Here is a 93390-nt window from a genome sequence, read left to right as displayed (position 1 = left end):
TCACAGGCGCTAAATAAACCGCGCCAGCCACTTCAAAGCAAAAACCGCAGTCAAGCCTGTACAGGCTCTGCCAGCAGTTGCCCCATGCGCACTGCAGAACCAGCACCCAGGCTTTCAGCCCACTTCACCTGCTCCGGCCCGAACAGCACGATGGCGGTCGAGCCCAGCTTGAAGCGGCCCAGCTCGGCGCCCTTTTCCAGATGGATCGGCGCGCGGCTGGCTTCGTCGTAACGGAAGGTTTTCAGCTCACGCTTTGGCGGCGTGACCAGCCCGGCCCATACGGTTTCGATCGAGGCAACGATCATCGCGCCAACCAGCACCACAGCCATTGGCCCACGTTCGGTATCGAACAGGCAGACCACACGCTCGTTGCGAGCGAACAGCTCGGGAACGTTCTCTGCGGTGGTCTGGTTGACCGAGAACAGGCGGCCCGGCACATAGACCATTTCACGCAGGGTGCCGGCCAGCGGCATGTGCACGCGGTGGTAGTCCTTGGGCGACAGGTAAATGGTGGCGAACTCGCCGCCCATGAACGGCGCGGCCATGGCCGGGTCACCGCCCAGCAGCTCTTGCGCGCTGAAACCGTGGCCTTTGGCCTGGAAGATGCGGCCGTGCTCGATCGGGCCGAGCTGGCTGACAGCACCGTCGGCCGGGCACAGGATGGCGCCCGGGGTTTCGTCCAGCGGGCGGGCGCCTGGCTTCAGGGCGCGGGTGAAGAACGCGTTGAAATGCTCGTACGCGCTCAGGTCTTCGACCAGCGCTTCGCTCATGTTGACCTGATAGCGCTTGGCGAACCAGGCAGTGAAGGCATTTTTGAACCAGCGTGCGCGGCACTCGGCGACGCAGCCGGCCAGTCGCGACAGCAGGTGGTGCGGCAGCAGGTACTGGCTGATGATGAACAAACGGGATTTCATGCAGGTTCCTTAAACTTCTACAGGCGTGTCCGGGTGGTTGCCCCATTCGCTCCACGAGCCGGCGTAAGCCTTGACGCGTGGGTAGCCGAGGGCCTTGGCCACCAGATAAGTGAAGCCGGAGCGGCGGTGGGTCTGGCAATGGGTGATCACTTCCTTGTCCGGTGTGATGCCCAGCTCCAGCAGGACGTCGGCGATGTCCTGGCGAATGCGCAGGTGGTCGTTGAGGTCCATGCCGGCGGTCCACTCGAAGTTGATCGCACCGGGGATGTGGCCGCCCTTGGCTGCCAGCACTTTCTCGCCACTGAATTCCTGCGGGCCGCGCGCGTCCCAGATGACCAGGTCATCGGCGCCCAGGCGGCTTTGCAGGTACTCGCGCGTGGCCGTGGGGGCGCTGTCGATACGCAGGCGTACCGGGGCGTTGCCGCTGGCGGGCACTTCAGTGGACAGCGTATCTGCCGGCCAGGCCTGGATACCGCCATTGAGGTAGTGGTAGCCCTTGTGCCCGATCACATCGAGCAGCCAGATGAAACGCCCCGCCCAGCCGCCGCCTTCATCGTCGTACACCACATACACGGCGTCGTCGCGATGGCCGAGTTCGCTGAACAGTTTTTCCAGTTCGCCCAGGGCCGGCAGCAGGCCGGGCGCGGGCGGCTGGCCAAGCTGGGTGCGCTTGCCTTCGACAAAGCGTGCGCCGGGGATATGCCCGCTGACATAGCGGTTGGCGCTGCTCAGGTCGACCAGGATCAGCTGCGGCGAATCCAGGCGTGGCAGCAGGTCTGCAGCTTCGATCACCAGGGGCAGGCCGGAAAAGTCAGTCATCCACGGTCTCCAGTGTGGAAAGAGGGGCGATTGTAGCGCAAGGCTCAGCCCTTGCGGTTGGCAAACACCGACAGGGCGCGCTCGATGCATTGCGCGGTCTTGCCGACAGCTTGCACGCTGATATCGGCCAAGGGCCGACAGCCCTGGTCGGCCACCAGCAGCATCAGCACCTGGTCGTTCACCGCCAATGAACGCAGCAGTACATGCTCGCTGCGGAACAAGGCACGCAGCGGGGCGGGCAGCAGGGCCGAAAACTGGCTGTGGTTTTCCGGGGTTATGCGCAGTTGCCCAGCCTGGCTCATCAGCTTTTGCAGCAGCTTGTTCTGCGACACCTGCAGGGCCAAAGCCCCGGCTTCCTTGGGCAGGCCGGCAATCTGCTGTACGCGCAGGTAGTCACTGGCCTTGTCCAGGCTCAACAGCATGATGCGTTGCATGCCGCAGGCCAGCAGGGCCTCGCGGGCCTGGGTGGCCAGGTGCACGGTGTTGGTGAACGGGCTGGGTTGGGCCAGCAGGTCCTGGCACAGTGTGCGCCAGCGTGCCAGGTCGTCGCTGCTGGGCGGTGGCGGGGCCAGCATGTCCGGGTGCGGGCGGCGTTGGTGCCACGGCCAGATCAACGCTTCTGCCGGATGGAACAAGGCATGTCGGGCGTGGCGGCGGGCGCTGGCAGCGGCCTGCTGGTGCACCTGCTGCTGCACGTCTTCCAGCGAGGTCTGCAGGTACAACGCAGTCAGCAGTTGCCAGCGCAGCAAGTGTGGGTTGTCCCAGCCGACCTGTGCTGCCAGGGCAAGGTTGTTGGCCAGCAACACGGTATTGGCCGGCTGGTTGAACCAGCGCCGCAGGCCGGGCTCGGCGTCCAGGCGGTGCTGCTGGCTGAGCAGGTCTTCGTCGCGGGCGATGTTCAGCACCTGGGCCAGTTGATCGCGTTCTTCCAGCAGCAGGCGGTAACCCTGGGTGACCCATTGTGGCAGGCGCCAGTACTCGGCCATGGTCTGGCACAGCGCCATGATGCGCACGCCAAACAGTTCTTCCTCCACCCCTGCTGCGTCCTCCCCCTTGTGGATTACCCGCAACTCCCAGGTATCGAGCAACTTGGGGTAGGCCAGCGCCAGCGGCCACAGTGGCGAAAGGAACAGCAGGCTGCCCCAGTGAATTTCTTGCCAGAGCCGTGCCAGGCGGCTGGCGAACAGACCGCTGGCCTGCTGTGCGGCGTGCTGGCTGATCATCTGGAACTGGCACAGTACCGGCGGGATTTCTTCCACAGGCAACGCTGGCAGGCGTCTGAGCAGCTGTTCGCTGCGCTCCAGGCCCAGGCGGTTGAGTGCGACTTCCAGGCTTTCGGCGGGCTCGGCCAGGCTGGCATTGGTGGGGTGATTGGCTTCGCGCATCACCGACAGCACCAGTGCCGGGCTGTCCTGCATCAGTTCGGCGATATCGCGCAGCGAGCGGCGGCTATCGTTTATGGCGGCCATGACCCGGTCGTAGCTGTGCTTCGGCACGGGGATGCGAACACTCTCGAGCAGCTTTACCCAGGCCTCTAACGTACGCGGGGCCTGAGCGGGCACCTTGGTTTCAATTGGCATTTTGACATCAGTCCGAACTGGCTTTTCGCATTGAGTGGCTATAGTCTGGCGCAGTTCTGCCGATAAGTAGAAGAAGAGTTTTAAAGCTCCCGTCTCTTCCCCTGACCACGACAGCAAGTGCTTTGAACCTATGGCTAAAATTATCGGCATCATCGTCGTATTCGCGAGCGTGCTCGGCGGCTACGTGCTCTCCCACGGCAAAATCGCAGCGCTGATCCAGCCGTTCGAAGTACTGATCATTGGCGGTGCGGCCTTTGGTGCGTTCCTGCAGGCCAACCCTGGCCACATGACCATGCACGTCATCAAGAAGTCGATGAAAATGTTCGGCTCGCGCTTCAGCCATGCCTTCTATCTGGAGGTGTTGGGCCTGGTGTACGAGATCCTCAACAAGAGCCGTCGCGAAGGCATGATGGCCATCGAGGCCGACATCGAGGACGCCGCCGCCAGCCCGATTTTCGCCAAGTACCCGACGGTACTGGCCGATGAACGCATGACTGCGTTCGTCTGCGACTACCTGCGCATCATGTCTACCGGCAACATGGCCCCGCACGAGCTCGAGGGCCTGTTCGACATGGAACTGCTGAGCATGAAAGAAGAGCTGGAGCACCCGTCGCACGCGGTGACCGGCATCGCCGACGGCATGCCGGGCTTCGGCATCGTCGCGGCGGTACTGGGTATCGTGGTGACCATGGCCTCGCTGGGCGAAGGTGACCAGGCGGCCATCGGCATGCACGTGGGTGCGGCGCTGGTCGGTACCTTCTTCGGTATTCTGGCGGCCTACGGCTTCTTCGGCCCGTTGGCCAAGTGCCTGGAGCACGACGCCAAGGAAGAGCTGAACTTGTACGAATCGATCAAGGCTTCGCTGGTGGCCTCTGCCTCGGGCATGCCGCCTTCGTTGGCGGTCGAGTTCGGGCGCAAGGTGCTGTACCCCAAGCACCGCCCAAGCTTCGCCGAACTGGAACAAGCGGTTCGCGGTCGCTGAGTCATGGAAAACAACCAGCCCATTATCGTCAAGCGCGTCAAGCGCTTTGGCGGCGGCCACCACGGCGGCGCCTGGAAAATCGCCTTCGCCGACTTCGCCACGGCGATGATGGCGTTCTTCCTGGTGCTGTGGCTGATGTCCACGGCCACGCCAGAACAGAAGATCGCTATTGCCGGCTACTTCAAAGACCCGATTGGCTTTTCGGAAAGCGGCACGCCCTACGTCATCGACCTGGGCGGCTCGCCTGAGCTGGCACCGGAAAAGACCATCAACCCGGAAGTGAAGGCCGAACCGACGCAGGAGTCCACCACCCAACTGAGCAAGGACCAGGTCGAGACCATGGCCGAGCAGGTGGAGCGTGAGCGCCTGGAACTGCTGCTGCAAGAACTGCAGAACAAGGTGGAAGAGAACCCGCAGTTGCAGAAGTTCAAGGACCAGATTCTGTTCGAGATCACCCAGGACGGCCTGCGTATCCAGATCATGGACGCCGAGAACCGGCCGATGTTCGACATTGGCAGTGCGCGCCTGCAGCCGTACTTCGAAGACATCCTGCTGGCCATGGCCGACACCATCAAGGCGGTGCCGAACAAGATCAGCATCAGCGGCCACACCGATGCCAAGCCGTATGCCGGCACTGGCGAGTTCGGTAACTGGGAGCTGTCGGCCAACCGCGCCAACGCCGCACGTCGTGCGCTGGTGGCCGGTGGTTACCCGGACGGCCAGGTGGCGCGGGTGGTGGGCTACGCCTCGTCGTCGCTGTTTGACCGCAAGGACCCGTTCAACCCGGTCAACCGCCGCATCGACATCATCGTGCTGACCAAGAAGGCCCAGCGCAACATCGAGGGTGAGCAGGGAGCGCCGGAGGCACCGGCCGCCCCGCCTGCCGCACCGCCAGCCAATGACGCTGCGCCAGGGGCTTCGGCACCGGCCGCGCCAGCTGCATCGGGGACGGGGGGCGAGGCCGAACAGGCACCGATGCAGCCGCGCGAACTGCGCCAGAAACTGAACATCTTCGAGGATGGTACGTTGAAGATGGATGAGGCCAAGGACCAGTAAGCGCGGCATTTCGCGGGCACAACTGTCTTGCTCAACATCCAGGGGTTTCGCGATCACCGGCGTAGCCGGTGTTTGCGGCTGCATCTCCGTCAGAACCCCCGCCTGATCTTGGCCTTGAGATCAGCATGAAAGAAGGCTGCATTATCCCTGTCAGTGCAAGAGCCGCGCCCCGGCGGCAGTGTCATGGCTCGCTCGAACATGCGTTCGTCATGATAAGCCCGCACGAACAGGTCGATATGCGTACGTTCGCGCATGGCCGGCCATTTGCTCAGGCAAACCGGCAGTGCGCCTGAACCTTTGCGAAAGAAACTCACTCGCCGGCAGGTAATCGCTGCCGCCCCCAGCAGCCAGGCGGTCCACCAGGCGTCGTTGGTATCGGTCGGCAATACTCCGATCCAGTGGGTGGCATCGTTCATCTGCTGGCAGAAACTGCCATACAGGTCGTCATGGGTTTGCCCGTCGCAGTCCAACTGCACCACTTGGGTGGGGATGCCTTCGAGCAGCAGGCGCTCGTTGAGAATAAAGGCGTCGAGCCGCACTTCGTGGCGGTAGCTGATAAGAACCGGCATGGCGGTTACCCTCCCTGATAGAAGCCATGACCATCAGGGAAAGCGGACGTGTGGGCAATAGATGACGGCGAAACCAGAGCCGTCCTACACGGCTCGGTAATAAATCCTACAGATTGCTCTGGCCCGCCGCCCAGTCAGTAGCTGTCTTCTGTGAGGCTGGCGATGATCGAGCGGTAGCTGTTCATGCGCTGCGGCTTGATACGCCCCTCGTCCAGGGCCTTGAGCAACGCACAGCCCGGTTCTCGGTCATGCTTGCAGTCGCGGAAACGGCATGTACCGAACAGGTCACGGAACTCGATGAAGCCATCTTCCACGTCGTCGCGGCTGACGTGGCCAAGGCCGAACTCACGAATACCCGGCGAGTCGATCAGGTCGCCGCCGTTCGGGAAGTGGTACAGCCGCGCCGTGGTGGTGGTGTGAGTGCCTTGGCCCGACCATTCCGACAGGTCGCCGACGCGAGTGCCAGCGTCTGGCAGCAGGCTGTTGACCAGTGATGACTTGCCCACCCCCGACTGGCCGACGAACACGCTGATGTGACCGTCGAGTTGCTGTTGCAGGCGCTGCATGCCGTCACCCTGGTGTGCCGATACTTCCAGCAGCGGGTAGCCCAGTTCGCGGTAGACCTCCAGCAGTGCATGCAGGCCGGGGCCGTTCTCGTCGTTGATCAGGTCGGCTTTGTTCAGCAGCAGCAGCGGGCGCAGGCCGGCGTGCTCGGCAGCTACCAGGTAGCGGTCGATCAGGTTCGGGTGTGGCTCCGGGGCCGGGGCAAAGACAATCACGATCAGGTCGACGTTGGCCGCCACCGGTTTCAGCTGGCCGTGGTTGTTCGGCCGGCAAAGCTCGGTGCTGCGAGGCATCTGCGCCACGATCACGCCAATGCCCTGGTTGCCCGCCCGCCACACGACGCGGTCGCCGGTAACCAGCGCCGGCAGGTTGGCGCGCAGGTGGCAGCGGAATACCTGGCCTGCGCCTTCGCCATCCTGGGCTTCTACTTCTACCTGCACGCCGAAGTGCGCGATCACCAGGCCCAGTTGCTCCGGCCCCAGGTCGCCTCCCTCCAGTTCCTGCAGCGCATGCTGCTCGCGTTTGGCTGCACGAGCGGCGCGCTCGCCCTGGATTTTTTCGATCCGCCAGTTCTGGCGGCGATTGAGCTGGCGTTTGGCCATGAAGGTACCGTGAGAAAGGCCCGGGGTGGGGCATTGAAAACGGCAGGCAGTTTAGCACGCCAGGCGCTGGACTATTCCGCTAACCTTTGAGCGGTGAATGGGCGTGCCTGGGCCACTAGGCTACTATGACGGGCTATACGAGGAGCCCCTGCATGCAAAACCCACAGAACCTGATCTGGATCGACCTGGAAATGACCGGCCTGGATCCAGACAGCGACGTCATCATCGAAATGGCAACCATCGTCACCGACAGCGAGCTGAACACCCTGGCCGAAGGGCCGGTGATCGCCATCCACCACAGTGACGACGTGCTGGCGCGTATGGATGAGTGGAACACCCGCACCCATGGCGCTTCGGGCCTGACCCAGCGCGTGCGCGAGAGCAAGGTCAGCATGGCTGAAGCCGAGGCGCAGACCATCGCCTTCCTTGAGCAGTGGGTACCCAAAGGCAAGTCGCCGATCTGCGGCAACAGCATCTGCCAGGACCGCCGTTTCCTTTACCGTCACATGCGCAACCTGGAAAACTACTTCCACTATCGCAACCTGGATGTTTCCACTCTGAAGGAGCTGGCCGCGCGCTGGGCGCCGAATGTGCGTGACAGCTTCAAGAAGGGCAATACCCACCTGGCGCTGGACGATATTCGCGAGTCGATCGCCGAACTGCGTCACTACCGCGAGCACTTCATCAAGCTGTGATCCGAAACGGCGCAGATATTGTGTCTGCGCCCCCTTTTGGTGCCTTGGGCAACTGGTTAGACTGCGCGCCTTTCCTGCACGGACCCGCACCATGTTGTTGATGCTCTATCTCGTTGCCATCACCGCCGAAGCCATGACTGGCGCGCTGTCTGCCGGGCGTCGCGGCATGGACTGGTTCGGCGTGGTGCTGATTGCCTGCGTCACCGCCCTGGGGGGCGGCTCGGTGCGTGATGTGCTGCTCGGGCACTACCCGCTGACCTGGGTGAAGCACCCCGAGTACCTGGTGTTGACCAGCTTTGCGGCGCTGCTGACTATTTTCATTGCGCCGATGATGCGCCGCCTGCGCTCGCTGTTTCTGGTGCTCGATGCCCTGGGGCTGGTGGCGTTTACCCTGATTGGCTGCATGACGGCGCTGGAAATGGGGCAGGGCATGCTGGTGGCGTCCATCAGCGGGGTGATCACCGGGGTGTTTGGCGGCATCCTGCGGGATATCTTCTGCAACGACATCCCGCTGGTGTTCCGTCGCGAACTGTATGCCAGCGTGTCGTTCGCGGCGGCGTGGTTCTATCTGGGCTGCGTGTATTTCAAGGTGCCGGCGGAGCAGGCGATGCTGCTGACCTTGTTTGGCGGTTTCCTGCTGCGCCTGTTGGCGATTCGCTTCCACTGGGAAATGCCCAAGTTCCACTACAACGACCAGCAGTGAATTCTGGGCCGCGCCGCGGCCCCAGCTATTGAATGTCGTGTCGGGCCAGCGCCCATTCAACGTGCTCGCGCACCAGCTCAGATGCATCCTCGCGCCGCGCCTTCAGTGCCTCGATCACTGGAATCGTGGACGGCGCATTGCCCAACCCCACCGCCAGGTTGCGCAAGAACCGCTCATACCCCGCCCGTCGCAACGGCCCGCCTTCGGTCTTGCGCAGGAAGGTGCGTTCATCCCACAGGAACATTTCCGCCAACTCGGCATTCTCCAGCCCGTGCCGTGGCTGGAAGTCCTGCTCCTGGCTGTGCTTGGCGAAGCGGTTCCAGGGGCAGACGATCTGGCAGTCGTCGCAACCGAACACCCGGTTGCCCATCTTCGCGCGCAGCTCGACAGGGATCGCGCCCCTCAGCTCGATGGTCAGGTACGAGATGCAGCGCCGTGCATCCAGCACATAGGGCCCGACAAACGCCTGGGTCGGGCAGATGTCCAGGCAGGCCTGGCACCGCCCGCAGTGCTCGCTGGTGGTGGCTTCGTCCACCGGCAACGGCAGGTCGACAAACAGTTCGGCAAGGAAGAAATAGCTACCCGCCTTGCGGTTGAGCAACAGCGTGTTCTTGCCGATCCAGCCCAGCCCGGCCTGTTCGGCCAAGGCCTTTTCCAGCACCGGGGCGCTGTCGACGAAGGCGCGGTACCCGAACGGGCCGATGGCTTCCTGAATACGATCGGCAAGGAACTGCACGCGCTTGCGCACCAGTTTGTGGTAGTCCCGGCCCAGCGCATAGCGCGAAATGTAGGCCTTTTCCGGTTGTGCCAGGCGCTGCGCCATTTGTGTGTCGCCAGGCAGGTAGTCCATGCGCAGCGAGACCACGCGTACCGTGCCGGGGATCAGCTGGTCGGGGTGTGACCTTTTGCTGCCGTGGACGCCCAGGTATTCCATTTCGCCCTGGTAGCCGGCGTCGAGCCAGCGCTGCAGGTGATGTTCGTGTTCGCCAAGGTCAACCCCGGCGATGCCAACATGGGCAAAACCGAGTTCCTGGCCCCAAATCTTGATCGATTGGGCCAGTTGGGCGAGGTCAGGTGTAGAGGCGGACATGGATGGGCAAGGCAATACGGGCTCAGGTGCGTATAATTCTGCCAGACATTGGAGCCTTTGACCCCATGCCGCAGACCAAACACCCCAGCAATGCCCCTCAATTGCTCAGCAGCGTGACCGTCGCGCACCTGCCGGCACGCCACGCGCTTGCCCATAAAGGTGACTTTGGCCATGTGCTGGTGGTCGGTGGCGACCTCGGCACGGGTGGCGCCGTATTGCTCAGTGCCGAAGCCGCCCTGCGTTGCGGGGCCGGGCTGGTCAGCGTGGCAACCCGGCCGGAGCATGTAACGGCCAGCCTGGCGCGCCTGCCCGAAGTCATGTGCCTTGGCGCCAGTTCGGCCAACCAGCTGATGGGCGTGCTGGAGCGCGCCTCGGTGCTGGTGGTCGGTCCGGGCCTCGGGCAGGCGGCGTGGGGCCGCAGCCTGTTGTCGGCGGTGGCCAACGCCGAGCGGCCGCAGGTGTGGGATGCCGATGCCCTGAATTTGCTGGCGCGCACCCCGCTGGCCTTGCCCAGTGGCAGTATCCTCACCCCTCACCCGGGGGAGGCGGCGCGGCTGCTGGGCATTTCCACCGAGGCCGTGCAGGCCGACCGCCCAGGGGCTGCGCGCAAGTTGGCGCGCCGTTACAACAGCGTCTGCGTACTCAAAGGTGCCGGCACCCTGGTGGCGGCACCGGCCGGGCAACTGGCGCTATGCGAGCGCGGCCACCCGGCGATGGCTGGCGCCGGGCTGGGCGACGTGCTGACCGGCGTGCTGGCGGCACTGTTGGCCCAAGGCCTGGACGCCTGGAGCGCGGGTTGCTTGGGAACATGGCTGCACGCCTGTGCGGGCGAGCGTCTGGGGGTAAAAGGTAGAGGCCTGGCGGCCAGTGATCTGGCGCCGGTCATTCGTGAGTTGTTGGAGGAGCATTCTGCGTGTCTGGCTTAAATCTGTTTCTGGCCGATGAAGCGGCCACGGTCGACTTTGGTGCAAAAATGGCCGATGTGACCGGTGGTCGCGGCGTGATCTTTCTTGAAGGCGACTTGGGGGCGGGCAAGACTACGCTTTCCCGGGGGCTGATCCGTGGCCTGGGCCATACTGGTGCAGTGAAAAGCCCGACCTTTACCGTGGTCGAACCCTACGAAATCGGCGAGGTCCGAGCCTTTCACTTCGACCTGTATCGCCTGGTCGACCCGGAGGAGCTTGAGTTCATGGGTATTCGTGATTATTTCGAGGGCGACCCGCTGTGCCTGTTCGAGTGGCCACAAAAGGGTGCGGGCGTTTTGCCAAAGCCTGACCTGACCATTACCATAAGCCCCCAAGCGGGCGGACGCTCGCTGATCCTTTCGCCGCAGGGGGCTCGCGGCGAGGCCTGGTGCGTGGCACTGGCCGAACACTATAAACAGTAAGTGGGGTAGGTATGCGCATACGCGCACTGGTCGCCATCGTTGGGCTGCTGCTGACAACGGTGACCGTTGACGCTCTGGCCGTCACACAAGTCAAGAGCATGCGCCTGTGGCGCGCGCCAGACAACACGCGGCTGGTCTTCGACCTGTCTGGCCCCGTGCAGCACAGCGTCTTCACCTTGAGCGCACCGGATCGTCTGGTTATCGACATCAATGGTGCGACCCTGGCCGCGCCATTGAACGTGGCCACCTCCAATACGCCGATCAGCAGCGTGCGTTCGGCACAACGTACCCCGACCGACCTGCGCGTGGTGGTCGACCTGAAAAAGTCGGTTACCCCAAAAAGCTTCACCTTGGCGCCCAATGCCCAGTACGGCAATCGCCTGGTGGTCGACCTGTACGACCAGGAAGCCGACGCCATTGCAGCCAGCGCGCCACCTCCTGCCCCGACCCCGGTACAAACACCTGCGACCACGCCTGCGGTGCCGGTAAGCCCGGCCCAGCCTGCCATCAAGCTGCCACCGGTGCCGAGCGGCAAGCGTGAAATCGTTGTGGCCATCGATGCCGGTCACGGTGGCGAAGACCCCGGTGCATCCGGTTCGCGTGGCCAGCATGAAAAAGACATCGTGCTGCAGATCGCCAAGGAACTGCAGCGCCAGATCAACAGCGAACGCGGCTTCCGGGCGGAGCTGACCCGCACTGGCGACTACTTCATTCCACTGCGTAAACGCACGGAAATCGCCCGCAAGAAGGGCGCCGACCTGTTCATTTCGATCCACGCCGACGCCGCGCCGTCGCGTGCGGCCTTTGGCGCCTCGGTATTTGCCCTGTCCGACCGCGGCGCCACTTCCGAGACTGCGCGCTGGCTGGCCGACACGGAAAACCGCTCCGACCTGATCGGTGGTGCGGGTAACGTCAGCCTCGACGACAAGGACCGTATGCTCGCGGGGGTGCTGCTCGACCTCTCCATGACCGCCACGCTCAGCTCCAGCCTCAATGTGGGGCAGAAAGTGCTGGGCAACATGGGGCGTGTCACCTCGCTGCACAAACAGCGCGTGGAACAGGCCGGCTTCATGGTGCTGAAGTCGCCGGATATTCCGTCGATCCTGGTTGAAACCGGGTTCATTTCGAACAACAACGAAGCCGCCAAGCTGGCCACTGCGAGCCACCAGCAAGCCCTGGCCCGCTCGATCCACACCGGTGTACGCCAGTACTTCCAGCAGAACCCGCCGCCAGGCACTTATATCGCCTGGCTGCGCGACACCGGCAAGATTGCGGCTGGGCCGCGTGAGCACACCGTCCGGCCTGGCGAAACCCTGGCGATGCTGGCTGTGCGCTACCAGGTCAGCGTGGCCAGCCTGCGCAGCACCAACAGCCTCAAGACCGATGAGCTGAAGGTCGGCCAACGCCTTGATGTACCCGCCACGACCCTGGCGGCGCAATAATGAGCGGCGGTTCGCGCATTCAGCTGCTTAGCCCGCGGCTGGCCAACCAGATTGCCGCCGGCGAGGTTGTCGAGCGGCCGGCTTCTGTCGCCAAGGAATTGCTGGAAAACAGCCTGGACTCCGGTGCCCGGCGCATCGATGTGGAAGTGGAGCAGGGCGGCGTCAAGCTGCTGAAGGTACGGGACGATGGCAGCGGTATTTCTGCCGATGACCTGCCGCTGGCCCTGGCGCGTCACGCCACCAGCAAGATTCGTGAGCTGGAGGACCTGGAAGGCGTCATGAGCCTGGGCTTCCGTGGCGAGGCGCTGGCCTCGATCAGCTCGGTGGCGCGTTTGACCATGACCTCCCGTACTGCCAGTGCCAGCGAGGCCTGGCAGGTGGAAACCGAAGGCCGCGACATGACCCCACGGGTGCAGCCAGCGGCGCACCCGGTCGGGACCTCGGTGGAAGTGCGCGACCTGTTCTTCAATACCCCGGCCCGGCGCAAGTTCCTCAAGGCCGAAAAAACCGAATTCGACCACCTGCAGGAAGTGATCCGCCGGCTGGCGCTGGCGCGTTTCGATGTCGGCTTCCACCTGCGCCACAACGGCAAGAGCATCCTCAGCCTGCACGAGGCTCACGACGAAACCGCCCGTGCACGGCGGGTGGGTGCCATCTGCGGCCCTGGCTTCATGGAGCAGGCGCTGCCGATCGACGTCGAGCGCAACGGCCTGCGCCTGTGGGGCTGGGTTGGCCTGCCGACGTTCTCGCGCAGCCAGGCCGACTTGCAGTACTTCTTCGTCAATGGCCGTGCGGTGCGCGACAAGCTGGTCGCCCACGCCGTGCGCCAGGCCTACCGCGATGTGTTGTTCAATGGTCGTCACCCCACGTTCGTGCTGTTCCTGGAGCTGGAGCCCAACGGCGTCGATGTGAACGTGCACCCGACCAAGCATGAAGTGCGCTTCCGCGAAGGGCGCTCGGTGCACGATTTCCTGTATGGCACTTTGCACCGAGCCCTGGCTGATGTTCGCCCGGAAGACCAACTGGCCGCGCCTGCCGCCGTGCCCGAGCTGGCTCGCCCCACTGGCCAGCAGGCTGGTGAGTTCGGCCCCCAGGGTGAAATGCGCCTGGCCTCGCCGGTGCTCGAACAGCCGCGAGCCCCGCAACAGTCATTTTCCAATGGCGGCAGTGGCGCCGGTTACCAGTACCAGTACACCCCGCGTCCTTCGCAGCCGCTGCCGGCCGCTGAGGCGCAGGCGGTGTATCGCGAGTTCTACAAGCCGTTGGACAACGGTGCCGCAGCTGCGACGGCCTTGCCCGAAAGCCAAGGTGACATTCCCCCGCTTGGCTACGCGCTGGCGCAGCTCAAGGGTATCTACATTTTGGCCGAGAATGCCGTCGGCCTGGTGCTGGTGGACATGCACGCCGCCCATGAGCGGATCATGTACGAGCGGCTCAAGGTGGCCATGGCCAGCGAGGGCCTCAGTGGCCAGCCGCTGCTGGTGCCGGAAACCCTGGCCCTGAGCCAGCGTGAGGCCGACTGTGCCGAAGAGCATGCTCAGTGGTTCCAGCGCCTGGGCTTCGAATTGCAACGCCTGGGCCCCGAGACCTTGGCGGTTCGCCAGATCCCGGCCTTGCTCAAGCAGGCCGAGGCCAACCGCCTGGTGCAGGACGTGCTGGCCGACTTGATGGAATACGGCACCAGCGACCGTATTCAGGCGCACCTCAACGAACTGCTCGGTACCATGGCCTGCCATGGCGCCGTGCGCGCCAACCGGCGCCTGGCAATTCCCGAGATGAACGCCCTGCTGCGCGACATGGAAAACACCGAGCGCAGCGGCCAGTGCAACCATGGCCGTCCCACCTGGACCCAGATGGGCCTGGACGACCTGGACAAACTCTTCCTGCGCGGTCGATGAAATGAGCAGCAAGCCCCCTGCAATATTCCTGATGGGCCCGACGGCGGCCGGCAAGACCGACCTGGCCATCGAGCTGACCAAAGTGCTGCCCTGTGAACTGATCAGCGTCGATTCGGCACTGGTCTACCGGGGCATGGACATCGGCTCGGCCAAACCTTCGAAAGAAATCCTCGCCGCCCACCCGCACCGGCTGATCGACATTCGTGACCCGGCCGAGAGCTATTCGGCCGCACAGTTCCGTGCCGATGCCTTGGAGGCCATGGCCGAGATCACTGCGCGCGGCAAGATCCCGTTGCTGGTCGGCGGCACCATGCTCTATTACAAGGCGTTGATCGATGGCCTGGCCGACATGCCGGCGGCCGATGCCGCAGTGCGCGCCGAGCTGGAAGCCCAGGCCGAAGCCTTGGGGCTGGCCGAGTTGCACCGTCAACTGGCCGAGGTCGACCCGGTGTCGGCGGCGCGCATCCACCCCAACGACCCGCAGCGGCTGATCCGGGCGCTGGAGGTATACCGGGTGAGCGGCGAGAGCATGACGGCCCATCGTCAACGTCAATTCGCGGAAAGTCGCGGCGCAGACGCAGGCGCTGGCGGACATTTGCCCTATACTGTCGCCAGTTTGGCGATTGCTCCTACAGATCGTCACATTTTGCATCAGCGAATTGCGTTACGATTTTCGCAGATGCTGGAACAGGGCTTCGTTGAGGAGGTCCGATCGCTGCGAGCCAGAAGTGACTTGCACGCCGGGCTGCCGTCTATACGGGCAGTGGGTTATCGGCAAGTCTGGGATTACCTGGACGGCAAGCTGACTGAGAATGAGATGCGTGAACGCGGTATCATTGCTACTCGGCAGCTGGCCAAACGGCAGTTCACCTGGTTGCGTGGCTGGCCTGAAGTGCACTGGCTTGACAGCCTGGCCTGCGACAATCTGTCCCGCACCTTGAAATACCTTGGGGCCATCTCCATATTGAGCTGAGTCCCTGCTGATTGCCGTCTATTCTTGCGAAGGGGCGGCCTAATTTATCGATTTTATTGATTTTCTATTATTTATCCTTACAGGAGTGCGGCATATGTCAAAAGGGCATTCGCTACAAGACCCTTACTTGAACACCTTGAGAAAAGAAAAGGTCCCGGTATCCATCTACCTGGTCAACGGTATCAAGCTGCAGGGTTCGATCGAATCGTTCGACCAGTTCGTGGTTCTGCTGAAGAACACCGTCAGCCAGATGGTCTACAAGCACGCCATTTCGACCGTGGTTCCGGCCCGTCCGGTCCGCCTGCCAAGCCCGACCGATGGCGAGCACGGCGACAGCGAGCCAGGCAACGCCTGATAGGAGCCTGCATTGTTCTTTGAGCGCCACGGTGGTGGTGAGCGAGCGCTGCTCGTTCACTTGGAAGGTCAGAACCCTGAGGCGCGCGAAGACCCGCAGGAGTTTCAGGAGTTGGCATTGTCGGCCGGTGCCGACATCGTCTCGCTGGTCACGGTGACAAGGCATCAGCCTTCCGCCAAATACCTGATTGGCAGTGGCAAGGTCGAGGAATTGCACGACCTGGTCCATGCCGAGCAGGTAGACCTGGTGATTTTCAATCACACCCTCACGCCCAGTCAGGAGCGCAACCTTGAACGTGTGTTCGAGTGTCGTGTGCTCGACCGTACCGGGCTGATCCTCGATATCTTCGCCCAACGGGCGCGTACCCATGAAGGCAAGCTGCAGGTCGAACTGGCCCAGCTGGAGCACATGAGCACGCGGCTGGTGCGCGGCTGGACTCACCTTGAGCGACAGAAAGGTGGTATCGGCCTGCGCGGCCCGGGTGAAACGCAGCTCGAAACCGACCGCCGACTGTTGCGGGTGCGCATACGCCAGATCAAGTCACGCCTGGAGAAAGTGCGCAGCCAGCGCGAGCAGGCGCGGCGTGGGCGCAAGCGTGCGGATATTCCGTCCGTGTCGCTGGTGGGTTACACCAACGCCGGCAAGTCCACACTGTTCAACGCCCTGACCGAGTCCGAGGTGTACGCTGCGGACCAGCTGTTCGCCACCCTCGACCCGACCCTGCGCCGGCTCGAGCTCAATGACCTGGGGCCAATCGTGCTGGCCGACACCGTGGGCTTCATTCGCCACCTGCCGCACAAGCTGGTCGAGGCATTTCGGGCTACGCTCGAAGAGTCGAGCAACTCCGACCTGTTGCTGCATGTGATCGACGCCCATGAGCCAGAGCGCATGGAGCAGATCGAGCAGGTGCTGGCCGTGTTGGGCGAGATTGGCGCTGAAGGCTTGCCGATCCTCGAGGTGTATAACAAACTCGACCTGCTCGAAGATGTCGAGCCACAGATCCAGCGCAACGCCGATGGCAAGCCGGAACGGGTCTGGGTATCGGCACGCGATGGGCGTGGCCTGGAGCTGGTTGGCCAGGCGGTTGCCGAGTTGCTGGGGGATGATCTGTTTGTCGGTACCCTGTGCCTGGAGCAGCGTTTTGCCCGCTTGCGCGCGCAATTCTTTGCCCTGGGTGCCGTGCAGAGTGAAGAGCATGATGAAGAAGGGCGCAGCCTGCTGAGCGTGCGACTGCCCATGGTCGAACTGAATCGCCTGGTCAGCCGCGAAGGCATGGAGCCGCAAGTGTTTGTCGAGCAACACACTTTGCAATAAATGCTCGTCGAGGTCGCCGGGCAGCAGTGACAGGCATTCTGTAGCATTGGACGGCGCGCCGTGGGCGCGTCTTTGCTTTATCAGATGGAGAGCGCTATGGCTTGGAACGAGCCGGGTGGCAACTCGAACAATCAGGATCCCTGGGGCGGCCGCCGTGGTGGCGGTGGCGGTGGTGGTGACAAAAAAGGTCCGCCGGATCTGGACGAGGCCTTCCGCAAACTGCAGGACAGCCTCAACGGCATGTTCGGCGGTAGCAAAAAACGTGGCGGCGGTGACCGCAATGTCGGCAAGGGCGGTGGCCTGGGCCTGCTGGGCATTGGCCTGGCGGTACTGGCGGCCATCTGGCTGTACAGCGCCGTGTACGTGGTCGACGAGCAGGAGCAGGCCGTGGTGCTGCGCTTCGGCAAGTACTACGAGACGGTCGGTCCCGGCCTGAACATCTACTTCCCGCCGATCGATCGCAAGTACATGGAAAACGTCACGCGCGAGCGTGCCTACACCAAGCAGGGCCAGATGCTGACCGAAGACGAGAACATCGTCGAGGTGCCGCTGACCGTCCAGTACAAGATCAGCAACCTTCAGGACTTCGTGCTCAACGTCGACCAGCCTGAGGTGAGCCTGCAGCACGCGACCGACAGTGCCTTGCGCCACGTGGTGGGTTCCACCTCGATGGACCAGGTGCTGACCGAAGGCCGTGAACAGATGGCCGTGGATATCCGCGAACGTCTGCAGCGCTTCCTCGACAACTACCGTACCGGTATCACCGTTACCCAGGTCAACGTACAGAGCGCGGCAGCCCCGCGTGAAGTGCAGGAAGCCTTCGATGACGTGATCCGTGCCCGCGAAGACGAGCAGCGTGCCCGCAACCAGGCCGAATCCTACGCCAATGGCGTGGTGCCGGAAGCCCGTGGTCAGGCCCAGCGCATCATCGAGGACGCCAACGGTTACCGCGACGAAGTCATCGCCCGCGCCAAGGGTGAGGCCGACCGTTTCACCAAGCTGGTTGCCGAGTACCACAAGGCACCTGACGTGACCCGTCAGCGTCTGTACCTGGAGACCATGCAAGAGGTCTACAGCAATTCGAGCAAGGTCATGGTGGCGACCAAGGACGGGCAGAACAACCTGCTCTACCTGCCACTGGACAAGATGGTCGAAGGCAGCCGCAACCCGTCCACGCCAAGCAGCACTGTGTCGCCATCGGTCAACGATGCGGCCGCCCGTGCGGCGCAGGACATGCAACAGCAACAGCAGCCGCTGCGTACTAGGGAGAGCCGCTGATGAGCAATAGATCGCTGATCGCCCTGATCGCCGCCGTGGTCCTGGCCATCGTGGCCTGGAACAGCTTCTACATCGTGTCCCAGACCGAACGTGCGGTACTGCTGCGCTTTGGTAAGGTGGTCCAGGCGGACGTTCAGCCTGGCCTGCACGTGAAGATTCCGTACGTGAACCAGGTGCGCAAGTTCGACGCCCGTCTCATGACCCTCGACGCCCCGACCCAGCGGTTCCTGACCCTGGAGAAGAAAGCCGTGATGGTCGACGCCTACGCCAAGTGGCGCGTCAAGGATGCCGAGCGCTTCTACACTGCCACGTCCGGTATGAAGCAGATCGCCGACGAGCGTCTGTCGCGTCGTCTGGAAAGCGGCCTGCGTGACCAGTTCGGTAAACGTACCTTGCACGAGGTGGTTTCCGGTGAACGTGACGCACTGATGGCTGACATCACTGCATCGCTGAACCGCATGGCCAACAAGGAGCTGGGTATCGAGGTGGTCGACGTGCGCGTCAAGGCCATCGACCTGCCGAAGGAAGTCAACCGCAGCGTGTTCGATCGCATGAGCACCGAGCGTGAGCGTGAAGCCCGCGAGCACCGTGCCAAAGGTAACGAGCTGGCTGAAGGTATCCGTGCCGATGCCGACCGTCAGCGCCGTGTGCTGCTGGCCGAGGCCTATCGCGAAGCAGAAGAAACCCGCGGTGATGGTGACGCCCAGGCGGCCGCCATCTATGCCAAGGCCTACAGCCAGGACGCTGATTTCTATGCGTTCCACCGTAGCCTGCAGGCATACCGCGAAAGCTTCTCGAGCAAGAGCGACGTGCTGGTCCTGGACCCGAAGAACGAGTTCTTCCGTTACCTGGACAAGAGCAAGCCGTGATGCTCAGGCCCTGATTTTCATGCAGCGGCGCCCCGCCTGGCAGCTAAAACACCAGGCGGGGTGCATCCTGAATGAAAAGGGGTGTATGATGAGGCAGCCGGGAAATTTCCCGGCTTTTTTGCGTCTGCAAGGTTGATTGGCACCGCGCCAGTTGACGGTTTGGTCAGGTCGCAAGGCAATTCGAGGGTGTCGGGTACGGTGGCTGCGCTGGGATCAGTGCTGCCCGCTGCTGTGCGCGATACCGGCTTTACTGACGGCTCGCCTGCTGGCAAGCCGCCCGGACCAGAGGGGAAATGGCGTAATGGCAACGGTAGACCGCTGGCTGCTGCCAGATGGCATCGAGGAAGTACTGCCACCTGAGGCTGCGCGCATCGAGATCGCGCGTCGCCAGGTGTTGGACCTGTTCCAGAGTTGGGGCTACGAACTGGTCGTCACCCCGCATATCGAGTACCTGGAGTCGCTGCTCACCGGCGCCGGCCAGGACCTGGATCAGCGCACCTTCAAGGTAGTGGACCCGCAGTCCGGCCGCCTGATGGGCTTCCGCGCCGACTTCACTCCGCAGGTGGCGCGTATCGACGCCCATACCCTGCGCCGTGAAGGCCCGAGCCGCCTGTGCTATGCCGGCAGCGTGCTGCACGCTCAGCCGCGTGCACTGTCCACCTCGCGCAGCCCGATCCAGTTGGGCGCTGAACTGTATGGCGATGCCAGCCCGACCAGCGACGTCGAAGTCATCAGCCTGATGCTTGCCACGCTGCAACTGACCGATGTGCCGGACGTGCACATGGACCTGGGCCACGTCGGTATCTACCGCGGCCTGGCCCGTGCTGCCGGCCTGTCCGGCGCGGTCGAGCAGCAGCTGTTCGACGCCCTGCAGCGCAAGGCCGTCGATGAAGTGCAGGCGCTGACCGCTGACCTGCCGAAGGATCTGGGCAACATGCTGCGCGCACTGGTCGAGCTGTGCGGTGGCCGTGAAGTGCTGGCCGACGCCCGCGTGCGCCTGGGCCGTGCCCCGGCCAGCGTGCTGGCGGCGCTGGACGACCTGCTGGCGATCGCTGATCGCCTGGCGTCGCGCTACCCCGACCTGCCGCTGTACTTCGACCTCGGCGAACTGCGCGGTTACAACTATCACACTGGCGTGGTGTTCGCCGTGTTCGTGCCGGGCGAGGGTCAATCGATCGCCCAGGGCGGGCGCTACGACGACATCGGCGCCGACTTTGGCCGGGCACGCCCGGCCACCGGTTTCTCCACGGATTTGAAGACCCTGGTCACACTGGGGCGAGCGGAGGTCGTATTGCCTACGGGCGGCATCTGGATGCCGGACAGTGGCGACGCGGCCCTCTGGCAGCAAGTCTGCCAGTTGCGCAACGAGGGCCAGCGTGTGGTCCAGGCTTTGCCTGGCCAGCCGTTGAGTGCTGCTCTCGAGGCGGATTGTGATCGGCAATTGATTCAGCAAGACGGGCGCTGGCAGGTTCTGCCGCTGGCCCAGTGAGTTTCTGCGTCGGCAACAGGCCGGCAACCAAGTTTGCGTGAATGAGGACCAATGTAATGGGTAAGAATGTCGTCGTCCTGGGCACCCAGTGGGGTGATGAGGGCAAAGGCAAGATCGTCGATCTGCTGACCGAACATGCTGCCGCCGTAGTGCGCTACCAAGGTGGCCACAACGCGGGCCACACCCTGGTGATCAACGGTGAGAAGACCGTTCTGCACCTGATTCCGTCCGGCATCCTGCGTGAAGGCGTACAGTGCCTGATCGGCAACGGCGTGGTCGTTGCCCCGGACGCACTGATGCGTGAAATCACCAAGCTGGAAGAGAAGGGCGTACCGGTGCGCGAGCGCCTGCGCATCTCCCCGGCTGCGCCGCTGATCCTGTCGTACCACGTGGCCCTGGACCAGGCCCGTGAAAAAGCCCGTGGCGAAGCCAAGATCGGCACCACCGGCCGTGGCATCGGCCCAGCCTACGAAGACAAGGTCGCGCGCCGCGGCCTGCGCGTGGGTGACCTGTTCCACCGCGAGCGTTTCGCTGCCAAGCTGGGTGAACTGCTGGACTACCACAACTTCCAGCTGGTGAACTACTACAAAGAGCCGGCCATCGACTTCCAGCAAACCCTGGATGAGTGCATGGCCTACGCCGAACAGCTCAAGCCGATGATGCTCGATGTCACCGCCGAGCTGCACAACCTGCGTCGCGCCGGCAAGGACATCATGTTCGAAGGCGCCCAGGGCTCGCTGCTGGACATCGACCACGGTACCTACCCGTACGTCACCAGCTCCAACACCACTGCTGGCGGTATCTCCACCGGTTCCGGCGTTGGTCCTATGTACCTGGACTACATCCTGGGTATCACCAAGGCCTACACCACTCGCGTAGGTTCCGGTCCGTTCCCGACCGAGCTGTTCGACGAGACCGGCGCTACCCTGGCCAAGCGTGGCCACGAGTTCGGTTCCACCACTGGCCGTGCCCGTCGTTGCGGCTGGTTCGATGCCGTGATCCTGCGTCGCGCCATCGACGTCAACAGCATCTCGGGCATCTGCCTGACCAAGCTGGACGTACTGGACGGCCTGGAAACCATCAACATCTGCGTGGGCTACAAGAACGAGAACGGTGCTGTCATCGACGCGCCTTCCGACGCCGACAGCTACATTGGCCTGGAGCCGGTGTACGAAGAGATGCCAGGCTGGAGCGAGTCGACCCTGGGCGTGAAAACCCTGGAAGAGCTGCCGCAAGCTGCGCGTGACTACATCAAGCGCATTGAAGAGCTGGTCGGCGCACCGATCGACATCATTTCGACCGGCCCGGACCGCAACGAGACCATCGTGCTGCGTCACCCGTTCGCCTGATCTGCCCTCCAGGCTGATCTGACGCCGTGGCCCTGAAAGGGGCTGCGGCGTTTTCATTTGTGGGGCAGGTAACCGCCTTGCTGAACCTTGGCGTTTATCCCTGCTGCCTCCGGCACAACCCTTGCTGTAAGAAGTTTCTGTAGATGCCATCAAAATAGTGGCGCCAGAAAACACGAGGGTTACACCGTGTCTGCCATCCTCTCACTGTTACGAAGCCGCCTCTTGCGGCCTGTGTTTGTTGCCCTTGGTATCGCTCTTTTGGTGCAGGTGCTGGTGGCCGTTGCGCTTACCCGAAGCACAGTCACTGCTCTGGAGGCCGACCTTGGCGAGCGCCTGGGCAATGACAGCCGCCAGCTCGCCAGCGACCTGGAGCAAGCTGGGCAAGATGTGCGCACGGGGCTCGACGGCCTGTCCAGCAGCACCCGTCAGCGCCTGAGTGCAGGGTTGTCGGAACGCCTGCAAAGCGAACAGCAGCAACTGCGCAACACCCTGGAAAAGAACCTCAAGGACTCCGCCAACGACATGGCCGAGCTACTGGCTTCGGTTGCGCCTAGGGCGATCTGGGACAACGATGTGCCGGTACTCTCCGACTTCGCCCGGCGCGCCCAGCGCAACCCTAACGTGCTGTTCGTGGTGTACGACGACGCCCAGGGCCAGCACCTGACCCGCTACCTCAACCGGCAAAACCCGATCAATCAGGCGCTGATGGAAAAGGGCCAGGGCGAGCGTGCGCTGGACAAGGTGATCGATGCCGCCCGGCGCGACCCGGCGGTGTACTTTGTCGAAGCCTCGATCAACCCCAATGGCGCAGAAATCGGCAAGGTGGTGATGGGGGTTTCCACGGCCGGTATCGATCAGGAGCTCAAGGCCCTGGACCAGCGCTTCGCGGCGCTGATCGCCAGCGGTGAGCAACTGGTTGGCGACAGCCTGGTGGGTGCCGCCGCCGACAGCGGCAAAACCCTGCGTGAGCGCCTGGAGAAGGCGCAAGGCAGTGCTGCAGCGATGCAGGCCAATACCGCACAGACCGTGCGCGATGCCGCTGCCGAACTGCGCTGGCGCATTGGCCTGGGCCTGGTGCTGGTCGGCCTGGGTGTGCTGCTGGTGGTTGCCGTGGTGCTTGGCCGCCGCGTGCTGAGCAAGCTGCGCCTGTTGATTGCTGCCCTCGACGACCTGGCGGCGGGCGAAGGCGACCTGACCAAGCGCGTGCCGCTCGACAGCCGCGACGAAATTGGCGACATGGCTTCGGCGGTGAACCGCTTTGTCGACAAGCTGCAACCGATCGTGCGCGAGGCGGGTGAAGTGGCGCAGCGCACCGGCGTGGAAATTGGTGCAATGGCCCAGCGCAATGCGGGTGCCGATGCCGCTGCTGCGCTGCAGCGCGATGAAGTGGCGGCTAGCCTGCGTGACCTGTCGAGCATGGCCGATGAGGCTCAGGCCGAAAGCCATGCGATGCAGGCGGCCTTGCAGCAGGTGGTGGATATCCGCCAGGCCACTGACGAGAACAGTCGCACCTCGACCCAGCTCGCCGGCTTGATCGAGAACCTGGCCGGGCAAGTGAATACCGGCTCCCAGGTGATCGAGCGGCTGGCCAAGCAGAGTGAGCAGATCGAAGTGGTGCTGACAGTGATCCATGGCATCGCCGAGCAGACCAATCTGTTGGCCTTGAATGCTGCCATCGAGGCGGCCCGAGCTGGTGAAACCGGGCGCGGTTTTGCCGTGGTAGCCGACGAAGTGCGGGCGCTGGCGAGCAAGACGCAAAGCTCCACCGGGGATATCCAGGCGCATATTGCCGCGTTGCAGAAGGGCGCCAAGGAAGCAGTGGCGACTATCAGCCAGGCCGGGCTCAAGGCCAGCGAAGGGTTGCTGGTGCTGCGTGACAACGAACGCCGGCAACAGTCGGTGCAGGCGGCGGTCGAGCAGGTGCATGCGGCCATTGGCCTTGCTACCCGCGCTGCTGAGCAGCAGGCGAATGGCGCGCAGGCGGTGCGTGGCCGGGTGGAAACCATCCATGCCCAGGCTGAGCGCTCGGCTGAGGTGGTGATGCAGACCACGGCCAGCAGCAAGGTGCTGGATGACTTGGCGGCGCAATTGCGGGCAAGCTTGGGACAATTCAGGGCATAAGGTGAGCGTTGTGGGAGCGGCACACAGGGCCGTTACTCCGTGGGCGGCATTGCTATGATGGCGGCGACACGTGACAAAAGGAGTTCTTCATGTCCGCCCAACTGGTCGCCGCTCCGGCGGAGCTGGATTTTCTTCATAGCGATGGCATAAACGTCACTGCGCCAATGACTGCCATCAAGGCCTATTACGCCATGACCTCGGACGTGCCGGGCTGGTTGGCTGCAGCCTTCCGCCTGCGCGACTTCATCTCGCGCCGGTTCAACGTCGCTGCTATCCACGGCTTCTCGTCACTTAACCCCGAGCGGGCTCCGGTAGTGGGTGGGCTTCTGGATTTCTTCACCGTTGAGGCGATCAGCGACCAGCAACTGGTCCTGACTTCACGTGACACGCACTTGGCGGTCATGGTGAGCATGGACCTGGATGAAGCAGAGCAAGGCCGGCAGCGCCTTAGCGTCGCCACCTCGGTGCAGTGCTTCAATCGTTTCGGTCGCTACTACATGCTGCCTGTCGGCATGGCTCACGGGCCAATCGTGCGGCGCATGCTGCGCAATATCGCGTGATGGCTGGGGTGCCCTCATCGCTGCCTTGCAGGTGATGAGGGCTACACGACTCATGCCTTGTTCAGGTACATCCGCGTGGTCAGCAGATAAACCGGCAGCCCCGACACCACAATCAGCAATGCCGCATAAGGCGCCGCTGCGGCGAATTCGACGTTGGCGGTGTGTGCCCATACCTCGGTCGCCAGGGTGGTCATCCCGGTCGGGCTCAGTAGCAGGGTAGCGGTCAGCTCTTTCATGGCATCCAGGAACACCAGCGCAAACGCTGCCGCCATGGCTGGGAAGATGATTGGCAAGGTCACCCGGCAGAACGCCGCGAAGCTGTTGGCACCCAGCGTGCGCGCGGCTTCCTCCAGCGTCGGCGAGGCCTTGTTCAGCGCGGTGCGTACTGGCGACTGGGCCAATGGCAAGAAGAGCAGCGCATAAGCCAGCAGCAGCAATGCCGTGGTCTGGTACAGCGCCGGCACGTAGTGCAGGGCGAAGAACACCAAGGTCAGGGCAATCACTAGGCCGGGGAGGGCGTGCAACAGGTACGGCAGGCGCTCGGCCCAGATCGCCAGGCGACCTTTGTAACGTACCACCAGGAAGCTGATCGGCAGGGCCAGCAACACACAGAAACCTGCACCGCCAAGTGACACCGACAGCGAAGTGAACAGCGCCTTGGAAATGGCTGCCACCGGGAACGCTGCCGATGAACCGACGCTAAGCCAGTAGCCGAGCATGGCCAGCGGAATACCGCTGCCCAGCACTGCCAAGCCAATGCAGAACAGCTGCGCCAGCACCGCCCAACCCCGCAGCCGCAAGGGTTGCGCGCGCCGCGCTACGCCTTGGCCGATGCGCACATGGCGGGCTTTGCCGCGTACGCGCAGTTCCAACCACAGCATCACCAGGCACATCGCCAGCAGCACAGCAGACAGCATGGCCGCGTTGGCATTGCTGAACTCCAGTTCGAACTGCTGGTAGATGGCCGTGGTGAACGTCTGCAGGCCTAGGATCGACAGCGCGCCAAACTCCACCAGCATATGCAGGGCAATCAGTAGCGCACCGCCGAGCATCGACGGCCAAAGCAGTGGCAGGGTGACCTTGCTGAACACGCCCCAGCGGCTGCAGCCCAGGGTGCGCGCCGATTCCTCAAGCGAGGTGTCGAGGTTGCGCAGGGTCGCGGCAACGGGCAGGAACACCAGCGGATACTTGGACAGGGCCATGACCATGATCGCCCCACCAAGGCCTTCGAAGTCCGAGCTCAGCGACACCCAAGTGAAGCTGCTGACGAACGATGGCACGGCGAACGGCAGGCACAACACCACGCCCCACAGCCGACGGCCGGCCAGGTTGCTGCGCTCCAGCAACCAGGCCAGCGCCAGGCCGACCACCATGCAGGTCAGTGTCACCCCGACCATCAGCATCAGGGTGTTGCGCATCAGCCCCCAGACAAAGGGCCGCCACAGCAGGTGCAAGGCTTCGCGCCAGCCTGCTTCCCAGGCTTTGATGGCGACGTAAGCCAGTGGCAGCAAGCTCATCGCCACCAGGAACAGCACAGGCAGCACCACCCAGATGGACGGGCGCTTGCGGCGCGGAACGAAGCGTACCGGCGCCGGTTCGGACAGAGCGGCAGTCATCAGAGCAGACCGACCTCGCGCTCGAGCTCGATGGCTTCTTCGGCATTACCCAGGTCGGCTGGCGAGATGTTCGGCGGGCGCAGCTCGTTGAACGGCTTCAGGCCACGGTCCGAAACCATGCCCTTGTGCAGCGGGTACTCGGCGGTAGTCTGGGTAATCACGCGTTGGCCCTCTTCGCTGGCCATCCAGTTGAGCAGAGCCTGGGCTTCTTTCGGGTGCTTGCTGGCCTTGACCACGGCCGCGCCAGAGATGGTGACCAGGTTGCCGGCATCGCCGTCGGCCAGGTAGTAGAGCTTGGTGTCCAGCTTGCCGCGCTCGCGTTCAAGCGCGTACCAGTAGTAATTGTTCACCAGGACCGCCGCCACTTCGCCTTTTTCCACGGCTTTGAGGGCGACCATGTTGTTGGTGTAGGTCTTGCCGAAAGCTTTCAGGCCGGTCAGCCATTCTTCGGTGGCTTCGCGGCCATGCATCTTCAGAATGGCCACGGCCTGCTCCTGGAACGCACCACTGGTGGGCACGTAGCCGACGCGGCCTTCCCACTCAGGGTTGGCGAAGTCCATCACCGTGGTTGGCAGGTCTTTTTCGTCGACCTTCTTCGGGTTGTACACCACGATGCGCGTACGGGCCGTGATACCCATCCAGGTGCCGTTGGCGCCAACGTACTCCTTGGGCATCATGTTCGCGGTGGCGTCGTCGATCTTGGCCAGCAGGCCCAGTTCGCCCAGGTTGTTCAGGGGTGGGGACTCTTCGGTGTAGATGATGTCGGCCGGCGAACGGTCGCCTTCCTCGATGATCTGGCTGGCCAGCTGGTTGCTGCTGCCCTTGCGGATGTCGATATGAATACCGGTCTTGGCCTCGTAGGCCTTGGCGATGGCTTCGCCGATTTCCTTGTGCTGACCGTTGTACATGGTCAGGCTGACCGGTGCGTCTGCCATGGCGGCCGGAGCGCCGATGACCAGGCTCAGCACGGCGGCGGCCAAGGTGCGCATCAGCGGTTGCGGGCGGATCGTCATGCGGGTACTTCCTCGCTTACGGCTACATATTTGGAAACAATGGTAAACGAAATCGTTTCTCAAGTGGCCGGGTGACGAGAAATTCATGGTCAGACGATGGTGTAACCGTCGAAATGGGTTTGCACCAATGGCCGAAAGGGGAGGGATGCACAAAACGCAGGCAAGAAAAAACCCACTAGCAAGCTAGTGGGTTTTTGTATGGTGCCCAGGAGAAGACTCGAACTTCCACGACCTTGCGGTCACTGATACCTGAAACCAGCGCGTCTACCAATTCCGCCACCTGGGCAAAGCTTTACATCATCTGCAGAAGGCGACTATCGTTCGCTTTCACACAGTAGTAACAGATCCTTGGTCATCTGTTACTTGAAAATATTTGGTGCCCAGGAGAAGACTCGAACTTCCACGACCTTGCGGTCACTGATACCTGAAACCAGCGCGTCTACCAATTCCGCCACCTGGGCACACATTCGAGATTACAAGATGCTTTACAGCGCCGTTCATCTCTACTACAACTTCGGGGTTGTCCGTCGTTGTGGTGCGCACTATACGGACGCTCCCCAAGGCTGTAAAGCCCCCAATCAAAAAAAAATTCAAAAAATTCAACTTGTTGATTCCACAGGCCTATTACGGCTGTCTATGCACTGCAGCGGGGGCTGTCCAAGGCAGACATTTCCGGTTTCAATACGCCTATGCCAGAATTCCTATCTATATACCCCAAGGTGAACCCCTTCTGATGGCCGATTGGCAATCCCTCGATCCCGAGGCCGCTCGCGAAGCGGAAAAATACGACAACCCCATTCCCAGCCGTGAGCTGATCCTGCAGCGCCTCGCCGACCGTGGCGAACCCGCTGCCCGCGAGGAGCTGGCGAAAGAGTTTGGTCTGTATGAGGAAGACCAGATCGAAGCCCTGCGCCGCCGCCTGCGTGCCATGGAGCGCGATGGCCAGCTTATCTATACCCGGCGCGGCACTTATGCCCCGGTGGACAAGCTGGACCTGATCTGCGGCCGTATCTCCGGCCACCGCGACGGTTTTGGTTTCCTCATCCCCGATGATGGCAGTGATGACCTGTTCCTTGGCCCGTCGCAGATGCGTCTGGCCTTCGATGGCGACCGCGCGTTGGCGCGGGTTTCCGGCACAGACCGCCGTGGGCGCCGTGAAGGGGTGATCGTCGAGGTCATTTCCCGCGCCCATGAGAGCGTGGTCGGTCGCTATTTCGAAGAAGGCGGCATTGGCTACGTGACGCCGGACAACCCGAAGATCCAGCAGGAAGTGCTGGTGACCGCCGGGCGTAACGGCGGTGCCAAGATCGGTCAGTTCGTCGAAATCAAGATCACCCACTGGCCAACCCCGCGCTTCCAGCCGCAAGGCGATGTGGTCGAGGTCATCGGCAACTACATGGCCCCGGGCATGGAAATCGACGTAGCCCTGCGCAGCTACGACATCCCGCACGTCTGGCCTGCTGATGTGGTCAAGGAAGCACGCAAGTTCCGCTCCGAAGTCGAGGAGAAGGATAAAGAGAAGCGCGTCGACCTGCGCCATCTGCCGTTCGTCACCATTGATGGTGAAGACGCCCGCGACTTCGACGATGCCGTTTATTGCGAGCCCCTGGGCAAGCTGCGCCTGTTCTCCGGTGGCTGGCGTCTGTACGTGGCCATTGCCGACGTTTCCAGCTACGTGCGCCTGGGCTCGGCCCTGGATGTCGAAGCCCAGCAGCGCGGCAACTCGGTGTACTTCCCCGAGCGTGTGGTGCCGATGCTCCCCGAAGAGCTGTCCAACGGCCTGTGCTCGCTGAACCCGCATGTCGACCGGTTGGCCATGGTTTGTGAAATGACCATGAACAAAGCCGGCCAGATGGTCGACTATCAGTTCTACGAAGGCGTGATCCACTCTCACGCCCGCCTGACCTACAACAAGGTCAGCAGCATGCTCGAGCACGCCCGTACCCGTGAGGGCAAAGCGCTGCGCGAAGAGTACAAGGAAGTCGTGCCGGACCTGAAGAACCTGTACAACCTGTACAAGGTGCTGGTGGATGCGCGTCACACGCGTGGTGCCATCGACTTCGAAACCCAGGAAACCCGCATCATCTTCGGTGACCAGCGCAAGATCGCGGAAATTCGCCCGACCGTACGCAATGATGCCCACAAGCTGATCGAGGAATGCATGCTGGCGGCCAACGTGGCCACCGCCGAGTTCCTGCAGAAGCATGGCGTGCCAGCCCTGTACCGCGTGCACGACGGCCCGCCGCCGGAGCGCCTGGAAAAGCTGCGCGCCTTCCTGGGTGAGCTGGGCCTGAGCCTGCACAAGGGCAAGGACCCGTCGCCGAAGGACTACCAGGCTCTGCTGGCGAGCATCGCCGGGCGCCCGGACTTCCACCTGATTCAGACCGTCATGCTGCGCTCGCTGAGCCAGGCGGTGTACAGCACCGAGAACAACGGCCACTTTGGCTTGAACTACGAGGCGTACACCCACTTTACCTCGCCGATCCGCCGTTACCCGGACCTGCTGGTGCACCGCGCCATCCGCAGCATCATCCGTTCCAAGGTAGATACCCCGCACGTCAAGCGTGCCGGTGCCATGAGCATCCCCAAGGCGCGTATCTACCCGTACGACGAAAACACCCTGGAGCAACTCGGCGAACAGTGCTCGATGACCGAGCGCCGGGCCGACGAGGCCACCCGTGACGTGGTCAACTGGCTCAAGTGCGAGTTCATGAAGGACCGTGTGGGCGAGACGTTCCCGGGTGTGATCACTGCGGTGACCGGTTTTGGCCTGTTCGTCGAGCTGACCGATATCTATGTGGAAGGCCTGGTGCACGTCAGTGCGCTGCCGGGCGACTATTACCACTTCGACCCGGTGCATCACCGCCTGTCCGGCGAGCGCACAGGGCGCAGCTTCCGCCTGGGCGACACCATCGAAGTCAAGGTCATGCGCGTCGATCTGGACGAGCGCAAGATCGACTTCGAAGTGTCGGACAAGACCCTCGCCGCACCGATCGGCCGCAAGCAGCGCGGCGCCGCACAGGCTACCGAAAAGGCCGAGCAGCCGCCGGTTGCCGAAGCGAAAGCCACGCCCAAGCCGCGCAGCCGCAAAAGCGAAGCGTCCGAAGCGTATTTCCCCAAGGATGCCGTGCAGCGCAATGCTGAAGTGCGTAAAAGCCGCGAGATGAAAAAAGCCCTGATGACCGACGCGCGCAGCAGTGCTGGCAGCAAGTCGGAAAAAGGTGGCAAACCGTCCGGCAAATCGACCAAGCACCGTAAAGGCCCGCCGAAGTCCGGCGCGCCACGCAAGAGCAAGAGCAAGTCATGAGTCAGCTGGAAAAGATCTACGGCGTGCACGCCGTGCAGGCATTGCTGCAGCACCATCCAAAGCGGGTCAAGCAGATCTGGCTGTCGGAAGGGCGCAGCGAGCCACGCCTCGAAACCTTGCTGGCGCTGGCCGCGGAGAACCGCGTGCCGGTCGGCCAGGCCGAGCGCCGTGAGTTGGATGCCTGGGTAGAGGGCGTGCATCAGGGCGTGGTCGCCGAGGTGAGCCCGAGCCAGGTATGGGGCGAGTTGATGCTCGAGGAGTTGCTCGAGCGCACTGAAACGCCGCCGCTGATCCTGGTGCTGGACGGTGTCACCGATCCGCACAACCTTGGCGCTTGCCTGCGCACGGCCGATGCGGCGGGTGCCACGGCAGTGATCGTGCCCAAGGACAAGTCTGCAACGCTGACGCCGGTTGTGCGCAAGGTGGCATGCGGTGCGGCGGAAGTGATCCCGCTGGTGGCCGTGACCAACCTGGCGCGTACCCTGGAAAAGCTGCAGCAGCGTGGCTTGTGGGTAGTGGGTACCGCTGGCGAGGCCGAGCAGGAGATCTACCAGCAGGACCTGACCGGCCCCCTGGTGATGATCATGGGCGCAGAAGGCAAGGGCATGCGCCGTCTCACCCGCGAGCATTGCGATTTTCTGGTGAAATTGCCGATGGCTGGCAGCGTCAGCAGCCTGAACGTGTCGGTTGCGACCGGGGTTTGCCTGTTCGAAGCGGTGCGTCAGCGTCAAGCCAAGCGCTGATCTTCAGCCAGTTCCACCGTCTTCGCGAGCGCGCCCGCTCCCACAGGTTCACTGTTGCCTTTGGCAATGCGGATTGCTTGTGGGGGCGGGCACATTCTGAATATGTTTCAGGCTGTTCAAATATTCACCAATTGCCTTGCTTGTGCGCCCCGCCTTCTCTACAATTGCGCCCCTTGCCGAGCTGGCAGGCGCTTATGTGCCTCCCCTCCGTGCAAGACATACAGTGTCATTCACTCCTTGTCTGACCAGATTCGCTGGCAGACTACTAACCCGTAAGGAGCATTCATGCGTCATTACGAAATCATCTTCCTGGTTCACCCGGACCAGAGCGAGCAAGTCGGCGGCATGGTTGAGCGTTACACCAAGCTGATCGAAGAAGACGGTGGCAAGATCCACCGCCTGGAAGACTGGGGCCGTCGTCAACTGGCCTACGCAATCAACAATGTTCACAAGGCTCACTACGTGATGCTGAACGTTGAGTGCACCGGCAAGGCCCTGGCCGAGCTGGAAGACAACTTCCGCTACAACGATGCCGTTATCCGTAACCTGGTCATCCGTCGCGACGAAGCCGTTACCGGCCAGTCCGAGATGCTGAAGGCTGAAGAAAACCGCAGCGAGCGCCGTGAGCGTCGTGAGCGTCCTGAGCATGCTGACTCCGCCGAAGGCGACGACAGCAATGACAGCGACTCCAGCGATAACGCTGACGAGTAATCCACGGACCTTTAGAGGAGCCTATTAAATGGCACGTTTCTTCCGTCGTCGTAAATTCTGCCGCTTCACTGCTGAAGACGTGAAAGAGATCGACTTCAAAGATCTCAACACCCTGAAAGCTTACGTATCCGAAACCGGCAAGATCGTTCCAAGCCGTATCACCGGTACCAAAGCTCGTTATCAGCGTCAGCTGGCTACCGCTATCAAGCGCGCCCGCTTCCTGGCCCTGCTGCCCTACACCGACAGCCACGGCCGCTGAGACCGGGTCGTCGACAAGCAGTAAGGGATTAGCATGCGAGCGTTAGCAAGTTTCATCATGCGCGGTCGTGTGCAGGCCACCCTGGTGGTGGTCATCAGCGCGGTACTGCCGCTGCTGTTCTGGTTGAGTGCCGCTGCCTGCAGCCTTGTGCTGCTGCGGCGTGGGTTCAAGGATGCTACAACGGTCATCGCCGGCGGCCTGCTGGCCGGGCTGGCCGTATGGGTCATGGGCGATCCCATCACCTTTTTGGTGATTGCGGGTGCTGTGGCCTTGGCCGCCCTGTTGCGTGCCGAGCATCCCTGGAGCCGTGTGTTGCTGGTCAGTGCCGTGTTCGCCGTGGCTTTCAGCCTCGTGCTCGATCTGGCGCTGGCGCAAACCTTCGATGTGCTGGCCAAGGCGTTTGCCGAAGCCATGCCGAAAATCGAGGGGCAGCCGGTGCTCTCCGGTGAGCTGATCCGCCCTGTGCTGGTCGCTTCCACAGCAGTGACGGTGCAGTTGTTCAGTGTGCTGGCCTTGGTGCTGGCGCGCTACTGGCAGGCAGCGTTGTACAACCCTGGAGGCTTCGGTCGCGAGTTTCGCGCGCTGAAGTTGCCGAAACAGACCATGGCGGTCTTGGTGGCAGTGATGGTGGTGGCCCCGTTCATCGGGCCGCAGTTCATCATCCTGGCATCGGCCTCAAGCCTGGTTCTGGTGCTGGCCGGCATCGCTTTGATGCATGGGCTGGTGGCACAGGGCCGACTGGCTGGTTTCTGGCTGGTGGGCATGTACGTGACGCTGCCGCTGATCATGCAGCTGATTTACCCCTTGCTGATGGTTTTGGCCATTGTCGACAGCCTGATTGATTTTCGCGGTCGCAAGTCCCCCAAGGGGAATGACTCCGCGAACGGTGAAGGTTAAAAGTTAAGAGGTTTTACCAAATGGAACTGATCCTGCTGGAAAAAGTCGCTAACCTGGGCAACCTGGGCGACAAAGTAAAAGTTAAGGCTGGTTACGGCCGTAACTTCCTGCTGCCATTCGGCAAGGCCACCGTTGCCAACGCCGCCAACCTGGCTGCGTTCGAAGAACGTCGCGCCGAGCTGGAAAAAGCAGCTGCTGACAAGAAATCGTCGGCTGAAAGCCGTGCTGCCCAACTGGCCGAGCTGGAAGTGACCATCACTGCCACCGCTGGCGACGAAGGCAAGCTGTTCGGTTCGATCGGCACCCACGACATCGCTGACGCCCTGACCGCCTCCGGCGTAGAAGTGGCCAAAGCTGAAGTTCGTCTGCCGAACGGCACCATCCGTCAGGTTGGCGAATACGACGTAGCCGTGCACCTGCACAGCGACGTTGAAGCCACCGTACGTGTGGTCGTCGTAGCTGCCTAAGCTGCGCTAACTGGCTGGCTCCTTGCGAGTCAGGCGGTTAACATCGGGCACGGTCCTGTTTTTTACAGGCCGTGCCCTTTGTCTTTTTCATCCTCCAGAATTCTTTCGTGGCCATGAACGAGATCACCACCTCCGAACAGCTAGACCTGCAAACCGCAGCCCTGAAGGTACCGCCGCATTCCATCGAGGCCGAACAGGCCGTGCTCGGTGGCCTGATGCTGGACAACGATGCCTGGGAGCGGGTGCTGGACCAGGTGTCGGATGGTGACTTCTACCGGCATGACCACCGGCTGATCTTCCGCGCCGTGCACAAGTTGGTCGATGCCAACCAGCCATTCGACGTGGTGACCCTGCACGAGCAGTTGGACAAGGAAGGCCTGTCCTCGCAGGTAGGCGGCCTGGCGTACCTGGCCGAGCTGGCCAAGAACACCCCGTCGGTGGCCAACATCAAGGCCTACGCCGCGATCATTCGCGAACGGGCTACGCTGCGCCAGTTGATCAGTATCAGTACCGACATCGCCGACAACGCGTTCAACCCCCAGGGGCGCAACGCTGCAGAGATTCTCGACGATGCCGAGCGGCAAATCTTCCAGATCGCCGAGGCTCGGCCAAAAACCGGTGGCCCGGTAGGCGTCAACGAGCTGTTGACCATGGCCATCGACCGTATCGATACGCTATTCAATTCCGACAGTGATATCACCGGTATCTCTACCGGGTACACCGACCTGGACGAAAAAACCAGCGGCCTGCAGGCTGCCGACTTGATCATCGTCGCCGGCCGTCCGTCGATGGGTAAAACCACCTTTGCCATGAACCTGGTTGAGAACGCCGTGCTACGCAGCGAAAAGGCGGTGCTGGTGTTCTCCCTCGAAATGCCAGGTGAATCGCTGATCATGCGTATGCTTTCCTCCCTTGGCCGTATCGATCAGACCAAGGTTCGTTCCGGCCAGCTGGACGACGACGACTGGCCACGCCTGACCTCGGCAGTCAACCTGCTTAACGACCGCAAGCTGTTCATCGACGATACCGCCGGCATCAGCCCGTCTGAAATGCGTGCGCGTACGCGGCGCTTGGCGCGTGAGCACGGTGAAATCGGCATGATCATGGTCGACTACCTGCAGCTGATGCAGATCCCGGGCTCTTCCGGTGATAACCGCACCAACGAGATTTCCGAAATTTCCCGCTCGCTCAAGGCCCTGGCCAAGGAATTCAACTGCCCGGTCATCGCCCTGTCGCAGCTGAACCGCTCCCTGGAACAGCGCCCGAACAAACGCCCGGTGAACTCCGACTTGCGTGAATCCGGTGCAATCGAGCAGGACGCCGACGTGATCATGTTCGTGTACCGCGACGAGGTGTACCACCCCGAGACCGAGCACAAGGGTGTGGCGGAAATCATCATCGGTAAACAGCGTAACGGCCCTATTGGCTTTGTGCGCCTGGCGTTTATCGGCAAGTACACCCGCTTCGAGAACCTCGCACCGGGCATGTACAACTTCGACGACGACGAATGAGAAGAGTCGGTAGAGGCTCGCCTCGTTAGAGCGACTCAATGTTCAGGCAGTCCTGATCCGCTTGGATATCTCAGCCTGAATGTCGTCAGTGGCGTCTTGCTGCTTTCTACCTTTACCCGCTCGGGTCTTTGTCGATGTCATTCCATGGTGCGGCAGCACCCTTTGTTTCTCTACAATGTATTCGTTGCCTTGACGGCGCTCCACGACTGCAACTGTGGTCGCGTAGCCAGAAACTTGAAACTTTGTAAGGGCGCTTAGGTCGCTGATATATGAGCTGCCGGTAAGCGGGTCGGGGAAAGCTGTGTCACATGCAAGTACATGAATTTGCCTGTTGTGCAGCTGGATATTGCGGCTTGTCAGTGCCTTGAAAGTGCGTGTTGCATCGTAAATATTGGTGCCGTCAGCACCTATCACGCCTGGAGCGCCATGGGCGCTGATATACAGGGTGGGTAATTTTCCGTCCGGTCGTTCTTGCCCAGTAAAAACAACAATTCCGTCGAACTCCGCCACGATAGGTCCGCGATAGGTCTTGTTGACGAATAGCTTACGAATGAACTCGAAAGCGTGCCCCGTCGGATCACGGCGGTTGATCGGGTCGCAAAGAGCAAATGAGTAGGTATTCAACCCTCCTTTTGCGAATGGGCTGTCGCTGTCTGGACTGTTGAAACGCATGAGATGAGGGTTGTAAGCGCGGTAGCCATTTCCCAGCAGGTAATGGCCGGTGACCAGATCCTCAAGCTCGCCTTTGAAGGCAGGTATTTGTCCGTGGTCGACCCTAGCGCCGTATGCACTGAAGGTCAGCTGGGTGCGGCCGTTTTGGTCAAGTGTGCAAGAGGGTGAATTGGACATTTCACTGCCGATCAAGCGGCTGTGATTTTCCTGGTGCGTGGTAAGGGTGCCTGGCCCTGCATTGAAGATACGGGTGAATCCACGGCCATCCAGCAATAGGGTTGGGCGATGAGACGCGTAGAATATTTTCATCACTTGCTTCCTGGGTTGGGTGTTTCCTAAATGCTAGGTGGGCCAGGAAGTTGATGAAACTGGCAACATTGCCAGATCATTCGAGGGAGATCAGCCGGCCATTGCAGTCGGATTAGGTCAAAATTTGTGCTATATCCCGCACCTGCTAGTTCCTATTACATCAGAGCCGGTTATCTGTTAGTACACCCGCTTCAATAACTTGGCGCCGGGTATGTATAACTTCGATGATGAATAAAGCCTGTTTTCGTGTAGCAGCGCGTAATTCACTGGGTTAGCAGGGACACCTCTGGGAGCGGCTTCAGTCGCGAAGAATCCAGCGCGGAGGATGGCACCGCCTGCGCCGGTGATCGCCGACACCCCGCGCCCCCAACTGTCGTCCCAGCTCATCAATCCCCACGAATCCAGTCGGATTTGGTCAAAATTTGTGCTATATTCCGCGCCCGCGATTTCCCTGCACACCAGAACCGGTCACTGACATGCAAGCAGCCAAACCACTCTACGACTATCCCAAGTACTGGGCCGAATGCTTCGGGCCAGCACCTTTCCTGCCGATGAGCAGGGAGGAGATGGATCTGCTCGGCTGGGATTCCTGCGACATCATCATCGTGACCGGTGATGCCTACGTCGACCACCCATCGTTCGGCATGGCCATCATCGGCCGTCTGCTGGAGGCCCAGGGCTTCCGCGTGGGCATCATCGCCCAGCCGAACTGGCAGTCGAAAGACGACTTCATGAAGCTCGGCGAGCCGAACCTGTTCTTCGGCGTGGCCGCCGGCAACATGGACTCGATGATCAACCGTTACACCGCAGACAAGAAGATCCGTTCCGACGACGCCTACACCCCAGGTGGCCTGGCCGGCAGCCGTCCGGACCGCGCCAGCCTGGTGTACAGCCAGCGCTGCAAGGAAGCCTACAAGCATGTGCCGATCGTGCTCGGCGGCATCGAGGCTTCGCTGCGCCGCATTGCCCACTACGACTACTGGCAGGACAAGGTTCGCCATTCGATCCTGATCGACGCCAGCGCCGATATCCTGCTGTTCGGCAACGCCGAGCGCGCGGTGGTCGAAGTGGCCCAGCGCCTGTCCAACGGCGAGAAGATCGAGACCATCACCGACGTGCGTGGCACCGCCTTCGTGCGCCGTGATACACCACAAGGCTGGTACGAAATCGACTCCACCCGTATCGACCGCCCGGGCCGCGTCGACAAGATCATCAACCCGTACGTGAACACCCAGGACACCCAGGCCTGCGCCATCGAGCAGGCCAAGGGCGACCAGGAAGACCCGAACGAAGCCAAGGTGGTGCAGATTCTCGACAGCCCGAGCGTGACCCGGGAAAAGTCGGTGATCCGCCTGCCGTCGTTCGAAAAGGTGCGTAACGACCCGGTACTCTACGCCCACGCCAACCGCGTGCTGCACCTGGAGACCAACCCAGGCAACGCCCGCGCACTGGTGCAGAAGCATGGCGAAGTGGATGTGTGGTTCAACCCGCCACCCATCCCCATGAGCACCGAAGAAATGGACTACGTGTTCGGCATGCCTTACGCCCGTGTGCCGCACCCGGCCTATGGCAAGGAGCGCATCCCGGCCTACGAAATGATCCGTTTCTCGGTGAACATCATGCGTGGCTGCTTTGGTGGCTGCACCTTCTGCTCGATCACCGAGCACGAAGGCCGCATCATCCAGAACCGCTCGCACGAATCGATCCTGAAGGAGATCGAAGAGATGCGCGACAAGGTGCCGGGCTTCACCGGCGTGGTCTCCGACCTTGGCGGCCCGACTGCCAACATGTACCGCATCGCCTGCAAGAGCCACGACATCGAGAAGCACTGCCGCAAGCCGTCGTGCGTGTTCCCGGGCATCTGCGAAAACCTCAACACCGACCACAGCTCGCTGATCGAGCTGTACCGCAAGGCCCGTGCCTTGCCGGGTGTGAAGAAGATCCTGATCGCCTCCGGCCTGCGCTACGACCTGGCGGTGGAATCACCGGAGTACGTCAAGGAGCTGGTGACCCACCACGTTGGTGGTTACCTGAAGATTGCCCCGGAGCACACCGAGCGTGGCCCGTTGGACAAGATGATGAAGCCGGGTATCGGCACCTACGACCGCTTCAAGCGCATGTTCGAGAAGTTCTCGAAGGAAGCGGGCAAGGAGCAGTACCTGATCCCGTACTTCATCGCCGCCCACCCAGGCACCACCGACGAAGACATGATGAACCTGGCCCTGTGGCTGAAGGGCAACGGCTTCCGCGCCGACCAGGTGCAGGCGTTCTACCCGTCACCGATGGCGTCGGCTACGGCCATGTACCACTCGGGCAAGAACCCGCTGCGCAAGGTGACCTACAAGAGCGAAGGGGTGGAGATCGTCAAGAGCGACGAGCAACGCCGCCTGCACAAGGCGTTCTTGCGCTACCACGACCCGAAAGGCTGGCCAATGCTGCGTGAAGCGCTGGAGCGCATGGGCCGCGCCGACCTGATCGGGCCGGGTAAGCACCAACTGATCCCGCTGCACCAGCCGCAGAGCGATACCTACCAGAGCGCGCGCCGCAAGAACTCGACGCCGGCGGGTAGCCACAAGGTGGGCAAGGACCAGAAGATCCTGACCCAGCACACCGGTCTGCCGCCGCGTGCCAGCGATGGCAGCAAGCCTTGGGACAAGCGTGAGAAGGCCAAGGCCGAAGCGTTTGCCCGAAACGAGAAGGCGGCCAAGGAGCGCAAGGAAGCGGCCAAGGGTGGCAAGGGCAACAAGAAGCCACGTCAGCCTGTTATCCCGCGCTGATCGATCCATGTTGGGACCGCAAAGCGGTCCCAACATCTCAAGGTCAATCAGGCTTCTTGTCGACCCACTTCGGCGCCACCGGCGCTACGAAGCTGTCCATGCCATTTAGCAGCTCATCTGGCTGCTGCGCCAGCAGCAACATCGCCCGGTGCTGCGGCCGCACAAAGCCTTCTTCGACGATATGGTCGAGGAAGCCGCCCAGCTTGTCGTAGAAGCCATTCACATCGAGCAGCCCCAGCGGCTTGGCGTGATAGCCCAGCTGCCCCCAGGTCCACACTTCGAACAACTCCTCCAGCGTACCGAGCCCGCCCGGCAAGGCAATGAAGGCATCGCTCAGCTCGGCCATGCGGGCCTTGCGCGCGTGCATGCCATCAACCACTTCAAGGCGGGTCAGGCCTTTGTGGCCGACTTCAGCGTCCAGCAGGCTCTGCGGGATGATCCCTACCACCTCGCCACCTGCTGCCATGGCCGCGTCGGCCACAACACCCATCAGGCCTACGGCACCTCCGCCATACACCAAGGTCAGGCCGCGACGCGCAATGGCCTGGCCAAGCGCGACGGCCGCTTCACGGTAGGCGGGGTTGGCGCCGATGCTGGCGCCGCAGAACACACAAACGGAACGTACGGGCATTGCTCATCTCCTGTCACTCAGGTGCACAGGGTACGGTGCATGTCCGTCGCTTCCAAGGCCGCTTTCACTCCGGCCGGGAGAATTCGCAGATGGCGCCGGTGGCTCCATGGGCGTAGGCAGCGAGCAGGCTATTCAGGAAGTTGGAGATGGGCATTTGGTATTGCTCCTAAATGAGAGGTTGTCCCATCGTCCAATAAAAGGGCATGATGTGCCCTTAGATTGGTTGTATACAATCCATTGAACAATTCTACTGGCTGGCCACTTGACACCCCCTTGACCCATATCAGCAAGGGGCTGAACGGGTTCAGGCAGTCTCGCAATTGATAAAACCCTGCCAAGGAGATTCATGATGTTTGCGAAAGCTGTAGCGGTATCCCTGCTGACCCTCGCCAGCGCCTCTGTCTTCGCCGCCGAGTGCTCGGTAACTGTCGAATCGACGGACCAAATGTCCTATACCACCAAGGAATTCACCGTCGACAAGAGCTGCAAGGAATTCACCGTCAAACTGACCCACTCCGGCAACCTGCCGAAGAACGTCATGGGCCACAACCTGGTGATCAGCAAGACTGCCGACATGCAGGGCATTGCTACCGAAGGCATGAGCCAGGGCATTGAAAAGGGTTACCTTAAGGAAGATAACGCCAACATCATCGCCCACACCGCAATGATCGGTGCGCCAGAAAAAGAAACCGAAGTGAAGTTCGACACTTCCAAGCTGGAAGCCGGTGGTGACTACAGCTTCTTCTGCACCTTCCCGGGCCACATCTCGATGATGAAAGGCAAGGTCATCGTCAAGTAACGATAGCGCTGCAGGGCTTTCGGGCCTATTCGCGGGCACGCCCGCTCTCACAGGTACACCACAAGGTTCAGCTTGCGTGGTGTATCTGTGGGTGCGGGCGTGCCCGCGAAGCTTTCATGGGGCGAACGGCAGTTCGCGCTTGTGCTGGGTCTTGCGGTAGGTGGCGACGATGATGTCGAACGCTGCCTGGTCAACCGGCTGCCCATGCAGGAAGGCATCGATCTGCTGGTAGGTCACGCCATGCGACGCTTCGTCCGGCTTGCCCGGCTCCAGGTCTTCCAGGTCCGCCGTCGGCACTTTCTCCACCAGTGACTCCGGTGCGCCGAAGCTGCGTGCAATCGCTCGCACCTGGTTCTTCACCAGCCCGCTCAGCGGCGCCAGGTCGCAGGCACCATCACCAAACTTGGTGAAGAAGCCCATCACCGCCTCGGCAGCGTGGTCGGTACCGATCACCAGGCCTGCGCGGGCGCCAGCGATGGTGTATTGGGCGACCATGCGCGTACGCGCCTTGACGTTGCCGACCACGAAGTCCACCAACGTCGGCGAGCCGTTCTTCAACTCCACCACTTCAGCCGCCAAAGCCCGTACCGCCGGGGCAATGTCCACGGTGTGCACTTCATCGGCCTTGATCACGTCCAGGCAGGCCTGGGCGTCATGCTCGTCATGCTGCACCTGGTACGGCAGGCGCACGGCTATGAAGGTGTAGGCCTTGTCGCCGGTCTCGGCGCGCAACTCGTTGATGGCGCGCTGGGCGAGCAGGGCGGCAGTCAGCGAGTCGACGCCACCGCTGATGCCCAGCACCAGGGTCTTGAGCCGGGCGTTGGCCAGGCAGCCCTTGATGAACGCCACGCGCCGGGCAACTTCGGCCTCAAGCGCTGCAGCGTCGGCGAACGGCGGCTGTACCTTCAGCGCCTGGGCAATCTCTTGCTGAACCGCTTGCATGGGTTACTCCTTGCTGGGGACTTTGAATACGTGGCGCATGTAGGCGACGAAGTTCTCGTCGCGGCACTGGGTCTTGGCGGCTTCGTCCGAGATCTTGGCCACCGGCGCGCCGTTGCAGTCGGTCATTTTAAGCACGATGCTCATTGGCGCCACACCCGGGATGTCGCAGGTCAGGTTGGTGCCGATGCCAAAACTGACGTTGATGCGACCGCGCAGGGCACGGAAGATCTCCAGCGAGCGGGTCAGGTTGAGGCCATCGGAAAACACCAGGGTCTTGGTCATCGGGTCGATACCCAGTTTCTGGTAATGGGCGATGGCCTTTTCTGCCCAGGCCACCGGCTCGCCCGAGTCGTGGCGCAGGCCGTCGAACAGCTTGGCGAAGTACAGATCGAAGTCGCCGAGGAAGGCATCCATGGTGATGCAGTCGGTCAGTGCGATGCCGAGCAGGCCGCGGTACTCGCGCACCCAGCAGTCCAGCGCGGCAATCTGGCTGTCGATCAGCCGTGGGCCGAGCTGCTGGTGGGCCATGATCCATTCATGGGCCATGGTGCCTAGCGGCTTGATATCCAGTTTCCATGCCAGGTCGACATTGCTGGTGCCGACGAAGCGGGCCGGAAAATCATCGCGCAACACGCGAACCACTTCTTCCTGCACGCGGCTGGAGAAGCGTCTACGGGTACCGAAGTCGGCTACCTGCAGTTCGGCCAGTTCTTCGTCGCTGGCATGCGCGCGCAGCCAGTCGAACTTGCGGTACAGCTGGTCGCGCGCCTCGGCCAGGCGCATGTGCGGGTGCAGCTGGCGGTTGCGCACTTCGCTGATGATGGCCAGCAGCGGCACTTCGAACAGGATTACATGCAGCCATGGGCCTTTCAGGCGCAGGAACAGCTGGTCGTTCTCGATGCCGACGCGCACATAGCGCAAGTTGAAGCGAAACAGGCGCAGAAAGCGCAGGAAGTCGGGCTTGAGGAAGCTGATGCGTTCCAGGAAAGGCAGTTGGCCATCGTCCAGGGTAAGGTCGTTGAGCCGTTCCAGCTGGTTGCGGATCTCGCCGAGGTAAGGGCGCAAGTCCTCGCCGTTGCGGCAGCGGAATTCCCATTCGACGTCGGCGTCCGGGTAGTTGTGCAGCACACCCTGCATCATGGTGAGTTTGTAGAAGTCGGTGTCGAGCAGGTTGTGCACGATGCGCTCGGCGAATGCGCTTTCGCTCATCAAGGGGGCTCCGGAAGCGGCGAATGGCCGACATTGTGCCAGCCTTTTGCGCCTTGTTGTGCCTGTTCCGGCCCGCGAAGAAGCCAGAACAGCCAAAACAGAGGTGTTTTTCCGTGCACCGGCTAGCCTTCAAACGGTGCCGCCTGTAGCAGTCGCGCACCAGCGGTGTGCACTTCGGTGACGTCCGCTGTTACAGGGCGGTTGCACGTAAACACTTGCCGAGGTTGCAATGATGGCACCAGGCGGTTGCTCCTTGTCTGTACGTGTGGTGGCGCCCGCCGCACGGCAGACGGTTGCACGCTCAATAAAGAAAAGGCCGCCGGTCGCCTGCTGGCACCCTGCACAGTGTGTTTTCCCGGAAGACAAAACCTATGGCACGGCCCTTGCTCAGAGCACAGGGCTGAGAAGTTGTAGTGCCAACCAAAAAAAACTCTAGGAGCACCACCTCATGTCGCAGACGTTTTACAAGAAAGGTTTCCTGGCTCTGGCCGTAGCTACGGCACTGGGTGTTTCTTCGTATGTTCAGGCCGACGTCAAGATCGGTGTAGCGGGCCCCATGACCGGGGCAAACGCAGCGTTTGGCGAGCAGTACATGAAAGGTGCGCAGGCAGCGGCCGACAAGATCAACGCCGCCGGTGGCGTGAACGGCGAGAAAATCGTCCTGGTCAAAGGCGATGACGCCTGTGAACCGAAGCAGGCCGTGGCCGTGGCCAACCGCCTGGTGGATCAGGACAAAGTGATCGGCGTGGTCGGCCACTTCTGTTCCTCCAACACCATCCCGGCGTCCGAGGTGTATGACGAGGCGGGTGTCATCGCCATTACTCCGGGCTCCACCAACCCACAGGTTACCGAGCGCGGCCTGAGCGCCATGTTCCGCATGTGCGGCCGTGACGACCAGCAGGGTATCGTCGCTGGCGACTACATCGTCGACGTGCTCAAGGGCAAGAAAGTCGCGGTACTGCACGACAAGGACACCTACGGCCAGGGCCTGGCGGACGCGACCAAGGCGCAGCTGGAAAAACGCGGCGTGAAGCCAGTGTTGTACGAAGGCCTGACCCGTGGCGAGAAAGACTTCAGCGCCGTGGTGACCAAGATCCGCTCCACCGGCGCCGACGTGGTCTACTTCGGTGGTCTGCACCCGGAAGCTGGCCCGCTGGTACGCCAGCTGCGCGAGCAGGGCCTGAAGGACGTCAAGTTCATGTCCGATGACGGCATCGTCACCGACGAACTGGTGTCCACCGCTGGCGGTGCGCAGTACGTCGATGGCGTGTACATGACCTTCGGTGCCGACCCGCGCCTGCTGCCAGACAGCAAGGCGGTGGTGGAGGAGTTCCGTAAGGCCGGTACCGAACCTGAAGGCTACACCCTGTACGCCTATGCCTCGCTGCAGGCCCTGGCCGCCGCGTTCAATGGCGCCAAGTCGAACAAAGGCGAAGACGCTGCCAAGTGGCTCAAGGCCAACCCGGTGCAGACCGTCATGGGCGAGAAAAAGTGGGACAGCAAAGGTGACCTGACCGTCTCCGACTATGTGGTCTACCAGTGGGACAAGACCGGTAAATACCACCAGCTGGAAAAACAAAAATAAAAACGGCCCACGGCCCGGGCTGATGCTCGGGCCCAAGCCCCGCGGTACCAGTCTTTATTCGTAGATCTGCACAGTTCTGCGCTGCGAGGGCCCTGCACAGGTGGCCCGCGCCGTGGTCGGCGCTCGTGCAATCTCAATCAGGTGAGATTGCGTTATGGATGGTATTTTCCTGCAGCAACTGGTCAACGGCCTGACCCTCGGGTCGGTCTATGGCCTGATCGCCATCGGCTACACAATGGTCTATGGCATCATCGGCATGATCAACTTCGCGCACGGCGAGGTGTATATGATTTCCGCGTACCTCGCGGCAATCAGCCTGGCATTGCTGGCTTACTTCGGCGTCGAGTCGTTCCCGCTACTGATGTTGGGCACGCTGTTGTTCACCGTCGTCGTCACGGGCGTCTATGGCTTCACCATCGAGCGCATCGCCTACAAACCCCTGCGTAACTCCACCCGCCTGGCGCCGCTGATCAGTGCCATCGGCATTTCGCTGATCCTGCAGAACTACGCACAGATCAGCCAGGGCGCCCGCCAGCAAGGCGTGCCAACCTTGCTGGAAGGTGCCATGCGTGTCGAAGTCGGCACCGGCTTCGTGCAACTGACCTATACCAAGATCTTCATTCTGGTGGCAGCCTTCGTCGGCATGGGCCTGCTGACCTACGTGATCAAGTACACCAAGCTCGGCCGCATGTGCCGTGCCACCCAGCAAGACCGCAAGATGGCCTCGATCCTGGGCATCAACACCGACCGGGTAATCTCCTACGTGTTCGTCATCGGCGCCGTGATGGCCGCCCTGGCCGGCGTGCTGATCACCATGAACTACGGCACGTTCGACTTCTACGCCGGCTTCATCATCGGTATCAAGGCATTCACCGCCGCGGTGCTCGGGGGTATCGGCTCACTGCCTGGCGCCATGCTCGGCGGCATCATCCTGGGTATTTCCGAGTCGCTGTTCTCTGGCTTGATCAACTCCGACTACAAGGATGTGTTCAGCTTCTCGCTGCTGGTGATGATCCTTATCTTCCGCCCACAAGGCCTGCTGGGTCGCCCGCTCGTGGCTAAGGTGTGATGAACATGTCCGTTGCCAAAACTGCCTCTGTTAGCGAAACCAAGGGTTTCGACATTAAACGCAGCCTGCTGGAGACCCTCGTCGCTGGCCTGCTGGCACTCATCGTGTTTGGCCCGGTCGTTGGCGTGGTGCTCGACGGCTACACCTTCAATGCCGAGCCGCGCCGCGTGGCGTGGCTGGTCGGTGGTGTGATGGTCGGGCGCTTCCTGCTCAGCCTGTTCCTGCAGACCGCCCCTGGGCAGCGCATGCTCCAGGGCTTCGACAGCGGTGGCTCGGGCGTGCATGTGAATGCCCCGGACTACAAGTCGCGCCTGCGCTACATCATCCCTGCACTGATCGTGATTGCCATCGTCTTCCCGATCTTCGCCAACAAGTACCTGCTGACCGTGGTCATCCTCGGCCTGATCTACGTGCTGCTGGGCCTTGGCCTGAACATCGTGGTCGGCTTGGCCGGCCTGCTCGACCTGGGCTACGTGGCGTTCTACGCCATCGGTGCCTACGGCCTGGCGCTGGGTTACCAGTACCTCGGCCTGGGCTTCTGGAGCGTGCTGCCGCTGGCGGCCATCGCTGCGGCGCTGGCGGGCTGCATCCTTGGTTTCCCGGTGCTACGAATGCACGGTGACTACCTGGCGATCGTGACCCTGGGCTTTGGCGAGATCATCCGCCTGGTGCTGAACAACTGGCTGTCGTTCACCGGTGGCCCCAACGGCATGCCGGCGCCTTCGCCAACCTTCTTCGGCCTGGAGTTCGGCCGCCGGGCCAAGGATGGCGGGGTGCCGATCCACGAGTTCTTCGGCTTCGAGTACAACGCCAACCTCAAGTTCGTGTTCATCTACGCCGTGCTGTTCCTGGTTGTGCTGGCCGTGCTGTACATCAAGCACCGCCTGACTCGCATGCCGGTCGGCCGGGCCTGGGAAGCGCTGCGCGAAGACGAAATCGCCTGCCGTTCGATGGGCTTGAACCACGTGCTGGTCAAGCTTTCGGCGTTTACCTTGGGTGCCTCCACCGCCGGCTTGGCCGGGGTGTTCTTCGCCACCTACCAGGGCTTCGTCAACCCGTCGTCATTCACCTTCTTCGAGTCGGCGCTGATCTTGGCCATCGTCGTACTGGGTGGCATGGGGTCGACCGTGGGCGTGGTCATCGCGGCGTTCGTGCTTACAGTGGCGCCGGAGCTGCTGCGCAGCTTCTCCGAGTACCGGGTGTTGCTGTTCGGCGTGTTGATGGTGCTGATGATGATCTGGCGACCGCGTGGGCTGATCCGCATCAGCCGTACCGGTGTGACCCCGCGTAAAGGAGTGGCGCCATGAGCGACGATATCATTCTCTCGGTCGACAACCTGATGATGCAGTTCGGTGGCATCAAGGCGCTCAGCGATGTCAGCCTCAAGGTCCGGCGCAATCAGATCTTTGCCTTGATCGGCCCCAACGGCGCCGGCAAGACCACGGTATTCAACTGCCTGACCGGCTTCTACAAGGCCAGTGGCGGGCGTATCGAGCTGAACGTGCGCGGCAGCCACACCAACGTCATCCAGCTGCTTGGCGAACGCTTCCAGGCGGCCGATTTCGTGTCGCCTGCGCGCTTTGCCAACCGCATGTATTACAAGATGTTCGGCGGCACCCACCTGGTCAACCGCGCGGGCCTGGCGCGCACCTTCCAGAACATTCGCCTGTTCAAGGAAATGTCGGTGGTGGAGAACCTGCTGGTGGCCCAGCACATGTGGGTCAATCGCAACCTGCTGGCCGGGGTGCTCAACACCAAGGCCTACCGCAAGGCCGAAAGCGATGCGTTGGACCACGCGTTCTACTGGCTTGAAGTGGTCGACCTGGTCGACTGCGCCAACCGCCTGGCCGGCGAGTTGTCGTACGGCCAGCAGCGGCGCCTGGAAATTGCCCGAGCCATGTGCACACGGCCGAAAATCATCTGCCTGGATGAACCGGCGGCGGGCCTGAACCCCCAGGAAACCGAAGCCCTCAGCCGCATGATCCGCGTACTGCGTGACGAGCACGACATCACCGTGGTGCTGATCGAGCATGACATGGGCATGGTCATGAGCATTTCCGACCATATCGTGGTGCTGGACCATGGCAACGTGATTGCCGAAGGCGCGCCGCAGGACATCCGCCACAACCCGACGGTGATCGCCGCCTACCTGGGTGCAGACGAAGAGGAACTGGTATGAGTGCACCCATTCTGGAGCTGAAGGACCTGGACGTGTTCTATGGGCCGATCCAGGCGTTGAAAAAGGTCTCGATGTACATCAACGAAGGTGAGACGGTCAGCCTGATTGGTGCCAACGGTGCCGGTAAGTCGACCCTGCTGATGTCGATTTTCGGCCAGCCGCGGGCAGCGTCTGGGCATATCGTCTATCGCGGCACCGACATTACCCGCAAGTCGTCGCACTACATCGCCTCCAACGGTATTGCCCAGTCGCCGGAAGGGCGCCGGGTGTTCCCTGACATGACCGTCGAGGAAAACCTGATGATGGGTACCATCCCCATCGGCGACAAACATGCCGACGAAGACATGCAGCGCATGTACGAGTTGTTCCCACGCTTGAAGGAGCGGCGTAACCAGCGGGCCATGACCATGTCCGGTGGCGAGCAGCAGATGTTGGCGATTGCCCGGGCGCTGATGAGCCGGCCGAAGTTGTTGTTGCTGGACGAGCCCTCGCTGGGGCTGGCGCCGATCGTGGTCAAGCAGATCTTCTCGACCTTGCGAGAGCTGGCCAAGACCGGGATGACCATCTTCCTGGTGGAGCAGAACGCCAACCATGCGCTGAAACTGTCGGACCGGGCGTATGTGATGGTCAACGGGCAGATTCGCATGACCGGTACCGGGCAGGAGCTGTTGGTCAACGAGGAGGTGCGTAACGCCTACCTTGGCGGGCACTGAGTTGTATTCGGGGGCTGCAAGGCAGCCCCATTCTCAATGTGGACAACTTGCCGTGTCTTTCTCTCGACACACGCCAATACTCCCCTGCAAGCCCTTGTTTCCACAGGCTTGATCTTGTCCACGGATAATGTGGAACCGCCTGTGGAAAACATGGTGGCATCTCGCTCCAGCCCTGTGATAGCAAGCCCTCCAGCAATGCGATCATTTTTTGACCACATCCCGCTTGTGGATGTTTTTTCGGTGTTTCCCACAGCCCTGAAAGCATGCCGGAATTAGCGCCAAGCCTGTGCATAACTCTGTGCAAAAACCTTGGACAGACCGCTGCAGGCGGCATGCTTGAAAGCCTTGCGCCATCACCTGAAAGATATCCACCGACCACGGAACGCTGAATGGGTTCCGCACGGTGGAAAAGTTGCCCCCAATCCGTGGGGAAAGCCTTGTGGATAACATGCGCATACCTGTCGCCGAGCCCTCTGCCACAAGGGTTTGCCGAATATGAACAAAAAATGATCAGTGCCTTGAACGGCTTGCTGCCGGCGCTTGGCGAGGGCATGCTGCAAAGCTGCCATGACAACCTACCTTGAGGAACAGAGCATGACGTCCACCGTATTCATCACTGGTGCCACTTCCGGTTTCGGTGAGGCCACCGCCCGCCGTTTCGCTGAAGCTGGCTGGAAGCTGGTGCTCACTGGCCGCCGCAAGGAGCGCCTGGACGCCCTGTGCGCCGAGCTGTCGGCAAAGACCGAAGTGCATGGCCTGGTGCTCGACGTACGTGACCGCAAGGCCATGGAGCAGGCCATCGCCAATCTGCCGGCCGGGTTCGAAAAGATTCGCGGCCTGGTCAACAACGCCGGCCTTGCATTGGGTGTGGATGCGGCGCAGAACTGTAGCCTGGACGACTGGGAAACCATGGTCGATACCAACATCAAGGGCCTGATGTACACCACCCGGCTGCTGCTGCCACGGCTGATCGCCCATGGCCGCGGCGCTTCGATCCTCAACGTAGGTTCCGTGGCGGGCAACTACCCGTACCCGGGCAGCAACGTCTACGGTGGCACCAAGGCCTTCGTCGGCCAGTTCTCGTTGAGCCTGCGCTGCGACCTGCGCGGCACCGGCGTGCGCGTGAGCAACATCGAGCCGGGCCTGTGCGAGAGCGAGTTCTCGCTGGTGCGTTTCGGCGGTGACCAGGCCAAGTACGACGCCACCTACGCAGGTGCCGAGCCGATCCAGCCGCAGGACATTGCCGAGACCATCTTCTGGATCCTTAACCAGCCGGCGCACATCAACATCAACAGCCTGGAGCTGATGCCGGTGAGTCAGGACTGGGCAGGCTTCTCGATCGACCGGTCGGCCAAGGGCTGATCCAAGGGCCTTTTCGCAGGTAAACCCGCTCCCACAGGTACTGTGCAATCCTTGTGGGAGCACCGGTCTTGCACAAAACCTAAAAGCTGGCGCGATCACTGTGGGAGCGGGTTTACCCGCGAATGCGTCAGTTCAGGCGCTGCAACCCTTCCAGGCAGGTCGCCAAATGATAGGGCGTAGTAGAGGGCATATCATGCCGACTCACCGCCCCCTCACCATCGCGGCACTCATACCAGCCCGCTTCCCGCAGGAACCGCGTTTGCAGCGCCTGCAACTGCCCCGACAGCTTCGCCTCGCCCCCCGCGCGCAACACAAGCGCTCGCAGGTATTCCGCCTGTGCCCAGATGCGCTGGGTGGCATCAAGCACCTGACCGTCCACATTCAGCATCGCCAACACCGCCGCATCGTTCACTCCGAACTGTTCGGCAAAGCCGAAAGCCCGGTCGATGGACGCATAAAGCGGCGTGTCACGTAGCAGCGGCGAGGTGTGCAGCAAGTAGAACCATTCGAACTGGTGCCCCGGTTCGAACCAGTTATCCACAGCCCCGCGTGGCTTTTCCAGCATCAGGCCGTGGGCCGGTTCGATGAAGTGCGCCTCAAGCGCCTCGCACAGTTGCAGCAGTGACTGGCGGACATGTTCATCGTCACGTACTGCCAGTACCTGCAGAAACGCCTCGGCCAAGTGCATCTGCGGGTTCTGCAGTGGGCCGCTGCCCAGGTCGGCCCAGTCTTCGCCCAGGCTGGCTTCGTACAGGCCGTCGTCACGGGCGAACTGCTGGTCGATGATGTCGAGCGCGGCGTTGAGGGTGGATTCCACCAGGCTTTCACGCACCTTGCCCCAGTAGTGCGCGCAGGCGAACACGATGAAGGCATGGGTGTACAGGTCTTTGCGCCGGTCCAGCGGCTTGCCCTGGGCGTCGATGCTGTAGAACCAGCCACCGTGCTCGGCATCGTGGAAGTGCTTTTGCAGCGAACGGAACAGGGCTGATGCGCGCTCGGCGGCGCCCGGTTGCCCGATACGGCTGCTGAACAGATACAGCTGGCGTGCGCAGGCCATGGCCCGGTAGCGCTGCACCGGCAAGGGTTGGTGCTGGGCGTCCAGCGCCTCGTAGGGCAGGGCCATGTCGGCGTTCCAGCCTGGGCCTTGCCACATTGGCACGATGCGTTCGGCGAAGTGCTGGTTGAAACGGGCCAGTTCGGGCAGGGTGGGGCGGGGGTCGGACATGTCGGCGCTCGTCGCTGTCGGGCAGGGCGCCATGTTAGCAGAACTAGGGTTGAGGGTTGCCCAAGCCCTGCCAATGCCGCGCCCCGACGAAGATGAAGCGCAACTGCTGGGTGATCTTTTCCTGCGGCGTCAGCGCCTGTGGGTAACCTGCTTCCGGGCTGTCGATAAGTTCGGGCAGGGTGGCGAACACGGTCTTCACTACCAGGTCGGCCATCACCGCCAGCGCGGCGCTGTCCAGGTGCTGCCAGCGCTTCATGCGCGCAAGGTCGGTGGCCAGGTCATCGCTTATGTCCTGGCGCAGGCGGGCAATGGCCTGGCGCACGGCCTGCGAACCGCCGTACTGTTCGCGGGCCAGGAACAGGAACTGCGCGCGGTGGGCGGCTACCACGTCGAGGAAGATGCGCACCGAAGCGTCGGTGATGCCGCCCAGTTCGAATTCGTTTTGCCGCACCAGGCGGATGGTCTGGCGGAAGGTGGTGTCGATTTCGGCCACCAAGGCCAGGCCCAGGGCATCCATGTCGGAAAAATGCCGGTAGAAGCCGGTCGGTACGATGCCAGCGGTCTTCGCCACCTCGCGCAGGCTGACACTGCCGAAACCACGGCCACTCTCCATGAGCAGGCAGGCTGCATCGAGCAGGGCCTGGCGGGTCTGAAGCTTCTGTTCGGCGCGCGGTAGCATGATGCGGGCTTCTGTGACGGTAAGGCTGGGCACTCTAGATAAAAAAACAAAGCCCGGTCAATGGACCGGGCCTGGAGGGGAGCAAGCGTTGTGACAGAGGTTGTTCTTTTCGGCCATGGTGATCAGCTCACACGGCTGAGTTCAACCAGGCGATCCGAGCCACCTTCGGCAACGCGGCCATTGCGTTCGATCAGGCGATCCGAGCCACCTTCGGCGACGCGGCCATTGCGTTCGATCAGGCGATCGGAACCACCTTCGGCAACGCGGCCACTGCGTTCGATCAGGCGATCCGAGCCACCTTCGGCAACGCGGCCACTGCGTTCGATCAGGCGATCCGAGCCACCTTCGGCAACGCGGCCACTGCGTTCGATCAGGCGATCGGAACCACCTTCGGCAACGCGGCCACTGCGTTCGATCAGGCGATCGGAACCACCTTCGGCAACGCGGCCACTGCGTTCGATCAACCGATCGGAACCACCTTCAGCTACGGTTTTCAGTGGCTGGGCGATTTCGGCAGCGCTGGAGCGCGATTCGGCGGTCAGGTGTTGCTCGGAAGCCGGCAGGGCAAAAGCGTTGGCGGCCAAAAGGGACAGGGTCAGGGTCAGCAGGTGGCGTTTCATGATTTCGGTGCTCCTCTCGGGGGCTGGAAAGTGGGTACGAAGCCAATGCTACGCCGCGTAACGCCAGAGAGAAGTTCATACGGGTAATGGTAACAATCGACCGTATTGATAGAGGTTCGCAACGCCTCTAATCAGCGCCTTTCAGGCGCGCAGGCAAACCGCTGGCCGTGCCTCCGTTGGGTAACATGTACAGCCTGGCGCGATAAATTGCTGAGCAAAGGGCCAGGAAAAACTTCGCTATCATGGCGCCATCGATAAAACCCCATGGGTTTTCATGAGTCCGAGATATTGAGTGCCACTGAAGTGCCTGTTCTGTGTCATACCGCAAGGAGATTCACGCAATGACGCGTCCCGCCAGAATTCTCGTCTGGACCCTCACCAGCCTGTTCACCCTGCTGGCAATCCTGGTGGTGGTGATCGCCACCTTCGACTGGAACCGCGTCAAGCCGCTGCTCAACGAGAAGGTCTCCGAGGCCTTGCACCGGCCTTTCGCAATCAATGGCAACCTCGCTGTGCATTGGCGTACCGAGCCCGAAGAGGGCGGCTGGCGTGCCTGGGTGCCGTGGCCGCACTTCATTGCCGAGGACCTGACCTTGGGCAACCCGGACTGGCTCAAGGAGCCTGATATGGTCGGCCTGGAGCGCGTGGAGTTCCGCCTGGCGCCGCTGCCGCTAGTGTTCCAGCAGATCAGCATCCCTCGCATCAACCTTACCAAGCCTACCGCCAACCTCACCCGCCTGGCCGATGGACGCGCTAACTGGGTGTTCGACTTCGGCCCCAAGGATGAAAACGCAGAACCTTCAAAGTGGCAGTTGGATATTGGCGCCATCGGCTTCGACCAGGGCAACGTCAGCTTCGACGATCAGACACTGAAAACCAGCATGAAGGTGCAGATCGACCCGCTGGGCAAGCCAATCCCGTTCAGCGACATTGTCGGCAAGGCCAGCGCCGAGAAGGCTGGCGCTGCGCAGGACTATGCCTTCGGCCTCAAGGCCCAGGGCCGCTACAAAGGCCAGCCAGTGTCCGGCACTGGCAAGATCGGCGGCCTGCTGGCGCTGCAGGACGCCAGCCAGCCGTTCCCGCTGCAGGCCGATGTGCGCATCGCCGACACCCACGTGGTGCTAGCCGGCACCCTGACCGACCCGCGCAACCTCGGCGCCCTCGACCTGCGCTTGCGCCTGTCGGGTGCCAGCCTGGGCAACCTCTACCCATTGACCGGGGTAACCCTGCCGGACACGCCGGCCTACTCCACCGATGGCCGCCTCAGCGCCAACCTGCACGCGGCACAAGGGGCGACGTTCAATTACCAGGGCTTCAACGGCAAGATCGGCGACAGCGATATTCACGGTGACCTGGCCTTCGTCGCCAGCCAGCCACGGCCCAAACTGTCCGGCAAACTGGTATCGAACCAGTTACTGTTCAAAGACCTGGCGCCGCTGATCGGCGCCGATTCCAACGCCGAGCAGAAGGCCCGGGGTGGTGCCAGCAAGCAGCCGACGGGCAAGGTGCTACCGGTTGAAGAGTTCCGCACCGAGCGCTGGCGCGCGATGGATGCTGACGTCACTTTTGCTGGCAAGCGCATCGTGCACAGCACGCAACTGCCGTTCAATGACCTGTCGGCCCACGTGATACTCGATGACGGCCTGCTGCGCCTGGAGCCCCTGCGCTTTGGCGTGGCCGGTGGCAGCCTGGCCTCCAATATCCGCCTTGACGGGCGCAGCGTGCCCTTGCAGGGCCGGGCACAGTTGACGGCACGGGGTTTCAAGCTCAAGCAACTGTTCCCCACGTTTGCGCCGATGCAGACCAGCTTTGGCGAATTGAACGGCGATGCCGACATCACGGGCCGTGGCAACTCGGTGGCAGCCTTGCTGGGTACGGCCAATGGCGACCTGCGCATGCTGATCAACGATGGCGCCATCAGCCGCAGCCTGATGGAGATTGCCGGTTTGAACGTGGGTAACTATGTGGTCGGCAAGCTGTTCGGTGATGAGGACGTGAAGATCAACTGCGCGGCAGCCGATGTGGGTATCAAGGATGGCCTGGCGACTACGCGGCTGTTCATCTTCGATACCGAGAACGCGATCATCTACATCAACGGCACCGCCAATTTTGCCTCCGAGCAGTTGGACTTGAAGATCACCCCGGAGTCGAAAGGGCTGCGGTTGTTCTCGCTGCGCTCGCCGTTGTACGTGCGTGGACCGTTTGCCAAGCCGAGTGCCGGTGTGCAGGCGCTGCCGCTGGCGTTGCGCGGCGCGGGAATGGTGGCGCTGGGTGTGGTGGCCGGGCCGGCGGCAGGGTTGCTGGCGCTGATTGCGCCCAGCAGCGGGGATGATCCAAACCAGTGCACGCCGTTGTTGCAGCAGATGAAAGCGGGCAAGGCACCGGCGGCGGTGAAAGGGCGGAAATAGCAGGGGGCCGCTGTGCGGCCCATCGCGACACAAGGCCGCTCCTACAGGGGTACGCGATCCCTTGTAGGAGCGGCCTTGTGTCGCGATGGGCTGCACAGCAGCCCCTAACGATTACAACCCTTGCAACAGGTCGGACATGTCGTCCGCGTGCTCTTCTTCCTGCGCCAGAATGTCTTCGAAGATGCGCCGCGTAGTCGGATCTTTATCGCCAATGTACTGAATGATCTCGCGGTAGCTATCAATGGCAATCCGCTCCGCCACCAGGTCTTCCAGCACCATCTCTTTCAACGAATTGCCTGCCACGTACTGGGCATGCGAATTCTTGGTCAGGTTATCGGGGTTGAAGTCTGGCTCGCCGCCCAGCTGCACGATGCGCTCGGCCAGCTTGTCGGCGTGTTCGGCTTCCTGGGTGGCATGCTCCAGAAACTCCTCGGCTGCCACGCTGGCCTTGATGCCGCTGGCCATGAAGTAGTGGCGCTTGTAGCGCAGTACGCAGACCAGCTCGGTGGCCAGCGACTCGTTCAGCAGGCGCAGGATCTCTTTGCGATCGGCGTGATAGCCCTCGGTCACGGCGCCTTGCTCTACATGCTGGCGGGCACGTTCGCGCAGGGTTTTCACATCGGTGAGTTCAACGTTGCTCATGGTTATCTCCAGCAGGGGTCAGGTTTGGGCATTGGCTTATGCGCCATGCAAGGCGTCGCTGTCTTCCTGGCGTTGCTTGCAGGTTTTGAAACCTTTGGCGTCGACATGGCCGGTGGCGTCGAAGCGCACGTAGTAGGGCTGCTGTTTGCCATCGCGGTTGAGGATGTAGTCGTTGCAGGTGCCCCCGTGCGGCAGGTCGATCACGTTCGACGGGCTGCCGCCAATGGCGATGACCTTCTGCATGGTCATACCGTTCTCTACCTGCTTGACCAGCGGCTCGTCGCGGTAGGTGACGTAGTCCACCGGGTTTTCCGGGCGGCTGCCGCAGGCGGCCAGGGTGGCGCTTGCCAGAAGGATTGCCAGGGTCTGCTTGTACATGGTCCCGCTCCTTGCAAAGGGTCTGTGTGGTTTGGAACCACAGCGCACGCCGGGAGTTCGATTGCGATGGCCATGATGGCCGCTGTAGTGTTGGCCGGTCGTTCACGCAAAGGGGCTGGGTGATGCCACAGGAATTGGCCACGCGATACCCGTTGGTGCTGGTGCCGGGCATGCTCGGGTTTGTTCGGATGGTGCTCTACCCCTACTGGTTCGGCATCGTGCCGGCCCTGCGCAAGGGTGGGGCGCAGGTATTTCCGGTGCAGGTTTCGCCGCTGCATTGCAGCGAGGTGCGCGGTGAGCAGTTGCTGGCGATCATCGAAGACATCTGCCAACGCACCGGCGCCGACAAGGTCAACCTCATCGGCCACAGCCAGGGCGCCCTGAGTGCACGCTACGCCGCGGCCAAGCGGCCTGGGCGGGTGGCCTCGGTCACCTCGGTGGCCGGGCCCAACCATGGCTCGGAACTGGCCGACCACCTGGCGCGTACGGCACCGGGCGATTCACCCCAGGGGCGCATCCTCAAGGCCGTACTGCATGGCTTTGCCGTTTTGCTGGTATGGCTGGAAACGGGCTGGCGCCGCGAGCCGCTGCCGGTGGATGTGCACGCCTCGCACCAGTCGCTGACCAGTGCCGGGGTGGCACTGTTCAACCAGGCTTATCCACAGGGCCTGCCGCAGACCTGGGGTGGGGAAGGGGCCCATGAGGTCAACGGCGTGCGCTATTACTCTTGGTCGGGCACCTTGCAGCCTGGCCTGACCGACCAGGGGCGTAACCGTTTTGACGGCAGCAACCGTTTCTGCCGCCTGTTCGCGCGCAGTTTCATCAAGGAAAAGGGCCAGTGCGACGGTATGGTCGGGCGTTTCAGTTCGCACCTGGGGCAGGTGATCGGCGACGATTACCCGCTCGATCACCTGGACATCGTCAACCAGTCGCTCGGCGCTGTGGGCAAGGGCGCCGAGCCCGTGCGGCTGTTTACCGAACATGCCGCCCGGCTCAAGGCCGCCGGGCTTTAGCGGCGGATCGGCGTGGTCCAGCGCTCGGCCAGCACTACGCCGGCCAGGGTCAGCAAGCCGCCGACCAGGTGATAACTGGCCAGTTGCTCGTCGAGCACACCGGCGGCGATCAGCGCAGTGACCAACGGCAGCAGGTTGAAGAACAGCGTGGTGCGGCTTGGCCCTAGGCGGTGCACGGCCTGCATCCACACCCGTGGCGCGATCATCGAAGCCAGCACGCAGGCATACAACACCAGGCCGATGTTGTGGCTGTTCAGGCCGGTTTTGTCCGACAGCAGGAACAGCGGCAGCAACACGACGATGGCCACCAGCACCTGCAGGTACAGCAACTGCATCGGCGGCAGGCGGAGCTGCCATTTCTTCAGCAGGAAGCTGTACAGCGCATAGGCCAGGGTAGCCACCAGCATCAGCAGGTCGCCGCTGTTCAGCCCTTGTTGCAGCAGGCTGGCGGGGTGGCCGGCGCTGACCACCTCCAGTACCCCGAAGAACGATACCAGCGCACCCAACAGGGCGCCGTAGCTCAGGCGCTGGCCCAGCCAGGCGATGGACAGTGCCAGTGACATCAGCGGCATCAGCGAGAGAATGATGCCCATGTTGGTGGCGCTGGTGATGCCGGCGGCGAAGTAGGCCAGGCTTTGGTACATCGCCATGCCCAGTACGCCGAGCACGAACACCTTGCCCAGGTGCGGGCGGATGGCCGCTCGGTTGCGCCACACGGCGGGCAGCAGGAACGGGGTGAACAGCAAGGCAGCCAGCAGCCAGCGATAAAAGCCGATCTCGGCGGGGTGGATGGCGCCGGCGGACATCTTGGTGACCACGGTGTTACCGGCCCAGATGAGGATGGCGGTGAGGGGGAACAGGTAATTCATGTTGCAGAGATTCTCTGAAGTATCGCGATGATTTTTTGGAGCGCTGTGCGCCCCTTTTGCGACACAAGGCCTGCGCAGCAGGCCCCGATGGCAGCCATTATCAACTGTCTGTCTAAAAGCCTATACTTCCATCCAGACAACCCACCCTGCCAAGCAGACAGCATGCCGCGCAAATACCTCGACATCCCTCAGTTCACCCAGCTCCCGGCCCCGGTGTACTTCCGCCACGATGAGTTCGTTGCCGACACCCACAGCGCCGTGCACTGCCACGCCTGGGGTCAACTGAACTACACCGCTCACGGCGTGATGCATCTGGACGTTGCCGGCCAGCGCTTCCTGTCACCGCCAAGCTACGCCGTGTGGGTGCCGCCCGACACCGCGCATGGTTGCTACAACCCGCAGGCCATCGTCTACCGCTCCATCTACCTCGACCGCAGCCTGTGCGCCGCGCTGCCACGGCAACCGTGCAGCTTGATGATCAGTGACATTCTCAAGGCCATCCTCGCCGACTTCGCCCGTCGCGACCTCAAGGTGGCCGAAGACCCGCGCGACCAACGCCTGGTGCAGGTTCTGCTCGATCAATTGCTGCTGGCACCCACCCAGGCCTGCTACCTGCCGTTTGCCCACAGCGATGGCTTGCGCCAGGTGCTCGACGCGCTCAGCGCCGAGCCTGGCGACAACCGCCCGTTGGCCGACTGGGCTGCCCGAGTGCATGTCAGCGAACGCACCCTGGCCCGCCAGTTTCTGCGCGAATTGGGCATCAGTTTTGGCGAATGGCGCTTGCGCCTGCGTTTTTTGCGCGCCATCGAAGCGCTGGAAGCTGGCCTGCCGATTCAGGCCATCGCCTTCGACCTGGGCTACAGCAGCGCTTCGGCGTTCATCGCCATGTTCCAGCGCCAGGCCCAATGCACGCCCGAGCAATACCGCCGGCAGGCGCGGGCGGGGCGCTGAGAATTCTTGGCTACACTCAGCTCGACCCCCGTGCATCGGGCGCGGAGCCAAGGAGACCACTCCATGAAAGTGCTGCACATTCCATTGCTGGCGTTGGCTGTGTTGTTCAGCGCCCAAGGCTTCGCGGCCAATACCGCGCAGCAGGAAAAAATGAAAACCTGCAATGCCGACGCCACCACCAAGGCCCTGAAGGGCGATGAGCGCAAAGCCTTCATGAGCACCTGCCTGAAGAAGGATGTGCCGCAAACCCAACAAGAGAAGATGAAAACCTGCAACGCCGACGCCACCACCAAAGCCCTGAAGGGTGACGAGCGTAAAGCCTACATGAGCGACTGCCTGAAGAAGAAATGACCTGCGCCTATGCCTGCGCCGCCAAGGCTGGCAGACTGCGGGCATTCCCGCTGTCTGCCGTCGAGGCTGTATGACCTTTACCCCCCGTCAGATCACCCTGGCCAGCCTGATCATCGTCATGGCCGGGCTGCTGCTGGCTTTGCCCCTGAAGTTGCTGCCCAGCCTGCTGGCCGGCCTGCTGGTGTTCGAATTGGTCAACATGCTGACCCCGCGCCTGCAGCCGCTGTTGGCTGGGCAACGCGCGCGCTGGCTGGCGGTGGCCCTGCTCGGCACGCTGGTGGTCAGCACCCTGACGCTGCTGATTGCCGGTGCCTTCAGCTTTTTGCTGCACGAGGCGGAGAACCCCGGCGCCTCGCTGGACAAGTTCATGGCCTTGGTCGAGCGTGCCCGCGGCCAGCTGCCACCCTTCATCGAAGGCTACCTGCCCGCCAGTGCCGCAGAGTTCAAGGTCGCCATCGGCGACTGGATCAAGAGCCACCTGAGCGATTTGCAACTGGTGGGCAAGGGCATGGCGCACATGTTCGTCACGCTGCTGATCGGCATGATCCTCGGCGCCATCATCGCCTTGCAGCGCATTCCCGATGTTTCCCGGCGCAAGCCCCTGGCGTCGGCGCTGTTCGAGCGCCTCAATCTGCTGGTGAAGGCGTTTCGCAACATCGTCTTCGCGCAGATCAAGATTTCGCTGCTCAACACGGCCTTCACCGGCATCTTCCTGGCGGTGGTGATGCCGTTGTTCGGTGTGCACCTGCCGTTGACCAAGACGCTGATCGTGCTGACCTTCCTGTTGGGCCTGCTACCGGTGATCGGCAACCTGATGTCCAACACCCTGATCACCATTGTCGGCTTGTCGCTGTCGATCTGGGTGGCGGCGGCAGCGCTGGGTTACCTGATCGTCATCCACAAGGTCGAGTATTTCCTCAACGCGCGGATCGTGGGCGGGCAGATCAGTGCCAAGGCGTGGGAACTGCTGTTGGCGATGCTGGTGTTCGAGGCGGCGTTCGGGCTGCCTGGGGTGGTGGCAGGGCCGATCTACTATGCCTACCTGAAGAGTGAGCTGAAGCGGGCGGAGCTGGTCTGACAGCGTGCTGGGGCTGCAAAGCAGCCCCAAGATGGCTCAGGCTGCGCCGTAACGCTTGCGGGCCTCGATGGCCAGGCCGCTACCAATGCTGCCAAAGATGTTGCCTTCCACATGCCGCGCATTCGGCAGCATCGCCGACACGCTGTTGCGCAGCGCCGGAATTCCGCTGGAACCCCCGGTGAAGAACACCGTGTCGACCTGCCCTTCGCTCACGCCAGCCTTGGCCAACAGCTCGGTCACGCTACCGCGCACCCGCTCCAGCAGGCCGTCGATGGCCTCTTCGAACAGCGCACGTGTCAGTTCTGCCGTCAGCTCGGGCTCGACGCGGCGCAGGTCGATGCGGCGGCTGTCGTGCTCGGTCAGTTCGATCTTGCTGGCTTCCACTTCCATCGCCAGCCAGTGCCCGGCGCGTTGCTCGATCAGTTTGAACAGGCGGTCGATACCGAAGCTGTCCTCGATGTCGTAGCGCATGCTGCCCAGCGCCAACTGCGACTTTTGCGAGTACAGGGCGTTGATGGTGTGCCATGTGGCCAGGTTGAGGTGGTAGCTGGTGGGCATCAGCGCGCCGCTCTTCATGCGGCTGCCGTAGCCGAACAGCGGCATCACGCCCTGCAGGCTCAGCTGTTTGTCGAAGTCGGTACCGCCGATGTGCACGCCGCCGGTGGCGAGGATGTCGCTCTGGCGTTCGGCGACCAAGTGGCGCTCGGGCGACAGACGGATCAGGGTGAAGTCCGAGGTACCACCGCCGATGTCGACGATCAGCACCAGCTCTTCGCGGCTGATGCTCGACTCGTAGTCGAAGGCTGCGGCAATCGGCTCGTACTGGAACGAGACGTCCTTGAAGCCGATCTTGCGCGCTACTTCGGCAAGGGTATCTTCTGCTTCCTGGTCGGCGGCCGGGTCTTCGTCGACGAAGAACACCGGTCGGCCCAGCACCACCTGGTCGAATTCACGGCCCGCAGCGGCTTCGGCACGTTTTTTCAGCTCGCCGATGAACATGCCCAGCAGGTCCTTGAACGGCAGGGCGCTGCCCAGCACGCTGGTGTCGTGCTTGATCAGCTTCGAGCCCAGCAGGCTTTTCAGCGAGCGCATCAGGCGGCCTTCGTAGCCTTCCAGGTACTCGTGCAGCGCCAGGCGGCCATACACCGGGCGCCGCTCTTCGATATTGAAGAACACCACCGAGGGCAAGGTGATCTTGCCGTCTTCCAGGGCAATCAGCGACTCCACGCCAGGGCGGTGCCAGCCGACCGTGGAGTTGGAGGTGCCAAAATCGATGCCCAGGGCGCGGGCCGGGGATACGTCAGACATGGGAAATCAGCTTCCGGAGCGAAAACGGCCGCGCAGTTTATGCCACTTGGCTACAGAATCAAGACCAGTCGTCTGCCATGGGGCAAACCCAAGGCGGTCTTGAAAGGCTATGCTTGACCCCTATCTTCTGTTGCAACACGCACATTCACATTGGTGATCCACAGATGGACTTCAAAGACTATTACAAGATACTCGGCGTAGAGCCCACGGCGGACGACAAGGCGATCAAGGCCGCGTACCGTAAGCTGGCGCGCAAGTATCACCCCGATGTCAGCAAGGAGCGCGACGCCGAGGACAAGTTCAAAGAGGCCAACGAGGCCTACGAAGTGCTGGGCGACGCGCAGAAACGTGCCGAGTTCGATGAAATTCGCAAGTACGGCGGCCAGCATGGCCGGCCGTTCCAGGCGCCACCGGGCTGGGAAAACCGTGGCGGTGGCGGTGGCTTCGAAGGCGGCGATTTCTCCGACTTCTTCAGCTCGATCTTCGGTGGGCGCGGGGGCGGCAACCCCTTCGGTGGCGCTCGGCAGCAGCAACGCAGTGCAGGCAGGCGGGGGCAGGACGTGGAGCTTGAACTGGCAGTGTTCCTTGAAGAAACCCTGAGCAAGGAGTCCAAGCAGATCAGCTTCCAGGTGCCGCAAACCAATGCCATGGGCCAGCGCACCGGCTTTACCACCAAGACCCTGAACGTGAAGATTCCGGCCGGGGTGACCGACGGCGAGCGCATTCGCCTCAAGGGCCAGGGCGCACCGGGCAGCGGTGGCGGGGCCAATGGCGACTTGTTCCTGACCCTTCGCATGGCGCCGCACCCACTGTTCGATGTCGAAGGCCATGACCTGATCATCACCGTGCCCTTGGCACCGTGGGAGGCTGCCCTGGGCGCCAAGGTGGCGGTACCGACCCTGGAGGGCAAGATCAACCTGACCATCCGCCCGGACAGCCAGAGCGGGCAGCGCCTGCGCGTACCCGGCAAGGGCCTGGCGAACAAGCAGGGCGAGCGCGGCAACCTTTACGCGCAGCTCAAAGTGGTGATGCCGACCACGTCTGACGAGTCTACCCGTGAACTGTGGGCCAAGCTTTCCGAAAAGGCCGCGTTCAACCCGAGGGCACAATGGAGTAAGTGATCATGAGCAGCACCCTGATCGTTCAATTGGACATGCGTACCCTGTGTCAGGAAGCCGATGTCACGGCGGACTGCGTGATCGAAATCGTCGAGCACGGCATTGTCGAACCTTCCGGGCGAACGCCGGAGGACTGGTTGTTCGACGATCAGGCGCCGCTGCTGACCAGGCGTGCGGCCAAGCTGCACCAGGAGCTGGAACTGGAGTGGGAAGGGGTGGCGCTGGCGCTGGAGCTGTTGCAGGAAGTGCAGCAGTTGCGCAGCGAGAACAGCATGCTGCGCCAGCGGCTGGGCAGGTTTACCCAGATGTAGGCGATCATGCTGGCGCCTGTGGGAGCGGCCTTGCGTCGCGCAAGGCCGTTCCCACAATGGGCCGTATTTCAGGTTGGTTCGGCCCCTGGGTTCAACACCAGTTGCATGAAGGTCAAATCCAGCCAGCGGCCAAACTTCATCCCCACTTGCGGCATTTGCCCGGTCTCCACGAAGCCCAGTCGCTCATGCAGGCGCACCGAGGCCGCATTGCCACTCTCGATGGCCGCCACCATCACATGTTTGCCGCAACCACGCGCACGCTCGACCAGCGCTGCCATCAACACCGGTCCCAGCCCTTTTCCGCGCTGGTCACCCCGGATATACACCGAGTGCTCCACGGTCAGGCGAAAGCCCTCGAACGGCCGCCAGTCGCCAAACGAGGCATAGCCCAGCACGCCTGTCTCATCTACCGCGACCAGGATCGGATAACCCTGCTGCGCCCGCGCTTCGAACCAGGCCTGGCGGTTGGCCAGGCCTACCGGCGTTTCGTTCCAGATCGCCGTGGTGTTGCGCACGGCGTCGTTGTAGATGTCGAGGATGCCGGGCACGTCGGTGGGCAGGGCATCGCGGATTTCGTAACTCATGACAGCGTCTCGCAGGGTCGTTGAATGCAGATTAAATGGTTACCAGCCCGCGCACACCTTCGGCTTGCATGTTTTCACCGCGGCCGCGCTGGACGATTTCGCCGCGGGACATGACCAGGTATTGGTCGGCCAGTTCTTCGGCAAAGTCGTAGAACTGCTCCACCAGCAGAATCGCCATGTCGCCGCGCTGCGCCAGGCGGCGGATTACGGCGCCGATTTCCTTGATCACCGAAGGTTGGATGCCTTCGGTGGGCTCGTCGAGAATCAGCAGGCGCGGGCGGCTGGCCAGGGCGCGGCCGATGGCCAGCTGTTGCTGCTGGCCGCCAGACAAATCGCCGCCACGGCGTTGCTTCATCTGCTCCAGCACCGGGAACAGCTCGTAGATGAAGGCCGGCACTTCGCGGGCTTCACGGGCGGGGAAGCGCGACAGGCCCATCAGCAGGTTTTCCTCGACGGTAAGGCGCGGGAATATCTCGCGGCCCTGGGGCACGTAGGCGATACCAGCGTGGACCCGTTGCTGGGGCTTGAGGCTGGTGATGGGCTTGCCTTCCCATTCGATACGCCCGTCACGGGCGGGTACCAGGCCCATCAGGCAGCGCAGCAGGGTGGTCTTGCCCACGCCGTTGCGGCCCAGCAGGCAGGTAACCTCGCCGACCTTGGCTTCGAAAGACAGGCCACGCAGGATGTGGCTGCCGCCGTAGTACTGGTGCAGGGTGTCGATTTTAAGCATGTCATGTCCTCGATTGATCATCGGCCCAGATACACCTCGACCACCCGCTCATCCGCCTGCACCTGCTCCAGCGACCCTTCTGCCAGCACACTGCCCTGGTGCAGCACCGTGACATGGTCGGCGATGCTGCCGACAAAGCCCATGTCATGCTCCACCACCATCAACGAATGCGTGCCAGCCAGGCCCTTGAACAACTCGGCGGTGAACTCGGTCTCGGCATCGGTCATGCCCGCCACCGGTTCATCCAGCAATAGCAACTTCGGCTCCTGCACCAGCAGCATGCCTATCTCCAGAAACTGCTTCTGTCCGTGCGACAGCAAGCCAGCCTGGCGCTGGGCCAGGGGCAGCAGGCGCAAGGTGCTCAGCACCTCTTCGATGCGCTGGCGTTGCTCGCCGCTCAGCCGCGCTGCCAGGCTGGCCCATACCGACTTGTCGGCCTTCAGCGCCAGCTCCAGGTTTTCGAACACTGTCAGCGCCTCGAATACCGTGGGCTTCTGGAACTTGCGGCCAATGCCGGCCTGGGCGATCTGGTATTCGCTCATGCGGGTCAGGTCGAGGGTGTCGCCAAAGAAAGCGCTGCCGGTGTCAGGGCGAGTCTTGCCGGTGATCACGTCCATCATCGTAGTCTTGCCGGCGCCGTTGGGACCGATGATGCAGCGCAGCTCGCCCACACCGATGTACAGGTTCAGCGCGTTGAGCGCCTTGAAACCATCGAAGCTGACGCTGATGTCTTCAAGGCTCAGCACCGTGCCGTGGCGGGTGTCGAGGCCAGCCTTGCGGCTTTGGCCCAGGCCGATGGCGTCGCGACCGGCGCCGAGGTGGTCGAACACCGGCTCCAACATGAATTCCGGGTGAACCGGGGGCACGCCTCTCATGGCTGGCTCCTTTTCTTCAACAGGCCGACCACGCCCTTGGGCAGGTACAGGGTGACAAGAATGAACAGTGCGCCCAGGAAGAACAGCCAGAACTCCGGGAAGGCCACGGTGAACCAGCTTTTCATGCCATTGACCAGGCCGGCGCCGAGCAACGGGCCGATCAGCGTGCCGCGCCCGCCCAAGGCCACCCACACGGCGGCTTCGATGGAGTTGGTCGGCGACATTTCGCTGGGGTTGATGATGCCCACCTGTGGCACATACAACGCCCCGGCCAGGCCGCACAGCACGGCGCTCAGGACCCACACCAGCAGCTTGAAGCCGCGTGGGTCGTAGCCGCAGAACATCATGCGGTTTTCGGCATCGCGCACCGCCGTGAGCAGGCGGCCGAACTTGCTGCGGGTCAGGCGCCAGCACAGGTACAAGCTGGCCAGCAAAAGGCCGACCGTGAGCAGGAACAGCACCGCGCGAGTGCCTTGCGCGGTAATGTCGAAGCCGAGGATGGTGCGGAAGTTGGTAAACCCGTTGTTGCCGCCAAAACCGGTTTCGTTGCGGAAGAACAGCAGCATGCCGGCGAAGGTCAGGGCTTGGGTCATGATCGAGAAGTACACGCCCTTGATCCGCGAGCGGAAGGCGAACCAGCCGAACACCAGCGCCAGCAGCCCCGGTGCCAGCACCACCAGGCACAGGGCCCAGGCAAAATGCTGGGTGCCGGCCCAGTACCACGGCAGCTCGGTCCACGACAGAAAGGTCATGAACCCCGGCAGGCCGTCGCCGGCCGCCTGGCGCATCAGGTACATGCCCATGGCATAGCCGCCCAGGGCGAAGAACAGGCCATGGCCCAGCGACAGCAGCCCGGCATAGCCCCAGACCAGGTCCAGGGCCAGGGCGACGATGGCGTAACAGAGGATCTTGCCGACCAGGGTCAGGGTGTAGGCCGACACCTGCAGGGCATGGTCCGCCGGCAGCAGCGAGAGCAGCGGCAGGGCGACGAGCAGCAGCACGACGACGGCGCCGATGGCCAGGGTCAGGCGTGGCCCGGCCTTTTGCGTAGCGGTGACAAGCAGTGGCTGGTTCATCAGTCGATTACCCGTCCCTTGAGGGCGAACAGGCCTTGCGGACGCTTCTGGATGAACAGAATGATCAACGCAAGGATGAGGATCTTGCCGAGCACGGCACCGATCTGCGGCTCCAGCAGCTTGTTGGCGATGCCAAGGCCGAAGGCGGCCCACAGGCTGCCGGCCAGTTGCCCCACGCCGCCCAGCACCACCACCAGGAACGAATCGATGATGTAGCTTTGGCCCAGATCGGGGCCGACGTTGCCGACCTGGCTCAGGGCTACGCCGCCGAGCCCGGCGATGCCAGAACCCAGGCCAAAGGCGAGCATGTCGACGCGCCCGGTGGACACCCCGCAGCAAGCCGCCATGTTGCGGTTCTGGGTGACTGCGCGCACGTTCAGGCCCAGCCGCGTGCGGTTGAGCAGCAGCCAGGTGAGCAGGACCACGGCCAGGGCGAAACCGATGATCACCAGGCGGTTGTACGGCAGCACCAGGTTGGGCAGCAGTTGGATACCGCCGGACAGCCAGGCCGGGTTGCTCACCTCGACGTTCTGCGCGCCGAACAGCAGGCGAATGGCCTGGATCAGGATCAGGCTGATGCCCCAGGTAGCCAGCAGGGTTTCCAGTGGGCGGCCGTACAGGTGGCGGATGACCGCGCGCTCCAGCGCCATGCCCACACCGGCACTGACCGCGAAGGCCACCGGCAGGGCGATCAGCGGGTAGAACTCAATGGCGCCTGGGGCGTAGCGCTGCAGCAGCACCTGGACCATGTAGGTGCTGTACGCGCCGAGCATCAGCATCTCGCCGTGGGCCATGTTGATCACCCCGAGCAGGCCAAAGGTGATCGCCAGGCCGAGCGCCGCCAGCAGCAGGATCGAACCCAACGAAAGGCCACTGAATGCCTGGCCGAGCAGTTCGCCGACCAGCAGCTTGCGCTTGACCTGGGCCAGGCTGGTTTCGGCGGCGGTGCGTACGCCGGCATCGGCTTCCGCATCCGGTTGCAGCAACGCTTCGAGGCGGGTGCGGGCCAGCGGGTCGCCGGTTTCACCCAGCAGGCGCACGGCGGCCAGGCGAACGGCGGGTTCGCTGGCGCCCAGTTGCAGGTTGGCCAGGGCCAGGCCCAGGGCGGCGTGGACGGCGGCGTCCGGCTCGGCGGCGAAGCGCCGGTCGAGGAAGGCCATCTGCGCCGGTTGTGCGCTTTTTTGCAGGTGTTGGGCGGCGGCCAGGCGGGTGTCGCTGTTGTCGCTGAGCAACTGGTGGCTGGCCAGGGCGTTGTCGATCAGGCCGCGCAGGCGGTTGTTCAGGCGTAACTTGCGGGTGTCATCGGCGGCGATGCGGCCTTGGCGCAGTTCATTCAGCAGTGGCAGGCGCGCGGCATCTGGTTGCGCCGCCCAGCCTTCGAGCAGACGGGCTTGCTCGGCGGGCTTGGCGGTAAGGAAGAATTCGCCCTCGCTGGCCTGGGTTGCCAGCGGCAGTAGCAGGAGCAGGGTGAGCAGGAGTCTGAGCATGCGGGTAATCCTGGAGATCGGCGGTGGATACATCGCGAGCCAGCTCGCTCCTACAGGGGAAGCACTTCATTTGTAGGAGCGAGCTGGCTCGCGATGGGGCCGCATGGCGGCCCCAGTGCTCAGTTACCTTTCACTGCATAGTCCGGGCGCTTGTCGTTGCCCGGAATGAACGGGCTCCATGGCTGCGCCCGCAGCGGCTGCTCGGTTTCCCACACCACGCTGAACTGCCCGTCATCCTGGATCTCGCCGATCATCACCGGCTTGTGCAGGTGGTGGTTGGTCTTGTCCATGGTCAGGGTGAAGCCCGAGGGCGCCTTGAAGCTCTGCCCGGCCAGCGCCTCACGCACCTTGTCGACGTCGGTGGACTTGGCTTTTTCCACTGCTTGCGCCCACATGTGGATGCCCACATAGGTGGCTTCCATCGGGTCGTTGGTTACGGCCTTGTCGGCACCCGGCAGGCCCTTGGCTTTGGCATAGGCCTTCCAGTCGGCGACGAACTTCTGGTTCACCGGGTTATCCACCGATTCGAAGTAGTTCCACGCCGCCAGGTGGCCCACCAGTGGCTTGGTGTCGATGCCGCGCAGCTCCTCTTCGCCCACCGAGAAGGCCACCACTGGCACGTCGGTAGCCTTCAGGCCCTGGTTGGCCAGCTCCTTGTAGAACGGCACGTTGGAGTCGCCGTTGACCGTGGAAATGACCGCCGTCTTGCCACCGGCGGAGAACTTCTTGATGTTGGCGACGATGGTCTGGTAATCGGCATGGCCGAACGGCGTGTACACCTCTTCGATATCCTTGTCGGCCACACCCTTGCTATGCAGGAAGGCGCGCAGAATCTTGTTGGTGGTGCGCGGGTAGACGTAGTCGGTGCCCAGCAGGAAGAAGCGTTTGGCGCTACCGCCGTCCTCGCTCATCAAATATTCCACGGCCGGAATCGCCTGCTGGTTGGGCGCGGCGCCGGTGTAGAACACGTTCGGCGACATCTCTTCACCTTCGTACTGCACCGGGTAGAACAGCAGGCCGTTGAGCTCTTCGAACACCGGCAGCACTGACTTGCGCGACACCGAGGTCCAGCAGCCGAACACCACGGCGACCTTGTCCTGGGTCAGCAACTGACGGCTCTTTTCAGCGAACAGCGGCCAGTTGGAGGCTGGGTCGACCACTACCGGCTCGAGCATCTTGCCGTTCACACCGCCCTTGGCGTTGATTTCGTCGATGGTCATCAGCGCCATGTCCTTGAGCGAGGTCTCGGAAATGGCCATGGTCCCGGAAAGCGAATGCAGGATGCCGACCTTGATGGTCTCGGCGGCCTGGATGCTCCAGCTCAGGCCCATCGCCGCAATCGATGCGCTGAGGGTAAAAGCCTTGATCAGACTGCGACGCTTCATGTGCTCTCTCCGCTGAGTTCTTTTAGGGTGTTGGGCAGCGGGGAGGGGCGTTGCAAGGGGTGTGCCTAGTGGCGAAACTGGCGTAATAGAAGGGTTGTGCGAGGTGATGGGGCGTTGGCGAGGTCCAGCTTGGTGCCTGGAATATTTGTGTGCACAGGATTGGGGCCGCATAGCGGCCCCCGAGGCCATCAGCCGTTACGCACAGCCGTGCGTGGATGGCGTCTGCTGCGCACGAACTGATACGTCACCGCCAGAATCATGAACCAGATCGGCGTCACTACCAGCGCCGAGCGGGTGTCGGCCTCCAGGCTCAGCAGCACTAGGATGCCGGCGAAGAACACCAGGCACACGTAGCACATGAAGCGCCCGCCGGGCATCTTGTACTTCGACGCCTGGTGCAGCGCTGCGCGGTTTTTGCGGTACTTCAGGTACGACAGCAGGATCAGCGTCCAGACGAACATGAACAGCACCGCCGACACCGTGGTCACCAGGGTGAACGCCTCGACCACGTCCGGTACCAGGTAGATCAGTACCGCGCCCAGCAGCAGGCAGGTGCAGGAGAAGTACAGGCCGTTGGCCGGTACCGAGCGGCTCGACAGCTTCTCGAAGGCCTTGGGCGCATCACCCTCCTGGCTCAGGCCGTAGAGCATGCGGCTGGTGGAGAACACGCCGCTGTTGGCCGACGAGGCCGCCGAGGTCAGTACCACGAAGTTGATGATGCTCGCCGCTGCCGGCAGGCCCGCCAGCACGAACAGTTCGACGAACGGGCTCTTGCCTGGCACCACGTCGCGCCATGGGGTCACGGCCATGATCGCGATCAGCGCCAGCACATAGAACACGATGATGCGGATCGGGATCGAGTTGATCGCCCGCGGCAGGGTGCGCTCCGGGTTCTTCGCTTCGGCGGCGGTGGTACCCACCAGCTCGATGCCGACGAAGGCGAACACCGCGATCTGGAAACCGGCGAAGAAGCCCATCAGGCCATGGGGGAACATGCCGCTGTCATTCCACAGGTTGGCCAGCTGTGCGGTGCGCCCGCTGGGCGAGGTGAAGCCGGTGATCACCATGTACAGGCCAGTCGCGACCAGGCCAAGGATGGCGACGATCTTGACCAGGGCGAACCAGAATTCCAGCTCGCCGAACATTTTCACCGTCACCAAGTTCAGCGACAGCAGCAGCCCGACGCAGGTCAGCGCCGGTATCCACTGTGGCAAGTCGGGGAACCAGAACTGCGTGTAGGCGGCGATGGCGACCACGTCGGCGATGCCGGTGACCACCCAGCAGAACCAGTAGGTCCAGCCGGTGAAATAGCCGGCCCAGGGGCCGAGCAGGTCGGCGGAGAAGTCGATGAACGACTTGTAGTTCAGGTTCGACAGCAGCAGTTCGCCCATGGCGCGCATGACGAAGAACAGCATGAAGCCGATGATCATGTAGACGAAGATGATCGACGGCCCGGCCAGGCTGATGGTTTTGCCCGAGCCCATGAACAGGCCGGTACCGATCGCGCCGCCGATGGCGATCAGCTGGATGTGGCGGTTGGTCAGGTTGCGCTGCAGATGCTGTTCATCTGGCGTTGAGGGTGAGGTTTGCGTCATAGGCTGCATTCCCTTGTAAGGTCGGTCTTCTTGTCTGAGGTAGCCGGCTAGGCTAACACGCGCGTTCCAGTTCAGGGCGCGACAGATCGACTCTACTTTTGGGTGGCAGCTGTGGGCTGCTGTGCAGCCCTTTCGCGACACAAGGCCGCTCCTACAATGATCGCGCATTCCTGTAGGAGCGGCCTTGTGTCGCGAAAGGGGCGCAAAGCGCCCCCGGCAATCTCAAGCCTGAACCAGCATCCGACGGCGCCTTACCACCAGGCTATCGACAACCCACATCACCACCATCGATACCCCCACCAGCGGGAACATCACCCCCAGCACCAGCATTACCCCCACCGCCGTCTTCCAGCGCGGCAGGTCATGACGCAGCGGCGGCACGCCCAGCCCACCGGCTGGCCGGCGCTTCCACCACATCACCAGGCCGCTCACCGAGCCCAGCAGAATCATCAGGCACACCAGCAGTATGACGACCTGGTTGAACGCCCCGAACATCTTGCCTTCATGCAGCATCACGCCCATCTCGGTGGCGCGGGCGACCGGGCTGTAGTCCTGCCAGCGCACATCGGCCAGAACCTTGCCGGTGTATTGATCGACATGCAAGGTAGCGTCGTTGCGCGGGTCGTCGGCGAACACGGCAATGGTGAACACCCCGTCGGCAGTGGTGGGCAGGGTGATGCTGTAGCCCGGCTCGACCTGGCGCGAAGTGGCGATGTCCTCGACCTGCTGCACGCTCACCTGAGGCGCTGCGGGCATGTCTGACATCATGGAGTGGCCGGCGTGTTCGGCGTGTGCGCCAGACTGCGGCATTGGCGTGTTTTCCATCGCCCAGGGCACGGTTTGGCGGTGTGCGTTGTTCAGCTCACCCGCCTGTTGGTCCGACTTGGGCACGTCGTTCCACATGGCGGCCGGGAAGCGGTTCCACAAATCGGCATACTGCTTGCCCCACAGGCCGGTCCAGGTCATGCCGCTGACCAGCATCAGCAACAACAGGGCCGAACCCCAGAAGCCAGTTACCGCATGCAGGTCGCGCCAGAACAAGCGGCCGCGCGCACTGAACCGGGGCCACAGCACGCCAGCGCCATTGCGTCCGCGTGGCCACCACAGGTACAGGCCCGACACCACCAGCACGATGCCCCAGCCGGCGGCCAGTTCCACCAGGCGGTCGCCGAGCGTGCCGACCATCAGTTCACCATGCAGCGCACGGGCGATGGCCTGCAGGTTCTGCTTGCCGTCCTGCTCACCGAGGACCTTGCCGTTGTAGGGGTCGACGAAAACGTTCAGTTCGCGCCCGCCGTCATGCACCACGAACTGTGCACTGCGCTCGGCGCTCAGTGGCGGCAGGTACTGGCCGACATGGCCCTTGGGGTAAGCCTGGCGTACTTCGGCCAGCATCATGTCCGCGCCCTGCCGGTGGTGGCCGGCTTCGACCACCATCAAGTCGCGGTACAGCAGCGGGTCGAGCTGCGGCTTGAACAGGTAGATGATCCCGGTGATCGCCAACAGGATCATGAACGGGGCCACGAACAGCCCCGCATAGAAGTGCCAACGCCAGGCCAGGTTATAGAAATTGCTGCGTGTTCCTCTCATGGGAACCTCCTGTTTGACCAGCTGATGGGCGCAACCGAAGCTGCGCCCGTTGTTGTTGTCAGAAGCTGAAATCGACCTTGGTCCAGAAGGTCCTGCCTGGCTCGTTGACCGGCTGAGGATCGGTAGCCGGGTAGCCGAACCCGGCGTTCCCGGCCAGGTTCAAGTGCTCGGCGTAGGTTTTGTCGAACAGGTTGTCGACCCCTGCGCTGAGCTTGAGGTTGTTGTTCACCTTGTAGGCGCCGTTGAGCGAGAACACGCCGAAGCCGGCGCTCTTGTCGTAGTCCTTGCCGACCACGTTGCCTTGGTTCTCGGCAATGCGGTTTTGCGCCGCCACCAGCCGCCACAGTGCGCCGACGCTCCACACATCGCGGCTGTAGGTCAGGCCCAGACGGCTTTCCAGTGGTGGCATTTGGGGTAGCGCTTTGCCATCACTGCTGTTCTTGCCCCAAGCGTAGGCCAGCGTGGCGTCGGCCTTCCAGTTTTCGGTCAGCAGGTAGGCCGCGCCCAGTTCGCCGCCCATGATGCGGGCGTCGATGTTCTGTGCCCGGGAAGTGCTCATGCCCATCATGCCGGTGCGGTAGTCGAACAGGATGTAGTCGCGGATCTGCCCGACATAGCCCGACGCCCAGGCCTCCAGGCGCTCGGTGCGGTACTGGATGCCGAAGTCGAGTTGGGTGGTCTTCTCTGGCTTGATGCCGTCGAAGGCGTTGGCCGCCCCAGGCGGTGCCAGCTTGGGCGAGAACAGCTCCCAGTAGTCAGGGAAGCGCTGGGCATGGCCGAGGCCAATGTAAGTGGTGGCCGGGAGGGCTGCCAGGTCGTGCTCGTAGCGGATAAAACCGCTGGGCAGGGTGTCGGCGCGGGTATCGCCTTCGGTGGCGCTGCCTTTACGGAAGTCACGGGCTGAGGCGCGGTCCAGGCGGGCGCCGGTAATCAGCCGGTCTTCACCGCCGACATACCAGGTCAGTTCGCTGAAAGCGCCGTAGTTGTGGAAGTCGGCGTCCTTGGTCCAGGCCTGGCCCTTGTGTGCGTCCACACCCATGCCGCCACGCTGGCGATGTTCGTTGGTTTGCGCGTCGATGCCGCTGATCAGCTGCACATCGGCCCAGCGCCAGGTGGCTTTGATGCGTGCGCCCAGGGTGCGGCGGTCGACGTTGCTGACCATCGGCATGCCCATCATGCCGCTGCCCGACGGTGTGCGCAGGCTGTAGTTGTCCATCACATGGTCGGCGTAGTTGTAGTAGACCTGCGCCTCGACCTTGTCGAGCACCTCGCCGAGGTTGGACTTTTCAAAGCGCAGGCCCAGGCTTTCGCGCTTGAACTGCGAGCCGTCCATGCCACGCCCGGCGTAGCGGGCCTCGCCATCGCCCTTGCCGGCGGTCAGCTCCAGCAGGGTGTCCTGGTCTGGCGTCCAGCCGAGGGCGACATCGCCGTTCCACTTTTCCCAGCGCGATGGCACGGTGTCGTCGTTGCCGTCGTGGTAGTCATCCGAGCGTGACTGGTTGCCGACGAAGCGGGCGTAGGCCTGGCTGTTGCCGGCGGCGGCATCCAGCACTTTGTCGAAGCGGCCGTTGGAGCCGGCCAGCAGGCTGGCGTTCACGCGGCTGCCGAGGGCGCCGAACTTCTCGGGCTCGCGCTCGAAGAGGATGGTGCCTGCCGAACCACCGGGGCCCCAGATCACGCTTTGCGGGCCTTTGATCACAGTCAGGCGGTCGTAGGTTTCCGGCGAAATGTAAGAGGTGGGCGCGTCCATGCGGTTAGGGCAAGCGCCCAGCATCAGGCCGCCGTTGGTGAGGATGTTCAGGCGTGAGCCGAACATGCCCCGCAACACCGGGTCGCCGTTGGTGCCGCCGGCACGGATCGCCGAGAAGCCTGGGATGGTCTTCAGGTAGTCGGCGCCGTCGCTGGCCGGCACCGGTTGGCGCGGGTCTTTCGGGTTGGTGACCACGGTCAGTGGCGAACTGGGCGCCACGGCAGTGATGACCGTCGGGCTCAGCTCGGGTGCGTCGTGCGCATGGCCTTCATGGCCAGGGTCGGCGGCCAGGGCCACGGGCGCGAGCAGCGAGCCGCACACGGCGGCGAGAGTCCCACGCAGGGACAAGGCAAAAACAGGGGTGCAGCCGGACATAATGATTCCAGTTGATCAGTCATGAGTTAGCGCGAAGCCTCCTGGCTCCGTGCGCAAAATGTGGGTTCAGACGCTGATCGAGGAAGGCGGGGCGCGGCTGCGCGCACCGGGGAATACAGCCTGCCGGGCATGGCCCTGGTGCGTTGGCGCAAGCAGATGGCTGGTGGGGATTACGCTGCCGGCACTGAGCGGGCTGAGGGCCTGGGGCAGGGCCGGGCAATTGAACAACAGGCTGCAGTAACCGCACTTTTCCCACATCACGTGCAGTTGGCCATCGCCGCCATGGCCGTGATGGCTGTCGCCGCCATGCTGATGGGCAGCCGCCATCGGCATGTCCATTGGCATGCTCATGCCGGCGTGGTGGTCCATCGGCATCGACTGGGAAATCAGCGGGCCGATGAAGATCATCCACATGGCGAACAGGCTCAGCCATCCGCCACCGGCGCGCCTGCGGTCAGGGCGGGTGGTACGGCTGATGCTGTTGCGCGGCAGGCTCATGGCGAGTGCCTGTCAGCAGGTGTCAGTGCGCGTGTTCGTGGGCTTGCGGTTGATCCGCTGGCGCCTGCTTCTGCACAGCCACTTCGACGGTGATGTCGCCGGCCTTTTCGAAATGCAGGGTCAACGGGAAGCGTTTGCCATCCGTGAGCAGGCTGCGGTCCTTGGGCTGCATCAGCATCACATGGTAGGCGCTGGGGGCGAAGGTCAGGTCCTTGCCGGCAGGCACCACCACGCTGGGCACCTGTTGCATCTTCATGGCGCCGCTGGCGCTCATGGCATGTTCGTGCAGTTGCGCGTCATCGCTGATGGGGCTGTCGACACTGAGCAGGCGGTCGTCGGCCTGGCCATTGTTGTGCACCACGAAATACGCGGCGACGTTGGGCGCGTTGGGTGGCAGCTGCAGCGACCAGGGGTGGGCAATGTGCAGGTCACCCACGCTGTATTCGTGGGCATTGGCAAAGGCGCCAGGCAGCAGCAGGGCGGCCATGACGAGGGCGTGCTTGAGCATAATGAATCTCCGTTTCTGTTCAGGTTCAGGCAGACAGCGTGATGAACTCAGGCCAGCGGAGAGGCACGGGGGTTTAGCGCAGGCCAGAGTTGGCGCGGCGTGGGTTGGTACTTGGCAGGCGGCGGCAACAGGCCGGCGAGCAGTGTCGGCGGGTTGTGCAACTGTGGCGGGTAGCCGGGCAGGGCCAGCAGCGGCGCGGCGCCAGAGCAGCACCAGCAATTCATCATGCTGGCGCTGTCGTCGTTTTGCGGGCCGAGGTCGATCTTGGCCAGGGCCTGGACATCGACGTTGGCCTTGTTGGCCATGCTGGAACAGAAAGCCCCCCACAGCAGCTGTTCGGCCGGGCCCTTGGGCGCAGCAGAGGACAGCGGCATGGCCAGCAGGTTGAACAGCACTGCAAGGCAGGCTATCCAGGCAATGTGCCGACGTGGGGGCATGGAGAGATCCGGTCAGGAATCGTGGTGGGTATTGTAAGGCGGAGTATAGGTAAAAATGACGGGGTGCGGTGAAGTGACGCAGGTGGTCGGGTAACGGGGCTGCTGCGCAGCCCATCGCGACACAAGGCCGCTCCCACAAGGACCGCGTACCGTTGGGCAGCGGTCCCTGTAGGAGCGGCCTTGTGTCGCGATGGGGCGCAAAGCGCCCCCGACAATCTCAAGCCTTGTTACGGCCCATCAACCCGCGCACGGTCTCTTGCAGGTCCGCCGGCAACACCACCACCTTGGCATTGTTGCTGCCCGCCAGGTTCTCCATGGCCCCGATATAGCGCTCGCCCAGCAGGTACATGGCCGGCACGGTCTCGTTGCCCACCGCTTCCTTGACCAGCGAAATCGCCCGCGCCGAGGCCTCGGCCAGGCTGATCTGCGCCTCGGCATCCAGCCTGGCTGCCTGCAGGCGTGCTTCGGCTTCAAGGATCGCTGCCTGCTTGGCACCTTCGGCGCGGGTTACATCGGCCTTGCGCTCACGCTCGGCGGCGGCCTGGCGTTCCATGGCCAGTTGCATGTTTTCCGAAGGCTTGATGTCCTGGATTTCCACCGAACGCACGGTAACGCCCCAGTCTTCGGTCTGCTCGGACATTGCCTCGCGCAGGCGGGCCTTGATCTGCTCGCGGCTGGACAACGCTTCGTCCAGGTCCATGGCGCCGACGATGGCGCGCAGCGAGGTCATCGTCAGGCTGGTGACAGCGAACGAGAAATTCTGCACGCCATACGAGGCTTTCTGCGGGTCGACCACCTTGGCGAAGCACAGGGCGTTGGCGACGATTACGGCGTTGTCCCTGGTGATGATTTCCTGCTGTTGCACATCGAGGATGATGTCCTTGGTCGGCAGGCGGTAGGCGACCACGTCCATGTACGGGATGAGAATGTTCAGGCCCGGTTTGAGCGTGCTGTGATAGCGGCCCAGGCGCTCGACGATCCATTCCTCGCCTTGGGGCACGATGCGCACCCCTTTGAACACGGTGATCAGGACGAACAGGGCGATGGCGCCGACGACGATGAGGCTGGTCATGGTGCTTTAATTCCTTTTTGTGCGGATTCAGGCCCGGACGACGCGGGCGGTGTTCCCCTCGATGGCGGTCAGGCGCACCCGTTCGCCGGCCGGGATTTCGCTGTCAGCGATGCATGTCCATTCTTCGTTGCCGAGAATCGGCTTCTGGAAACGCACGCGGCCTTTGTGGAACTCCGACACCCCAGCGGTCAGCAGGCCCACTTCGCCGATCACGCTGTCGGCGGTCCAGCGCACATCTGGCTGCTTGCGTCGGAACAGCTTGAACCAGAGCGCCGTGGTGACTGATGACAGCAGTACCCACAGCAGCACCTGCATGTCCAGTTGCAGGCTGGGAGCAGCGAGCGAGATCAGCGAGACCAACACGGCACCGATGCCGAACCAGAGGATGAAGAACGTCGGCAGGACCAGTTCGAGCAGGATCAGCGCGATGCCGAAGACCAGCCAGATCCACCATTGCATTTCCATATGGGTGAAACCTTGCGGGGGAGGGGTGTTGAGTTTAAGGGAGGACAGTGATGCAGCGCCATTTGACAAGTTGCCAGAAAGATCCGAAATGGTTGTAGGACCGCCGCCGTACGTAGTTTGAGATTACAGGTCGAGCGCTGCAGCCAGGTCTGAGGGTGATTCGAATGCTCGGTCCACATCCGGCAAAGCTGGCCGCTTCAGGACCAACACCGGTACGCCCAACTCCCGTGCTACCTCCAGCTTTGGTTCGGTCGCCACGCTGCCGCTGTTCTTGCTGATCAGCACATCGATGCTGCGACGCTGGAACAATGCCCGTTCATCCTCGATATGGAACGGCCCGCGTGCACCGATCACTTCGCAGCGCTCATTGCCTGGGCAGGCTTCCAGCGCCCGCAACGTCCAGAACTGCTCCGGCGGAATCTCGTCCAGGTGTTGCAACGGCTCGCGGCCTAGCGTGAACAGAGGCCTGCGGAACGGCTTGAGTGCCTCTCTCAGCCCCGCCCAGTCCTCGACCTCACGCCAGTCGTCCCCCGCTTGCGCTTGCCAGGCCGGGCGGCGCAAGGCCCAGCACGTGACGCCGGCGCTACGCGCAGCGCTGGCAGCATTGCGGCTGATCTGTGCAGCGTAGGGGTGGGTGGCATCGACCAGCAGGGTGATACACGCCTCGCGCAGGTAGTTGGCCAAGCCCTCGGCGCCGCCAAAGCCGCCGACCCGTACCTGGCATTGCAGGTCCTGCGGTACGCGGCCGATACCGGCCAGGCTGTAGACATGCTGCGGGCCGAGGCGACGAGCGATGGCCAGGGCTTCAGTGACACCGCCCAGCAGCAGGATGCGCGCGGTCATTGCACACCTGCCCGGCCAACGATACCGCCTTGGCGGTCGATGGCGAACACTTCCACTTGCACCTGCGCCGGCACCACGCTGCGGGCGAACGCCAGGGCGTGGGCGCATACCGCGTCCCCGAGGGCAATGCCGGCCGCATGCGCCAGCGCGAGCGCTTGCTGGCTAGTGTTGGCGCCGATGATGGCGGCCTGCAGCGCTGCGTCAGCACCAATGTCTGCGGCCCAGCCCGCCAGTTGCGGCAGATCGATGCTGGAATGGCGGCTGTGCAGGTCCATGTGCCCGGCGGCCAGTTTGCTGATCTTGCCAAAACCACCACACAGGGTCAGGCGCGGCACCGGCACTTTGCGCAGGTGCTTGAGCACCGCGCCGACAAAGTCGCCCATTTCGATCAGGGCGATTTCCGGCAGGCCGTAGACCCGGCGCATGGTGTCTTCGCTGGCGTTGCCAGTGCAGGCGGCGATATGCGTGTAGCCGTTGGTGTGGGCCACGTCGATACCTTGGTGGATCGAGGCGATATAGGCCGCACAGGAGAACGGCCGCACGATGCCGCTGGTGCCGAGGATCGACAGCCCGCCGAGGATGCCCAGGCGCGGGTTCATGGTCTTGAGTGCCAGCTGTTCGCCGCCCTGCACGTTGACCGTGACCTCGAAGCCGCCGAAGTAGCCGCATTCGTCGGCCAGGCGTTGCAGGTGCTCGCTGATCATGCGGCGCGGCACCGGGTTGATGGCCGGCTCACCCACCGCAAGCACCAGCCCCGGCCGGGTCACGGTGCCGACACCGCTGCCGGCGACAAAGCGGATGCTTGGCTCGTCCAGCAAGCGCACCTGGCTGTAGAGCAGGGCGCCGTGGGTCACGTCCGGGTCGTCGCCAGCGTCCTTGAGTGTGCCGGCTTCGGCGCTTTCGCCGGCTAATCGGCAGAACTCCAGGCGCATCTGCACCACCTTGCCCTTGGGCAAGGTAATGCTGACGGCATCGCTGGTTTCGCCGCTCAGCAGCAAGCGAGCGGCCGCCAGGCTGGTGGCGGTGGCGCAGCTGCCGGTGGTCAGGCCGCTGCGCAGGGGCGCGGGCTGTTCGCGGGTCTCTTCACGCATCGGCGGGCTTCACCACATCCAGCAGGGTGATCGGCAGCGCCTGGCGCCAGGTGTCGAACGCACCCAAGGGCTGGGCGTGGGCGACATGGATGCGGGTCAGCTCACCACCGTGCTGCTCGCGAAAAGACGCCAGGGCCAGTTCGCTTTGCAGGGTTACCGCGTTGGCTACCAGCCGGCCACCGGGGCGCAGGCTGGCCCAGCACAGGTCGAGCACACCCTCGCGGGTGACGCCGCCGCCGATGAAGATCGCATCCGGGCGTTCCAGGCCTTGCAGTGCCGCTGGGGCCTTGCCGCGCACCAGCTGCAGGCCGGGTACACCCAATGCATCGCGGTTATGTTCGATGAAGCCTTGGCGGCCTTCGTCGGCCTCGATGGCCAGCGCGCGGCAGGCCGGGTGGGCGCGCATCCATTCGATGCCGATCGAGCCGCAGCCCGCGCCCACGTCCCACAGCAGTTCACCCGGCTGCGGCGCCAGGCGCGCCAGGGTGATGGCGCGGACATCGCGTTTGGTCAGTTGGCCGTCATGCCGGAAGGCGCTGTCCGGCAGCCCGGCCAGCCGGTGCAGACGCGGCGCTTCGGGCGTGGCCAGGCATTCGATGGCCACCAGGTTGAGCGCTGCGATATCGGCGTGTGGCCAGTCTTGGGCGGTGCCGGCCAACACACGTTCGTGCGGGCCTCCCAGGTGTTCGAACACACGCAGGCGGCTTGGCCCGTAGCCACGCTCGCGCAGCAGCGTGGCAATGGCCGCCGGGCTGTCGCCGTCGTTGCTCAGCACCAGCAAACGTACGCCGCTGTGCAGGTGAGCATTGAGCGCCGCCAGGGGGCGGGCTACCAGAGACACCACCTGCACATCCTGCAGCGGCCAGCCCAGGCGGGCGGCGGCCAGTGCGCAAGAGGTGGGCATCGACAGTACGCGCATTTCATCGGCGGGTACCTGGCGTGCAAGGCTGGCACCGACGCCGTAGAACATCGGGTCGCCGCTGGCCAGTACGCACACGGGCTCGCCACGCAGGGCCAGCACCGGGGCCAGCGAAAACGGGCTTGGCCAGCCCAGCCGCTCGCCGGGCACGCAGCGCGGTAGCAGGGCCAGCTGGCGTGGGCTGCCGAAGATCCGCGCAGCGCCCAACAGCGCACGCCGGGCCTGTTTGCCCAGGCCACTGAAGCCGTCTTCGCCGATGCCTACTACTGTCAGCCAGGGTGCCATGTGTACCTCTTCAATATGTTGGAGCTGCATGGCAGCCCCAACATTTCAGCTAAAACTCGAATGATGCTCGACCACCGGCTTTTCATGCCGCCGGACAAAGCAGGCATAATACCGCGCCTTCTACACTCAAGCGCATTTTCACAGATTGCCGGATACCCCTTTGACGCAGGCCCATGCCCCCAATGTTTCGCCTCGCCCCTCGGCCTGCCCGGGGTTGTGGCGCATCGTCAGTGCCCGTGATGGCGGCATCTGCCGCATCAAGCTGCCTGGCGGCCTGCTGCTGGCCGAGCAGGCCGAAGCGGTGGCGGCGGCAGCTGAGCGTTTTGCCGGTGGTGTGATCGAGGCCACCAACCGTGGCAACCTGCAGATCCGCGGCATTGGCAGCGAGCATCGTGCTTTGGTCGAGACCCTGCTCGCAGCCGGCCTGGGCCCGCGCGAGGCGGCCGGTGACGATGTGCGCAACCTGATGCTCAGCCCGCTGGCCGGGCATGACCCGGCAATGCTGCTGGACGCGCGGCCGCTGGCCGGGCAGATCCTCGACCTGCTGGAAGGCACCCCGCGCTTTCACCAGTTGTCGGCCAAGTTCGCCGTGCAACTGGATGCTGGCGAACGCCTGGCCATGCTTGAGCACCCCCATGACTTGTGGCTATCACCCCTACGCCTGCTGCAGCAGACCTGGCTGGCGTTTGGTTTGGCGGGCTGCCCGGCGGACGGCAAAGTGCTCGGCGCGGTGCCGCTGGCGCAGGGCCTGGCGCTGGTGCGCGCAGTGCTGGAACGCTTCCTCGACCTGGCAACCCCGACGCAGTCGCGCATGCGCCAGTTGCTTGAAGTGCACTCGGCAACTGATTTCGTCGACGGGCTGGGCCTGGATATCCGCCGTGATGCCGCCGTGCTCGGATGGCGCCGTGAAGAGCACCGCGCCTCGTGGTTGGGCACGCTGCCCCAGACGCACGGTGTTGCCCTTGGCGTGGCCCCGCCGCAAGGCCGCCTGACCCCCGCCATGCTGCGTGGTGCCGCGCGCATTGCCCGCGAACTGGGCGATGGCAGCCTGCGTCTGAGCCCCTGGCAAAGCCTGGTGCTGACCAACCTGCAAGCACAACACATCGACCAAGCCCAAGCCGAACTGTCTGCGCTGGGTTTGCTGTGCCATGACCACGAACCCCTGGCGCGCATCAGCGCCTGCACCGGTGCCAGCGGCTGCGCCAAGGCCCTTGGCGAGACCAAGGCCGACGCCGTTGCCTTGGCCGCGCTGCTGGGCCCTGGCGTGCCCGCCAGCGTGCACCTGTCCGGTTGCCCTCGTTCCTGCGCCGTGGCCCATGTTGCCCCGGCCACGCTGCTGGCCCGTTCGCCGGGCCGTTACGACCTGTACCTGCGTGATGCGCGCCAGCCGGGCTTCGGTGCCCTGCGCGCCACCGACCTTACCTTGAATGAAGCAGGCGCCATGCTCGACCTGCCGACGGAGCACCTTGATGATTGACTACATCCGCGATGGTCAGGAGATCTATCGCAATTCCTTTCGGATCATCCGAGAGGAAGCCAAGCTTGAGCGGATCCCCGCCGACCTGGAAAAGCTCGCCGTGCGCGTGATCCACGCCTGCGGCATGGTCGACGCCATCGATGGCCTGCAGTTTTCCGAAGGTGCCGGACGGGCCGGGCGAGAGGCGCTGCTCAACGGCGCGCCGATCCTGTGCGATGCGCACATGGTGGCCGAAGGCATTACCCGGGCCCGGCTGCCAGCAGACAACAAAGTCATTTGCACCCTGCGCGACCCCAGCGTGCCGGGCTTGGCCAAAGACGCCGGCAACACCCGTTCCGCCGTGGCCCTGGAGCTGTGGCGGCCGTACCTGGAAGGCAGCGTGGTGGTGATCGGCAACGCCCCCACCGCCCTGTTCTACCTATTGGAAATGCTCGATGCTGGCGCACCCAAGCCTGCGCTGATCCTCGGCTTTCCGGTCGGTTTCGTCGGTGCTGCCGAGTCCAAGGCCATGCTCGCCGCTGACAGCCGCGGCGTGCCGTTCGTGATCATGCAAGGCCGCCTGGGCGGTAGCGCGATGGCTGCCGCCGCGGTCAACGCCCTGGCCACGGAGGTGGAATGATGCTGCCGCGTGGACGACTGCTGGGCCTGGGCGTGGGCCCTGGCGACCCGGAACTGATTACCCTCAAGGCCTTGCGCCTGCTGCGCGAGGCGCCGGTGGTCGGTTACTTCGTGGCCAAGGGCAAGCGTGGTAACGCTTTTGGGATCATCGAAGCACACCTGCAGCCCGAGCAGACCCTGCTGCCGCTGGTCTACCCGGTAACCACCGAAGCCCTGCCGGCGCCGCTGTCCTATGAGCAGGTGATCAGCGACTTCTACGACGAAGCCAGCGTGCAAGTGGCCGAGCACCTGGATGCCGGCCGCGACGTGGCGGTGATCTGCGAAGGTGACCCGTTCTTCTACGGCTCCTACATGTACCTGCATGACCGCCTGGCGCAGCGCTATGAGGCCGAAGTGATCCCCGGTGTCTGCTCGATGCTTGGTGGTGCTTCGGTACTGGGCGCGCCGCTGGTGTACCGCAACCAGAGCCTGTCGGTATTGTCTGGTGTGTTGCCCGCCGAAGAGCTCAAGCGCCGCCTGGCCGATGCCGATGCAGCGGTGATCATGAAGCTTGGGCGCAATTTCCCCAAGGTGCGCGAAGTGCTGGCCGAACTGGGCCTGGACGGGCGTGCGCTGTATGTGGAGCGGGCGACCATGGCCAACCAGAAGATCGTGCCGCTGGACCAGGTCGACCCGCAGTCGTCGCCGTACTTCTCGCTGATCATCGTGCCGGGGGAAAAATGGCAGGGTTGAACATGCACAAGGCACCGGCAATCGTCATCCTTGGCCCGGGTAGCCTGGCCACCGCGCAGCGAATCCAGCAGTGCTACCCACAGGCCACAATCCATGGCCTGCAGGGGCGTGTCGAGGGGGCAGACCAGTCGTACACCGCGTTCGGCGATACCCTGCGCGGGCTGTACCAGCAGGACATGCCGATCATTGCCCTGTGTGCTGCCGGTATCGTCATTCGCAGCCTGGCCAGCGTGCTTAGCGAGAAGGGCAGCGAGCCGCCGGTACTGGCCGTGGCCGAGGATGGCAGCGCGGTAGTGCCGTTGCTCGGTGGCCTCGGTGGGGTCAACCTGATGGCGCGCGAAATCGCAGAAGCGCTGGGCGTTGCCGCCGCCATTACCACCAGTGGTGAGCTGCGCTTCGGCACTTGCCTGTTGAACCCGCCGCAAGGTTACGCACTGGCGGACATCGAGCAAGGCAAGCGTTTCGTTTCCGATTTGCTGGCAGGTGAGTCGGTGCGCATCGAGGGTGACGCCCCGTGGTTGCAGCAGGTGCAGTTGCCCGCCAGCGAAGCGGCGCAGCGCACCATCCATGTGGGGCATCAGGTGCGCCCGGCCAACCGCGACGAACTGCTGATCCACCCGCGCTCGGTGGTCGTGGGTGTTGCCGGTGGCAACCTGCACAGCATGCGTGCGGCATTGCAGCAGGCCGGCATCGCCGAGCCATCGGTAGCCTGCGTGCTGGCGGACGAGCGCGCCATGGCCGACAGTGCCTTGCACGAGGCTGCGCAGACCTTGGGTGTCGCCTTGCGCTTTGCCAGCAACCCAGGCGACGTGGCCAGCATGGTTGCTGCGGCATTGCCCAATGCCGAGTTGATAACGCATGGGGATGTAGTCATCGCGGTGGCGCCTGCGCCGGTCGATGTAGCACAAATCGGCCGCCGTCGCGGTCGTCTGGCGGTTATCGGCCTTGGTCCAGGTGCGGCGCAATTGATGGTGCCGGTGGTCAAGGCCGAACTGGCACAGGCTGAGGATGTGCTCGGCTACGAAACCTACGTGCGCATGGCCGGGCCGTTCCGTGATGACCAGATCCTGCACTGCACCGACAACCGTGAAGAGATGCAGCGCGCCCGGCATGCCTTCGAGCTGGCGGCCCAGGGCCGTTCGGTGGTGGTGGTTTCGTCGGGTGACCCGGGCGTGTTCGCCATGGCCGCTGCGGTGCTTGAAGCGTTGCATGAGTCCAGCGACCCCGCCTGGCACCGCGTGGACCTTGAGATTCTGCCAGGGGTGTCGGCCTCGCTGGCAACCGCCGCCCAGGCGGGAGCACCGCTGGGGCATGACTTCTGCGTGATGTCGCTGTCGGACAACCTCAAGCCCTGGTCGATCATCGAAAAGCGCCTGGACCTGGCGGCTCAGGCCGACCTGGTGCTGGCGTTCTACAACCCGATCTCCAAAGCCAGGCCGCACCAGCTAGGGGTGGCGCTGGAGGTGGTGCGTCGGCACCGCGACGGGAGCACGCCTGTAGTCCTTGGGCGTGACATCGGTAGGCCGGGGCAGACGCTGAAGGTAGTCACCTTGGCCGAGCTGCAGCCAGAAATGGTCGATATGCGCACCATGGTGTTGGTCGGCTCCTCTACAACCTGCGTATTCCCTCGTCTGTCGGGCGGGGTATGGGCCTACACCCCGCGTTGGTACCCCACCACCAACTAGTTGCGTCGGAAACTCTTCAGCGCGCTGAATCGCCAGCGGGCTGGATAAGGTGATTGCCCCTGACTCAAGGGGCAACCATCAAGGAGTTTCTACATGTCCGATGAAACACAAGTCACCACCAACAACACCGCCATCCTGGTCGAAGGCAACCTGCTGGCCTGCGGCGCAGGTATGTCTGCGAAAAGCCGTCACGACGTCAAGAACGCCTTCCACTTCGCCACATTAGTGGCCGACAAAGCGTTCGATGCCGAAAAGCAGAGCCGGGAGTGGTACGACAAATTCATCGATGTGATGCGTGATCTTGGCTTTACCATCCCTCGACGCACCTTCGAGCTGGAAACGTCGGCGGAGCTGTCTGTCACCGTAGGCGCCGTTGCCGTCCGGGCGATCGGTGTTGCTGGCAACGCACTGCTGGGGGGCACCAAGCTGGGTGCTCTGGCCAAGATGGCCTTCGATAAAATGACCACCGTCGAAAACGACGCCAAGGTGCTCGACCACAAACGCAAGAACAAATCCAGGGGCATGGTTGGCCTGGCTGCCTGCATCGAAACAGAGAGCAACGATGTGGTCATGGTCGTGAGCTGCATCCAGGCATCTGCCCCGACACTGGACGATGACGTGCTGGGCATCCAGTGGAAGCTGGACAAGACCCACTACTACGCCGGCACCGCGGTGCTCACGCTCAACAACTTCGTGTACGACAAAGTGCGCGAAACCGTGGAAAACAAACTCGGCGTGCGCAGCGTCGAGAACGTACTCCAATACGACATCTGATAGCGCGGCGGCGTTGCACCAACGCCGCCTTGTTCGCTTGTTTGCAATGAGACAAGACTATGAATAGTTCAGTTGAACAGCTGATGTTGATTGGTGGGACGGCATTGCTGTATTCCACAGGCGCCACCGAGGAGCAACGCCAAGCTGCGTTCGATTCGATACTTTATGCGCAGTTGCTGGCCAACAAGAATGCCGGGCCACGCTTCAACGACTACGAGCGTTGGTACTCCGCCTACAGGGATGCATACCGCCAACTTGGCTGGATCAAACTGGCCACTACCCACGACCTCAAGCACTTGGGGCAGCCCTTGCGCACCGCGCCGGTGCAGCCACTTGAGGCATGGCTGAGAATGCGCTCTATCCGTCACGAGGCCGTGCTGGCAGCGGTGAAAACGGGTTTGAGCCGATCACTGGAAGGTTTTGGCCACTTGCTGAAGTACAGCACGCAGGAGCAGACGCAGGGGGCGAAGCTTGTGATCGAGCTGGGCGTGCTCAAGGCAGGGCCGGTGCTGGATCTGTGCAGCATCTCGATGCAGGTCGGCAAGTCGATTTCGAATATCCCGCTGGGCACTTGGCTGAGTGAACAGGTGCTTCAAGGAGAGGCAGAGTTCAACGGCGTTTCCCTGGCATTGGATAACAGTCGGTTCCAACGCCAGCGCGATGAACTGCAGGCGTTGATGAAAACCAAGGATGCACAAGGCGCTTACCGGTTTGACCCTTATGCGCCGATAACGGGAGCACATCATGAGTGACGCCACGTCTGCCGTGATCGGCGCGGGCATCGTTTCGTTCTTGCCAGGTATTCCGGCCGCTTTGCAAAACAAGGTGAAACTGGCCCTGGCAATGGCCGAACGTGCTACCGAGACGGCGTTTCGAGAAGGGTTGATCGAGGACTGGTTTGCCTACTACCGCAACCAGCTCAAATATATGGGCTGGGATGCAGTGTCTGCCGAGCAGGTTCATTGGCCGGATGGACAGCGCGCCCGTCAGGCCGACCAGGTGCTGGAAACCATTGCGGCAACGGCTGGCGAGCACTTTGCCTCGGCGATCGGCATTTCCATGCGCAAGCTGTTGGCCAACCCGGCGGTGCTGCAGTCGCTTGAGCGGTGCGCCTACGAACGCCAGCATTTCCAGCTGCTGCCTTGCGCTCCGGCCGGTGCCAACCGGGTGGACATGGTGCTTTACCATGAAGCGGATGTACGTTCGGCCTTCCGTGCAGGCTTCATCAGCCATAGGCGCAGCCATCGGAATGTGCGTGCGGAGTTGATACGTTTCAACATGCTGGCGTTCGAGCACAGCTTTTTGCCAAAAGTGCAGGAACGTGTCGTTCAGGTCTCTTTGCAACGCATTCTGGATTACGCCCTTTAGGGCACCAGGTAGCCCTTGATGCCGGTAAAGATGATTTGCGCAGCCAAGGCGCAGACGAACAACCCCATCAGCCGGCTGACGATCTGCAGCCCTTGGTCGCCAAGGATGCGTTCGATGCCGTGTGACAAGTACAGCACCAGGCCGACGGTAAAGCTGGCCAGCGCGATGCTGACGATGGCCAGCAATTTGTCATCCCAATGCGGCTGGCCCACGCCCATGACCAGCAGGGCGCCGATGGTGCCAGGGCCGACAGTCAGTGGAATGGTCAGCGGCACGATGGTCACATCCTGCTGCACGTTGTCGGCCTGCACCGCCGGCTTGCCCTGGGCCATACCCAAGGCAGAAATGAACAGCACGCTACCGGCCCCGATGCGGAAGGCGTCGGCGGTGATGCCGAAAATGCCGAAGATCACCCGCCCGAACAGGTACAGCAGCACGCTGGCGACCAAGGCTGCGAAGGCGACCTTCCAGGCCAGTTGCTTGCGCTCCTTGCTGGAGTGGCCGCGGGTCAGGCTGATGAAGCACGACAGCACGAAGAACGGGCTGTAGAGCACGAGCATTTTCAGGTAGACGCTGAACAACTCATGGAGCATGAGCACTATTCCTTGGGCAATCTGAAGCTTGCGCTCCCACAGGGGCCGTATCGGGCTTTCGAATACTGTTCTCTGTGCGACAGCGTAGCCTAGGAAGTATGCGCCGGGTCTGCCTTGGCTTCGCGCTGGTTGGCCCAATACTGGATCAGTTCGCGTAACTGCGACAATTCCACCGGTTTGGCCATGTGGCCGTCCATGCCCGCCAGCCGCGCGCGTTCCTTGTGCTCGGCAAGAATGTGCGCGGTCAGCGCCACCACCGGTGTGCGTTGGCGCTGGTTGGCCGTTTCCCAGGCCCGCAGCTGCTGGGTGGCCGAGAAGCCGTCCAGCACCGGCATTTCGCAGTCCATCAACACCAGGTCATAGTGCTGCGCTTTCATCGCCTGCAAGGCTTCTTCGCCATTGCAGGCAGTGTCGGGTTCAAGGTTGAGTTTGCCGAGCATACCGCGGATAACCTTGGTGGAAATGCTGTTGTCTTCGGCGACCAGCACGCGGAAGTCGCCAGGCAGGTCCAGCGCCTGCGGGATGCCAGGCAGGCTGGCAGGCACTGCCTGCTCGCGGCCGCGCTGGGCCAGTTCCTCGGCCAGGGTGGTCTTCAGCGTGTAGCCGGCCACTGGTTTGGCAAGGATCCGCTTGACCCCAGCGTTGCGCGCGATGACCTTGCTCGGCGCATTGCTGATGCCGGTGAGCATCACCACCAGGATGTCGTGGTTCAGGCTTGGGTCTTCCTTGATCTTGGCGGCCAGTTGCATGCCGGTCATGCCGGGCATGTTCTGGTCCAGCAGTACGGCGTCGAAGTAGTCGCGCAGGTGCGCCTTGGTGCGCAGCAGGGCCAGGGCTTCCTTGCCAGACGGCACCGCGCTGACGTTCATGCCCCAGGCGCTGCACTGCTGGACCAGTACCTTGCGGCAGGTGTCGTTGTCGTCCACCACCAGCACGCGGGCATCGCGCAGCGGGCTGTCGAGGTCGGCGGGCGGCTGTTCCAGGCGCGAAGGGTCCAGCGGCAAGGTCAGCCACAGGGTGTTGCCCATGCCAGTGCTGCTCTTGATGCCGAACTCGCCCTGCATCAGGCCGATCAGTTGCTTGGCGATGACCAGGCCCAGATGCCCGCCCAGCTTGTTGCTGGACAGGAAGTGGTGGCTGTGCAGTTCGGCTTGCAGCAAAGCGTCGCGGTCGGCGGCGGGCAGCGGCTCGCCGCTGTCCTGCACGGCAATGCGCAGGCGTGGCAGCTCGCCGCGTTGATCCAGTGCCACCACCAGCAGAATTTCACCCTGGTCGGTGTTTTTCAGGGCGTTTTCCAGCAGGCTCGACAAGGCCTGGCGCAGCCGCGTCGGGTCACCGCTGATGACCCGTGGTACTTGCGGCTGGGTGAAGCTGATCAGTTCGATGTTTTGTTGCTCGGCCTTGGCGCGGAAGATGTTCAGGCAATCCTCGATCAGCGCGTTGAGATCGAACTGCACGTCATCCAGCTCGATCTGCCGGGATTCCAGTTTGGAAATATCGAGAATTTCGTTGATCAGCGTGAGCAACTCGTTGCCGGCGCTGTGGATGGTCTGCACGTAGTCGCGCTGCTTGACCGACAGCGGTGTGCCCAGCAACAGCTCGGTCATGCCCAGCACACCGTTCATGGGGGTGCGGATTTCGTGGCTGATCTTAGCCAGGAACTCGGCCTTGGCATTGATTTCGGCGTCGCTGGCGGCCAGCGCGCGGCTGGCGCTGAAACGCTCCTCGCTCATGCGCCGCAGGCGTTCACTGACGGCCAGGTTGAGCAGCAGGCCGCTGACCACGGTCAGGCCCAGCAGGATACACAACAGCCAGGGCGTCGAGGTGCGGGTCAGGCCCAGCAGGGCTGGCAGCAGCACCAGGCCACCGAGGTTGAACACCACCATGGCCAGGCTGAACAGGCGACCGGGTGCATAGCCTTTGTACCAGTGATAGCTGCTGACCAGCAGCATGCTCACACTGCCCAGCGCCATCAGGGCGTAGGTCATCAGGTTGAGGGGCAGCGTATCGACGAACAGCAACACCAGGCCGCTGACCCCGACAATCAACATTTCACCCTGCAGCAAGCGGTTAAGCCGTGGCGAGTTGCATGGCGAGAAGAAATGCTGGGTGAAATACAGCCCGGACAGGCCAGCCAGGACCAGCGTCAGGTAGGCAGCAGGCGTTTGTGCACTGTGCCACACATGCCACCAGGGGCCGCTGAGGTTCAGCAGGATCAGGCCGCTGAGCAGCATAAGGCCGTGGTACAGCGCCAGGATCAGGGTGGTGCTGGAGCGGCTGTAAAGGAAGCGGATCAGGTTGTGCATGATCAGCATCACCAGGCCGCCGAACAGCATGCCGAACAGCAGCGGCTGGCGTTGGTCCGACGCGGCCTCGGCCGCCGGCTCCAGGCTGATGGCCGGGCGCAGCTGGTGCTCGGAAACCAGGCGCAGGTAGATGTCCAGCGGCTGCTTGCTGTTGGGCAGGGGCAGTACATGGTCGCTGCCGCGCAGGGTAGGGCTGGCATTGCCTGCCTGCCGCCCGTGGTGCAGCTGACGCAGAAGTTGGTCGCCTTCCAGGGCGTAGAGGTCCAGGCCAGACAGGTCTGGGGCGAATACCCGCAGCAGTTGTTCCTGGTCGCCTGGTTGCAGGCGATAGTGCAGCCACAGGGCCTGTTCTGCTGGGGCAGCATCCAGCTCGGCGAGGACCAGGGGGCTGAACTGGTTGCGGTAGCGCTCGGAGCGCACATCGCTCAGTTGCAGGTTGGCCTGTTCGTCAAGCAGTACGGTCCAGCCTCCGTCATGTTCGGCCGCAGCCGGAAACATGAAGAGCAGGGTCAGCAAGCTGACGATCAGAGCTGAGGCAATCCGAAGCCGACGCACTACGAAATCCCTTCTTAGCCGATGTGCCGGGTACTAACTATGCGCGGCGCGCCAAGTCGAAGGCAAGGCCCATGCCGGGCCCTGTCGACGAGCCGGATGCCACAGCCTGAAAGTGCTGCGGCATTCCGGTGTTTCTTACTGCTGGTGCTCACCGCGCTCGCGGGCGATGGCCCGATAGCCGATGTCGGTACGGTAGAAACTGCCGTTCCAGCTGACTTCCTTGGCCAGGCGATAAGCCTGCTGCTGCGCGTCGGCGACAGTACTGCCCATGGCGGTGGCACACAGCACGCGCCCACCGTTGGTGGTCACCTGGCCATCCTTGAGCGCGGTACCGGCATGGAACACCTTGCCTTCGATCTTCGCGGCAGCGTCCAGACCGTTGATCACGTCGCCCTTGGCATAGTCGCCTGGGTAACCGCCAGCGGCCAGGACCACGCCCAGGCTCGGGCGCGGGTCCCACTGTGCTTCGACCTTGTCAAGCGCTTTGGCGAAGGCAGCTTCGATCAACAACACCAGGCTCGACTCCAGGCGCAGCATGACTGGCTGGGTCTCTGGGTCGCCGAAGCGGCAGTTGAACTCGATGACCTTGGGGTTGCCCGCTTTGTCGATCATCAGGCCGGCATAGAGGAAGCCAGTGTAGACGTTGCCTTCCTCGGCCATGCCGCGCACGGTTGGCCAGATCACCTGGTCCATCACGCGCTGGTGCACGTCGGCAGTAACCACCGGGGCAGGGGAGTAGGCACCCATGCCGCCGGTGTTCGGGCCGGTGTCCTGGTCGCCGACGCGCTTGTGGTCCTGGCTGGTGGCCATGGGCAGCACGTTGTGGCCGTCGACCATGACGATGAAGCTGGCTTCCTCGCCGTCGAGGAACTCTTCGATCACCACACGCGAACCGGCTTCACCGAAGGCGTTGCCAGCCAGCATGTCACGCACGGCGGCTTCGGCTTCGTCCAGGGTCATGGCGACGATCACGCCCTTGCCCGCGGCCAGGCCGTCGGCCTTGATCACGATCGGCGCGCCTTTTTCCTGCAGGTAGGCCAGGGCCGGTTCGATTTCGGTGAAGTTCTGGTAGTCGGCGGTCGGGATCTTGTGACGCGCCAGGAAGTCCTTGGTAAAGGCCTTGGAACCTTCCAGCTGGGCCGCGCCCTTGGTTGGGCCGAAGCAGTCCAGGCCACGGCTGCGGAACAGGTCGACCACACCGATGACCAGTGGCGCTTCCGGGCCGACGATGGTCAGGTCGACGTTTTTCTCGGCGAAGTCGGCCAGTTGCTCCAGGGCGCAGACGTCGATGGCGACGTTCTCGCACTTGGCTTCAATGGCGGTGCCGGCGTTGCCAGGGGCAACAAAGACTTTTTCGACGCGTGGGTCCTGGGCGACTTTCCAGGCCAGGGCGTGCTCACGGCCGCCGCTACCGATGATCAAAACTTTCATGTCAAAACCTCGAATTCTGTTTGGCGCCGATCCCGCTTTTTGTAGGAGCGGCCTTGTGTCGCGAAAGGGGCGCGTAGCGGCCCCTGGGTTTCAGCTTCGCAGCAGAACTTGCTGGGGCCGCTCTGCGGCCCTATCGCGACACAAGGGTCGGGATTGGCCCGACAACTATTTAGTGGCGGAAGTGGCGCATACCGGTGAACACCATGGCGATGCCGGCTTCATCGGCAGCGGCAATGACTTCAGCATCACGCATCGAGCCACCCGGCTGGATCACGGCGCTGATACCCACTTTAGCCGCATTGTCGATGCCATCACGGAACGGGAAGAACGCATCCGATGCCATGACCGCGCCCTGCACCTGCAGGCCAGCATGCTCGGCCTTGATTGCAGCGATGCGAGCGGAGTTGACGCGGCTCATCTGGCCAGCGCCGACGCCGATGGTCTGGCGCTGCTTGGCGTAGACGATGGCGTTGGACTTGACGAACTTGGCCACTTTCCAGGCGAATACCAGGTCGTGGATTTCTTGCTCGGTCGGGGCACGCTTGGTGACGATCTTCAGGTCATCGGCGGTGATCATGCCGATATCGCGGCTTTGCACCAGCAGGCCACCGTTGACGCGCTTGAAGTCCCAGCCGGCAGCGCGCTCGGCTGGCCACTCGCCGCACTCCAGCAGGCGGACGTTCTGCTTGGCCGCTACCACGTCGCGGGCAGCCTGAGAAATTTTCGGGGCGATGATCACTTCGACGAACTGGCGGTCGACGATGGCCTTGGCGGTTTCGCCGTCCAGTTCGCGGTTGAAGGCAATGATGCCGCCGAATGCCGACTCGGTGTCGGTGGCGTAGGCCAGGTCGTAGGCCTTACGGATGCCGCCTTCCTCTTCAGGCACAACGGCCACGCCGCATGGGTTGGCGTGCTTGACGATGACACAGGCTGGCTTGACGAAGCTCTTCACGCACTCCAGCGCGGCGTCGGTGTCGGCCACGTTGTTGAACGACAGTTCCTTGCCTTGCAGCTGGATGGCGGTGGAAATGCTGGCTTCGCCTTTTTTGGCTTCGACGTAGAACGCCGCGCTCTGGTGCGGGTTTTCGCCGTAGCGCATTTCCTGGGCTTTGACGAACTGGCTGTTGAAGGTGCGCGGGAATTCGCTGCGATCGGCAGTCGAAAGGGTGTCCTTGGCCTGGTCGATGGTGCCCATGTAGTTGGCGATCATGCCGTCGTAGGCGGCGGTGTGTTCGAACGCCTTGAGCATCAGGTCGAAGCGCTGGGCGTAGGTCAGGCCGCCGGCCTTGAGGCCTTCGACGATGCCGGCGTAGTCGCTGGCGTTGACCACGATGGCGACGTCTTTGTGGTTCTTGGCTGCCGAGCGGACCATGGTCGGGCCGCCGATGTCGATGTTCTCGATGGCGGTCGGCAGGTCACAGCCAGGCTTGGAAATGGTGGCTTCGAACGGGTACAGGTTGACCGCAACCAGGTCGATCGGCTTGATACCGTGCTCGCTCATGATGGCGTCGTCGGTACCGCGACGGCCGAGGATGCCGCCGTGGATTTTCGGGTGCAGGGTCTTGACCCGGCCATCCATCATTTCGGCGAAGCCGGTGTAGTCGGCCACTTCCACCGCGTTCACGCCGTTGTCCTTGAGCAGCTTGTAGGTGCCGCCGGTGGACAGGATCTCGACACCGAGCTGCTGCAGCTCACGGGCGAATTCGAGGATACCGGTCTTGTCGGAGACGCTGATCAGGGCGCGGCGGACTGGCAGGCGGGTAGTCTGGTCGGTCATTTCGGGTTCCAATAACGCGGTGGAGTCAGCAAAAAAGGCGCCTCTGTTCAGGGAGCCGCCTTTTCTGGATGGGATTCTGGCTTACAACAAGTCGTACTGCTTGAGCTTCTTGCGCAGGGTGCCTCGGTTCAGCCCGAGCATCTCGCTGGCCTTGGTCTGGTTGCCCTTCACGTAGTTC

87 protein-coding genes, 2 tRNA genes and 1 pseudogene (1 of these 90 only partly in view) are annotated in these 93390 nt (G+C 62.9%); 47 read left to right on the top strand and 43 right to left on the bottom strand.

The genetic code is table 11. The annotated features are described in order from the left end of the window. Positions 1-50: 50 nt before the first annotated feature. Genes asd through APH35_RS04955 form a run of 3 tightly spaced genes read right to left on the bottom strand, consistent with a single transcriptional unit; the run spans position 51 to position 3313 of the window. Positions 51-914 (bottom strand): archaetidylserine decarboxylase, encoded by an 864-nt coding sequence (gene asd / locus APH35_RS04965; RefSeq protein ID WP_060493955.1) that lies wholly within the window; start codon positions 912-914, stop codon positions 51-53. Between the two features lie 9 nt (positions 915-923). Next, the gene (locus APH35_RS04960; protein WP_060493954.1) at positions 924-1733 is read right to left on the bottom strand and encodes a rhodanese-like domain-containing protein; all 810 of its coding nucleotides are present in this window, start codon (positions 1731-1733) and stop codon (positions 924-926) included. Positions 1734-1777: 44 nt separating this feature from the next. Next, positions 1778-3313, bottom strand: coding sequence for an HDOD domain-containing protein (locus APH35_RS04955; RefSeq protein ID WP_012274470.1), 1536 nt, complete (start codon positions 3311-3313; stop codon positions 1778-1780). A gap of 130 nt (positions 3314-3443) precedes the next feature. Between APH35_RS04955 and motA the strand changes: the two genes are divergently transcribed. Both motA and motB read left to right on the top strand, forming a co-directional pair. Further along, entirely contained in the window at positions 3444-4295 is an 852-nt protein-coding gene (motA, locus tag APH35_RS04950) for a flagellar motor stator protein MotA (protein ID WP_012274469.1), read from the top strand. Between the two features lie 3 nt (positions 4296-4298). Further along, the gene (motB, locus tag APH35_RS04945) at positions 4299-5351 is read left to right on the top strand and encodes a flagellar motor protein MotB (protein ID WP_012274468.1); all 1053 of its coding nucleotides are present in this window, start codon (positions 4299-4301) and stop codon (positions 5349-5351) included. Between the two features lie 89 nt (positions 5352-5440). Here motB and APH35_RS04940 read toward each other — a convergent pair whose 3' ends face one another. Both APH35_RS04940 and rsgA read right to left on the bottom strand, forming a co-directional pair. Next, entirely contained in the window at positions 5441-5920 is a 480-nt protein-coding gene (locus tag APH35_RS04940; RefSeq protein WP_012274467.1) for a hypothetical protein, read from the bottom strand. Between the two features lie 134 nt (positions 5921-6054). Continuing rightward, complete coding sequence (gene rsgA, locus APH35_RS04935; protein ID WP_012274466.1) at positions 6055-7086, bottom strand: small ribosomal subunit biogenesis GTPase RsgA; 1032 nt, start codon at positions 7084-7086, stop codon at positions 6055-6057. A gap of 152 nt (positions 7087-7238) precedes the next feature. Between rsgA and orn the strand changes: the two genes are divergently transcribed. Both orn and APH35_RS04925 read left to right on the top strand, forming a co-directional pair. Then, positions 7239-7781, top strand: coding sequence for an oligoribonuclease (gene orn, locus APH35_RS04930; RefSeq protein WP_012274465.1), 543 nt, complete (start codon positions 7239-7241; stop codon positions 7779-7781). Positions 7782-7872: 91 nt separating this feature from the next. Further along, a complete protein-coding gene (locus tag APH35_RS04925; RefSeq protein ID WP_012274464.1) occupies positions 7873-8484 on the top strand; it encodes a trimeric intracellular cation channel family protein in 612 nt (203 codons plus the stop codon). 25 nt (positions 8485-8509) lie between these two features. Here APH35_RS04925 and queG read toward each other — a convergent pair whose 3' ends face one another. Next, entirely contained in the window at positions 8510-9574 is a 1065-nt protein-coding gene (gene queG, locus APH35_RS04920; RefSeq protein ID WP_060514291.1) for a tRNA epoxyqueuosine(34) reductase QueG, read from the bottom strand. A gap of 65 nt (positions 9575-9639) precedes the next feature. On the opposite strand from queG, the gene APH35_RS04915 reads away from it, so the two are divergent. The 14 genes and pseudogenes from APH35_RS04915 to APH35_RS04855 all read left to right on the top strand — a co-directional run bounded on the left by APH35_RS04915 (position 9640) and on the right by APH35_RS04855 (position 24609). Next, positions 9640-10500: an NAD(P)H-hydrate dehydratase gene (locus APH35_RS04915; protein WP_060514290.1), complete on the top strand. Its 861-nt coding sequence runs from the start codon at positions 9640-9642 to the stop codon at positions 10498-10500. Between the two features lie 2 nt (positions 10501-10502). Continuing rightward, a complete protein-coding gene (gene tsaE, locus APH35_RS04910; protein ID WP_374701314.1) occupies positions 10503-10961 on the top strand; it encodes a tRNA (adenosine(37)-N6)-threonylcarbamoyltransferase complex ATPase subunit type 1 TsaE in 459 nt (152 codons plus the stop codon). Between the two features lie 11 nt (positions 10962-10972). Further along, on the top strand, positions 10973-12403 hold the full coding sequence (locus APH35_RS04905; protein WP_060493949.1) for an N-acetylmuramoyl-L-alanine amidase: 1431 nt from the start codon (positions 10973-10975) through the stop codon (positions 12401-12403). Then, complete coding sequence (gene mutL / locus APH35_RS04900; protein ID WP_012274459.1) at positions 12403-14301, top strand: DNA mismatch repair endonuclease MutL; 1899 nt, start codon at positions 12403-12405, stop codon at positions 14299-14301. The genes APH35_RS04905 and mutL overlap by 1 nt, the downstream gene beginning before the upstream one ends. A 1-nt stretch (position 14302) precedes the next feature. After that, complete coding sequence (gene miaA / locus APH35_RS04895) at positions 14303-15274, top strand: tRNA (adenosine(37)-N6)-dimethylallyltransferase MiaA (RefSeq protein WP_012274458.1); 972 nt, start codon at positions 14303-14305, stop codon at positions 15272-15274. Between the two features lie 94 nt (positions 15275-15368). After that, positions 15369-15629 (top strand): RNA chaperone Hfq, encoded by a 261-nt coding sequence (gene hfq, locus APH35_RS04890; protein WP_012274457.1) that lies wholly within the window; start codon positions 15369-15371, stop codon positions 15627-15629. 12 nt (positions 15630-15641) lie between these two features. Continuing rightward, positions 15642-16943, top strand: coding sequence for a ribosome rescue GTPase HflX (gene hflX, locus APH35_RS04885; RefSeq protein WP_012274456.1), 1302 nt, complete (start codon positions 15642-15644; stop codon positions 16941-16943). A 96-nt stretch (positions 16944-17039) separates the two neighbouring features. After that, positions 17040-18221, top strand: coding sequence for an FtsH protease activity modulator HflK (hflK, locus tag APH35_RS04880; RefSeq protein ID WP_012274455.1), 1182 nt, complete (start codon positions 17040-17042; stop codon positions 18219-18221). Next, positions 18221-19090: a protease modulator HflC gene (hflC, locus tag APH35_RS04875; RefSeq protein WP_012274454.1), complete on the top strand. Its 870-nt coding sequence runs from the start codon at positions 18221-18223 to the stop codon at positions 19088-19090. Before hflK ends, hflC begins: the two co-directional genes overlap by 1 nt. Before the next feature lie 301 nt (positions 19091-19391). Beyond that, positions 19392-20579, top strand: coding sequence for an ATP phosphoribosyltransferase regulatory subunit (locus tag APH35_RS04870; RefSeq protein ID WP_060494316.1), 1188 nt, complete (start codon positions 19392-19394; stop codon positions 20577-20579). A 56-nt stretch (positions 20580-20635) separates the two neighbouring features. Beyond that, positions 20636-21928, top strand: coding sequence for an adenylosuccinate synthase (locus APH35_RS04865; RefSeq protein WP_003249542.1), 1293 nt, complete (start codon positions 20636-20638; stop codon positions 21926-21928). A gap of 522 nt (positions 21929-22450) precedes the next feature. Continuing rightward, a pseudogene (locus APH35_RS29665) lies at positions 22451-23143 on the top strand (methyl-accepting chemotaxis protein); the annotation flags it as partial. 21 nt (positions 23144-23164) lie between these two features. Continuing rightward, positions 23165-24049, top strand: a complete 885-nt coding sequence (locus APH35_RS29660) for a methyl-accepting chemotaxis protein (RefSeq protein WP_370739372.1) — start codon at positions 23165-23167, stop codon at positions 24047-24049. A gap of 89 nt (positions 24050-24138) precedes the next feature. Further along, complete coding sequence (locus tag APH35_RS04855; protein WP_060514287.1) at positions 24139-24609, top strand: DUF2867 domain-containing protein; 471 nt, start codon at positions 24139-24141, stop codon at positions 24607-24609. Between the two features lie 50 nt (positions 24610-24659). Here the strand turns inward: APH35_RS04855 and APH35_RS04850 are convergent, their stop codons facing one another. The 4 genes from APH35_RS04850 to APH35_RS04835 form a co-directional block, all read right to left on the bottom strand. Beyond that, entirely contained in the window at positions 24660-26225 is a 1566-nt protein-coding gene (locus APH35_RS04850; RefSeq protein ID WP_060514286.1) for an ABC transporter permease, read from the bottom strand. Next, positions 26225-27238, bottom strand: a complete 1014-nt coding sequence (locus tag APH35_RS04845; RefSeq protein WP_012274449.1) for an extracellular solute-binding protein — start codon at positions 27236-27238, stop codon at positions 26225-26227. Before APH35_RS04845 ends, APH35_RS04850 begins: the two co-directional genes overlap by 1 nt. A 199-nt stretch (positions 27239-27437) precedes the next feature. Next, a tRNA-Leu gene (locus APH35_RS04840) sits at positions 27438-27524 on the bottom strand. Between the two features lie 88 nt (positions 27525-27612). Then, a tRNA-Leu gene (locus APH35_RS04835) sits at positions 27613-27699 on the bottom strand. Positions 27700-27971: 272 nt separating this feature from the next. On the opposite strand from APH35_RS04835, the gene rnr reads away from it, so the two are divergent. The 7 genes from rnr (at position 27972) to dnaB (ending at position 35133) form a co-directional block, all read left to right on the top strand. Continuing rightward, the gene (gene rnr / locus APH35_RS04830; RefSeq protein WP_060514285.1) at positions 27972-30545 is read left to right on the top strand and encodes a ribonuclease R; all 2574 of its coding nucleotides are present in this window, start codon (positions 27972-27974) and stop codon (positions 30543-30545) included. Beyond that, the gene (gene rlmB, locus APH35_RS04825; RefSeq protein WP_060494312.1) at positions 30542-31288 is read left to right on the top strand and encodes a 23S rRNA (guanosine(2251)-2'-O)-methyltransferase RlmB; all 747 of its coding nucleotides are present in this window, start codon (positions 30542-30544) and stop codon (positions 31286-31288) included. The genes rnr and rlmB overlap by 4 nt, the downstream gene beginning before the upstream one ends. A gap of 285 nt (positions 31289-31573) precedes the next feature. Continuing rightward, positions 31574-31999 carry a 30S ribosomal protein S6 gene (gene rpsF, locus APH35_RS04820; RefSeq protein WP_003249557.1) on the top strand — a complete coding sequence of 142 codons (426 nt, stop codon included), beginning with the start codon at positions 31574-31576 and terminating at the stop codon, positions 31997-31999. 28 nt (positions 32000-32027) lie between these two features. After that, entirely contained in the window at positions 32028-32258 is a 231-nt protein-coding gene (gene rpsR / locus APH35_RS04815; RefSeq protein ID WP_003249563.1) for a 30S ribosomal protein S18, read from the top strand. Between the two features lie 33 nt (positions 32259-32291). Then, complete coding sequence (locus APH35_RS04810; protein ID WP_012274446.1) at positions 32292-33155, top strand: hypothetical protein; 864 nt, start codon at positions 32292-32294, stop codon at positions 33153-33155. A 20-nt stretch (positions 33156-33175) separates the two neighbouring features. Continuing rightward, entirely contained in the window at positions 33176-33622 is a 447-nt protein-coding gene (gene rplI / locus APH35_RS04805; protein ID WP_012274445.1) for a 50S ribosomal protein L9, read from the top strand. Between the two features lie 113 nt (positions 33623-33735). Further along, positions 33736-35133: a replicative DNA helicase gene (gene dnaB / locus APH35_RS04800; protein WP_012274444.1), complete on the top strand. Its 1398-nt coding sequence runs from the start codon at positions 33736-33738 to the stop codon at positions 35131-35133. Between the two features lie 42 nt (positions 35134-35175). Here the strand turns inward: dnaB and APH35_RS04795 are convergent, their stop codons facing one another. Further along, positions 35176-36114, bottom strand: a complete 939-nt coding sequence (locus tag APH35_RS04795; RefSeq protein WP_060514284.1) for an RHS repeat-associated core domain-containing protein — start codon at positions 36112-36114, stop codon at positions 35176-35178. A gap of 476 nt (positions 36115-36590) precedes the next feature. Here APH35_RS04795 and APH35_RS04790 point away from each other — a divergent pair, with 476 nt between their 5' ends. Then, positions 36591-38891, top strand: coding sequence for a YgiQ family radical SAM protein (locus tag APH35_RS04790; protein WP_060514283.1), 2301 nt, complete (start codon positions 36591-36593; stop codon positions 38889-38891). A gap of 43 nt (positions 38892-38934) precedes the next feature. On the opposite strand, the gene APH35_RS04785 is transcribed toward APH35_RS04790, so the two are convergent. Next, positions 38935-39522 (bottom strand): TIGR00730 family Rossman fold protein, encoded by a 588-nt coding sequence (locus tag APH35_RS04785; RefSeq protein ID WP_060494310.1) that lies wholly within the window; start codon positions 39520-39522, stop codon positions 38935-38937. 349 nt (positions 39523-39871) lie between these two features. On the opposite strand from APH35_RS04785, the gene azu reads away from it, so the two are divergent. Further along, positions 39872-40321 carry an azurin gene (gene azu, locus APH35_RS04780; protein ID WP_008099951.1) on the top strand — a complete coding sequence of 150 codons (450 nt, stop codon included), beginning with the start codon at positions 39872-39874 and terminating at the stop codon, positions 40319-40321. Between the two features lie 114 nt (positions 40322-40435). Here azu and nadE read toward each other — a convergent pair whose 3' ends face one another. Together nadE and pncB are read right to left on the bottom strand one after the other, a co-directional pair. After that, the gene (gene nadE, locus APH35_RS04775) at positions 40436-41263 is read right to left on the bottom strand and encodes an ammonia-dependent NAD(+) synthetase (protein WP_060494309.1); all 828 of its coding nucleotides are present in this window, start codon (positions 41261-41263) and stop codon (positions 40436-40438) included. A gap of 3 nt (positions 41264-41266) precedes the next feature. Then, the gene (gene pncB, locus APH35_RS04770) at positions 41267-42472 is read right to left on the bottom strand and encodes a nicotinate phosphoribosyltransferase (RefSeq protein WP_012274438.1); all 1206 of its coding nucleotides are present in this window, start codon (positions 42470-42472) and stop codon (positions 41267-41269) included. A gap of 448 nt (positions 42473-42920) precedes the next feature. Here pncB and APH35_RS04765 point away from each other — a divergent pair, with 448 nt between their 5' ends. The 6 genes from APH35_RS04765 (at position 42921) to APH35_RS04740 (ending at position 49380) form a co-directional block, all read left to right on the top strand. Beyond that, the gene (locus APH35_RS04765; RefSeq protein ID WP_003249588.1) at positions 42921-44057 is read left to right on the top strand and encodes a branched-chain amino acid ABC transporter substrate-binding protein; all 1137 of its coding nucleotides are present in this window, start codon (positions 42921-42923) and stop codon (positions 44055-44057) included. 154 nt (positions 44058-44211) lie between these two features. Beyond that, positions 44212-45126, top strand: a complete 915-nt coding sequence (locus APH35_RS04760; RefSeq protein ID WP_012274436.1) for an ABC transporter permease subunit — start codon at positions 44212-44214, stop codon at positions 45124-45126. A 5-nt stretch (positions 45127-45131) separates the two neighbouring features. Then, positions 45132-46433, top strand: coding sequence for a high-affinity branched-chain amino acid ABC transporter permease LivM (gene livM, locus APH35_RS04755; RefSeq protein WP_060494688.1), 1302 nt, complete (start codon positions 45132-45134; stop codon positions 46431-46433). Next, complete coding sequence (locus APH35_RS04750) at positions 46430-47305, top strand: ATP-binding cassette domain-containing protein (RefSeq protein WP_010955466.1); 876 nt, start codon at positions 46430-46432, stop codon at positions 47303-47305. Before livM ends, APH35_RS04750 begins: the two co-directional genes overlap by 4 nt. After that, positions 47302-48018, top strand: coding sequence for an ABC transporter ATP-binding protein (locus APH35_RS04745; protein WP_060514282.1), 717 nt, complete (start codon positions 47302-47304; stop codon positions 48016-48018). Before APH35_RS04750 ends, APH35_RS04745 begins: the two co-directional genes overlap by 4 nt. Positions 48019-48612: 594 nt before the next feature. After that, positions 48613-49380, top strand: coding sequence for an SDR family oxidoreductase (locus APH35_RS04740; protein WP_012274433.1), 768 nt, complete (start codon positions 48613-48615; stop codon positions 49378-49380). 127 nt (positions 49381-49507) lie between these two features. On the opposite strand, the gene APH35_RS04735 is transcribed toward APH35_RS04740, so the two are convergent. The 3 genes from APH35_RS04735 to APH35_RS04725 all read right to left on the bottom strand — a co-directional run bounded on the left by APH35_RS04735 (position 49508) and on the right by APH35_RS04725 (position 51904). Next, entirely contained in the window at positions 49508-50605 is a 1098-nt protein-coding gene (locus tag APH35_RS04735; RefSeq protein WP_041166604.1) for an AGE family epimerase/isomerase, read from the bottom strand. Positions 50606-50648: 43 nt separating this feature from the next. Continuing rightward, complete coding sequence (locus APH35_RS04730; RefSeq protein WP_012274431.1) at positions 50649-51284, bottom strand: TetR family transcriptional regulator; 636 nt, start codon at positions 51282-51284, stop codon at positions 50649-50651. A 122-nt stretch (positions 51285-51406) separates the two neighbouring features. Then, entirely contained in the window at positions 51407-51904 is a 498-nt protein-coding gene (locus tag APH35_RS04725) for a hypothetical protein (protein ID WP_012274430.1), read from the bottom strand. 341 nt (positions 51905-52245) lie between these two features. On the opposite strand from APH35_RS04725, the gene APH35_RS04720 reads away from it, so the two are divergent. Then, entirely contained in the window at positions 52246-54312 is a 2067-nt protein-coding gene (locus APH35_RS04720) for an AsmA family protein (RefSeq protein ID WP_060514281.1), read from the top strand. Positions 54313-54423: 111 nt separating this feature from the next. Here APH35_RS04720 and APH35_RS04715 read toward each other — a convergent pair whose 3' ends face one another. Together APH35_RS04715 and osmE are read right to left on the bottom strand one after the other, a co-directional pair. Further along, positions 54424-54954: a ferritin-like domain-containing protein gene (locus APH35_RS04715; protein WP_012274428.1), complete on the bottom strand. Its 531-nt coding sequence runs from the start codon at positions 54952-54954 to the stop codon at positions 54424-54426. A 36-nt stretch (positions 54955-54990) separates the two neighbouring features. After that, entirely contained in the window at positions 54991-55332 is a 342-nt protein-coding gene (osmE, locus tag APH35_RS04710; protein ID WP_004576961.1) for an osmotically-inducible lipoprotein OsmE, read from the bottom strand. 122 nt (positions 55333-55454) lie between these two features. Between osmE and APH35_RS04705 the strand changes: the two genes are divergently transcribed. Next, entirely contained in the window at positions 55455-56345 is an 891-nt protein-coding gene (locus APH35_RS04705) for an esterase/lipase family protein (RefSeq protein WP_060514280.1), read from the top strand. On the opposite strand, the gene APH35_RS04700 is transcribed toward APH35_RS04705, so the two are convergent. Next, positions 56342-57214, bottom strand: a complete 873-nt coding sequence (locus tag APH35_RS04700) for a DMT family transporter (RefSeq protein WP_012274426.1) — start codon at positions 57212-57214, stop codon at positions 56342-56344. The genes APH35_RS04705 and APH35_RS04700 overlap by 4 nt on opposite strands. Positions 57215-57376: 162 nt before the next feature. On the opposite strand from APH35_RS04700, the gene APH35_RS04695 reads away from it, so the two are divergent. The 3 genes from APH35_RS04695 to APH35_RS04685 all read left to right on the top strand — a co-directional run bounded on the left by APH35_RS04695 (position 57377) and on the right by APH35_RS04685 (position 59594). Further along, the gene (locus tag APH35_RS04695; RefSeq protein ID WP_060514279.1) at positions 57377-58165 is read left to right on the top strand and encodes an AraC family transcriptional regulator; all 789 of its coding nucleotides are present in this window, start codon (positions 57377-57379) and stop codon (positions 58163-58165) included. A 63-nt stretch (positions 58166-58228) separates the two neighbouring features. Further along, positions 58229-58516 carry a PsiF family protein gene (locus APH35_RS04690; protein ID WP_012274424.1) on the top strand — a complete coding sequence of 96 codons (288 nt, stop codon included), beginning with the start codon at positions 58229-58231 and terminating at the stop codon, positions 58514-58516. Between the two features lie 70 nt (positions 58517-58586). Then, entirely contained in the window at positions 58587-59594 is a 1008-nt protein-coding gene (locus tag APH35_RS04685) for an AI-2E family transporter (protein WP_060514278.1), read from the top strand. Positions 59595-59630: 36 nt separating this feature from the next. Here the strand turns inward: APH35_RS04685 and APH35_RS04680 are convergent, their stop codons facing one another. Next, positions 59631-60902 carry an Hsp70 family protein gene (locus tag APH35_RS04680; RefSeq protein ID WP_012274422.1) on the bottom strand — a complete coding sequence of 424 codons (1272 nt, stop codon included), beginning with the start codon at positions 60900-60902 and terminating at the stop codon, positions 59631-59633. A gap of 164 nt (positions 60903-61066) precedes the next feature. Between APH35_RS04680 and cbpA the strand changes: the two genes are divergently transcribed. Then, entirely contained in the window at positions 61067-62023 is a 957-nt protein-coding gene (gene cbpA, locus APH35_RS04675) for a curved DNA-binding protein (protein WP_012274421.1), read from the top strand. Positions 62024-62025: 2 nt separating this feature from the next. Beyond that, complete coding sequence (locus APH35_RS04670; protein ID WP_012274420.1) at positions 62026-62331, top strand: chaperone modulator CbpM; 306 nt, start codon at positions 62026-62028, stop codon at positions 62329-62331. Positions 62332-62399: 68 nt separating this feature from the next. Here the strand turns inward: APH35_RS04670 and APH35_RS04665 are convergent, their stop codons facing one another. The 17 genes from APH35_RS04665 to APH35_RS04585 all read right to left on the bottom strand — a co-directional run bounded on the left by APH35_RS04665 (position 62400) and on the right by APH35_RS04585 (position 79896). Next, on the bottom strand, positions 62400-62915 hold the full coding sequence (locus APH35_RS04665) for a GNAT family N-acetyltransferase (protein WP_060514277.1): 516 nt from the start codon (positions 62913-62915) through the stop codon (positions 62400-62402). 31 nt (positions 62916-62946) lie between these two features. Next, positions 62947-63645: an urea ABC transporter ATP-binding subunit UrtE gene (gene urtE, locus APH35_RS04660; protein ID WP_060493417.1), complete on the bottom strand. Its 699-nt coding sequence runs from the start codon at positions 63643-63645 to the stop codon at positions 62947-62949. Between the two features lie 17 nt (positions 63646-63662). Beyond that, entirely contained in the window at positions 63663-64520 is an 858-nt protein-coding gene (gene urtD / locus APH35_RS04655; protein WP_012274417.1) for an urea ABC transporter ATP-binding protein UrtD, read from the bottom strand. Next, on the bottom strand, positions 64517-65596 hold the full coding sequence (gene urtC / locus APH35_RS04650) for an urea ABC transporter permease subunit UrtC (RefSeq protein WP_012274416.1): 1080 nt from the start codon (positions 65594-65596) through the stop codon (positions 64517-64519). The genes urtD and urtC overlap by 4 nt, the downstream gene beginning before the upstream one ends. Continuing rightward, on the bottom strand, positions 65596-67116 hold the full coding sequence (gene urtB / locus APH35_RS04645) for an urea ABC transporter permease subunit UrtB (protein ID WP_374701313.1): 1521 nt from the start codon (positions 67114-67116) through the stop codon (positions 65596-65598). Before urtB ends, urtC begins: the two co-directional genes overlap by 1 nt. An 86-nt stretch (positions 67117-67202) precedes the next feature. Continuing rightward, positions 67203-68468: an urea ABC transporter substrate-binding protein gene (urtA, locus tag APH35_RS04640; RefSeq protein ID WP_012274414.1), complete on the bottom strand. Its 1266-nt coding sequence runs from the start codon at positions 68466-68468 to the stop codon at positions 67203-67205. A 188-nt stretch (positions 68469-68656) separates the two neighbouring features. After that, positions 68657-70063: a D-serine/D-alanine/glycine transporter gene (gene cycA, locus APH35_RS04635; RefSeq protein ID WP_060493415.1), complete on the bottom strand. Its 1407-nt coding sequence runs from the start codon at positions 70061-70063 to the stop codon at positions 68657-68659. A 222-nt stretch (positions 70064-70285) separates the two neighbouring features. Next, the gene (locus APH35_RS04630) at positions 70286-71653 is read right to left on the bottom strand and encodes a PepSY-associated TM helix domain-containing protein (RefSeq protein ID WP_060514275.1); all 1368 of its coding nucleotides are present in this window, start codon (positions 71651-71653) and stop codon (positions 70286-70288) included. A gap of 58 nt (positions 71654-71711) precedes the next feature. Beyond that, positions 71712-73778, bottom strand: coding sequence for a TonB-dependent copper receptor (locus APH35_RS04625; RefSeq protein WP_060514274.1), 2067 nt, complete (start codon positions 73776-73778; stop codon positions 71712-71714). A 66-nt stretch (positions 73779-73844) separates the two neighbouring features. Next, positions 73845-74276: a DUF2946 domain-containing protein gene (locus tag APH35_RS04620; RefSeq protein WP_012274409.1), complete on the bottom strand. Its 432-nt coding sequence runs from the start codon at positions 74274-74276 to the stop codon at positions 73845-73847. Positions 74277-74298: 22 nt separating this feature from the next. After that, a complete protein-coding gene (locus APH35_RS04615; RefSeq protein ID WP_012274408.1) occupies positions 74299-74784 on the bottom strand; it encodes a copper chaperone PCu(A)C in 486 nt (161 codons plus the stop codon). 47 nt (positions 74785-74831) lie between these two features. Beyond that, the gene (locus APH35_RS04610; RefSeq protein WP_060514273.1) at positions 74832-75221 is read right to left on the bottom strand and encodes a DUF2946 domain-containing protein; all 390 of its coding nucleotides are present in this window, start codon (positions 75219-75221) and stop codon (positions 74832-74834) included. Positions 75222-75438: 217 nt separating this feature from the next. Then, positions 75439-76293 carry an SPFH domain-containing protein gene (locus APH35_RS04605; protein WP_012274406.1) on the bottom strand — a complete coding sequence of 285 codons (855 nt, stop codon included), beginning with the start codon at positions 76291-76293 and terminating at the stop codon, positions 75439-75441. A gap of 27 nt (positions 76294-76320) precedes the next feature. Continuing rightward, a complete protein-coding gene (locus APH35_RS04600; protein ID WP_012274405.1) occupies positions 76321-76758 on the bottom strand; it encodes an NfeD family protein in 438 nt (145 codons plus the stop codon). 123 nt (positions 76759-76881) lie between these two features. After that, positions 76882-77601, bottom strand: a complete 720-nt coding sequence (locus tag APH35_RS04595) for a cobalt-precorrin-6A reductase (protein WP_060514272.1) — start codon at positions 77599-77601, stop codon at positions 76882-76884. Continuing rightward, the gene (locus tag APH35_RS04590; RefSeq protein ID WP_012274403.1) at positions 77598-78692 is read right to left on the bottom strand and encodes a cobalt-precorrin-5B (C(1))-methyltransferase; all 1095 of its coding nucleotides are present in this window, start codon (positions 78690-78692) and stop codon (positions 77598-77600) included. The genes APH35_RS04595 and APH35_RS04590 overlap by 4 nt, the downstream gene beginning before the upstream one ends. Beyond that, complete coding sequence (locus tag APH35_RS04585) at positions 78685-79896, bottom strand: bifunctional cobalt-precorrin-7 (C(5))-methyltransferase/cobalt-precorrin-6B (C(15))-methyltransferase (protein WP_060493409.1); 1212 nt, start codon at positions 79894-79896, stop codon at positions 78685-78687. Before APH35_RS04585 ends, APH35_RS04590 begins: the two co-directional genes overlap by 8 nt. A 145-nt stretch (positions 79897-80041) precedes the next feature. On the opposite strand from APH35_RS04585, the gene cobG reads away from it, so the two are divergent. From cobG to APH35_RS04550, 7 genes are all read left to right on the top strand, one after another. Continuing rightward, a complete protein-coding gene (cobG, locus tag APH35_RS04580; protein WP_082425687.1) occupies positions 80042-81373 on the top strand; it encodes a precorrin-3B synthase in 1332 nt (443 codons plus the stop codon). Next, positions 81366-81992: a precorrin-8X methylmutase gene (locus APH35_RS04575; RefSeq protein ID WP_012274400.1), complete on the top strand. Its 627-nt coding sequence runs from the start codon at positions 81366-81368 to the stop codon at positions 81990-81992. Before cobG ends, APH35_RS04575 begins: the two co-directional genes overlap by 8 nt. Further along, positions 81989-82723, top strand: coding sequence for a precorrin-2 C(20)-methyltransferase (locus tag APH35_RS04570; RefSeq protein ID WP_171577229.1), 735 nt, complete (start codon positions 81989-81991; stop codon positions 82721-82723). Before APH35_RS04575 ends, APH35_RS04570 begins: the two co-directional genes overlap by 4 nt. Then, positions 82711-84408 carry a precorrin-3B C(17)-methyltransferase gene (gene cobJ, locus APH35_RS04565; protein ID WP_060493408.1) on the top strand — a complete coding sequence of 566 codons (1698 nt, stop codon included), beginning with the start codon at positions 82711-82713 and terminating at the stop codon, positions 84406-84408. Before APH35_RS04570 ends, cobJ begins: the two co-directional genes overlap by 13 nt. Positions 84409-84501: 93 nt before the next feature. Beyond that, the gene (locus APH35_RS04560; RefSeq protein WP_060514270.1) at positions 84502-85182 is read left to right on the top strand and encodes a hypothetical protein; all 681 of its coding nucleotides are present in this window, start codon (positions 84502-84504) and stop codon (positions 85180-85182) included. A 59-nt stretch (positions 85183-85241) separates the two neighbouring features. Continuing rightward, positions 85242-85934: a hypothetical protein gene (locus tag APH35_RS04555; protein ID WP_082425686.1), complete on the top strand. Its 693-nt coding sequence runs from the start codon at positions 85242-85244 to the stop codon at positions 85932-85934. Next, positions 85927-86550, top strand: coding sequence for a hypothetical protein (locus APH35_RS04550; RefSeq protein WP_060514269.1), 624 nt, complete (start codon positions 85927-85929; stop codon positions 86548-86550). Before APH35_RS04555 ends, APH35_RS04550 begins: the two co-directional genes overlap by 8 nt. Here APH35_RS04550 and APH35_RS04545 read toward each other — a convergent pair. The 5 genes from APH35_RS04545 to fis form a co-directional block, all read right to left on the bottom strand. Further along, positions 86547-87143, bottom strand: a complete 597-nt coding sequence (locus APH35_RS04545; protein WP_012274394.1) for a MarC family protein — start codon at positions 87141-87143, stop codon at positions 86547-86549. The genes APH35_RS04550 and APH35_RS04545 overlap by 4 nt on opposite strands. An 89-nt stretch (positions 87144-87232) precedes the next feature. Next, a complete protein-coding gene (locus APH35_RS04540; RefSeq protein ID WP_012274393.1) occupies positions 87233-90004 on the bottom strand; it encodes a hybrid sensor histidine kinase/response regulator in 2772 nt (923 codons plus the stop codon). Positions 90005-90139: 135 nt separating this feature from the next. Then, positions 90140-91435, bottom strand: a complete 1296-nt coding sequence (gene purD, locus APH35_RS04535; protein ID WP_012274392.1) for a phosphoribosylamine--glycine ligase — start codon at positions 91433-91435, stop codon at positions 90140-90142. Positions 91436-91604: 169 nt separating this feature from the next. Then, the gene (purH, locus tag APH35_RS04530; RefSeq protein WP_060514268.1) at positions 91605-93212 is read right to left on the bottom strand and encodes a bifunctional phosphoribosylaminoimidazolecarboxamide formyltransferase/IMP cyclohydrolase; all 1608 of its coding nucleotides are present in this window, start codon (positions 93210-93212) and stop codon (positions 91605-91607) included. Between the two features lie 81 nt (positions 93213-93293). After that, positions 93294-93390, bottom strand: partial view of a DNA-binding transcriptional regulator Fis gene (fis, locus tag APH35_RS04525; protein WP_012274390.1) — the 3' end only. It continues 224 nt past the right edge of the window; only the last 97 of its 321 coding nucleotides appear in the window; its start codon lies beyond the right edge, outside the window; the stop codon is at positions 93294-93296.

This window comes from Pseudomonas sp. NBRC 111132, from assembly GCF_001320565.1.
GTDB lineage: Bacteria > Pseudomonadota > Gammaproteobacteria > Pseudomonadales > Pseudomonadaceae > Aquipseudomonas > Aquipseudomonas putida_P.
This window is presented reverse-complemented; position numbering and strand designations above follow the sequence as displayed.

What these genes read in the sequence shown, in the direction of transcription:
- APH35_RS04850 (WP_060514286.1), bottom strand. Translation starts at nt 26,225, where the DNA reads ATGACTGCCGCTCTGTCCGAACCGGCGCCGGTACGCTTCGTTCCGCGC.
- APH35_RS04750 (WP_010955466.1), top strand. Translation starts at nt 46,430, where the DNA reads ATGAGCGACGATATCATTCTCTCGGTCGACAACCTGATGATGCAGTTC.
- cobJ (WP_060493408.1), top strand. Translation starts at nt 82,711, where the DNA reads ATGGCAGGGTTGAACATGCACAAGGCACCGGCAATCGTCATCCTTGGC.
- APH35_RS04575 (WP_012274400.1), top strand. Translation starts at nt 81,366, where the DNA reads ATGATTGACTACATCCGCGATGGTCAGGAGATCTATCGCAATTCCTTT.
- APH35_RS04665 (WP_060514277.1), bottom strand. Translation starts at nt 62,915, where the DNA reads ATGAGTTACGAAATCCGCGATGCCCTGCCCACCGACGTGCCCGGCATC.
- APH35_RS04605 (WP_012274406.1), bottom strand. Translation starts at nt 76,293, where the DNA reads ATGACCAGCCTCATCGTCGTCGGCGCCATCGCCCTGTTCGTCCTGATC.
- APH35_RS04795 (WP_060514284.1), bottom strand. Translation starts at nt 36,114, where the DNA reads ATGAAAATATTCTACGCGTCTCATCGCCCAACCCTATTGCTGGATGGC.
- hflK (WP_012274455.1), top strand. Translation starts at nt 17,040, where the DNA reads ATGGCTTGGAACGAGCCGGGTGGCAACTCGAACAATCAGGATCCCTGG.
- pncB (WP_012274438.1), bottom strand. Translation starts at nt 42,472, where the DNA reads ATGAGCGAAAGCGCATTCGCCGAGCGCATCGTGCACAACCTGCTCGAC.
- APH35_RS04685 (WP_060514278.1), top strand. Translation starts at nt 58,587, where the DNA reads ATGACCTTTACCCCCCGTCAGATCACCCTGGCCAGCCTGATCATCGTC.
- APH35_RS04960 (WP_060493954.1), bottom strand. Translation starts at nt 1,733, where the DNA reads ATGACTGACTTTTCCGGCCTGCCCCTGGTGATCGAAGCTGCAGACCTG.
- cycA (WP_060493415.1), bottom strand. Translation starts at nt 70,063, where the DNA reads ATGACGCAAACCTCACCCTCAACGCCAGATGAACAGCATCTGCAGCGC.
- purH (WP_060514268.1), bottom strand. Translation starts at nt 93,212, where the DNA reads ATGACCGACCAGACTACCCGCCTGCCAGTCCGCCGCGCCCTGATCAGC.
- APH35_RS04610 (WP_060514273.1), bottom strand. Translation starts at nt 75,221, where the DNA reads ATGCCCCCACGTCGGCACATTGCCTGGATAGCCTGCCTTGCAGTGCTG.
- rsgA (WP_012274466.1), bottom strand. Translation starts at nt 7,086, where the DNA reads ATGGCCAAACGCCAGCTCAATCGCCGCCAGAACTGGCGGATCGAAAAA.
- APH35_RS04905 (WP_060493949.1), top strand. Translation starts at nt 10,973, where the DNA reads ATGCGCATACGCGCACTGGTCGCCATCGTTGGGCTGCTGCTGACAACG.
- urtC (WP_012274416.1), bottom strand. Translation starts at nt 65,596, where the DNA reads ATGAACCAGCCACTGCTTGTCACCGCTACGCAAAAGGCCGGGCCACGC.
- APH35_RS04940 (WP_012274467.1), bottom strand. Translation starts at nt 5,920, where the DNA reads ATGCCGGTTCTTATCAGCTACCGCCACGAAGTGCGGCTCGACGCCTTT.
- azu (WP_008099951.1), top strand. Translation starts at nt 39,872, where the DNA reads ATGTTTGCGAAAGCTGTAGCGGTATCCCTGCTGACCCTCGCCAGCGCC.
- APH35_RS04615 (WP_012274408.1), bottom strand. Translation starts at nt 74,784, where the DNA reads ATGCTCAAGCACGCCCTCGTCATGGCCGCCCTGCTGCTGCCTGGCGCC.
- APH35_RS04915 (WP_060514290.1), top strand. Translation starts at nt 9,640, where the DNA reads ATGCCGCAGACCAAACACCCCAGCAATGCCCCTCAATTGCTCAGCAGC.
- cbpA (WP_012274421.1), top strand. Translation starts at nt 61,067, where the DNA reads ATGGACTTCAAAGACTATTACAAGATACTCGGCGTAGAGCCCACGGCG.
- rpsR (WP_003249563.1), top strand. Translation starts at nt 32,028, where the DNA reads ATGGCACGTTTCTTCCGTCGTCGTAAATTCTGCCGCTTCACTGCTGAA.
- APH35_RS04870 (WP_060494316.1), top strand. Translation starts at nt 19,392, where the DNA reads ATGGCAACGGTAGACCGCTGGCTGCTGCCAGATGGCATCGAGGAAGTA.
- livM (WP_060494688.1), top strand. Translation starts at nt 45,132, where the DNA reads ATGTCCGTTGCCAAAACTGCCTCTGTTAGCGAAACCAAGGGTTTCGAC.
- APH35_RS04555 (WP_082425686.1), top strand. Translation starts at nt 85,242, where the DNA reads ATGAATAGTTCAGTTGAACAGCTGATGTTGATTGGTGGGACGGCATTG.
- rnr (WP_060514285.1), top strand. Translation starts at nt 27,972, where the DNA reads ATGGCCGATTGGCAATCCCTCGATCCCGAGGCCGCTCGCGAAGCGGAA.
- motA (WP_012274469.1), top strand. Translation starts at nt 3,444, where the DNA reads ATGGCTAAAATTATCGGCATCATCGTCGTATTCGCGAGCGTGCTCGGC.
- APH35_RS04740 (WP_012274433.1), top strand. Translation starts at nt 48,613, where the DNA reads ATGACGTCCACCGTATTCATCACTGGTGCCACTTCCGGTTTCGGTGAG.
- dnaB (WP_012274444.1), top strand. Translation starts at nt 33,736, where the DNA reads ATGAACGAGATCACCACCTCCGAACAGCTAGACCTGCAAACCGCAGCC.
- APH35_RS04585 (WP_060493409.1), bottom strand. Translation starts at nt 79,896, where the DNA reads ATGGCACCCTGGCTGACAGTAGTAGGCATCGGCGAAGACGGCTTCAGT.
- APH35_RS04735 (WP_041166604.1), bottom strand. Translation starts at nt 50,605, where the DNA reads ATGTCCGACCCCCGCCCCACCCTGCCCGAACTGGCCCGTTTCAACCAG.
- APH35_RS04845 (WP_012274449.1), bottom strand. Translation starts at nt 27,238, where the DNA reads ATGACGATCCGCCCGCAACCGCTGATGCGCACCTTGGCCGCCGCCGTG.
- hfq (WP_012274457.1), top strand. Translation starts at nt 15,369, where the DNA reads ATGTCAAAAGGGCATTCGCTACAAGACCCTTACTTGAACACCTTGAGA.
- APH35_RS04865 (WP_003249542.1), top strand. Translation starts at nt 20,636, where the DNA reads ATGGGTAAGAATGTCGTCGTCCTGGGCACCCAGTGGGGTGATGAGGGC.
- APH35_RS04625 (WP_060514274.1), bottom strand. Translation starts at nt 73,778, where the DNA reads ATGTCCGGCTGCACCCCTGTTTTTGCCTTGTCCCTGCGTGGGACTCTC.
- miaA (WP_012274458.1), top strand. Translation starts at nt 14,303, where the DNA reads ATGAGCAGCAAGCCCCCTGCAATATTCCTGATGGGCCCGACGGCGGCC.
- APH35_RS04955 (WP_012274470.1), bottom strand. Translation starts at nt 3,313, where the DNA reads ATGCCAATTGAAACCAAGGTGCCCGCTCAGGCCCCGCGTACGTTAGAG.
- APH35_RS04670 (WP_012274420.1), top strand. Translation starts at nt 62,026, where the DNA reads ATGAGCAGCACCCTGATCGTTCAATTGGACATGCGTACCCTGTGTCAG.
- rpsF (WP_003249557.1), top strand. Translation starts at nt 31,574, where the DNA reads ATGCGTCATTACGAAATCATCTTCCTGGTTCACCCGGACCAGAGCGAG.
- orn (WP_012274465.1), top strand. Translation starts at nt 7,239, where the DNA reads ATGCAAAACCCACAGAACCTGATCTGGATCGACCTGGAAATGACCGGC.
- APH35_RS04790 (WP_060514283.1), top strand. Translation starts at nt 36,591, where the DNA reads ATGCAAGCAGCCAAACCACTCTACGACTATCCCAAGTACTGGGCCGAA.
- APH35_RS04690 (WP_012274424.1), top strand. Translation starts at nt 58,229, where the DNA reads ATGAAAGTGCTGCACATTCCATTGCTGGCGTTGGCTGTGTTGTTCAGC.
- APH35_RS04570 (WP_171577229.1), top strand. Translation starts at nt 81,989, where the DNA reads ATGATGCTGCCGCGTGGACGACTGCTGGGCCTGGGCGTGGGCCCTGGC.
- APH35_RS04720 (WP_060514281.1), top strand. Translation starts at nt 52,246, where the DNA reads ATGACGCGTCCCGCCAGAATTCTCGTCTGGACCCTCACCAGCCTGTTC.
- urtE (WP_060493417.1), bottom strand. Translation starts at nt 63,645, where the DNA reads ATGCTTAAAATCGACACCCTGCACCAGTACTACGGCGGCAGCCACATC.
- urtD (WP_012274417.1), bottom strand. Translation starts at nt 64,520, where the DNA reads ATGAGAGGCGTGCCCCCGGTTCACCCGGAATTCATGTTGGAGCCGGTG.
- nadE (WP_060494309.1), bottom strand. Translation starts at nt 41,263, where the DNA reads ATGCAAGCGGTTCAGCAAGAGATTGCCCAGGCGCTGAAGGTACAGCCG.
- APH35_RS04560 (WP_060514270.1), top strand. Translation starts at nt 84,502, where the DNA reads ATGTCCGATGAAACACAAGTCACCACCAACAACACCGCCATCCTGGTC.
- APH35_RS29660 (WP_370739372.1), top strand. Translation starts at nt 23,165, where the DNA reads ATGGCTTCGGCGGTGAACCGCTTTGTCGACAAGCTGCAACCGATCGTG.
- urtB (WP_374701313.1), bottom strand. Translation starts at nt 67,116, where the DNA reads ATGTATCCACCGCCGATCTCCAGGATTACCCGCATGCTCAGACTCCTG.
- APH35_RS04630 (WP_060514275.1), bottom strand. Translation starts at nt 71,653, where the DNA reads ATGAGAGGAACACGCAGCAATTTCTATAACCTGGCCTGGCGTTGGCAC.
- mutL (WP_012274459.1), top strand. Translation starts at nt 12,403, where the DNA reads ATGAGCGGCGGTTCGCGCATTCAGCTGCTTAGCCCGCGGCTGGCCAAC.
- APH35_RS04715 (WP_012274428.1), bottom strand. Translation starts at nt 54,954, where the DNA reads ATGAGCAACGTTGAACTCACCGATGTGAAAACCCTGCGCGAACGTGCC.
- APH35_RS04590 (WP_012274403.1), bottom strand. Translation starts at nt 78,692, where the DNA reads ATGCGTGAAGAGACCCGCGAACAGCCCGCGCCCCTGCGCAGCGGCCTG.
- APH35_RS04785 (WP_060494310.1), bottom strand. Translation starts at nt 39,522, where the DNA reads ATGCCCGTACGTTCCGTTTGTGTGTTCTGCGGCGCCAGCATCGGCGCC.
- APH35_RS04730 (WP_012274431.1), bottom strand. Translation starts at nt 51,284, where the DNA reads ATGCTACCGCGCGCCGAACAGAAGCTTCAGACCCGCCAGGCCCTGCTC.
- APH35_RS04600 (WP_012274405.1), bottom strand. Translation starts at nt 76,758, where the DNA reads ATGGAAATGCAATGGTGGATCTGGCTGGTCTTCGGCATCGCGCTGATC.
- APH35_RS04725 (WP_012274430.1), bottom strand. Translation starts at nt 51,904, where the DNA reads ATGAAACGCCACCTGCTGACCCTGACCCTGTCCCTTTTGGCCGCCAAC.
- motB (WP_012274468.1), top strand. Translation starts at nt 4,299, where the DNA reads ATGGAAAACAACCAGCCCATTATCGTCAAGCGCGTCAAGCGCTTTGGC.
- queG (WP_060514291.1), bottom strand. Translation starts at nt 9,574, where the DNA reads ATGTCCGCCTCTACACCTGACCTCGCCCAACTGGCCCAATCGATCAAG.
- APH35_RS04745 (WP_060514282.1), top strand. Translation starts at nt 47,302, where the DNA reads ATGAGTGCACCCATTCTGGAGCTGAAGGACCTGGACGTGTTCTATGGG.
- rlmB (WP_060494312.1), top strand. Translation starts at nt 30,542, where the DNA reads ATGAGTCAGCTGGAAAAGATCTACGGCGTGCACGCCGTGCAGGCATTG.
- osmE (WP_004576961.1), bottom strand. Translation starts at nt 55,332, where the DNA reads ATGTACAAGCAGACCCTGGCAATCCTTCTGGCAAGCGCCACCCTGGCC.
- purD (WP_012274392.1), bottom strand. Translation starts at nt 91,435, where the DNA reads ATGAAAGTTTTGATCATCGGTAGCGGCGGCCGTGAGCACGCCCTGGCC.
- APH35_RS04765 (WP_003249588.1), top strand. Translation starts at nt 42,921, where the DNA reads ATGTCGCAGACGTTTTACAAGAAAGGTTTCCTGGCTCTGGCCGTAGCT.
- urtA (WP_012274414.1), bottom strand. Translation starts at nt 68,468, where the DNA reads ATGAAGCGTCGCAGTCTGATCAAGGCTTTTACCCTCAGCGCATCGATT.
- APH35_RS04620 (WP_012274409.1), bottom strand. Translation starts at nt 74,276, where the DNA reads ATGAGCCTGCCGCGCAACAGCATCAGCCGTACCACCCGCCCTGACCGC.
- rplI (WP_012274445.1), top strand. Translation starts at nt 33,176, where the DNA reads ATGGAACTGATCCTGCTGGAAAAAGTCGCTAACCTGGGCAACCTGGGC.
- APH35_RS04810 (WP_012274446.1), top strand. Translation starts at nt 32,292, where the DNA reads ATGCGAGCGTTAGCAAGTTTCATCATGCGCGGTCGTGTGCAGGCCACC.
- APH35_RS04760 (WP_012274436.1), top strand. Translation starts at nt 44,212, where the DNA reads ATGGATGGTATTTTCCTGCAGCAACTGGTCAACGGCCTGACCCTCGGG.
- APH35_RS04700 (WP_012274426.1), bottom strand. Translation starts at nt 57,214, where the DNA reads ATGAATTACCTGTTCCCCCTCACCGCCATCCTCATCTGGGCCGGTAAC.
- APH35_RS04695 (WP_060514279.1), top strand. Translation starts at nt 57,377, where the DNA reads ATGCCGCGCAAATACCTCGACATCCCTCAGTTCACCCAGCTCCCGGCC.
- asd (WP_060493955.1), bottom strand. Translation starts at nt 914, where the DNA reads ATGAAATCCCGTTTGTTCATCATCAGCCAGTACCTGCTGCCGCACCAC.
- APH35_RS04705 (WP_060514280.1), top strand. Translation starts at nt 55,455, where the DNA reads ATGCCACAGGAATTGGCCACGCGATACCCGTTGGTGCTGGTGCCGGGC.
- APH35_RS04925 (WP_012274464.1), top strand. Translation starts at nt 7,873, where the DNA reads ATGTTGTTGATGCTCTATCTCGTTGCCATCACCGCCGAAGCCATGACT.
- APH35_RS04550 (WP_060514269.1), top strand. Translation starts at nt 85,927, where the DNA reads ATGAGTGACGCCACGTCTGCCGTGATCGGCGCGGGCATCGTTTCGTTC.
- APH35_RS04545 (WP_012274394.1), bottom strand. Translation starts at nt 87,143, where the DNA reads ATGCTCCATGAGTTGTTCAGCGTCTACCTGAAAATGCTCGTGCTCTAC.
- hflC (WP_012274454.1), top strand. Translation starts at nt 18,221, where the DNA reads ATGAGCAATAGATCGCTGATCGCCCTGATCGCCGCCGTGGTCCTGGCC.
- APH35_RS04595 (WP_060514272.1), bottom strand. Translation starts at nt 77,601, where the DNA reads ATGACCGCGCGCATCCTGCTGCTGGGCGGTGTCACTGAAGCCCTGGCC.
- APH35_RS04680 (WP_012274422.1), bottom strand. Translation starts at nt 60,902, where the DNA reads ATGTCTGACGTATCCCCGGCCCGCGCCCTGGGCATCGATTTTGGCACC.
- APH35_RS04855 (WP_060514287.1), top strand. Translation starts at nt 24,139, where the DNA reads ATGTCCGCCCAACTGGTCGCCGCTCCGGCGGAGCTGGATTTTCTTCAT.